The 115,343-nt window shown below is 62.9% G+C and carries 92 protein-coding genes, 1 tRNA gene and 1 pseudogene (2 of these 94 cut by a window edge); 53 read left to right on the forward strand and 41 right to left on the reverse strand.

Features of this window, described 5'->3' with window-relative positions; translation table 11 throughout:
• Both ACVOLL_RS03265 and ACVOLL_RS03270 read left to right on the forward strand, forming a co-directional pair.
• Positions 1 to 33 carry the final stretch of a class I fructose-bisphosphate aldolase gene (locus ACVOLL_RS03265; RefSeq protein ID WP_481511567.1) on the forward strand. Its footprint begins 972 nt before the window's first position, so only the last 33 of its 1,005 coding nucleotides appear in the window; the start codon falls outside the window, past its left edge; its stop codon occupies positions 31 to 33.
• Positions 34 to 298: 265 nt separating this feature from the next.
• Positions 299 to 1,567 (forward strand): M1 family metallopeptidase, encoded by a 1,269-nt coding sequence (locus ACVOLL_RS03270; RefSeq protein ID WP_481511568.1) that lies wholly within the window; start codon positions 299 to 301, stop codon positions 1,565 to 1,567.
• 185 nt (positions 1,568 to 1,752) lie between these two features.
• Here ACVOLL_RS03270 and ACVOLL_RS03275 read toward each other — a convergent pair whose 3' ends face one another.
• From ACVOLL_RS03275 to cysG, 3 genes are all read right to left on the reverse strand, one after another.
• On the reverse strand, positions 1,753 to 2,343 hold the full coding sequence (locus ACVOLL_RS03275) for an O-acetyl-ADP-ribose deacetylase (RefSeq protein ID WP_481511569.1): 591 nt from the start codon (positions 2,341 to 2,343) through the stop codon (positions 1,753 to 1,755).
• A gap of 170 nt (positions 2,344 to 2,513) precedes the next feature.
• On the reverse strand, positions 2,514 to 3,473 hold the full coding sequence (gene cysK / locus ACVOLL_RS03280; RefSeq protein ID WP_481511570.1) for a cysteine synthase A: 960 nt from the start codon (positions 3,471 to 3,473) through the stop codon (positions 2,514 to 2,516).
• Positions 3,474 to 3,493: 20 nt separating this feature from the next.
• The gene (cysG, locus tag ACVOLL_RS03285) at positions 3,494 to 4,945 is read right to left on the reverse strand and encodes a siroheme synthase CysG (RefSeq protein ID WP_481511571.1); all 1,452 of its coding nucleotides are present in this window, start codon (positions 4,943 to 4,945) and stop codon (positions 3,494 to 3,496) included.
• A 179-nt stretch (positions 4,946 to 5,124) separates the two neighbouring features.
• Between cysG and ACVOLL_RS03290 the strand changes: the two genes are divergently transcribed.
• The 3 genes from ACVOLL_RS03290 to ACVOLL_RS03300 all read left to right on the forward strand — a co-directional run bounded on the left by ACVOLL_RS03290 (position 5,125) and on the right by ACVOLL_RS03300 (position 9,183).
• Positions 5,125 to 6,108: a LysR family transcriptional regulator gene (locus ACVOLL_RS03290; RefSeq protein ID WP_481509618.1), complete on the forward strand. Its 984-nt coding sequence runs from the start codon at positions 5,125 to 5,127 to the stop codon at positions 6,106 to 6,108.
• Positions 6,109 to 6,604: 496 nt separating this feature from the next.
• On the forward strand, positions 6,605 to 7,054 hold the full coding sequence (locus ACVOLL_RS03295) for a DUF2946 family protein (RefSeq protein ID WP_481511572.1): 450 nt from the start codon (positions 6,605 to 6,607) through the stop codon (positions 7,052 to 7,054).
• Between the two features lie 68 nt (positions 7,055 to 7,122).
• Positions 7,123 to 9,183, forward strand: a complete 2,061-nt coding sequence (locus ACVOLL_RS03300) for a TonB-dependent copper receptor (RefSeq protein ID WP_481511573.1) — start codon at positions 7,123 to 7,125, stop codon at positions 9,181 to 9,183.
• A gap of 165 nt (positions 9,184 to 9,348) precedes the next feature.
• On the opposite strand, the gene ACVOLL_RS03305 is transcribed toward ACVOLL_RS03300, so the two are convergent.
• The 3 genes from ACVOLL_RS03305 to ACVOLL_RS03315 form a co-directional block, all read right to left on the reverse strand.
• On the reverse strand, positions 9,349 to 10,080 hold the full coding sequence (locus ACVOLL_RS03305) for a phosphoadenylyl-sulfate reductase (protein ID WP_481511574.1): 732 nt from the start codon (positions 10,078 to 10,080) through the stop codon (positions 9,349 to 9,351).
• The gene (gene cysI / locus ACVOLL_RS03310; protein WP_481511575.1) at positions 10,077 to 11,783 is read right to left on the reverse strand and encodes an assimilatory sulfite reductase (NADPH) hemoprotein subunit; all 1,707 of its coding nucleotides are present in this window, start codon (positions 11,781 to 11,783) and stop codon (positions 10,077 to 10,079) included. The genes ACVOLL_RS03305 and cysI overlap by 4 nt, the downstream gene beginning before the upstream one ends.
• A gap of 91 nt (positions 11,784 to 11,874) precedes the next feature.
• Positions 11,875 to 13,710 (reverse strand): assimilatory sulfite reductase (NADPH) flavoprotein subunit, encoded by a 1,836-nt coding sequence (locus tag ACVOLL_RS03315; RefSeq protein ID WP_481511576.1) that lies wholly within the window; start codon positions 13,708 to 13,710, stop codon positions 11,875 to 11,877.
• Positions 13,711 to 13,910: 200 nt separating this feature from the next.
• On the opposite strand from ACVOLL_RS03315, the gene cysD reads away from it, so the two are divergent.
• From cysD to ACVOLL_RS03350, 7 genes are all read left to right on the forward strand, one after another.
• The gene (cysD, locus tag ACVOLL_RS03320; RefSeq protein ID WP_296247078.1) at positions 13,911 to 14,822 is read left to right on the forward strand and encodes a sulfate adenylyltransferase subunit CysD; all 912 of its coding nucleotides are present in this window, start codon (positions 13,911 to 13,913) and stop codon (positions 14,820 to 14,822) included.
• Positions 14,822 to 16,699: a sulfate adenylyltransferase subunit CysN gene (gene cysN / locus ACVOLL_RS03325; RefSeq protein ID WP_481511577.1), complete on the forward strand. Its 1,878-nt coding sequence runs from the start codon at positions 14,822 to 14,824 to the stop codon at positions 16,697 to 16,699. The genes cysD and cysN overlap by 1 nt, the downstream gene beginning before the upstream one ends.
• A 297-nt stretch (positions 16,700 to 16,996) precedes the next feature.
• Positions 16,997 to 18,115, forward strand: coding sequence for an efflux RND transporter periplasmic adaptor subunit (locus tag ACVOLL_RS03330; protein ID WP_481511656.1), 1,119 nt, complete (start codon positions 16,997 to 16,999; stop codon positions 18,113 to 18,115).
• Entirely contained in the window at positions 18,112 to 21,237 is a 3,126-nt protein-coding gene (locus ACVOLL_RS03335) for an efflux RND transporter permease subunit (protein WP_481511578.1), read from the forward strand. The genes ACVOLL_RS03330 and ACVOLL_RS03335 overlap by 4 nt, the downstream gene beginning before the upstream one ends.
• Entirely contained in the window at positions 21,230 to 21,766 is a 537-nt protein-coding gene (locus tag ACVOLL_RS03340) for a GNAT family N-acetyltransferase (RefSeq protein ID WP_481511657.1), read from the forward strand. The genes ACVOLL_RS03335 and ACVOLL_RS03340 overlap by 8 nt, the downstream gene beginning before the upstream one ends.
• 147 nt (positions 21,767 to 21,913) lie before the next feature.
• Positions 21,914 to 23,359 carry an alanine/glycine:cation symporter family protein gene (locus tag ACVOLL_RS03345; RefSeq protein WP_481511658.1) on the forward strand — a complete coding sequence of 482 codons (1,446 nt, stop codon included), beginning with the start codon at positions 21,914 to 21,916 and terminating at the stop codon, positions 23,357 to 23,359.
• Positions 23,360 to 23,374: 15 nt separating this feature from the next.
• A complete protein-coding gene (locus tag ACVOLL_RS03350) occupies positions 23,375 to 24,211 on the forward strand; it encodes a TrmH family RNA methyltransferase (protein ID WP_481511579.1) in 837 nt (278 codons plus the stop codon).
• 136 nt (positions 24,212 to 24,347) lie between these two features.
• Here ACVOLL_RS03350 and ACVOLL_RS03355 read toward each other — a convergent pair whose 3' ends face one another.
• Positions 24,348 to 25,769: a M28 family peptidase gene (locus ACVOLL_RS03355; protein WP_481511580.1), complete on the reverse strand. Its 1,422-nt coding sequence runs from the start codon at positions 25,767 to 25,769 to the stop codon at positions 24,348 to 24,350.
• A gap of 253 nt (positions 25,770 to 26,022) precedes the next feature.
• Between ACVOLL_RS03355 and ACVOLL_RS03360 the strand changes: the two genes are divergently transcribed.
• Positions 26,023 to 27,003 (forward strand): hypothetical protein, encoded by a 981-nt coding sequence (locus ACVOLL_RS03360; RefSeq protein WP_481511581.1) that lies wholly within the window; start codon positions 26,023 to 26,025, stop codon positions 27,001 to 27,003.
• 58 nt (positions 27,004 to 27,061) lie between these two features.
• Here ACVOLL_RS03360 and mscL read toward each other — a convergent pair whose 3' ends face one another.
• The 3 genes from mscL to ACVOLL_RS03375 form a co-directional block, all read right to left on the reverse strand.
• Positions 27,062 to 27,478, reverse strand: coding sequence for a large-conductance mechanosensitive channel protein MscL (gene mscL, locus ACVOLL_RS03365; protein ID WP_481510923.1), 417 nt, complete (start codon positions 27,476 to 27,478; stop codon positions 27,062 to 27,064).
• Between the two features lie 58 nt (positions 27,479 to 27,536).
• Positions 27,537 to 28,241 carry a fumarylacetoacetate hydrolase family protein gene (locus ACVOLL_RS03370; protein WP_481511582.1) on the reverse strand — a complete coding sequence of 235 codons (705 nt, stop codon included), beginning with the start codon at positions 28,239 to 28,241 and terminating at the stop codon, positions 27,537 to 27,539.
• A 366-nt stretch (positions 28,242 to 28,607) separates the two neighbouring features.
• The gene (locus ACVOLL_RS03375) at positions 28,608 to 28,889 is read right to left on the reverse strand and encodes a hypothetical protein (RefSeq protein ID WP_481511583.1); all 282 of its coding nucleotides are present in this window, start codon (positions 28,887 to 28,889) and stop codon (positions 28,608 to 28,610) included.
• A gap of 173 nt (positions 28,890 to 29,062) precedes the next feature.
• Here ACVOLL_RS03375 and ACVOLL_RS03380 point away from each other — a divergent pair, with 173 nt between their 5' ends.
• A complete protein-coding gene (locus ACVOLL_RS03380) occupies positions 29,063 to 29,410 on the forward strand; it encodes a Rieske (2Fe-2S) protein (RefSeq protein ID WP_481511584.1) in 348 nt (115 codons plus the stop codon).
• 11 nt (positions 29,411 to 29,421) lie between these two features.
• Here the strand turns inward: ACVOLL_RS03380 and ACVOLL_RS03385 are convergent, their stop codons facing one another.
• The 5 genes from ACVOLL_RS03385 to thiS all read right to left on the reverse strand — a co-directional run bounded on the left by ACVOLL_RS03385 (position 29,422) and on the right by thiS (position 34,253).
• Positions 29,422 to 30,177, reverse strand: a complete 756-nt coding sequence (locus ACVOLL_RS03385; RefSeq protein ID WP_481511585.1) for a hypothetical protein — start codon at positions 30,175 to 30,177, stop codon at positions 29,422 to 29,424.
• 42 nt (positions 30,178 to 30,219) lie between these two features.
• Entirely contained in the window at positions 30,220 to 32,067 is a 1,848-nt protein-coding gene (locus tag ACVOLL_RS03390) for an SLC13 family permease (RefSeq protein WP_481511586.1), read from the reverse strand.
• A 124-nt stretch (positions 32,068 to 32,191) separates the two neighbouring features.
• Positions 32,192 to 32,944, reverse strand: a complete 753-nt coding sequence (gene trmB / locus ACVOLL_RS03395) for a tRNA (guanosine(46)-N7)-methyltransferase TrmB (protein WP_481511587.1) — start codon at positions 32,942 to 32,944, stop codon at positions 32,192 to 32,194.
• Positions 32,944 to 33,738, reverse strand: coding sequence for a thiazole synthase (locus ACVOLL_RS03400; protein ID WP_481511588.1), 795 nt, complete (start codon positions 33,736 to 33,738; stop codon positions 32,944 to 32,946). The genes trmB and ACVOLL_RS03400 overlap by 1 nt, the downstream gene beginning before the upstream one ends.
• Before the next feature lie 314 nt (positions 33,739 to 34,052).
• The gene (gene thiS, locus ACVOLL_RS03405; RefSeq protein WP_481511589.1) at positions 34,053 to 34,253 is read right to left on the reverse strand and encodes a sulfur carrier protein ThiS; all 201 of its coding nucleotides are present in this window, start codon (positions 34,251 to 34,253) and stop codon (positions 34,053 to 34,055) included.
• 178 nt (positions 34,254 to 34,431) lie between these two features.
• On the opposite strand from thiS, the gene ACVOLL_RS03410 reads away from it, so the two are divergent.
• From ACVOLL_RS03410 to ACVOLL_RS03435, 6 genes are all read left to right on the forward strand, one after another.
• On the forward strand, positions 34,432 to 36,219 hold the full coding sequence (locus tag ACVOLL_RS03410) for an autotransporter domain-containing protein (protein ID WP_481511659.1): 1,788 nt from the start codon (positions 34,432 to 34,434) through the stop codon (positions 36,217 to 36,219).
• Positions 36,220 to 36,463: 244 nt separating this feature from the next.
• A tRNA-Gly gene (locus ACVOLL_RS03415) sits at positions 36,464 to 36,537 on the forward strand.
• 152 nt (positions 36,538 to 36,689) lie between these two features.
• Complete coding sequence (rimK, locus tag ACVOLL_RS03420; RefSeq protein WP_481509140.1) at positions 36,690 to 37,565, forward strand: 30S ribosomal protein S6--L-glutamate ligase; 876 nt, start codon at positions 36,690 to 36,692, stop codon at positions 37,563 to 37,565.
• Positions 37,566 to 37,785: 220 nt separating this feature from the next.
• Positions 37,786 to 38,244, forward strand: coding sequence for a hypothetical protein (locus ACVOLL_RS03425; protein ID WP_481511590.1), 459 nt, complete (start codon positions 37,786 to 37,788; stop codon positions 38,242 to 38,244).
• Between the two features lie 118 nt (positions 38,245 to 38,362).
• On the forward strand, positions 38,363 to 39,040 hold the full coding sequence (locus tag ACVOLL_RS03430; RefSeq protein WP_057629745.1) for a response regulator transcription factor: 678 nt from the start codon (positions 38,363 to 38,365) through the stop codon (positions 39,038 to 39,040).
• On the forward strand, positions 39,033 to 40,373 hold the full coding sequence (locus ACVOLL_RS03435) for a sensor histidine kinase (protein ID WP_481511591.1): 1,341 nt from the start codon (positions 39,033 to 39,035) through the stop codon (positions 40,371 to 40,373). The genes ACVOLL_RS03430 and ACVOLL_RS03435 overlap by 8 nt, the downstream gene beginning before the upstream one ends.
• A 364-nt stretch (positions 40,374 to 40,737) precedes the next feature.
• On the opposite strand, the gene coaE is transcribed toward ACVOLL_RS03435, so the two are convergent.
• The 3 genes from coaE to ACVOLL_RS03450 are packed head-to-tail and all read right to left on the reverse strand — an operon-like array spanning position 40,738 to position 43,544.
• Complete coding sequence (coaE, locus tag ACVOLL_RS03440) at positions 40,738 to 41,355, reverse strand: dephospho-CoA kinase (protein ID WP_481511592.1); 618 nt, start codon at positions 41,353 to 41,355, stop codon at positions 40,738 to 40,740.
• A 55-nt stretch (positions 41,356 to 41,410) separates the two neighbouring features.
• Positions 41,411 to 42,277, reverse strand: coding sequence for a prepilin peptidase (locus tag ACVOLL_RS03445; RefSeq protein ID WP_481511593.1), 867 nt, complete (start codon positions 42,275 to 42,277; stop codon positions 41,411 to 41,413).
• A 7-nt stretch (positions 42,278 to 42,284) separates the two neighbouring features.
• On the reverse strand, positions 42,285 to 43,544 hold the full coding sequence (locus tag ACVOLL_RS03450) for a type II secretion system F family protein (RefSeq protein ID WP_481511660.1): 1,260 nt from the start codon (positions 43,542 to 43,544) through the stop codon (positions 42,285 to 42,287).
• 357 nt (positions 43,545 to 43,901) lie between these two features.
• Between ACVOLL_RS03450 and ACVOLL_RS03455 the strand changes: the two genes are divergently transcribed.
• The 6 genes from ACVOLL_RS03455 (at position 43,902) to ACVOLL_RS03480 (ending at position 51,115) form a co-directional block, all read left to right on the forward strand.
• A complete protein-coding gene (locus ACVOLL_RS03455) occupies positions 43,902 to 44,264 on the forward strand; it encodes a prepilin-type N-terminal cleavage/methylation domain-containing protein (protein WP_481511594.1) in 363 nt (120 codons plus the stop codon).
• A 303-nt stretch (positions 44,265 to 44,567) separates the two neighbouring features.
• Positions 44,568 to 46,424 (forward strand): hypothetical protein, encoded by a 1,857-nt coding sequence (locus tag ACVOLL_RS03460; protein ID WP_481511595.1) that lies wholly within the window; start codon positions 44,568 to 44,570, stop codon positions 46,422 to 46,424.
• Positions 46,424 to 48,298: a hypothetical protein gene (locus tag ACVOLL_RS03465; RefSeq protein ID WP_481511596.1), complete on the forward strand. Its 1,875-nt coding sequence runs from the start codon at positions 46,424 to 46,426 to the stop codon at positions 48,296 to 48,298. The genes ACVOLL_RS03460 and ACVOLL_RS03465 overlap by 1 nt, the downstream gene beginning before the upstream one ends.
• A 187-nt stretch (positions 48,299 to 48,485) precedes the next feature.
• Entirely contained in the window at positions 48,486 to 48,848 is a 363-nt protein-coding gene (locus tag ACVOLL_RS03470) for a prepilin-type N-terminal cleavage/methylation domain-containing protein (RefSeq protein ID WP_481511661.1), read from the forward strand.
• Between the two features lie 222 nt (positions 48,849 to 49,070).
• Positions 49,071 to 50,351 (forward strand): lipopolysaccharide biosynthesis protein, encoded by a 1,281-nt coding sequence (locus ACVOLL_RS03475; RefSeq protein ID WP_481511597.1) that lies wholly within the window; start codon positions 49,071 to 49,073, stop codon positions 50,349 to 50,351.
• The gene (locus ACVOLL_RS03480) at positions 50,348 to 51,115 is read left to right on the forward strand and encodes a class I SAM-dependent methyltransferase (protein ID WP_481511598.1); all 768 of its coding nucleotides are present in this window, start codon (positions 50,348 to 50,350) and stop codon (positions 51,113 to 51,115) included. Before ACVOLL_RS03475 ends, ACVOLL_RS03480 begins: the two co-directional genes overlap by 4 nt.
• Here ACVOLL_RS03480 and ACVOLL_RS03485 read toward each other — a convergent pair.
• From ACVOLL_RS03485 to ACVOLL_RS03505, 5 genes are read right to left on the reverse strand one after another with little or no spacing between them, the layout of a single operon-like run.
• Positions 51,099 to 51,701: a class I SAM-dependent methyltransferase gene (locus tag ACVOLL_RS03485; protein WP_481511599.1), complete on the reverse strand. Its 603-nt coding sequence runs from the start codon at positions 51,699 to 51,701 to the stop codon at positions 51,099 to 51,101. The genes ACVOLL_RS03480 and ACVOLL_RS03485 overlap by 17 nt on opposite strands.
• A complete protein-coding gene (locus ACVOLL_RS03490; protein ID WP_481511600.1) occupies positions 51,691 to 52,710 on the reverse strand; it encodes a glycosyltransferase family 4 protein in 1,020 nt (339 codons plus the stop codon). The genes ACVOLL_RS03485 and ACVOLL_RS03490 overlap by 11 nt, the downstream gene beginning before the upstream one ends.
• Positions 52,697 to 53,515, reverse strand: coding sequence for a class I SAM-dependent methyltransferase (locus ACVOLL_RS03495; RefSeq protein ID WP_481511601.1), 819 nt, complete (start codon positions 53,513 to 53,515; stop codon positions 52,697 to 52,699). The genes ACVOLL_RS03490 and ACVOLL_RS03495 overlap by 14 nt, the downstream gene beginning before the upstream one ends.
• The gene (locus tag ACVOLL_RS03500; protein WP_481511602.1) at positions 53,431 to 54,552 is read right to left on the reverse strand and encodes a glycosyltransferase family 4 protein; all 1,122 of its coding nucleotides are present in this window, start codon (positions 54,550 to 54,552) and stop codon (positions 53,431 to 53,433) included. The genes ACVOLL_RS03495 and ACVOLL_RS03500 overlap by 85 nt, the downstream gene beginning before the upstream one ends.
• Before the next feature lie 58 nt (positions 54,553 to 54,610).
• Positions 54,611 to 55,468 (reverse strand): glycosyltransferase family 2 protein, encoded by an 858-nt coding sequence (locus ACVOLL_RS03505; protein WP_481511662.1) that lies wholly within the window; start codon positions 55,466 to 55,468, stop codon positions 54,611 to 54,613.
• A 122-nt stretch (positions 55,469 to 55,590) separates the two neighbouring features.
• Here ACVOLL_RS03505 and pilB point away from each other — a divergent pair, with 122 nt between their 5' ends.
• Positions 55,591 to 57,318 carry a type IV-A pilus assembly ATPase PilB gene (pilB, locus tag ACVOLL_RS03510; RefSeq protein ID WP_481511603.1) on the forward strand — a complete coding sequence of 576 codons (1,728 nt, stop codon included), beginning with the start codon at positions 55,591 to 55,593 and terminating at the stop codon, positions 57,316 to 57,318.
• Positions 57,319 to 57,468: 150 nt separating this feature from the next.
• Here pilB and ACVOLL_RS03515 read toward each other — a convergent pair whose 3' ends face one another.
• Positions 57,469 to 58,869: a sigma-54-dependent transcriptional regulator gene (locus ACVOLL_RS03515; RefSeq protein WP_481511604.1), complete on the reverse strand. Its 1,401-nt coding sequence runs from the start codon at positions 58,867 to 58,869 to the stop codon at positions 57,469 to 57,471.
• A 58-nt stretch (positions 58,870 to 58,927) separates the two neighbouring features.
• On the reverse strand, positions 58,928 to 60,553 hold the full coding sequence (locus tag ACVOLL_RS03520; protein ID WP_481511605.1) for a sensor histidine kinase: 1,626 nt from the start codon (positions 60,551 to 60,553) through the stop codon (positions 58,928 to 58,930).
• A 256-nt stretch (positions 60,554 to 60,809) separates the two neighbouring features.
• Between ACVOLL_RS03520 and sucC the strand changes: the two genes are divergently transcribed.
• The 4 genes from sucC (at position 60,810) to ACVOLL_RS03540 (ending at position 65,675) form a co-directional block, all read left to right on the forward strand.
• Positions 60,810 to 61,979: an ADP-forming succinate--CoA ligase subunit beta gene (gene sucC, locus ACVOLL_RS03525; RefSeq protein ID WP_057629765.1), complete on the forward strand. Its 1,170-nt coding sequence runs from the start codon at positions 60,810 to 60,812 to the stop codon at positions 61,977 to 61,979.
• A gap of 21 nt (positions 61,980 to 62,000) precedes the next feature.
• Positions 62,001 to 62,876, forward strand: a complete 876-nt coding sequence (sucD, locus tag ACVOLL_RS03530) for a succinate--CoA ligase subunit alpha (protein WP_481511606.1) — start codon at positions 62,001 to 62,003, stop codon at positions 62,874 to 62,876.
• Positions 62,877 to 63,655: 779 nt separating this feature from the next.
• Complete coding sequence (locus ACVOLL_RS03535) at positions 63,656 to 64,036, forward strand: endonuclease domain-containing protein (protein ID WP_481511607.1); 381 nt, start codon at positions 63,656 to 63,658, stop codon at positions 64,034 to 64,036.
• A gap of 1 nt (position 64,037) precedes the next feature.
• Positions 64,038 to 65,675 carry an NAD+ synthase gene (locus tag ACVOLL_RS03540; RefSeq protein WP_481511608.1) on the forward strand — a complete coding sequence of 546 codons (1,638 nt, stop codon included), beginning with the start codon at positions 64,038 to 64,040 and terminating at the stop codon, positions 65,673 to 65,675.
• A gap of 568 nt (positions 65,676 to 66,243) precedes the next feature.
• Here the strand turns inward: ACVOLL_RS03540 and ACVOLL_RS03545 are convergent.
• Positions 66,244 to 67,128, reverse strand: coding sequence for an outer membrane protein assembly factor BamD (locus tag ACVOLL_RS03545; RefSeq protein WP_481509417.1), 885 nt, complete (start codon positions 67,126 to 67,128; stop codon positions 66,244 to 66,246).
• A gap of 117 nt (positions 67,129 to 67,245) precedes the next feature.
• Here ACVOLL_RS03545 and rluD point away from each other — a divergent pair, with 117 nt between their 5' ends.
• Genes rluD through ACVOLL_RS03565 form a run of 4 tightly spaced genes read left to right on the forward strand, consistent with a single transcriptional unit; the run spans position 67,246 to position 69,944 of the window.
• The gene (gene rluD / locus ACVOLL_RS03550) at positions 67,246 to 68,235 is read left to right on the forward strand and encodes a 23S rRNA pseudouridine(1911/1915/1917) synthase RluD (RefSeq protein ID WP_481511609.1); all 990 of its coding nucleotides are present in this window, start codon (positions 67,246 to 67,248) and stop codon (positions 68,233 to 68,235) included.
• Positions 68,235 to 69,014: a peptidoglycan editing factor PgeF gene (gene pgeF / locus ACVOLL_RS03555; RefSeq protein ID WP_481511610.1), complete on the forward strand. Its 780-nt coding sequence runs from the start codon at positions 68,235 to 68,237 to the stop codon at positions 69,012 to 69,014. Before rluD ends, pgeF begins: the two co-directional genes overlap by 1 nt.
• Complete coding sequence (locus ACVOLL_RS03560) at positions 69,011 to 69,550, forward strand: DUF4166 domain-containing protein (RefSeq protein ID WP_481511611.1); 540 nt, start codon at positions 69,011 to 69,013, stop codon at positions 69,548 to 69,550. The genes pgeF and ACVOLL_RS03560 overlap by 4 nt, the downstream gene beginning before the upstream one ends.
• Positions 69,543 to 69,944: a thiol-disulfide oxidoreductase DCC family protein gene (locus ACVOLL_RS03565; RefSeq protein ID WP_481511612.1), complete on the forward strand. Its 402-nt coding sequence runs from the start codon at positions 69,543 to 69,545 to the stop codon at positions 69,942 to 69,944. The genes ACVOLL_RS03560 and ACVOLL_RS03565 overlap by 8 nt, the downstream gene beginning before the upstream one ends.
• 160 nt (positions 69,945 to 70,104) lie before the next feature.
• On the opposite strand, the gene otsA is transcribed toward ACVOLL_RS03565, so the two are convergent.
• From otsA to ACVOLL_RS03590, 5 genes and pseudogenes are all read right to left on the reverse strand, one after another.
• Positions 70,105 to 71,472: an alpha,alpha-trehalose-phosphate synthase (UDP-forming) gene (otsA, locus tag ACVOLL_RS03570; RefSeq protein ID WP_481511613.1), complete on the reverse strand. Its 1,368-nt coding sequence runs from the start codon at positions 71,470 to 71,472 to the stop codon at positions 70,105 to 70,107.
• A pseudogene (locus tag ACVOLL_RS03575) lies at positions 71,469 to 73,247 on the reverse strand (glycoside hydrolase family 15 protein). Before ACVOLL_RS03575 ends, otsA begins: the two are co-directional and overlap by 4 nt.
• A 54-nt stretch (positions 73,248 to 73,301) precedes the next feature.
• Positions 73,302 to 74,048, reverse strand: coding sequence for a trehalose-phosphatase (otsB, locus tag ACVOLL_RS03580; protein WP_481511614.1), 747 nt, complete (start codon positions 74,046 to 74,048; stop codon positions 73,302 to 73,304).
• 221 nt (positions 74,049 to 74,269) lie between these two features.
• Positions 74,270 to 75,601: an OmpA family protein gene (locus ACVOLL_RS03585; RefSeq protein WP_481511615.1), complete on the reverse strand. Its 1,332-nt coding sequence runs from the start codon at positions 75,599 to 75,601 to the stop codon at positions 74,270 to 74,272.
• A 325-nt stretch (positions 75,602 to 75,926) separates the two neighbouring features.
• The gene (locus ACVOLL_RS03590; protein ID WP_481511616.1) at positions 75,927 to 78,359 is read right to left on the reverse strand and encodes a TonB-dependent receptor plug domain-containing protein; all 2,433 of its coding nucleotides are present in this window, start codon (positions 78,357 to 78,359) and stop codon (positions 75,927 to 75,929) included.
• A gap of 207 nt (positions 78,360 to 78,566) precedes the next feature.
• On the opposite strand from ACVOLL_RS03590, the gene ACVOLL_RS03595 reads away from it, so the two are divergent.
• The 6 genes from ACVOLL_RS03595 (at position 78,567) to ACVOLL_RS03620 (ending at position 86,833) form a co-directional block, all read left to right on the forward strand.
• Positions 78,567 to 79,040: a DUF3574 domain-containing protein gene (locus ACVOLL_RS03595; protein WP_481511617.1), complete on the forward strand. Its 474-nt coding sequence runs from the start codon at positions 78,567 to 78,569 to the stop codon at positions 79,038 to 79,040.
• 55 nt (positions 79,041 to 79,095) lie between these two features.
• The gene (locus tag ACVOLL_RS03600; RefSeq protein WP_481511618.1) at positions 79,096 to 79,989 is read left to right on the forward strand and encodes an XAC2610-related protein; all 894 of its coding nucleotides are present in this window, start codon (positions 79,096 to 79,098) and stop codon (positions 79,987 to 79,989) included.
• 64 nt (positions 79,990 to 80,053) lie between these two features.
• The gene (locus ACVOLL_RS03605) at positions 80,054 to 81,631 is read left to right on the forward strand and encodes a hypothetical protein (RefSeq protein WP_481511619.1); all 1,578 of its coding nucleotides are present in this window, start codon (positions 80,054 to 80,056) and stop codon (positions 81,629 to 81,631) included.
• Between the two features lie 77 nt (positions 81,632 to 81,708).
• On the forward strand, positions 81,709 to 82,521 hold the full coding sequence (locus ACVOLL_RS03610; RefSeq protein ID WP_481511620.1) for a DUF3014 domain-containing protein: 813 nt from the start codon (positions 81,709 to 81,711) through the stop codon (positions 82,519 to 82,521).
• Positions 82,522 to 82,698: 177 nt separating this feature from the next.
• Entirely contained in the window at positions 82,699 to 85,287 is a 2,589-nt protein-coding gene (gene clpB, locus ACVOLL_RS03615) for an ATP-dependent chaperone ClpB (RefSeq protein WP_481511621.1), read from the forward strand.
• Between the two features lie 259 nt (positions 85,288 to 85,546).
• Entirely contained in the window at positions 85,547 to 86,833 is a 1,287-nt protein-coding gene (locus ACVOLL_RS03620) for an O-acetylhomoserine aminocarboxypropyltransferase/cysteine synthase family protein (protein ID WP_481511622.1), read from the forward strand.
• Between the two features lie 185 nt (positions 86,834 to 87,018).
• Here the strand turns inward: ACVOLL_RS03620 and ACVOLL_RS03625 are convergent, their stop codons facing one another.
• On the reverse strand, positions 87,019 to 87,669 hold the full coding sequence (locus ACVOLL_RS03625) for an NAD(P)-dependent oxidoreductase (RefSeq protein ID WP_481511623.1): 651 nt from the start codon (positions 87,667 to 87,669) through the stop codon (positions 87,019 to 87,021).
• Positions 87,670 to 87,789: 120 nt separating this feature from the next.
• On the opposite strand from ACVOLL_RS03625, the gene ACVOLL_RS03630 reads away from it, so the two are divergent.
• Positions 87,790 to 88,716, forward strand: coding sequence for a LysR family transcriptional regulator (locus ACVOLL_RS03630; protein ID WP_481511624.1), 927 nt, complete (start codon positions 87,790 to 87,792; stop codon positions 88,714 to 88,716).
• 43 nt (positions 88,717 to 88,759) lie between these two features.
• A complete protein-coding gene (locus tag ACVOLL_RS03635; protein ID WP_481511625.1) occupies positions 88,760 to 89,638 on the forward strand; it encodes an AraC family transcriptional regulator in 879 nt (292 codons plus the stop codon).
• On the opposite strand, the gene ybaL is transcribed toward ACVOLL_RS03635, so the two are convergent.
• From ybaL to ACVOLL_RS03655, 4 genes are all read right to left on the reverse strand, one after another.
• On the reverse strand, positions 89,614 to 91,326 hold the full coding sequence (gene ybaL, locus ACVOLL_RS03640) for a YbaL family putative K(+) efflux transporter (RefSeq protein WP_481511626.1): 1,713 nt from the start codon (positions 91,324 to 91,326) through the stop codon (positions 89,614 to 89,616). The two genes, ACVOLL_RS03635 and ybaL, sit on opposite strands and share 25 nt — an antisense overlap.
• A gap of 142 nt (positions 91,327 to 91,468) precedes the next feature.
• Complete coding sequence (locus tag ACVOLL_RS03645; protein ID WP_481511627.1) at positions 91,469 to 92,626, reverse strand: MFS transporter; 1,158 nt, start codon at positions 92,624 to 92,626, stop codon at positions 91,469 to 91,471.
• Positions 92,623 to 93,846, reverse strand: coding sequence for an MFS transporter (locus ACVOLL_RS03650; RefSeq protein WP_481511628.1), 1,224 nt, complete (start codon positions 93,844 to 93,846; stop codon positions 92,623 to 92,625). The genes ACVOLL_RS03645 and ACVOLL_RS03650 overlap by 4 nt, the downstream gene beginning before the upstream one ends.
• Complete coding sequence (locus ACVOLL_RS03655; RefSeq protein WP_481511629.1) at positions 93,846 to 95,036, reverse strand: serine hydrolase domain-containing protein; 1,191 nt, start codon at positions 95,034 to 95,036, stop codon at positions 93,846 to 93,848. Before ACVOLL_RS03655 ends, ACVOLL_RS03650 begins: the two co-directional genes overlap by 1 nt.
• A 121-nt stretch (positions 95,037 to 95,157) precedes the next feature.
• Between ACVOLL_RS03655 and ACVOLL_RS03660 the strand changes: the two genes are divergently transcribed.
• Positions 95,158 to 96,051 carry a LysR family transcriptional regulator gene (locus tag ACVOLL_RS03660; RefSeq protein WP_481511630.1) on the forward strand — a complete coding sequence of 298 codons (894 nt, stop codon included), beginning with the start codon at positions 95,158 to 95,160 and terminating at the stop codon, positions 96,049 to 96,051.
• 123 nt (positions 96,052 to 96,174) lie between these two features.
• Here the strand turns inward: ACVOLL_RS03660 and ACVOLL_RS03665 are convergent, their stop codons facing one another.
• On the reverse strand, positions 96,175 to 98,553 hold the full coding sequence (locus ACVOLL_RS03665) for a TonB-dependent receptor plug domain-containing protein (RefSeq protein WP_481511631.1): 2,379 nt from the start codon (positions 98,551 to 98,553) through the stop codon (positions 96,175 to 96,177).
• A 312-nt stretch (positions 98,554 to 98,865) separates the two neighbouring features.
• Here ACVOLL_RS03665 and ACVOLL_RS03670 point away from each other — a divergent pair, with 312 nt between their 5' ends.
• On the forward strand, positions 98,866 to 100,743 hold the full coding sequence (locus ACVOLL_RS03670; RefSeq protein ID WP_481511632.1) for an ABC-F family ATP-binding cassette domain-containing protein: 1,878 nt from the start codon (positions 98,866 to 98,868) through the stop codon (positions 100,741 to 100,743).
• 138 nt (positions 100,744 to 100,881) lie between these two features.
• On the opposite strand, the gene ACVOLL_RS03675 is transcribed toward ACVOLL_RS03670, so the two are convergent.
• Complete coding sequence (locus ACVOLL_RS03675) at positions 100,882 to 101,757, reverse strand: LysR family transcriptional regulator (RefSeq protein ID WP_481511633.1); 876 nt, start codon at positions 101,755 to 101,757, stop codon at positions 100,882 to 100,884.
• A gap of 167 nt (positions 101,758 to 101,924) precedes the next feature.
• Between ACVOLL_RS03675 and blaCESS the strand changes: the two genes are divergently transcribed.
• The 4 genes from blaCESS (at position 101,925) to ACVOLL_RS03695 (ending at position 107,537) form a co-directional block, all read left to right on the forward strand.
• Positions 101,925 to 102,824 (forward strand): CESS family extended-spectrum class A beta-lactamase, encoded by a 900-nt coding sequence (blaCESS, locus tag ACVOLL_RS03680; protein ID WP_481511634.1) that lies wholly within the window; start codon positions 101,925 to 101,927, stop codon positions 102,822 to 102,824.
• A gap of 73 nt (positions 102,825 to 102,897) precedes the next feature.
• Positions 102,898 to 104,145 (forward strand): cation:proton antiporter, encoded by a 1,248-nt coding sequence (locus tag ACVOLL_RS03685; protein ID WP_481511635.1) that lies wholly within the window; start codon positions 102,898 to 102,900, stop codon positions 104,143 to 104,145.
• Between the two features lie 69 nt (positions 104,146 to 104,214).
• Positions 104,215 to 106,863, forward strand: a complete 2,649-nt coding sequence (locus tag ACVOLL_RS03690; RefSeq protein ID WP_481511636.1) for a serine/threonine-protein kinase — start codon at positions 104,215 to 104,217, stop codon at positions 106,861 to 106,863.
• Between the two features lie 26 nt (positions 106,864 to 106,889).
• Positions 106,890 to 107,537, forward strand: a complete 648-nt coding sequence (locus tag ACVOLL_RS03695; RefSeq protein WP_481511637.1) for a hypothetical protein — start codon at positions 106,890 to 106,892, stop codon at positions 107,535 to 107,537.
• Positions 107,538 to 107,589: 52 nt separating this feature from the next.
• On the opposite strand, the gene ACVOLL_RS03700 is transcribed toward ACVOLL_RS03695, so the two are convergent.
• Positions 107,590 to 108,720 (reverse strand): DUF3011 domain-containing protein, encoded by a 1,131-nt coding sequence (locus ACVOLL_RS03700; RefSeq protein WP_481511638.1) that lies wholly within the window; start codon positions 108,718 to 108,720, stop codon positions 107,590 to 107,592.
• Between ACVOLL_RS03700 and aspS the strand changes: the two genes are divergently transcribed.
• The 3 genes from aspS to ACVOLL_RS03715 all read left to right on the forward strand — a co-directional run bounded on the left by aspS (position 108,709) and on the right by ACVOLL_RS03715 (position 111,615).
• Positions 108,709 to 110,466, forward strand: a complete 1,758-nt coding sequence (gene aspS / locus ACVOLL_RS03705) for an aspartate--tRNA ligase (RefSeq protein WP_481511639.1) — start codon at positions 108,709 to 108,711, stop codon at positions 110,464 to 110,466. The two genes, ACVOLL_RS03700 and aspS, sit on opposite strands and share 12 nt — an antisense overlap.
• 3 nt (positions 110,467 to 110,469) lie before the next feature.
• Positions 110,470 to 110,991 carry a GNAT family N-acetyltransferase gene (locus tag ACVOLL_RS03710; protein WP_481511640.1) on the forward strand — a complete coding sequence of 174 codons (522 nt, stop codon included), beginning with the start codon at positions 110,470 to 110,472 and terminating at the stop codon, positions 110,989 to 110,991.
• A gap of 360 nt (positions 110,992 to 111,351) precedes the next feature.
• Positions 111,352 to 111,615, forward strand: a complete 264-nt coding sequence (locus ACVOLL_RS03715; RefSeq protein ID WP_481511641.1) for a transposase — start codon at positions 111,352 to 111,354, stop codon at positions 111,613 to 111,615.
• A 41-nt stretch (positions 111,616 to 111,656) separates the two neighbouring features.
• Here the strand turns inward: ACVOLL_RS03715 and ACVOLL_RS03720 are convergent, their stop codons facing one another.
• Both ACVOLL_RS03720 and ACVOLL_RS03725 read right to left on the reverse strand, forming a co-directional pair.
• On the reverse strand, positions 111,657 to 112,670 hold the full coding sequence (locus tag ACVOLL_RS03720; protein WP_481511642.1) for a FecR family protein: 1,014 nt from the start codon (positions 112,668 to 112,670) through the stop codon (positions 111,657 to 111,659).
• Entirely contained in the window at positions 112,667 to 113,149 is a 483-nt protein-coding gene (locus tag ACVOLL_RS03725; RefSeq protein WP_481511643.1) for an RNA polymerase sigma factor, read from the reverse strand. The genes ACVOLL_RS03720 and ACVOLL_RS03725 overlap by 4 nt, the downstream gene beginning before the upstream one ends.
• A gap of 254 nt (positions 113,150 to 113,403) precedes the next feature.
• Here ACVOLL_RS03725 and ACVOLL_RS03730 point away from each other — a divergent pair, with 254 nt between their 5' ends.
• A protein-coding gene (locus tag ACVOLL_RS03730; RefSeq protein WP_481511644.1) for a TonB-dependent receptor domain-containing protein crosses the window boundary here: on the forward strand, positions 113,404 to 115,343 show its 5' portion. It continues 1,072 nt past the right edge of the window; the window shows 1,940 of its 3,012 coding nt (coding positions 1-1,940); its start codon is at positions 113,404 to 113,406; its stop codon lies off the right edge, out of view.

Genomic DNA, 115,343 nt, shown 5'->3' on the forward strand with positions numbered 1-115,343 from the left:
GGCCTGGCTGCACAGGGCAAGTGGGAAGGCTGATACGCCAACCTGCGTGAGTTGAACAAAACGCCGGCCAGAAGCCGGCGTTTTGTTTTGCAGTGTTTTTGTAGGAGCGGCGTTAGCCGCGAAGCCACTGCAAACAAAGCCGCCAGGGTGGCTGCAATTGCATTCATTCCAGGCAGCCTGGGCATTTCCAGCTTCGCGGCTTACGCCGCTCCTACAAGCTCGGCGGCCTACAATCGGTTTTTTCCTCAGGGATGATCCGATGCAACGCAGAATCGCACTGGGACTGTTGGCATCGACCATGACCGTATCCGCCTTCGCTGCGGAGCCACGCGATTTCGATATCCTGCACTACGCAACCAGTTTGGATCTGGATATCGCCGCCGGTCAGCTGAAGGGTGAGACCCTGGTGCGCTTCGACGCCACGGCCCCACTGCATCAGCTGGTCCTGGACAGTGGTGAGCTGGTCGTCGATTCGGTTACGCAGAATGACAAGCCGCTCAGCTTCCAGCAGGCCGATGGAAAGCTGGCCATCAGCCTTGCAACAACGTTGATGGCGGGCCAGCAAAGCAGCGTGCGTCTGCACTACCGCGGCAAGCCGCGCTTTGGCCTGGAGTTCGCCGCCGAACGCAACGAGGTCTACACGATATTTTCCACCAGCCAATGGATGCCGTCGGTGGATGCGCCGGACGAGCGCGCTACGCTGCAGTTGGCGCTGCGCCTTCCTCGCGACCTGCATGCGACGGCGGTTGGCGATGAAATGCCATCGCGCCTGCTCGGTGATGGTCGCATCGAACACCGTTGGCAGCTGCGCAAACCAACGCCCGCGTTTGTCTATGGCTTTGCTGCCGGCCCTTATCAGCACGCACGGCAGGGGCACTTGCAGTTCTACTCGAAGGACCGCTCCGAGGCGGAACTGCGGCAGGTGTTCGCCGCCACCGACGACATGCTCGACTTCTTCGCCGCACGCGCAGGCCTGGCCTATGAAGGCGACTATCGGCAGGCGCTGGTCGCCAACACCATCGGCCAGGAAATGGCCGGTCTGTCGGTGATGTCGGAGGCCTATGGCAAAGGCGTGCTGGATGATCCCACCCAGACCGGCTTGATCGCCCACGAAGCTGCGCATCAATGGTGGGGTGTACGCGTGACCTGTGCCAGCTGGGAGCACTTCTGGCTCAACGAAGGCTTCGCCAACTTCATGACGGCGGCGTGGTTGCAGCAGGCGCAGGGCGAAGCCGCCTACCAGGCGATGGTGCAGGGCTGGGAGCAGCGGGTGTTGGCGCTGCGCGAGAAAGGGGCTGATCGGCCGTTGGTGTATCCGGATTGGAACAAACCCAGCGCTGATGATCGTGCGGTGGTCTACAAGAAGGGCGCGTATGTGCTGCACCGCTTGCGCATGGAATTGGGCGAGGAGCTGTTCTGGCGCGGACTGCGCGAGTACACGCAGGCCAATGATGGGCGCTCGGTGGTGACTACGGATTTCCAGCAGGCGATGGAGCGTGCGGCCGGGCGCTCACTGCAGGGGTTTTTTGATGCTTGGGTTTATGGGGTGAGTGGTGAAGTCGGGTGATTGGTTTGGCGCAAAGAGCTACCCCTCCCCAACCCTCCCCTTCGCTGCGCGAAAGGGAGAGGGCAAAAGCGCCTACCTGCGATCTGCCCGACCTGCACAAACAGCTCCCTCCCTTTGCCGCAGGCAAGGGGAGGGCTGGGGAGGGGTAGTTTTTGCTTTTGCTTGGCAGTTGAACAGCAAAAGCCTCAATGCGCAGGCGCGAACCCACCAGCAAACGACGCCAGCACCGGCCCCGCCTGCTCCTGCGCCGGCCCAGCGCTGGCCAAGGCCTGCTGATAGATCTTGAACGCCGCAGCGTTGTAAGCCACCAGCACGATCCGCGAAGGCCGCGCATGGCTCTTCTGCCAGGTCATGGTCTCGGTGGCGGCAATGACCGCCGCCTGGTGCAGCGGGTAGCCATAAACCCCGCAGCTGATCGCCGGGAACGCGATCGACTCCAGGCCCATCTGCTCGGCCAGCCGCAACGACTGCCAGTAGCAATTGGCCAATAGCGCAGCTTCATCATGGCGACCGTCGCGCCACACCGGGCCAACGGTATGGAACACATGCTTGGCCGGCAAATTGTGGCCGCCGGTGGCGCGCACTTCGCCGGTAGGGCAGCGCACGCCAGCACGCAGTTCGGGTAGTAGCTCGCATTCGCGCAGCAGGCCGGGGCCTGCGGCCTGATGGATTGCACCGTCCACGCCGCCGCCGCCAAGCAGGGTTTCATTGGCCGCGTTGACGATGACGTCAACAGCCAGTTCGGTGATGTCGCCCTGCCAAACTTCAATGTTCATGGCCGTGATCTTCCATTGCGATGTATGAGAAAGATGTGACGGCTACCGCCTAGCCGGACACAACTGCAGTCTGCGCCCATGGCGTCTCATCTGGCGCGATTCACGGGCACAGAAAAGCACGAAGGCCGCATAGGCGGCCTTCGCGTTGCTGACGGGTTAAGTAACGACTATTACGGAAGGCCGGCCAGCCAGTCGTCGTCGGAGCCGTCGTTGATGTCGGCGAACAGCGGCGTGGAGAAGTAGCGCTCGCCGGTGTCGGGCAGCATCGCCAGGATCACCGAGCCGGCCTCGGCAGTGGCGGCCACATCCAGGGCGCTGGCAACCGTGGCGCCGGAGGAGATGCCGACGAAGATGCCTTCCTCGGCAGCCAGACGGCGCGAGGTCTCAATCGCGCGCTCGTCCTGGACCGACAGCAACTGGTCGTAGACGTTGCGGTTGAGCACCTCCGGGACGAAGTCCGGGGTCCAGCCTTGGATCTTGTGCGGGGCGAAATCCTTGCCGGCCAATAGCGCGGCGCCGGCGGGCTCGGTGGCGATGATGCGGGTTTCCGGGCGGGCCAACTTAAGCACTTCGCCGACGCCGGTCAGGGTGCCGCCGGTGCCCCAGCCGCTGACGAAGTAGTCCAGGCGCTTGCCGGCGAAGTCGCGAAGGATCTCGGCGGCGGTGGTCTGGCGGTGATAGGCCGGATTGGCCGGGTTGGCGAACTGACTGGCCAAGAACCAGCCGTGCTGCTGGGCCAGCTCCTTGGCCTTGCGCACCATGCCGCTGCCACGCTCGGCGGCCGGGGTCAGGATGACCTTGGCGCCATAGGCGCGCATCAGCTTGCGGCGCTCGATGGAGAAGGTTTCCACCATGGTCGCCACGAATTTGTAGCCACGTGCGGCAGCCACCATCGCCAAGGCGACGCCGGTGTTGCCGGAGGTGGCTTCGACGATGGTGTCGCCGGGCTTGAGCAGGCCCTTCTTCTCGGCGTCGAGGATGATTGCCAGGGCCAGGCGGTCCTTGACCGAACCGGCCGGGTTGAACGACTCGACTTTGACGTAGATATCGACGCCAGCCGGGGCCAGGCGGTTGAGCTTGACCACCGGGGTATTGCCGATGGTGTCCAGGATGCTGTTGTACAGGGCCATTGAAATCTCCGGGGAGGTGGTCAGGCGGCGTCGGCCAGTGTGGGCGGTGCTGTCTTTGCGGAAAGTGAGGAAACAGTGGGCGTTGCGTGCAGCGGGGCATCGCCGAACCAATGCAGTTCATCGGCCAGCGCCGCCACGTCGCCGAGGATCAACAGCGCCGGTGACTTCACCAGGTGCTGGGCAGCGGCCTCGGGTAGCTGGCGCAGCTGCCCGCTGACCACCCGTTGGTCGGCGCGCGAGCCGTTTTCGATCAGGGCGAAGGGGGTACTGAGCGGCATTCCGGCAGCTAGCAGGTGGCTGCGGATCTGCGCCAGCGCGGCAACGCCCATGTAGAACACCAGGGTCTGTCGCGGTTCTGCCAGTGCTTTCCAGTCCAGCGTGTCCAGCGAGTCCTTGCAGTGCGCGGTGACCAGCCGCAGCTGCTGGGCGTGATCCCGGTGGGTCAGCGGAATACCGGCGTAAGCGGCGCAGGCCAGCGCGGCGGTGATGCCGGGCACCACTTCGAACGCGATGCCGTGGGCACGCAGGAACTGCAGCTCCTCGCCGCCACGGCCGAACACGAATGCATCGCCGCCCTTGAGCCGAACCACGCGCTTGCCGGCGCGGGCATGTTCCAGCATCAAGGCATGGATGTGCTCCTGCGCGGTGCTGCGGCCCTGTGCGGATTTGCCGACTTCGATGAAATCGGCATCACGACGGGCGAGCTGCAGCACCTCAGCACTGACCAGGCGATCATGCAGGATCACATCGGCCTGGTTGAGTGCGCGCAGGGCGTTGAGGGTGAGCAGGCCGGGGTCACCGGAGCCGGCACCCACCAGCACCACCGAGCCGGTATGGGCCGGGGCCTCGGCACCCATGTCCAGCAGCAGCTGGGTTTCGGCAGCGATCGATTGGCGTGCGCGCAGCAGGCCAAGCAATGGACCGTCGATCAGCCGGTCGAAGAAGCGGCGGCGCGAAGCCAGCTCGGGGAAGCGCTCGCGTATCAGCCCGCGCTTGCGGCTCACCAATTGCGCCAGTTGGCCCCAGGCCTGGTCAAACAGTTCTTCGATCTGGCGGCGCACATGCCGCGCCACCATTGGCGCACCGCCGCCGCTGGAAATGGCGATCTGAAGCGGCCCGCGTTCGACCACCGCCGGCACGTGGAAGCCGGACAGCGCCGCGTCGTCGACCACGTTGACGAACAATCGGCGTGCTTCGGCGGCCTCGGCTACCGCGCGGTTGATGATGATGTCGTCGGTGGCGGCGATCACCAGCCAGATCGCATGGTCCAGCCAGGCCGGATCAAACTGACCATTCAGCCATTGGACGCGGCTGGCATCGGCCAATTGCTGCAGCGTTGGGCTCAAGGCCGGTGCGCCGACCCGGGGCAGGGCCCCAGCACGCAGCAACGCCTCGGTTTTACGCTCGGCCACCGCGCCCCCGCCAACGACCAGCACGGCCCGACCTTTGAGGTCGGCAAACAGGGGGAACAAGGGGCTGTCCAAGGCGATGGCGGAGGTAGTCGGAGTAAGGACCGTGACCGTAGCGCCGGCCCCACAGCGCCGGAAATGAAAACCGTCCCGGGTCAGATAACTTTAGGTTATAAGTATCGAGACCGTTTTGGCCTACATTCTTCACAGTTCCTTACTGAAAATCTCTCTCCAACACTGCGATGACACTTACCCAACTGCGTTACCTCGTTGCTATTGCCGATGCCGAGCTGAACATCACGCTCGCCGCGACACGGGTGCATGCCACCCAGCCGGGGTTGTCGAAACAGCTCAAACAGCTTGAAGACGAGTTGGGTTTTCTGTTGTTCGTGAGAAAAGGAAGAAGCCTTGAATCGGTGACGCCTGCAGGCGAAGAAGTCATCAACCGTGCGCGCAGTGTGTTGGCCGAAGCCAACAACATTCGTACCTACGCTGCCAACCAACGTCGTGAGAGCCACGGCCAGCTGATCCTGACCACGACCCACACGCAGGCGCGCTTCGTGCTGCCACCAGCGGTTGCACGTATCAAGTTGGCGTATCCGCAGGTCAGCGTGCATCTGCAGCAGGCTGCTGAAAGTGATGCGCTGGATCTGCTGAGCCAGGGCGATGCCGATATCGCCATCATCAGTACTGCAGGTGGCGAACCGAGCACCGGTATTGCCGTGCCGCTGTATCGCTGGCGCAGATTGGTGCTGGTGCCCAAGGGCCATCCGCTGGATCGCGCCGGGGTAACGCCGGACATGGCCGCATTGGCCAGCCATCCCTTGATCAGCTACGAGTCTTCCACCCGCACCAGTTCATCACTGCGTCGCGCGTTCGCTGCGCTGGATCTGGAACCGGACCTGACCTTGACCGCGCTGGACGCGGACCTGATCAAGACCTATGTGCGCACCGGACTGGGCGTTGGCCTGCTCGCGGAAATGGCGGTAAGCGCCAACGACACCGACCTGCGCGCCTGGCCGGCACCGGCATCGATTCCCGAGTGCATCGCCTGGGCGGTGTTGCCGCGTGATCGCGTGCTGCGTGATTACGCCTTGGAACTGGTACACGTGCTTGCACCGCAGATCGACAAGCGTGATCTGCGCCGCGTGTTGGACGGCAACCAGCAGGCCGATTGGCCGGTACCGCCGACCTGGGAATCGTTGACGCAGACGATTACGGTTTAAACGAAGCATGTCACACGTAGTGCCGAGCCATGCTCGGCAGTGGCCTTCTTCGTAGACCGCACAGGATCTTGTAGGGGCGGCGCAAGCCGCGAAGCTGGTATTGCATCGGCTTGCAGCCATAGCCGTGATCTCATAGCCGCCAGCTTCGCGGCTTACGCCGCTCCCAAAAAATTCGGGATGTTGATGTGGCACCGTGCAGCAGCATTGGTAGAGCGGAGCCATGCTTCGCTGGGGCGCTGCCGACAGATCATGGTTGGGTTTGTGGGAGCGGCGTGAGCCGCGGAGCTGACGACGCATCCGAACGCAGCAATGCCCGCGATTCCATTAATGCCAGCTTCGCGGCTCACGCCGCTCCTACAACATCTGTTGTGCTGAGCCATTGCTTGGAAGGCCTCTGCCGAGCATGGCTCGGCACTACAGCGCGGCGGTCATGCGGCAAACGGTCGCACCCTGCGTGGCGACCCCATTGCTGCCATGCCGATAAAATGCGCGGGTCATGCGTTCGCTTCGCTTCCAATCCTTTGTGCTTGTGTTGGCCTTTGCTGCCGCCTTGTTGATGGCAGTGGCGCCGGTGGTCAGTCGTTGGCTGCAGTCCCAGCAGCTGCCGATGAGCGCAATGGGACATGCCGCGCATGAAGTCGCGATGCCGATGCCTGCCGATGCCCACGCCGGGCATCACGACATGCAGCACATGTCGCATGCGGCCCCTGCGCTGGCGGCGAACGACCTGAAGCCAACGCCGCCGACGGATCCGCACGCAGCCCATGGCGAAGCCTGCGACTACTGCACCATGGCCTCGCGCCTGCTGCCATGGCTGGCGGTCATCCTGATACTGGCGCCGTTGCTGTATCGGCTTGCGCCTGAATCCCCCCGCAAGACCCTTGTTCGCGCCAGCCTGCGCTGGCCTGCGCACCCGCCGCGTGGGCCACCGATGCTCTCCAGATAACGCCACCTTTCCTGTTTGCCGTGCGCTGCCGTTGGGCGGTGCGCGGACGTGTCGTATTGGAGAATCAAATGAAATCCCTTTCCCGTATGCCGGGTGCTCCGGCATGCCTGTCTGTCTGGGTCTGCATGGCGCTGTTTCCACACATCGCCCATGCTGCCGAGCGTGATCTGACCAGGACCCTGGACACTTTGGTGGTCACTGCCGTGGCGCCATCTTCGCCGCTGCAATGGGTCACCGATCCGCGTCTGCCGCGGCAGCCGGTGCCGGCCAGTGACGGCGCCGACTATCTGAAAACCGTGCCGGGTTTCTCGGCTATCCGTAACGGCGGCACCAATGCCGACCCGGTGCTACGCGGCATGTCCGGCTCGCGACTGAACATCCTCAGCAACGACGGCAACCTGATCGGTGCCTGCCCGTCACGCATGGACAATCCGCTGTCGTATATCGCGCCGGAAACCTATGACCGTTTGACCGTCATCAAGGGCCCACAAAGCGTGCGTTGGGGCGCGGGTGCTTCAGCTGGAACGGTACGCTTTGAACGGGAGACGCCGCGCTTTGACGGCCCCGGCATGGAGCTGAAAGCCAGCGCATTGGGCGGATCCAACAACCGCAACGACCAGATGCTCGATGCCACGTTCGGCAGCACGCCCGGGTATGTGCGGGTCAACGGCAACCGTTCCGAGTCCGATGATTACCGTGATGGCAATGGCGATGTAGTGCCGTCGCGGTGGCGCAAGTGGAACGCCGATGCTGCCATCGGCTGGACACCGGATGCTGACACCGTGGTGGAGCTCACAGCCGGCACTGGTGATGCGATTGCCCGTTACGCCGGGCGTGGCATGGATGGCGCCGCATTCAAGCGCGACAGCTACGGCCTGCGTTTCGAGCGCGATAACCTGCCGGGCGCGTGGGACAAGCTGCAGGCCAATTTGTATTACAACAACGCAGATCACCTGATGGACAACTACACGCTGCGCACGCCGAACCCGGCCAGCAGCATGCCGATGCCGATGGCTTCGAATGTTGAGCGGCGCACCAGCGGTGGCCGTGTCAGCAGCGAATGGCGCTGGCAGGAGGTGGTAGTCGTCGCTGGTTTCGATGCGCAGGACAGCCGCCATCGCAGCCGCAATGGCATGGGACGCAATACCTGGCAGCAGTCGGCCTGGAAGCGTGATGCCGACTTCAGCAGCCAAGGGGTGTTCACCGAACTGACCTTGGGCGAAGGCACGCCACAGCGCTGGATCAGCGGCCTGCGTCTGGACAAGGCGACGGTCAAGGATCGACGCGCGACCACCGGCATGATGAGCATGCCGAATCCAACTGCGGGGCAACAGCGTCAGGAGGATCTCGGCAGCGGCTTCGTGCGCTATGAGCGCGATCATGGCCAGGCCTGGACCTGGTACGCAGGTATCGGACACAGCGAGCGCATGCCGGATTACTGGGAGTTGTTCTCGGCCAATGTCGGGCCGGTCGGCAGCATCAATGCGTTCTCGGGCGTGAAGCCGGAACAGACCACACAGTTGGACCTGGGCTTGCAGTTCCGCCGCGAGAAGGTCGATGTCTGGGTGTCGGCGTATGCCGGTCGCCTGCAGGACTACATTCTGTTCCAGTACCGCAGCGGCGGAATGATGGGCAGCAGCACCCAGGCCCGCAATGTGGATGCGCGCATCGCCGGTGCCGAGGCGGGCTTGGAGTGGCGGCCGACGCAGGCGTGGAAGCTTGGCAGCACACTGGCCTATGCCTGGGGTGAGAACCGCAGCGAAAGCCGGCCGTTGCCGCAGATTCCACCGTTGGAAGGGCGCTTCTCCGCCTCCTATGAACGGTCGCGCTGGTCGGTGGGTGCCTTGTTGCGCGCGGTCAGCCGGCAGAATCGGGTGGCACTGGATGAGGGCAATGTGGTGGCGCGGGACCTGGGCCCGAGCGCGGGCTTTGCGACCTTGTCACTCAATGGTGCCTATCGGATCAATGACGGGCTGCGTGCCAGTGTGGGTGTGGACAATCTGTTCGACCGCGCTTATGCCGAGCATCTGAATCTGGCGGGTAGTGCGGATTTCGGTTTTCCGGCAGATCCGGTGCGTATCAATGAGCCGGGGCGTTCGTTCTGGTTGAAGCTGGACTACCGGTACTGAAGCAAGGACGCCCGCCTCATTGAGGCGGGCGTCGATAGTGCGGTATGGCTGTTGTGGGAGCGGCGTGAGCCGCGAAGCTGATCATCCAGATCGAATTGCACGCATGACCTGATACAGCAATAGCTTCGCGGCTCACGCCGCTCCTACAAAAGGCGGTATTGCGGCTTAAATCTCTTCGTGCAGACCGCACTCGCGCTTCAGGCCGAAGAAGCGGGTGTCTTCTTCGCGCATGCCGGCTTCCCAGCGGCGGGTGGTGTGGTAGTCGCCGATGGAGACGTAGCCCTGTTCCCACAGTGGGTGGTAGGGCAGCTTGTGCTCCTGCAGGTATTTCCACACGTCGCGATCGCTCCAATCGGCGATCGGGTTGACCTTGAAGCGCTCGCCACGGCGCTGCAGCACCGGCGTGTTGGCGCGACTTGCCGATTGGCTGCGGCGCAGGCCGGTGAACCAGGTGCCTACCTGCAGGTCATCCAGGGCGCGCTTCATCGGCTCGACCTTGCGCAGGTTGTTGTACTGCTCGATGCCGACCACGCCTTGCTCCCACAGGCGGCCGTGGCGTGCTTCCATCCAGGCGCGGCTCACCTGCGGGCGGTAGACCTTGAGGTTGAGCTTGAGCCTGTCGGTCAGTTCATCGGCGAAGCGGTAGGTCTCCGGGAACAGATAGCCGGTGTCGATCAGGATCACCGGAATGTCCGGGCGCTGGCTGCTGAGCAGGTGCAGGGTCACCGCCGATTGCGCGCCGAAACTCGACGACAGCACATGCGCGCCGGGCGCGTTCTGCAGTGCCCATTCCACGCGCTGCTGCGCATCCATCGAATCGAGCAGGGTATTGAGCGGGCCCAGGTCGTCAGGCAGGGTTACCGACGGGTTGTGAGAGGTCTTGGGCAGGGCGCTCATGCTTGCAGTTCCACGGATATCTGGCGATGGGTGGGGTAGGGAGGAAGGGTGACGATGCCAGCCCGGTGCAGGAAGTCACCGAAGCCTTCGCTGCCGTCACGCTCACCGGAATAGCGGGCGAACAGAGGCGCCAGTGCGTCGAGGATTTCTGGCTCGGTGATGTTTTCGCGGTACAGCGTGTTCAATCGCTGGCCACGATGGTCGGCGCCCAGCATCAGGTTGTAGCGGCCCGGGGCCTTGCCGACCAAGGCGATCTCGCCCAGGTAAGGACGTGAGCAGCCATTCGGGCAGCCGGAGATGCGCAGCAGGATGGGGGCATCGGCCAGCTGATGCTGTTCCAGTAGCGGTTGCAATTTGGCGCTGAACTCGGGCAGGTAGCGCTCGGCTTCGGCCATTGCCAGTCCGCAGGTGGGCAGGGCGACGCAGGCCATGGCGGCGCGTGCCAATGCGGCTGGGGCGCGGTTGCCGATGTCCAGTCCTGCGCTGTGCACGATGGCATCGATCTGCGCGCGTTGTGCGGCGGGGACGCCGGCGATGACCAGGTTCTGGTTGCCGGTCATGCGGAATTCGCCTTCAACAATGCGGGCGATTTCGCGCAGGGCGGTCAGGTGCGGGGCACCGGCCACATCGGCGATACGTCCGGCCTGTAGCGACAGGGTCAGGTGCCAGCGGCCGTCGTCGCCTTCGACCCAGCCATAGCGGTCGCCGCTGTGCTCGAATGGGGCAGCACGCGAGGGCGCGAAGCTGATGCCTGCGCGGCGCTCGATCTCGGCCACAACAGTGTCCAGGCCGTGGTCGTCGATGGTGTACTTGAAGCGCGCGCGCTTGCGCAGCTCGCGGTTGCCAAGGTCGCGCTGGGTGGTAACGGTGGCGGTGGCGACATCGAGCAGTGCGTCGCGCGGAATGAAGCCGACACTGTTGGCAATCCGCGGATAGGTTTCGGCATCGCCGTGGGTAGCGCCCATGCCGCCGCCGATGGTCACGTCATAGCCGAGCAGCTCGCCGGCTTCATCGAGCACGCCGATGAAGCCCAGGTCGTTGGCATAGACGTCAACGTCGTTGAGCGGCGGCAGTGCGAAGCCAATCTTGAACTTGCGCGGCAGGTAGCGTGCGCCATAGATCGGCTCTTCCTCGGCGCCGCTGCCTGCCACGCGTTCTTCATCCAGCCAGATTTCGTAATAGGCGCGGGTATTGGGCAGCAAGTGTTCGGAGGTGCGTGCGGCATCTGCATACAACGTGGCGTGCGCGCTGGACAGCAGCGGGTTGGCGGCGACCAGGACGTTGCGGTTGACGTCACCGCAGGCGGCCAAGGTGTCGATCAGCGCAGCGTTGATCGCCTGCATGGTCGCCTTCAGCTCGCGCTTGATCACGCCATGGAACTGGAACGCCTGGCGGGTGGTGATGCGCAGCGAGTGGTTGCCGTAACGGGTGGCGATGCTGTCCAGCTTCAGCCACTGCTCCGGGCTGATCACGCCGCCGGGGGTGCGGGTGCGGATCATGAACTGGTAGGCAGGCTCCAGCTTCTGCCGACGGCGCTCGTCGCGCACATCGCGGTCGTCCTGCTGGTAGCTGCCGTGGTACTTGATCAGGGTCTGGTCGTCTTCGCGCAGGGCGCCGGTGACAGGATCGGCCAGGCTTTCCAGCAATGAGCCGCGCAAGCGGTTGCTGTCGGCCTTGATGTTCTCAACGGAGTGGGTGCTCATTCTTTTCGCTATCTGGAATCGGAGTTTGTAGGAGCGGCGTCAGCCGCGAAGCCACTGCTGCGTCAACTCGCAGGGTCAACGCCAACAACACTCAATACACATCCCGTCCATAGCGCCCCTCCGTGTGCAGTCGAGTCAGATAGTCGCGGGCGTCGTCTTCATCCAGCCCGCCGTGTTCGCGCAGTACATCCAGCAGTGCTGCATGCACGTCCTTGCCCATGGCGATGGCGCCGCACACATACAGGTGTGCGCCGTTCTGCAGCCAGTCGTACAAATCCTTGCCGCGGGTACGCAGACGCTGCTGTACGTAGATCTTGTCGGCCTGGTCGCGCGAGAACGCCAGATCCAGGCGGTGCAGTTCCTTGTGCCGCAGCGCGTCCTGCCATTCGCTCTGGTACAGGCAATCGGTATTGAAGTGGCGCGCGCCGAAGAACAGCCAGTTGCGGCCTGTGGCGCCGGTCTCGGCACGCTCCTGCACGAAGCCACGGAACGGTGCGACGCCGGTGCCCGGGCCGATCATGATGATGTCGCGGCTGCTGTCAGCCGGTACCCGGAAGCGCTCATTGGTTTCGATGTAGACCGGCAACTGTGCACCTTCTTCCAGTGCGCTCAGGAAGCCGCTGGCAGCACCAACGTGCTCGCTGCCATGGGCGTGGTAGCGCAGTTCGTCGACGGTCAGATGTACTTCTTCGCCGACCCGCTTGCGGCTGGAAGCGATGGAGTACAGGCGCTGGGCGGCGGGGCGCAGGGTGCCGAGCAAGGCTTCGGCATTCCACTCGGCTGGCCAGCGGCGCAGTACGTCGACCAGTTGATGGTCTTCGAATACCGAGGCCAGTTCGCTCTTCTGTGCCGGATCGAGCAGGCGCGCAAGTTCCGGATGCGCGCTGCGCTCGGCCACCGAGGCCAGTAGTGGGCGCGAGATGCGGGTCAGCTCGCGGTGCTCGCCCAGCCATTGCGCCAGCGGCCGGCTGTGGCCGTCATGCTCGATCTGCAGCGCGCCATCGAGGCCGGTGACATCCAGCACGGCTTCGACCAGTTCGGCAGGGTTGCGGTGGACGATGCCCAGCGCATCGCCGGGTTCGTAGTGCAGGCCGCTGCCTTCCAGCGAAAGCTCAAGGTGATGCACGGACTTGGCCGCGTTGCCGTACTTGGCATACGCCGGGCCCTTGAAGTCACGGCCGCTGATGACCTGGCGCGACAGCAGCTCGGCGCCGAATGGGTGCAGGGCGGTCCACGCGCCGGCATGACGCAGGGGAGTGACATTGCTGGGCGTGGTGGTGACGGTTTCGCCGATAACAGTGCGGGCATTGATCAGTGCCTGACTGCGCCACGGCGTGACCACGCTGTCGATGTCCAGGTCGGCTTCGCCCACTTCCTGAAGGCGGGTGGCGCCCAGTTCGGCCAAGCGGCTGTCGAGCTTGCGGGCGATACCGCAGAACTCCACATAGCTGGAGTCGCCCAGGCCCAGCACGGCGTACTTCAGCTCCGGCAGCTTGGGTGCACGCTTGCCGGCGATGAACTCGACCAAACCGATGGCATCGTCCGGCGGGTCGCCTTCGCCCTGGGTGCTGATGACGATATAGAGCAGGCGCTCGGTGGCCAGCTCGCGGGTGGCGTAGGCATCGGCGCGGACTACCCGTACCGGCAGGCCGGCTGCTTCGGCCTCGGCGGCCAGCTGCTCGGCGGCGCGGCGGGCGTTGCCGGTCTGGCTGCCATAGACCACGGTCAGCCGGGTCTGCGCTGGCTGTGCGGCTTGGCCGCCGGAGATGACGGTAAGAGCAGTGGGAGAGGTACCCTGCGCCAACCCGGCGGCAAACCCGGACAGCCACCACAGGCTGTTCCCATCCAGACCGGCTACCAGTTGCGACAGCAGGACCCTGCGGTCTTCGGGCAAGGGGCTGGGTGGCACGGTGGCGGCGGCAGTCATTTCCATTCCGGTCTAGGTAGGGATGACCGATGCTAGGTACAGCGCGCCATCAGGGGAAAGGAGCAGCGGTTATCGCTTCATGCCCTGCGTTTATTTCAATCGGCGCAGTGACCCCTCCACACTCGGCGCACAGTCCGGAGTCCCGTCCGGCTTCGCTGCTACCCTTGCCCTCGGGCCCCGCCTCCTTGATTCGGCACGCAATGACCGTCACTGCACCCCTGTCACACCTCGACCGCCTGGAAGCGGAAAGCATCCATATCCTGCGCGAAGTTGCCGCCGCCTTTGACAACCCGGTGCTGATGTACTCGGTGGGCAAGGACAGCTCGGTGCTGCTGCACCTGCTGCTGAAGGCGTTCGCGCCGGGCGTGCCGCCAATTCCTTTGCTGCATGTGGATACGCGCTGGAAGTTCGGCGAGATGATCGCCTTCCGCGACCGCCGGGTGGCTGAGACCGGTACCGAGCTGCGGGTGCATATCAATCCGGACGGCATTGCCCGCGACATCGGCCCGGTCAGCCACGGCCCCAGCGTGCACACCGATGTGATGAAGACCCAGGGCCTGAAGCAGGCCTTGGACAAGTGGAAGTTCGATGCCGCCATCGGCGGCGCGCGCCGCGACGAAGAGAAGTCACGGGCCAAGGAACGGGTGTTCTCGTTCCGCAATGACCGTCACCGCTGGGACCCGAAGAACCAGCGCCCCGAGCTTTGGAACCTGTACAACGCCCGCATCCATCAGGGTGAGAGCGTGCGCGTATTCCCGCTGTCCAATTGGACCGAGCTGGATATCTGGCTTTATATCTACCGCGAGAAGATCCCGGTGGTGCCGCTATACCTCGCCGCCGAACGACCGGTCGTCGAGCGCGATGGCAGCCTGATCATGGTCGATGACGAGCGCCTGCCGCTGCATCCGGGTGAAGTGCCGCAGCTGCGCAAGGTACGTTTCCGCACGCTGGGCTGCTATCCGCTGACCGGCGCAATCGAGTCCGAAGCCGACACCCTGGAGAAAATCATCGCCGAGATGTTGGTATCGACCAGTTCAGAGCGGCAGGGCCGCCTGATCGACCACGACCAGTCCGCGTCCATGGAGAAGAAGAAGTTGGAGGGGTATTTCTGATGAGCGCCGTGACCACTTCCTCCGATATCGCTGCCTACCTCAAGGCCCACGAAACCAAGCCGCTGCTGCGCTTCATCACCTGCGGCAGCGTCGACGATGGCAAGAGCACCTTGATTGGCCGCCTGCTGTACGAAAGCAAGCGCTTATTCGACGACCAGTTATCCGCGCTGGAAGCAGACAGTCGCCGTCATGGCACCCAGGGCGAGCGCATCGATTACGCATTGCTGCTCGATGGCTTGGCCGCCGAGCGCGAGCAGGGCATCACCATCGATGTGGCTTATCGCTACTTCGATACCGACCGCCGCAAGTACATCGTTGCCGACTGCCCCGGCCATGAGCAGTACACCCGCAACATGGCCACCGGCGCCTCGACTGCCGATGTGGCGGTGGTGCTGGTGGATGCGCGCAAGGGCCTGCTCACGCAGACCCATAGGCACAGCTACATCATCTCGCTGCTGGGCATCGGCCAGGTGGTGCTGGCGGTGAACAAGATGGATCTGGTCGATTACGACCAATCCGTATTCGAGCGCATCGTTGCCGACTATCAGGCGCTTGCCGCGCAATTGGGGATCGCCAATGTGCAGGCGATTCCACTGTCCGCATTGGAAGGGCAGAACCTGTCCACGCGTTCGGCGGCGATGCCTTGGTATGCCGGCCCCAGCCTGATCGAGCATCTGGATACGGTCGAACTGAGCGCGCACGACGCCGCCAGTGGGCTGCGCCTGCCGGTGCAATGGGTCAACCGACCAAATCAGGACTTCCGTGGCTTTGCCGGCACCATTGCCGCCGGTCAGGTGCGCGTGGGTGACGAAGTGGTGGTGCTGCCTTCGGCACGCCGCACCACGGTCAAGCAGGTGCTGGGGCCAGATGGTCCGCTGGCAGTTGCCGGCACCGGACAGGCAGTGACGCTGACCCTGGACGATGAAGTCGATGTCAGCCGCGGCGACGTGATCGCTGCCGCCGGTGATCCGCCGGAGGTGGCCGACCAGTTCGCCGCTCATGTGCTGTGGATGGACGACGCGGCCTTGCTGCCGGGCCGCCCGTACTGGCTGCAGATCGGCAGCCGCACCGTGGCCGCCAATATCAGTGAGATCAAGCACCGCGTTGACGTGAATACGCAGGAGCGACTGGCAGCCAAGCGACTGGAGTTGAACGAGGTTGGCTACTGCAACCTGTCGCTGGACGAGCCGGTGGCCTTCGCGCCGTATGCGCAGAACCGCGCATTGGGCGGCTTCATCCTGATCGACCGCCAGACCAATGCCACCGTCGCCGCCGGCACCCTGGATTTCGCCCTGCGTCGCGCCGGCAACGTGCATTGGCAGCATCTGGACGTGGACAAGGCCGCGCGGGCACGGATCAAGGGCCAGCAGCCCAAGGTGCTGTGGTTCACCGGTTTGTCCGGCGCGGGCAAGTCCACCGTCGCCAACCAGGTGGAGAAGCGCCTGCATGCGCAGGGCGTACATACCTTCCTGCTGGATGGTGACAACGTCCGCCATGGCTTGAATCGGGATCTGGGCTTCACCGACGAGGACCGCGTGGAGAACATCCGCCGCGTTGCCGAAGTGGCAAGGCTGATGGCCGATGCCGGGCTGGTGGTGCTGGTCAGCTTCATCTCGCCGTTCCGTGCGGAACGGCAGATGGCGCGTGAGCGTTTCGAGGATGGCGAGTTCATCGAAGTATTCGTCGACGTGCCGTTGGCAGTGGCCGAAGCACGCGATGTGAAGGGCCTGTACCGCAAGGCGCGTGCCGGGCAGATCCCCAACTTCACCGGTATCGACTCGCCGTATGAAGCGCCGGAGTCCCCGGAGCTGCATCTGCGGGCTGACACTGACAGCGTGCCGGCGATGGTCGAGCAGGTGCTACTGGCGCTGCGCTGATCAGTCAGAGCGTCCGCGGTTGCAGAGTGCAGCTTGTGGGAGCGGCATAAGCCGCGAAGCCACCGCCCCGTCAGCCCCGAATTCATCCGCACTGCAGCTTCGCCCCCTCCCTTGCGCCGTAGGCGGAGGGGAGGGTTGGGGAGGGGTATGCTCTTCGCATTACGGGTCAAGGCCCCTGCCGAGCATGGCTCGGCACTGCAGCGGCTCACACAATAGAGGCGTTCCCCCCCTAACGGCACATCCGGCCGTCATCTGGCACCGCTAGACTGCTTGATCGTGTATCAGATGGGACTTCGTATGTTCGGGCGATTTGCCGCCACCGTTGCGGGTGGCACTGTCTTGGCGCTGGCGTTGGCCGGATGCAACCGCAAGAACGCAGAGGCGCCGCGGCAAGCCGCCGGTGCGGTGCTGGTCACTACCCAGGTTGTCGAAGCCGCTCCGTGGAGCGATACGCTGCAGGCCAACGGCACCGCCAAGGCACGCGAATCCATCATCGTCACCGCCAAGGTCAGCGAAATCATCGACAAGGTGCATTTCGAAAGCGGGCAACAGGTCGCTACCGGTGCACCGCTGGTGACCCTGCGCGGCCAAGCCCAGCAGGCTGCGCTTGCCCAGGCCCAGGCGACCTTTGCCGAGGCCGACCGGCTCTACAAGCGCCAGCGTGAACTGGCTGCCCAGCAGTTGGTAGCCCATTCAACCCTGGATACCCAGCAGTCGATCCGTGACGCCGCCGAGGCCCGCGTGCAGCAGATGCGCGCCGATATCGGCGACCGCAGCGTGCGCGCGCCATTCGCTGGCGTATTGGGCATCCGCCAGGTCAGCCCGGGTTCGCTGGTCACCCCGACCACCGCGATCGCCACGCTGGACGACATCTCGCGCATGCACGTGGATTTCCAGGTGCCAGAGGCGCAGCTGTCCTCGCTGCAGAACGGCGACAAGGTCAGCGGCAGCAGCATCGCCTACCCGGGCCGGACCTTTGAAGGCACGGTCAGCACCATCGACGCCCGCGTCGACCCGGGCAGCCGCGCGATCACTGTGCGCGCCGATTTCGATAATGCCGACCATGCGCTGCGCCCGGGCATGCTGCTGGACGTGCGCCTGTATCGCCCCGAGCGTGATGCGCTGGTGATCCCGGAGATTGCGGTGGTGCAGGTCGGTCGCGACTCCTACGTATTCCGGGTCAAGCAGGATGAAAGCGTCGAGCGTGCCGACATCAAGGCCGGCACCCGCCGCGCCGGTGTGGTGGAAATCGTTGAAGGGCTGAAGGCCGGTGACCGCATCGTGGTCGATGGCACCGGCAAGCTGCGCCCGGGCATCCGCATCCAGGATGACAAGCAGGCCAAGGCCGCCGACGCGGCCACGCCGCTGAAGCCGGCCGAGGTTGCCGCGCCGGCCAAGCTGGCGACCGCCGGATGAAGCTGTCCGATCTTTCGATCAAGCGGCCGGTACTGGCCGTGGTGATGAGCCTGTTGCTGCTGGTGCTGGGCATCATGTCGTTTACCCGCCTGACCCTGCGCGAGCTGCCGGCCATCGATCCGCCCATCGTCTCGGTGTCGGTGGACTACACCGGCGCCTCGGCGGCGGTGATTGAAAGCCGCGTCACCCAGGTGCTGGAGGACGCGCTGGCCGGTATCGAGGGCATCGATACCATCAATGCACGCAGCACCAACGGCCGCGCCTCGGTCAGCATCGAGTTCAACGCCAACCGCGACATCGAGGCAGCGGCCAACGACGTGCGCGATGCAGTCAGCCGCGTCGCGGATCGCATGCCGGAAGAAGCGCGGCCGCCGGAAATCGCCAAGGTCGAGAGCGACGCCGACCCGATCATCTGGTTCAACATGTCGTCCTCGGTGATGGATACGCTGGAACTCAGCGACTATGCCGATCGCTATGTGGTGGACCGTTTCTCCAGCATCGACGGCGTGGCCCAGGTCCGCATCGGTGGCCGTCAGCGCTACGCGATGCGCGTCTGGCTGGACCGCGACCAGCTGGCCGCACGCGGGCTGACCGTCAACGAAGTGGAAGCCGCGCTGCGCAGCGAGAACGTGGAACTGCCAGCCGGCCGCATCGAATCGGCCGACCGCGATTTCACCCTGCGCGTGGAGCGCAGCTACGTTGCCCCGGCTGACTTTGCCAGCATCCCGCTGGGCAAGGGCAATGACGGCTACGTCGTTCGCTTGGGCGATGTAGCCAAGGTCGAACTGGCCTCGTCCGAGCGCCGCGCCTATTTCCGCAGCAATGGCGAGCCGGGCATCGGCCTGGGCATCGTCAAGACGTCGACGGCCAATGCGCTGGATGTGGCACGTGATACCCGCGCCGAAGCTGACCGCATCGCCCAGACCCTGCCCAAGGGCACGCAGATCTTCGTCGCCTTCGACAACACCACCTTCATTGAAGCTGCCGTGGAGCGCGTTTACGCCACGCTGGTTGAGGCGATGATCCTGGTGCTGATCGTGATCTGGCTGTTCCTGGGCAGCCTGCGCGCGGCAGTGATTCCCGCGGTGACGGTGCCGGTGTGTCTGGTTGCGGCCTTCATCGCGCTGTTCGCCTTCGGCTTCTCGATCAACCTTTTCACCCTGCTGGCGCTGGTGCTGTGTATCGGCCTGGTGGTGGATGACGCCATCGTCGTGGTCGAGAACGTGCAGCGCCGCATCGATCTGGGCGAGCCGCCGCTGGTGGCCGCCAAACGCGGCACCGCGCAGGTGGCGTTCGCAGTGATCGCCACTACCGCGGTGCTGGTGGCGGTATTCCTGCCGGTCGGTTTCCTTGAGGGCAATACCGGGCGCCTGTTCCGCGAGTTGGCTGTTGCGCTGGCCGCAGCGGTGGCCTTGTCGGCCTTCGTCGCACTGACGCTGACGCCGATGATGGCGTCCAAGCTGCTCAAGCCGCATAGCGAGCAGAAGGTCAGCCGCCTGCATGGCTTCATCAATCGCCAGCTGGCGCGCTTGTCGGCAGCTTATGGACGGGTGCTGGATCGCCACGTGCAACGCAGCTGGATCTTCGGCTTGGTGATGCTGGGCGCGCTCGGCGCCAGCTGGGGACTGTTCAAACTGATTCCCTCGGAACTCGCTCCGGCCGAAGATCGCGGCTCGTTCCAGATCATGATCGACGGCCCGGAAGGTGCGGGCTACGACTACACCGTGGAGCAGGTGCAGCAGGTCGAGAAGATCGTCTCGCGCTTCGTTGGCCCGGAAGAACCCATCGTCCGCGCCAATCCGCGTGTGCCCGGTGGTTGGGGCAACAGCGAGGAAATGCATACCGGCCGCATGAGTGTGTTCCTGCAGCCCTGGCGTAACCGCAGCGAGGCCACGGTGGATGTGGCCAATGACCTGCAGAAAGAACTGAACGACCTCAGCGGCGTGCGCGTGCGAACCATGGTTGGTGGTGGTCTGGTGCGCAGCATGGGCCAGCCGTTCCAGATCGTGCTCGGTGGTCCGGAGTACGTGGAAATCGCCCAGTGGCGTGATCGCCTGCTGGAGCGCATGGCCGATTACCCCGGCCTGGTCGGCGCCGATTCGGATTACAAGGAAACCCGGCCGCAGATGCGGGTCAACATCGACCGCCAGCGTGCGGCCGATCTTGGCATCTCGGTTACTGACATTGGCCGTGCGTTGGAAACCATGATGGGCTCGCGCCGCGTCACCACCTTCGTCGACAACGGCGAGGAGTACGACGTGCTGGTGCAGGCCGGTCGCGAAGGGCGTGCGTCGCCGGCCGACCTGTCGGCAATCCAGGTGCGCGCACGCTCGGGTGAACTGGTGCCGCTGTCCAACCTGGTCACGCTCAGTGAAGTGGCCGAGGCCGGCAGCCTCAACCGCTTCAATCGCCTGCGCTCGATCACCATCAGTGCCAACGTCGCGCCGGGTCATACGCTGGGCGAGACCATCGACTGGGCCAAGCAGGTCGCCTCCGAGGAGCTGCCGGAATACGCGCAGATCGACTGGAAGGGCGAGTCGCGCGAGTACCAGAGCGCCGGCAGTGCAGTGCTGCTGACCTTCGCCATGGCCTTGCTGGTGGTCTACCTGGTGCTGGCCGCGCAGTTCGAGAGCTTCATCCATCCGCTGGTGATCATGCTGACGGTGCCGCTGGGCGTGCTCGGTGCCTTCGTCGGCCTGTACCTCAGTGGCGGCACGCTCAACCTGTTCAGTCAGATCGGCATCGTCATGCTGGTGGGCCTGGCGGCGAAGAACGGCATCCTGATCGTCGAGTTCGCCAACCAGCTGCGCGATGAGGGTCGCAACGTGCACCAGGCCATCGTCGAGTCGTCGATGGTGCGACTGCGGCCGATCCTGATGACCTCGATCGCGACCGTGGTGGGTGCGATTCCGCTGGTGGTCGCCGGTGGCCCGGGCTCGGCCAGTCGCGCCACCATCGGCATCGTGGTGATCTTCGGTGTCAGCGTATCCACCTTCCTGTCGCTGTTCGTGGTGCCGGCGTTCTATGCCTTGCTGGCCCCGTACACCAAGTCGCCGGAAACCGTGGCCAACGCGCTGGAGAAGCTGGAGCGTGAAACCCCGGCGGTCGGTGGCCATGCGTGAGCCGCTGCTCGGCGGCCGCGTCCGGTTACGCCCCTGGCAGGCAGGGGACCTGGACGCGCTGCTCGAGCATGCCAACGATGCAGCGGTATCGCGGGGGCTGAGCACGCGCTTTCCCTATCCGTATACCCGCGCCGATGGCGAGGCCTTTCTGGCTGGACAGGTGCTGGACCTGCGGGGGCAGGTGTTCGCGCTGGAAATCGATGGCCGGGCCTGTGGCGGTATCGGTGTTACCCAGGGCAAGGACGAGCGGCGTCATTCGGCATCGCTGGGTTATTGGTTGGGCCAGCGCTACTGGGGGCAGGGCATCATGACCACTGTGGTCGGTGCCTATGTGCCGTGGGTGATGGATGGCCTGGAGCTCGCACGGCTGTCCGCACAGGTGATGGTCGGCAACCCGGCCTCAGCGCGGGTGCTGTTGAAGAATGGATTCGCGGAGGAGGGCACCGAGCACCAATCGGTGTTCAAGGATGGGCAGCTGCACGATATGCGTTGCTTCGCACGTATCAGGACTTTGCTGAAACTGGCGTAAAGGCTCTGCACATCCAAGCTTAATCGTGGAAAAATCGGCCAGCCCCGGAATTCCGGGCTTTGGCTACCTTTCAGCTTTCCGGGGAATTACGTGGAATCCATCGTCGAAACGATCAACGGCATCATCTGGAGTAACGCGCTCATTTTCATGTGTCTGGGCGCGGGCCTGTGGTTCAGCCTGCGCACCCGCTTCATGCAGATCCGGGGTTTTGCCGAGATGTGCCGGCTCACCGTGCGCGGCGAGAAGTCCGACGCCGGTGTGTCCTCGTTCCAGGCCCTGGCCATGTCGATGGCTGGCCGCATGGGTATCGGCAACATCGCCGGCGTGGCCACGGCCATTGCCTATGGCGGTCCCGGTGCGATCTTCTGGATGTGGGTGATGGGCTTCCTTGGCGCTGCCACTTCCTACGTGGAATCGACGCTGGCGCAGATCTACAAGACCAAGGATGCCGAAGGCCGTTACCGCGGTGGTCCGGCCTACTACATTGAAAAAGCGATGGGCGTGAAGTGGTACGCCACCGCGTTTGCTGTTGCCACCGTCATTGCCGCCGGCTTCCTGCTGCCGGGCGTGCAGGCCAATGCCATCGCCGACAGCGCAGTCAACGTGCTGTGCACCGGCGCCGATGCCTGCGCATCAGTGGGCGGTACCGCCAGCATGAAGCTGTGGATCGGGCTGAGCGTGGCGGTGGTGCTGGGCATCATCATCTTCGGCGGCGTCAAGCGCATTGCCAGCTTCGCCGAAGTGATCGTGCCGTTCATGGCGCTGGGCTTCATCCTGATGGCGGTCGTGGTGATGATGCTCAACGCCAGCAAGGTGCCGGCGATGTTCTCGGACATCTTCTCCAGCGCCTTTGGTGCGCATGCGGCCTTCGGCGGCATCATCGGCCAGGCCATCGCCTGGGGCGTGAAGCGCGGCATCTACGCCAACGAAGCCGGCCAGGGCACCGGCCCGCACGCCGCTGCTGCTGCCGAAGTCTCGCACCCGGCCAAGCAGGGTTATGTGCAGGCCTTCGCCATTTACTTCGACACCATGCTGGTGTGCACCTCGACCGCTTTCCTGTTGTTGTCCACCGGCATGTACAACGTGTTCCGTTCGGTCACCGAAGGTGGCGTGACCAAGCTGGAGGCCATTGTTACCGGGGTGCCGGGCGTTCAGCCCTCCGAAGGTGCCCTGTTCACCCAGGCGGCGGTGGAATCGGTGCTGCCGGGCTGGGGCGCGGGTTTTGTGGCGCTGGCGCTGTTCTTCTTCGCCTTCACCACGATCATGGCCTATTACTACATGGCCGAAACCAACCTGACCTACCTGGCCGGCAGCAACCGCACCCATCCGGCAGCGATGCTGGTGCTGCGTCTTGGCATCATGGCGATGGTGGTGTTTGGCGCCTATCACAATGCGAAAATGGCCTGGGCGCTGGGTGACATCGGCGTGGGCTTGATGGCCTGGCTGAACGTGGTCGCCATCCTGATCCTGCAAAAGCCTGCCATGCTTGCACTGACCGACTATGAGCGGCAGAAGAAGCTGGGTCTGGACCCGGTCTTCGACCCCGATGCACTGGGCATCAAAAATGCCGATTTCTGGCGTAGCAACAAGTAATCCAAAGGAACCGCTGTGAGTAACCCCTGGAACAACCGTCGCCCTTCCTCGCGGCCACCCCGCGCAACTCCGGCTGCACCCTCGGCCGCACGTGAAGGCGACGGTGTCCCGGTACGCGGCGGTGATGAGATGCGTCTGTACGGCGTCAATGCCGTGCAGGCGATGTTTGCCAAGCGCCCGCAGGCGCTGCGCAAGCTGTATCTGGCCGAGGACATGATCCCGCGCCTGCAGCCGGTACTGAAGTGGTGTGTGGCCAATCGCGTGGGTTACCGCGTGGTCGGCGATGGCGATCTCAACAAGCTGGCTGCCACCACCCACCACGAAGGCCTGGTTGCTGACGTGCAGAAGCAGGAGCCGCTGCCCTTGGCTACCTGGCTGGCATCGTTGCAGGACGGTCCGGCACTTGCCTTGTGGCTGGACGGCGTGGGCAACCCGCACAACTTCGGCGCGATCCTGCGCTCGGCTGCGCACTTTGGGGTCAAGGCAATCCTGTTGCCGGCGGACTCGACGCTGGCCTTGTCGGGCGCCGCCGCGCGTGTGGCGGAAGGCGGCGCCGAGTCGGTGCCGCTGGTGCGCCTGCCGGCCTTGCCGCAGGCCGTCGCGCAGCTGCGTGATGCCGGTTTTGGTTTGGCTGCGACCCTGGTTGCCGATGGCGACAACGTCTTCACCACCGAGCTGCCGGACCGTATGGTGTACGTGATGGGTGCAGAGAGCGAAGGCATGGACCGCGATTTCGCCCAGAGCTGCGACCTGCGCCTGTCGATTCCTGGCAGTGGCGCGGTGGAAAGCCTCAATGTGGCCTCGGCCACCGCGGTATTTCTGGCCAGCTGGAACAGCCGCAAGCAGCGCTGAAACGCAAGGTAGTGCCGAGCCATGCTCGGCAGTGGCTCTACCGGTAAAACCCCTGCCGAGCATGGCTCGGCACTACAGAAACCGAAACCAATAAAGGCGCCTTGCGGCGCCTTTATTGGTTCAACCGGGCAGGCAATCACTCCCGCGGCGGCACCACATCCTTGGCCTCGCTACCGAAGCTGCCTTCAGACTCCGCTGCCAGATAGGCAAACACGGTGTAGGCCGCCACGTTCTGGGCAAGGGCCTTCGGGTCGATCTTGTCCAAGGTGTCGTCCGGGGTGTGGTGCAGGTCGAAATAGTCGGTTCCGTCCTGCGCCAGCCATGCCCATGCACCGCCCTTGGCGGCCAGCGGGCCTACGTCGGGGCCGGGGCCGCCTTGGTTGGCGCGGTATTCAATGCCCAGTGGCGCCAGCGCCTCGCCGATCTGGCGGGTAGCCTCACGCGATTCCGCCGGATTGCCCGAGCCGGTGTTGAAGGCATAGATGCGGCCTGCGCCGAAGTCGCTTTCGGCGGCGATGTGCTGCTGCACGACTTCGCCAGCTGCCACGCGCGCTGCTGCATATGCTTTGCCGCCGTGCAGGCCCTGCTCCTCGTTGGCGAAGGCGATGACGCGGATGGTGCGCTTGGGGGCTTGCTTGAGCTGGCCGATCAGATGGCCGGCGGCCATGGTGATACCGATCCCTGCGCCGTCATCGATGGCACCGGTGCCCAGGTCCCAGGAGTCGAGGTGACCGCCGATCACCACCACTTCCTTGGGCAGGCTGCGTCCAGTGATCTCACCGATCACGTTCTGCGAGGTGTAGCTGCCATCCCAGCCGCAATCCAGCGCGATGCGAATGCGGGTAGGGCCGCGCGCAACCAGGCGATTGAGCTGGTCGGCATCCGGGCCGGAGAGTGCGGCCGACGGCACCGGGGTCAGGCCTTCGTCGTAACGGGTGATGCCGGTATGCGGCATGCGGTGCGAATCGGTGCCGGCCGAGCGCATGATGAAGCCGACCGCGCCCTTGCGGATCGCTTCGGACGGGCCACGGCTGCGCACACTGCCACCGATGCCATAGTCAGCGCCATCCCGCTTGCGGGTCATGGTGAAGTCGACATAGGCGATCTTGCCGGTCAACGAGCCTTCCGGCGCCGCCTTCAATGCATCCAGACCTTCGAAACGCACAATCTGGGCTTCCACCGTGCCGGCCGGGCTGCCGCCCAGGGCGGTGATGGTCAGCGGCTGCGGATTTGCGCCCAGTACCGAGGCGTGTTCGCTGCGGCGCTCCCATTTCGGGAAGGTCACCGGCTCGGTCCACACCTTGTCGAAGCCCAGTTCCTTGAACTTGGCCTTGGCCCATTCCACCGCACGTGCGTCGGCCTCGCTGCCAGCCATGCGCGGGCCAACTTCGGTGGTCAGCGATTCCACCACCTGCCAGCCGGTGTTGTCCGCCAGCGCCTGTGCCCGCAGCTCGGCGGCCTTGGTCAGCGCCTGCTGCGGAATATGGGTGGGCGCTGCGTTGGCAGCGGCCGAGGTGCACAGCAGGAGGAGGGCAAGGGAAAGAGCACGGCGACGCATAGTCAATTCCAAGGTGATTTGTCGAGTCAGGGTAACAGTGGTTTGGCGTAGGGGAATGTGCCGGTTGGGATGTGTGGAAGTCTTGGTATTGGCTAAGTGGTTCCCCTTCTGGCTGCATTTGTACGCATCCGCTAGACGATATGAGCGGCTAAAACGATGACGGGCAACCAAGGGGTTTTCTCGTATTGCGATGCAGCATCACAGGCGAGCCTGAGCACCCCCACCGGTTTGGTGGTTTGCTCAGGAACACTTGATGACATTGCGACACAGGACGGCAGGGACGTTGTTGATGCTGGCGCTGCCAGTAATCGGACTGGCACAGACGCGCTCCATGGACGACGTGCGTTTCACCGGGCCGTTGCTCACTCCGGGCCCGGCAGCGATGCCGCAGAGCGAGTTTTTTGTTCAGCCGTATTGGATCTACAGCCGCACCAGTGGCGTATACGACGACCACGGCAATCGCCACACGCTGGATGCGCACGACAGCAGCCAGTTGCTGAGCCTGTTGCTCAGTGGAGGTATCACCGATCGGCTGACCGGCGAGTGGGTGCTCAATGGCAGCCGCTCCGCGCAGGGCGCGCAGCACAGTGATGGCTACCGCATTGGCGATAGCGCGGCTCGGTTGCGCTACCAGTTGCGCGCTGGCGATGCATTGACCGGCGAGATGACCTTGGCGGCGATGCTGAGCCAATCGGTGGCGACGGGGCGGCATGACCGTCTGGGTGAAAACACGCTCAACGGGCAGGGCAGCGGCGTCTATCGCACCGGCTTGTCGTTGCTGGGACAGCAGGTGCTGTGGATGCCGAATGGACGGCCGCTGCGTTGGCGTTGGCAGACCAGCTGGAGCCCGTCGCCGGGCAGTGTTTCGGTGGTTGGGCGCAGTGTGTATGGCACCGAGCCGAGTTTCCGCGGCACGCTCAATGCCGGTGCGGCGGTCAGTGGCGCGCTGGGGCTGGAGTACAGCATCAACCGCAGTTGGGTGTTGGCCCTGGATCTGACTGCCAGCACGCAATCGGGCAACGTGCTTCAGGGCAGCGTGGCCGACGCATCGGGTCCGCGGAAGGCGCTGCATCAGAATGACTCACGCAGCCGCGCCTTCAGTATTGCGCCAGCAGTGGAATACATCATCAACGACCAGGTCGGTGTGTTGTTCGGTGTGCAGGCGTCGCTGCCGGGTGGGCGCAACAGCGCGTCCTACGCCAGCCCGCAGGTATCCATGACAATGACCTTCTGATTGCTGCAAACGGCAACGGCCGGGAACCCCGGCCGTTGTTGGCAAACAGGTTGATCGATCAGCGCTTGTTGAGACTGTCGCGGATTTCGCGCAGCAGCAGCACTTCTTCGGTCGGCTCCGGCGCAGCGGCCGGTGCCTCTTCCTTCTTGCGCGACAGGCGGTTGACCACCTTGACCAGCATGAAGATCGCGAAGGCAACGATGATGAACTGGATCAGCGTATTGATGAAGTCGCCATAGCCCAGCACCACGGCCGGGATTTCCTTGCCATCGGCGCCCATCTTGGCCGGTGCCAGGGTCCAGGCGAGGCTGGAGAAATCGACATTGCCGACCAGCATGCCGATCGGCGGCATGATCACCTTGTCCACCAACGAGGTGACGATTTTGCCGAACGCGCCGCCAATGACGACACCGACCGCGAGGTCGATGACGTTGCCGCGCATCGCAAATTCCTTGAATTCGCTGATCATTCCCATGTGTTTCTCCTAGGTATGCATGAAAGGGAGCTGGCGCAGACTACTCCAGTGGATGTCATCAGGCGATCAAACCGTCGCGATGTGCGATTTTGCCTAGGCGTGCGCTGAATCGGTCGCCGGGCTGCAGTGCGGCTACACCGGCCGGGGTGCCCATGAAGATCAGGTCGCCGGCACGCAGTGCATAGAGCTTGGACAGCTCGTGCAGGATGTCGGCGACATTCCAGATCATCTGGTCCAGCGTGGCCTTCTGGCGCAGTTCGCCGTTGATTTCCAACGAGAGCTCCAGCGGCGCCAGATCACCGACTTCGGATGCCAACACCAGGCTGCTGACCGGTGCGGAATGGTCGAAACCCTTGGCGATATCCCAGGGGCCGCCCTTGGCCTTCGCGGCTGCCTGCAGGTCGCGGCGGGTCAAGTCCAGGCCGACGCCGTAGGCCAGTACCAGGTCCATCGCCTGATCTACGGCCAGCACACCGGCTGGCGCATCCTTGCCCAGCGCCACGACCAGTTCAACTTCATGGTGCAGGTCGGAGGTGGCAGACGGATAGGGGATCGCCGCATCGCCGACCACGATGGCATCGGCGGGCTTCATGAAGAACATCGGCTGGCCGCGTTCGCTGGCCGAGGCTGGCGCGGCAGCGCCCATCTCGCGTGCATGGTCGGCAAAGTTGCGGCCCACACAGTAGATGCGGTGCACCGGAAACGTACCGCCACCGGCGACCGGGATGCGGGGCTGGGGCAGGGCGGGAATCAGGTCGGTCATGGTTGCGTCCAGGTGAATCGACGCAAAAGTCTAGCGGACAAAAGCGCTTTCTGTTGCGCAGAAACGCTGTGTTGAAGTGCCTGTTTGTGGGGGCGGCATAAGCCGCGAAGCAGATGGTCGATCAGATTGCGGGTATGCCGGGAGTTTCAAGTGTGCTGGCTTCGCGGCTTATGCCGCTCCCACAACTTGACCGGCGCCGGGAGAGCTTCTTTGTAGGAGCGGCGTGAGCCGCGAAGCAGATGGTCGATCAGATCGCCGCCATGCCGGCAGTTTCAAATATGCCGGTTTCGCGGCTCACGCCGCTCCTACAGTTTGAAGGCACCGGTAAGGCCCTTGCCGAGCATCGCTCGGCACTACACAAAAGCTTTAGCGCGGCTGCGGCAGGGCGGCCTTGCGCACTACGCGGTATTCGGCGTCGACCACGGTTGGATCGGCCTTGCGCACGGCGCGGGCCTTGCGCGATGCAAACAGCTTCCAGGCAATGCCACCCAGGATCATGGCTGCGCCAATGAACACGCCGCCGACCACCAGCACCGCAAGAATTGCAATGCCGAGCAGGCCCAAGGCAATGCGCACCAACGGGTTGCGCGGTTTGCGCGGCTCGAACAGGTTGCGCAGCTTGGCGAATTGGACGTAGCGGATGTTCATGAAAGCTCTATGACGTTGAGTCTGCTGTGGAGTATCAGGGGCGATTGGGCCAATTGCGTGAAGTTGTCGTTAATTGGTGTCTGAATAGGGGGTGCGACAGTGCCGCGAGTCAGCTTCGTTCTAGCCTTGGTCGCCCATGCGACAATGAGGGTCTGACTTGTATCGGTGTTCCAATGTCCAGCGCCATCGCTTCCAGAATCGAACTTTGCCCGCTGGCGGCCGTGCCTGATCAAGGCTTTCATGCAGTGGTGGCGGTGGTTGATGGCGATGCCGAGACCTTGGTGTTGTACCGCGATGGCGATGCGGTGCGGGCGTGGTTGAACATCTGCCCGCACGCCGGGCGCGCGCTGGATTGGGCACCGGGCCAGTTCCTCAAGAGCCGTGAAGGGCACTTGGTCTGCGCTGTGCATGGTGCTTCATTCGAGCTGGAAGGCGGCATCTGCGTCGCGGGTCCGTGCAAAGGCGACTCGTTGCGCGCGGTGCCGGTATCTGTCGGCGATGGCAAGGTGTTGCTGGGCTGAGCGCTGCAGGCTCAGCTCCCGTTCTTGTCCAGCACCGGATAGACGCGGCTGATCTGGCAGTCGTAGCGGCCGCTGAAGTTTGCACGATCGCCGGGCCGGATCAGCTCGCGCTCCGGGCGGGCCAACGCCATCCTGTCGCCAGGGTGGCCGCAGACCATCCCGATGCCCATTCCGGAGACCAGGGTCATCGTCTGCGCGTTGGCCAGTGCCGGGCAGCTGCTGGCGACCTCAATGCGATAGAAGCGATTGCCAGCGGCGCGGTTGGGTGAAACTTCGACGGTGATCCCCTGCGGGCCCTCGCTCCAACGGCGGACGGCGTCAATGCCAACGCAATAATCGGCTGTGCCACGAAAGCCGCGCGAGCGGGGCGCGCTTGCGGCCTTGACCTGCAGGGGGGCCATGGTGGCCACCTGGCTGTCGCGCTGGCGTAGCAGGTCGGCGTAGCTGCGGGTATCCAGCGGCTCGATGGTGCTGATCGGGCATTGTGCGTCGCCGATGACCAGACTTTCGCCCGGTTCTGCACATAGCCAGCCTTCCTTGCTACCGCGCACCGACAGCCGGCTTTCCGGCGCAGGGCAGTCCTGTACGAGTTGTACCTTGAAACGCTGCCCATCCTTCAACCGCACTGCGAGCGTGTTGGAGCTGATGTCTTCAGCACCGCTGATCTGGCGTGCATCGATGCAATGTGCCTGCGGAGGTATGCGCTGCTCGGCAGTGGCGCTGAACATAGCCAGAAAACCCAGTGTTCCCAATGCCATCCGTTTCATTGCGATCTCCTTTTCCGGGTCAAACAGGGCAGTGATCGTATCTCAGAACATGATGTTGATCATGATCACCACGATCACGGTGTACAGCAGTGACAGAGGTCCACCGACCCGCCACATTTCTCGCGGGGTGTATTTTGCCGGGCCCATTGCCATCGAGATCACCGGGTTGGACGCGGTCATCAGGTTGTTGGACGCCGACAAGGCCACGATCAACGCGAACGCGGTGGGATTGCCGCCCGCAGCCAGCGCCAGGTTGACTGCAATCGGCACCATTACGATGGTCGCGCCAACATGGCTGATCACCAGCGAGAATGCGGTGGTCAACAACGCCAAGGCGATCTCCAGCGCCCACACGGGAATGCCTGCGGGCAGCTTGTCGATGGTGTGACCGGCGATCCAGGCCGCCGCGCCACTGCTGTCCATCGCCCAGCCCAGCGGGATCAGGCCGGCCATCATGAAGATGGTTTTCCAGTTGATCGCCGCATAGGCCTCGTCCATGCGCAACACGCCGGTCAGCAGCATGCCGGCCACGCCGGTGAGCAGGGTCAAGGCCACCGGCAGGTGCGAGGTGAGCGCGATGATGATGGTCAGCGCGAAGATCGCCATGGCGATCTTGAATTTGTGCGGGCGCTGCTCGCCCTTGGGGTAGTCGGTGACCACCACGAAGTCGCGGCTCTCAGCTGCGGTGGCCAGGTCCTGCCAGATGCTGTGGAAGACCAGCATGTCGCCGGCACGCAGCGGGGTATTGCGCACGTCCTCTCGGATTACCTGCTTGTCGCGGTTGATCGCCAGCAGGCTGATGCCGCGTTCCTTGCGCAGGCGCAGCTCGCCAGCGGTCTTGCCGATGATCTTCGAGGTGGGCGGAATGACTGCCTCGGAGATGCCAGCGCGGGCCGGGTTGAACAGGTCGCCCAGTTGCTTCAGCCTTGAGGACAGACGCAGGAACTGGTTCTGTGCGAAATCGGATACCTGCTGGCGCGGGCCCATTACGCCCAGCGCACTACCCACCCAGATGCGCATGTCGGCCGGTGGCGACAGGCGCGTGTCATCGCCGGTTTTCAGCGCAAGGAACAAGGGGGCATCGAACAGGTTCTCGGCCTCGCCCACGGTCATCCCGACCAGCGGGCTTTCGGCGGTGACCAGCAGTTCGAAGACATCGCCTTCAATGCCGTAGGCCTTGGCGAAATAGCTCTCGGTGCGCGCAGGGGCCTGGCCGTCTTCGCTTTCGGTTTCTTCTTCCTGCAGTTTGCGGCTGCCATAGAAGCGGAAGTAGAGCAGCGAGGCGATCAGCAGGGCGACACCAATCGGCAGCGGCGCGAACATGCGCAGCGGTTCGATGGTGGCGGTGCCTGAGGGCAGGTTGTTGTTGGCCGACATCAACAAGTCGTTGAGCAGGATCAGCGGCGAGTTGCCGACCATGGTCAGCGCCCCGCCCATCACGATGGCTGCGGAAATCGGCAGCAGCTGGCGCTTCAACGTGAGTGCGGTACGCGAAGCCAGACGCGAGGCCACTGGCAGGTACAGGGCCATCACCGACGGGTTCTGCATGAACGAGGAGTTCAAGCCGGCGGTTGCACTGGTCAGCAGCAACAGTCGTTGTTCCAGCCCATGCGAACGCCGCAGCAACCAACCAGCGAGCCGGTTCAGCGCGCCGGTACGGTCCAGGCCGGCGCCGAGAATGGTGGTGGCGATGATGCTCATCACCGCGTTACCGGAGAAGCCGCCGAAGATTTCTTCCGGGGCAATCAGGCCGGTGACGCCCAGCACCACCATCACCACCAGCGCCACCACGTCGGCGCGGATGCGCTCGAACAGGAACATCGCCATCGTGAAGCCCACCAGCCCGAGTACGAGCTTCATATCGGTGGTGAGCGTCAGCGCGGTATCCATCAGGGCATTGACTTCAAGGAGAAGAGTTGGAACGAAATGACAGTGCACTCTGCCATCAACGCTGCGCTGGCAGCGTTGATGGTTGTCTCATGGAGGCGTGCAGCTGTCATTGCGCCCTCATCGCTCAGCCGGCGTCCGTCGTGCCGGGCTTGTCATACAACAGATCCCAGACACCATGGCCGAGTTTCTGCCCGCGGGTCTCGAAGTGGGTCTGCGGACGCCAGTCCGGACGCGGTACCGCGCCACGCGGGCCGGCACGGTTGACCAGACCAGGTGTGGCGTCGAGCACGTCCCACATCTGCTCGGCATAGTCTTCCCAGTCGGTGGCGCAATGCAGACGGCCGCCAACGCGCAGCTTGCGCACCAGCAACTCGGCGAAGCCCGGCTGCACCAGACGGCGCTTGTTGTGGCGCTTCTTGTGCCAGGGATCGGGGAAGTAGATGCGGATCTCGTCCAGCGCGCCGTCGGCGATTTCCTTCTCCAGCACTTCCACGGCGTCATGGTGGTAGAGCTTGACGTTGTCGGCATTGTCATCGGCCAGCGCATTAAGCAGGCGGCCTACGCCCGGTGCGTGCACCTCGATGCCGATGTAATCCTTGGAGGTGTCGAACTGGGCGGCGTAGCGCAGCGCGGCGCCGTTGCCGAAGCCAATCTCCATCACCTTGGGCGCATTGCGGCCAAAGGTGGCGTCCAGGTCGCGCGGCTCGCCATTGAAGTCGATGCCGAAGCGCGGCCAGCGGTCGTCGAAGGCGCGCTGCTGGGCCGGGGTGAAGCGGCCCTGGCGCAGCACGAAACTGCGGATTTCGCGGCGGCCTTCGGTCACGGTGAAGGGCTTGGGCGGTGCCTTGGAGCCCGCGCTGTCAAAAGGATTGGTCATCAGCCGATCAGCCCATCAACGGGGGAGGAGGCGCTGGCATAGCGCTTGCGCGGGATGCGGCCAGCGAGGAAGGCCTCGCGGCCGGCTTCCACGGCCTTGCGCATGGCACTGGCCATCAACACCGGGTTGCGGGCGCCGGCAATGGCGGTGTTCATCAACACGCCGTCGCAGCCCAGTTCCATCGCGATGGCTGCGTCCGAAGCGGTGCCGACGCCGGCATCGACGATGATCGGCACCTTGGCGTTCTCGATGATCTCGATCAGGTTGTACTTGTTCTGGATGCCAAGCCCCGAACCAATTGGCGCGGCCAGCGGCATCACCGCGGCGCAGCCGATATCCTCCAGGCGCTTGGCCAGGATCGGGTCATCGGAGGTGTAGACCATGACGTCGAAGCCGTCCTTGACCAGCTGTTCGGCGGCCTTGAGGGTAGCCATCACATCCGGGTACAGGGTTTTCTGGTCGCCCAGCACTTCGAGCTTGGTCAGGTTGTGGCCGTCCAGCAGCTCACGGGCCAGGCGGCAGGTGCGCACCGCGTCTTCGGCGGTATAGCAGCCGGCGGTATTGGGCAGGATCGCGTAGCGGTCCGGCGGCAGCACGTCGAGCAGGTTGGGCTCGCCCGGGTTCTGGCCGATGTTGGTGCGGCGGATGGCCACTGTGACGATCTGGGCGCCAGCGGCTTCGGTAGCCAGGCGGGTTTCTTCCAGATCCTTGAACTTGCCGGTGCCGGTCAGCAGTCGGGATGAATAGGTTTTGCCGGCGATGACCAGCGAATCGTTGGGGACATTTGCATTCATGCCCGAATTATCACCCATCCCGCCGACCTGTAGTGCCGAGCCATGCTCGGCAAGGGCTTTCCATAATGTAGTGCCGGGCCATGCTCGGCAAAGGGCGTCACCGGTAATGCCCCAGCGCAGCATGGTTGCGCTCTACAGGTGGAGCCGGCAGCTGGCTGCTGTTGCTCCCTCCCTTTGCCGCAGGCAAGGGGGGGGGCTGGGGAGGGGTTGGCTTTTGTGCCCTTTGTGGATTGTCAGCTTCGCGGCTTACGCCGCTCCTACGTGCATCGCTGGGGAAGCCCCTGCCGAGCATGGCTCGGCACTACCGGTGCTCGTCAGCCACCGCCCAGTGCGTGCACGATTTCCACCACGTCGCCGTCCTGCAACTGGTGGCTCGCATGTTGGCTGCGCGGGATGATGTCGCCGTTGACCTCGACCGCCACGCGGCGTTCGGCCAGCCCTTCGGCGGCCAGCAGGTCTATCAGGGTTACGGTGGGCTGCAGCTGGCGGGGTTCGCCATTCAGATGGATGTTCATGCCGCCATTCTCGCCAGCGCGGCCACAAAAGCCCAGCCGCCAGACAGTTTGCGGCGGCGCAGCGTGTGTGTCTTGCGCAGTAATGAAAACATAACAACGTGCGGCGGCGTATGTCTGTCCGCTTTCCCCCACCCAGGAGTTCAACATGTCTCTTTCCCTTCGCCCGCTGCGTGCTGCCGTGGCTGTCGCCATTGCCTTGGCCGCAGTGCCGGCCATGGCGCAGTCGCCGTACTCCAAGACGGTGTTCTTCGGTGACAGCCTGACCGATACCGGTTATTTCCGTCCTGTGCTGGTGAAGCTGGATCCGAATGCCTCGTTGGTGGGTCGCTTTACCACCAACCCGGGCTGGGTGTGGGCGGACTATATCGCTGACCAGTACGGTACCAATGCCAGCCCCAACGGCAACGGCCAGACCGGCGACAACTACGCTGTTGGCGGTGCACGCGTGGGTGTGGACACGGTGGGTGCATTGGGTGCAACACCGTCGATGAAAACCCAGCTGACCAAGTATCTGGCAGCCAACGGCGGCAAGGCTGATGCCAACGCGCTGTACACGGTGTGGGGCGGTGCGAACGATCTGTTTGCGGTGCAGGCGGCGCCAGCGCAGGCGCAGGCCATCATCGGCGCGGCGGTGACTGACCAGATCGGCATTGTCGGCACGCTGAAGGGCGCCGGTGCCCAATACGTAATGGTCCCGACCCTGCCGGATATCGGTTTGACCCCGGCCTCACGCGCTGGTGGTGCGGTTGGCATGGCGCAGGGTACCGCGCTGGCCAAGACCTACAACAACGCCTTGTTTGGTGGCCTGAAACAGGCCGGCCTGCAGGTGATTCCGGTGGACACCTTCACCATCCTGCAGGAAATCGTCGCCAACCCGGGTGCCTACGGTTTCACCAACGTCAGCAATATGGCCTGCACCTCGGCCTCGTCGTTGACCTGCTCGCCGCTGACCTTGGTTGCGCCGAATGCCAACAACACTTACGTGTTTGCTGATGGTGTGCATCCGACCACGGCGGCCCATCAGATCCTCGGCCAGTACGCCATCTCGGTGCTGGAAGCACCGCGGCTGCAGCAGATCCTGAGCCATTCGGCGCAGACCACTGGTCGTGCACGTGCCGATCAGGTTGGCGCACATCTGGGTTCGCGTCCGGCCGATGGCCTGAGCTGGTGGGGCAACGTGCGTGGTGACATGCAGCGCTACGACCATGCCGATCTATATGACGGCATGGCGCCTGCGGGCCTGTTCGGCGTCGATTGGGCGCGTGATGGCATGGTGCTGGGCGGCTTCGCTGGTTATGGCCGCATGAGCGCCGATTTCGGCAACAGCAAGGGTGACTTCACCCAGGACGACACCACCTTGGGCCTGTTCGCAGGCTGGTACGGCGAGCGCGCCTGGGTCAATGGCCAGGTGAGCTACAGCTGGCTGGGCTACGACGTTACCCGCAAGGTGCAGCTCGGCCCGGCTACCCGTGAGCACAAGGGCTCGCCGGATGGCAGCAACCTGACCGCAGCGATCAACGCAGGCTACGAGTTCGGCCAGGCGGGTGGCTTCCGTCACGGTCCGGTGGCGGCTGTGGTCTGGCAGAAGGTAAAACTGGACGGTTACGTTGAAAGCAATACCAGCGCCACCGCGTTTGGCTATGGCGACCAGGACCTGGATTCGACTGTCGGCCGCATAGGCTGGCAGGCCCGCTTCGATGGCGGCAACGTGAAGCCGTATGTGCAGGTCACCTACGACCATGAGTTCGAAGACGGCAAGCAGGCCGGCGCCTGGTTGCAGACCATGGCTGACGTCGGCATGTACAAGGTGCCGGGATTGGAGTTCGATCGCAATTACGCCACCGCAGTGCTCGGTGCACGTTTGAACCTGTTCGGTCTGGAAAGCAATATCGGCCTGAGCACCACCACGATGCAGAAGTCCGCGCGTGATGCGACGGTGTTCGCCAGCTTTGGCGGCAGCTTCTAAGTTCCTGTAGTAGGAACGGATTACCACGTTGTGTGTGGGAGGCGGTGCCGCATTTGCGGCATCGCCTCTTTTGTTTGCACGGCGGGATGCATCAAGTGTTTGCATAACAGTTACTTACACGGTCGTCCAACGGCCGGGTCTGGCTGCAAAAACTGTGCTCAGCTGCCGTTTCCCGCTGCGCGGAGTACTCGGCGCCGGCCGTTGCTTTGTCCCAGCGTCACGCATAGACTTCACCCTCGCCAAAGCGGGCGTAGCTCAATGGTAGAGCCGTAGCTTCCCAAGCTACTGACGAGGGTTCGATTCCCTTCGCCCGCTCCAGGTCCAGATCCAGGCAGATGATGGGTTTGATCGGGGTACGGCAGCAGGCCGGCTCACACGGCCATAACGGCCGGCACGAACTCCATGATTCAGATCATCCGGATACGGTAGTGCCGCGATATGCTGCGCGCCTACCGACCACTCCCGCCGCGATGAAACTGGCCATTCTTTCCCGTAACACCAAGCTCTACTCGACCCGTCGACTGGTCGAGGCTGCGCGCACACGTGGCCATACCGTGCGCATTCTTGACCCGCTGCGCTGCTATATGCGCATTACCTCCAGTGGCTTCGGCATGCACTACAAGGGCAAGGCGCTGACCGGGATAGACGCGGTGATCCCGCGTATCGGTGCCTCGATCACCCGCTACGGCACGGCGGTGCTACGCCAGTTCGAAATGATGGGAGCACGTACCCCAAATCCGTCCGATGCGATCCTGCGCGCGCGCGACAAGCTGCGTGCACACCAGCTGCTGGCGGCCAAGGGCATCGACATGCCGGTTACCGTGTTCGGCGACAATCCCGACGATACCGACGACCTGCTGTCGATGCTGGGGCCCCCGCCGCATGTGGTGAAGCTGAGCGAGGGCACGCAGGGCAGGGGAGTGATCCTCACCGAGAAGCTCAGTGCCTCCAAGGGCACCGTCGAGGCCCTGCGTGGGTTGTACGCCAACTTCCTGGTGCAGGAGTTCATCGCCGAGGCCCAGGGCGCGGATCTGCGCTGTCTGGTGGTGGGCGATCAGGTGGTGGCGACCATGCGCAGGCAGGCGCAGGAAGGGGACTTCCGCTCCAATCTTCACGCCGGCGGCGTTGCCGAACGGGTGGTGTGCAGCAAGGCCGAGCAGCAGGTGGCGATCCGCTCGGCCAAGGCGCTGGGGCTTGGCATCGCCGGTGTCGACCTGATCCGCTCCAAGCGTGGGCCTTTGGTGCTGGAGGTCAATTCCACCCCGGGGCTGGAGGGGATCGAGGGGGTCTCAGGGGACGATATCGCCGGGCGCATGATCGAATACGTGACCAGCCTCAAGCGCTGAAGCCGGGATGCGATTTCTTTGCATGGTTTTAACAAGCCTTTAATCCGGCTGGCCCTAGCCTGTTTCCACTGTACCCAGCCCTCCTCAGTGGGTCCGGTGATCGGGAATTTTTAAGGCCCTGGCGGTTTTCGTCAGGGCCTTGTTTTTGTCTGGGTTTCCCCTGTTGTTGTGATCCCCGCACAGCGCTAGAGTGAGCCAATTCCTAAGGAGAGGGTTTGCTATGGTGCGTAGTCTGCTGTTGCTTGTGCTCTTGGCCCCCTTCGCTGCTACGGCAAAGCCGGCTGACCGGCCTCTGCAAGCATCCATTCCGTTCCAGGTACAGCAGCAGAAGGTGCGGGCAGACCTGCAAGGTGATGTGTACAGCGAAATATCGTTGGCTGATCGCGGTCGTGTGATGGAAGCGTTGGAGCGTATGTCGCAGGTGATAGGTGATGGCGCGGCTGATGCGTTGCCGCCGGAGAAGAGAGTTGCAGTGTTCAACGATCAGGAGTTGGTCAACGGGATATTGACCAAGGCTCGCGAAGAGAGCCGTTTGGTCTGTAGGCGGGAAAAGATGGTCGGCTCAAACATGTCAACTACGCAATGTCTTACCGTTGCAGAACGTAATCGCATGCGACGGGAGTCGGAGCAAAATCTTCGCCGAGCGCAAGATGGAAAGCTCATCAAACGCAATGAATGATGCATGGCGCCTCTTGCTAACTCTGCCGATAGGGCGGTATTAACAAGGCCTGTGGTGTAATTATTTGCGAACGGGCCAGGCCCGCTTGCTATTTTCAAATACGAAGGTAACCGCACACGTGCGCATTCTTGTAATCGAAGACAACAGCGACATCGCCGCCAACCTTGGTGACTATCTTGAAGATCGTGGGCATACGGTCGACTTCGCTGCCGATGGCGTGACCGGCCTGCACCTGGCGGTCGTGCATGAGTTCGACGCGATCGTGCTGGATCTCAACCTGCCGGGCATGGATGGCATCGAGGTCTGCCGTAAGCTGCGCAACGATGCGCGCAAGCAGACGCCGGTGTTGATGCTTACCGCACGCGATTCGCTGGACAACAAGCTGGCCGGCTTCGATTCCGGTGCAGATGACTACCTGATCAAGCCGTTCGCGTTGCAGGAAGTGGAAGTGCGGCTCAACGCGTTGTCGCGGCGCGGCAAGGGCGCGCACACCCGCGTGCTGGAAGTGGGGGATCTGGAGTACAACCTGGACACGCTGGAAGTGCGTCGCCAGGGCAAGCTGCTGCAGCTCAACCCGACTGCGTTGAAGATCCTGCAGGCCTTGATGGAGGCGTCACCGGCGGTGGTTACCCGGCAGGAGCTGGAAACCCGCGTCTGGGGTGAAGAACTGCCGGATTCGGATTCGTTGCGCGTGCATATCCATGGCCTGCGCGCCGTGGTGGACAAGCCCTTTGAAGTGCCGATGATCCAGACCCGTCACGGCATTGGTTACCGTATCTCCGCACCCGATGCCTGAATCTGCATTGCCTGAGCGGGTTAGCAAGCGGGGGCGTTACCGTCGCCGCCTGCGCAGCCGTATCATCGTCTCGTTTGTGCTGCTGGGCTTTTGCCTGACGGCACTGTTTGCGTTTGCCACGAACTGGGCGCGGATGCGCGTGGAGAATCAGCTCGTCGAAGATGTGATGAATCGCAACATCGACGAGTACGCGCGACGTTATTACGTTGATCCGACCCGCAATCCTGAATTCCCTGTGCTGCAGATCCGAGGATACTTTTATCCCAAGGATAAGTTCGAGCGGGTGCGCGAGGAGCGTCCGGAATGGGCGGCGCTCCCAAACGGCAACCACAACGTCAGTGGCATTGACGATACGGGGGTGCCGTTTGCCTACAGATTGGCAGTTCGTAAGGCGGATGATGCGTGGTTCTTCCTTGCTTACGACATGACCGAAAGTATCCGAGGCGAGCAGCAGCTCAAGCGTGCGCTGTTCTTCTCGGTCATTGTATTCAGTCTGCTTTCCTGGGTGTTGGGTTGGTGGTCTGCCTCACGGGTGATGCGACCTGTGTCCGACCTGGCGGCCCGCCTGCGCGCCTATCGCGGTGGTAACACCCATCCCGAACCGCTCGCGCCGCGCTTTCCCGATGATGAGGTAGGCCAGCTGGCCGAGGCGCTTGATGATTATTCGGCACGTCTGACCGAAGTTGTTCAGCGCGACCGTGAGTTCAATGCCGACGTGAGTCATGAGCTGCGTACGCCGCTGGCAGTGATTCGCGGGGCTACCGAGCTGCTGTTGGCGCGCCCCAATCTTGATGAAAAAGTGCTGCAACGTCTGCAGCGCATCCAGCGCGCGGAGCAGCAATGCAGTGATTTGATCGGCTCGCTGCTGCTGTTGTCGCGCAATGAACGCGCACAAGGCAGCAGCAACGTAGCCCGGGTCGCCGAGCAGTTGCTGGAATCGCACCGTGCCCAGCTCGGTGGCAAGCCGCTGGAGCTGGCGCTGGAAGGCTCGCGCGAGCTGGTGATCGACGCGCCGGAGTCGGCACTATCAGTGGCGCTGGGTAATCTGATTGGCAACGCAGTCAAGTATTCGCAGGAAGGCAGGGTGCTGGTGCGGGTCGGCAGCAACGCGGTGGAAGTGATCGACAACGGACCTGGCTTGAGCGAGAAAGATGCTGCCAGCTTGTTCCAGCGCGGCTATCGCGGCACCCATGCAGGGCATTCGCAGGGCGGCGGGATTGGCTTGTCGATCGTCAGCCGACTTTGTGCGCTATACGGCTGGCAGGTGGATATCCGCCCGGGCCAGGAGCGTGGTGTGATTGCGACGCTGACGTTTTCGCCTGAACAAACCTGATCAGGGGGATTGCAGAGATGTCGGCCCCTCTTCAGCTGGTGGAGGGGCGAACCGCTGGTTCGCTGCTGCTCGAATGAAAGGGCTGGGGCGCGGGGCGCAATGCTGTTCACTTCAGCATTGGAGTCACCCGGAAACCGATGTCAGGCCACTGGCGTTGAGTTTTTGTGGTAGCGGCGTAAGCCACGAAGCAAGGACATCATCAGAGGAAGATGTTTGGACTGCGCTAGCTTCGCAGCTTACGCCGCTCCCACATGCAGGCAGCGGGCCGCTGCATTGACCGCTCTGGATGTCGATAACGCGGCGTTGCTGAAGTGAACAGTATCAGTGACGCGGGGCGAGCGAGGCTCTCCATGGATGCCTTGAATCACCGCCCTGCCTTGGCAAGCTCCCGATAGCATGCATTCAGCGCGTCGATATGTGCCTGCAGGGCGTCAGGATGGCCATCATTGACGATCACATCGTCGGCCAACGCCAAGCGCTGCGCACGGCTGGCCTGTGCCTGGATCATGCGCTCGGCCAAGGCTGCGTCGATGTTGTCGCGGCTGAGCAGGCGCGCAAGTTGCACGTCCTCTGGGGCATCCACCACCAGAATGCGCTGCAGCCACGGATAGCTGGCTCGCCCGCCAACCTCGGTCAGCAATGGAATCGCCGCAATCGCATAAGGACTGTCTGCCGCTTCACAAACCGCGCGCACCCGCGCACGAATAGCCGGATGCGTAATCGCTTCCAGCGCCCGGCGCTCCTCCAGGTTGGCGAACACACGCTGACGCAACCAAGCCCGATCCAAACTGCCGTCCTCCAGCAGAACCTCGGTGCCAAACAACTCTGCAATCGCAGAAAGTCCAGGGCTGCCGACAGCTACGACCTCGCGCGCTGCGATATCCGCATCAGCCACGGTAATGCCCAGCACTTCGAAGCGCCTGCTGACTTCACTCTTGCCCGATGCGATGCCGCCGGTCAGTCCGACGATGAAGCTGCTCATGCAATGACTCCAAAACAACAATGGCCCTTGAAGGGCCATTGTCGCTTGTGCTGCCTTATGGCTGTAGCCCTGACAGACGCATGTAACCGCCTATCATCTGGTCACCCCACATGAAGACCAGCCAGCCGGCGATGGCCAGGTAGGGGCCAAACGGAATGGGCGTCGCACGGTCGCGGCCGCGGGAATACAGCCAGATCGAGCCGATGATGGCGCCGACCAGTGAGGACAGCAGGATGATCGGCAGGATGCCCTTGAGCCCACACCAAGCCCCCAGTGCTGCCAGCAGCTTGAAGTCACCGTGGCCCATGCCTTCCTTGCCGGTGATCTGCTTGAACAGCCACCACACCGTCCATAGCGACAGATAGCCGACCGCCGCGCCTATCAGTGCTGGCTTGGCTGGCATGTACAGGTTGTCCATACTGCCGATCAAGCCCAGCCACATCAGTGGCAGGGTGAGCTGGTCGGGTAGCAACTGGGTGCGTAGATCGATGCCAGACAGTGCCACCAGGAAGCAACTCAGCACGATGGCGCCAAAGCCCTGCCAACCAAACCCGAACTGCCAGACGCTGGCCAGCACCATCAAGCTGGTAACCAGCTCCACGATCGGGTACTGGATGGAAATGGGCGCCTGGCAATGGCGGCACTTGCCGCGCTGGATCAGCCAGCTGAACAGTGGGATGTTCTCGTACCAGCTCAGCTTGTGCTTGCAATGCGGGCAGTGCGAAGGCTCCACCACGATGCCCGGCGGCGGCGGCTCATAGATATCGGGCAGCTCCAGGATTTCGCGCGCATCGCGTTTCCACTGCCACTCCATGCGCTTGGGCAAGCGCAGGATCACCACGTTGAGGAAGCTGCCGATCAGCAGTCCCAGTCCGGCCGCGGCTGGGTAGCCGAAACCGGGATGCTGGTCGAGAAATGCCATGCGCTAATTATCCAACAATCGAGGCCAGCTTGAAGATCGGCAGGTACATGCCAATGACCATGCCGCCTACGACAACGCCGATGAACACCATGATCATTGGCTCGATCAGGCTGCTCAATGCGTCAACGGCATTGTTCACTTCCTGCTCGAAGTACTCGGCCACCTTGAACAGCATCGTGTCCAGCGCACCGGCTTCTTCGCCGATGGCGGTCATCTGCACCACCATGTGCGGGAACAGGTTGACCTGCTTCATTGCCATGTTCACCGGGTAGCCGACCGCAACGTCGTCACGCATGTGCAGCACGGCCTTCTCGTAGACGCTGCTGCCAGTTGCGCCGGCAACAATGTCCAGCGCTTCGACCAAGGGCACACCGGCCTTGAAGGTCACAGCGGTAGTGCGGGCGAAGCGGGCGATGGCGCTGTTATGCAGGATCTGGCCGATGACTGGGACCTTGAGCACCAGCTTGTCCATCGTATGCTGCAAGGGGAGCGATCGCTTGTACGCGAATATGAAGCCGGCCACGGAGCCCGCGGCGACAAGCAGGATCAGCCACCACCATCCCACCATGAAGCGCGAGGCGGCCACGATCATCTGGGTGAAGAATGGCAGATCGGCACCGAAGCCCTTGAATACTTCCTCGAACTGGGGCACGACCCATATCAACAGAATTGAGCTGACAAGCAGTGCGACGGCGATGGTCATCGCCGGGTAGAACAGGGCCTTCTTGATCTTGCCCTTCAATGACTCCAGGTTTTCCTGGTAGTTGGCGATGGTCTCAAGCACAGTTTCAAGTACGCCTGCGCCTTCACCGGCGCGCACCAGGTTCCGGTACAGCTCATCAAACTGCACCGGATGCTTGCTGATTGCCTCATAGAGTGAAGAGCCGCCTTCCAGGTCGGTTCGGATCTGGCCGACCATCTTTGCCATGCGCGGGTTCTTGTGCCCGCTGCCGATGATTTCCAGCGAAGTCACGATAGGCACGCCGGACCGCATCATCGTCGCCATCTGGCGACTGAAGAAGGCAATATCTTTGGGTTTGATGGGCTTGCCTGCAGCGCCGAAGAGCGGCTTAGACTTGGGCTTGACGACCGTGGGCGTGATCCCTAAGCGGCGTAGCTCCGCCTTTAGAACATTGATGTTCTTTGCGTCCTGCTCACCTTTCATCTTGACGCCACGCTTGTCCGTTCCCTCCCAGACAAACGGCAGCATCTGGCTGGTGCTGCGCCCAGCCGTATCGTTCTTGATTGCGTTGCGGGTAACGGCCACTTTTTTCTCCCCGTCCAAGCTTCCCCAGCCCGGACACCAGTTTGCATGGTAGCGGTTCGATTGCCGTTCGGCACACCCTTTAGTGAAGACTTTGACGATCGGTGTCACGTCTTTGTGGATAAGTGGCGAGGAGTCGGGTGCGCAAAGATTGGTCACAATGTGACACTGAAGGGCATCTTGAGGTGTCGATCAGGATTTCAGGGCGAGGGGCTTCCCTTATTCATGGATGCTGCCATCATTGTCGCGGGGAGTAGGGGGTGTTGGTCCAGTTGGCACGTAACCTGCTTTGTAACCCCATGCGGGGCAGGCATTCGCCTGTAACCATGTTCACAATTCACACCTCTAGGGGATGTACTCATGAAGAAGCAGCAAGGCTTTACCCTGATCGAACTGATGATCGTGGTTGCGATCATCGCCATCCTGGCCGCCATCGCGTTGCCGCAGTACCGTAACTACACCCAGCGTTCGTCAAATGGCGCTTGCGAGGCCGAAGCCAAGGCGTTCATCAATACCGCTGTGGCTGACATTGCCGATGGCCGCAGTTCGACCACTTATGTCCCTACCGCTTGCGCTAGCGCGTCGAAGACGAAGCTGACTACCGGTGATTACAACAGCCCGACGCCGGTGGAGTTCACCCCGCAGACCAAGGGTAATACGGCGCTGCTCGCGAAGACCAAGTGTGATCCGGGTAGTGGCTCCTGCTCGCTTGAGAAGAAGTAATCTCGAGTTTTCAGGTGATTGAAAAGAGACCCGGCGTAAGCCGGGTTTCTTTTTTGGTTGATGTGGCAAAAACTTTTAATTCGAATAGGTGGTTGCTGTGAAGCGATTGAATCTCGTCGGGTAACGGTTTGTGCTGGTGATTAGTGTGGTGTATTTTCAATTTTCTGCGTTTATTCTCTAAAATTTATATTTCAATTGTTTCAGGCTGGGCGTTGTCGGGACTGTTTGGAAGGTCTTCGGGGTGCTTTTCAATTTCCTTGGTTGGGTTTTTCTGTCTTGCTATTTTTGGGTGGGTATCCTCTCGTGGAAAAGTTTAAAAGAGCGAATCTTTGGCTTGCTTTGCTGGGGGCGCTGCTTGCCGTTTTGTGCTTCACGCCAGGTGTGGGCGGCGGATTTATTTTTGATGATCGCGCGAACATCGAACAAAATACTGCGCTACATATCGAGCGGCTCGATGGTAGTGGGTTGTTGCATGCTGCCTACAGCTTTCAGCCTGGCAATGGTTCACGACCATTATCAATGCTTAGTTTTGCACTCGACTACTGGCGTGGTGGTCTGGATGCCTCGACATTTAAAACCACCAATCTGTTGATTCATGCATTTACCGCGCTGGTTCTAGTCCTATTCCTGCGTCGCCTGTTGATACTGCTCAGCTGGTCGCCTCGTCGCGCGGAGTTGGGGGCGCTGCTGTTGGCTGGACTGTGGGCTATTCATCCGCTCCAGGTCTCCTCGGTGTTGTATGTGGTACAGCGCATGCAAACTTTGGTTACCCTGTTTATGGTTCTGAGTATGTGGGCTTACCTGGGGATGCGGCAGGCGCAGATAGAGGGGCAGCGTAGCAGACAGTACGGCGTGCTCGTTGTGCTTTTCTGGGTCTTGGGCCTTGCAAGTAAGGAAGATGCAGCGCTATTGCCGCTGTATACGCTGACTTTGGAGCTGACAGTACTGGGTTTCGCTGCCGCCTCGCAACGTTTGGCTGGAGTTTGGCGCAGGGGCTATCTGCTCTTGGCGTTGACCGGTGTAGTGATATATACGCTGGTGGTAGTCCCGCATTACTGGCAATGGGGTAACTATCCTGGGCGGGATTTTTCCAGCTACGAACGGCTGTTAACCCAAGGAAGGGTGCTAGTGATGTATATCGGGCAGATGCTGTTGCCGTTACCGAGCCGCTTGCCGTTTTTCTATGATGATTTTGTCGTTTCCCGCGGGCTGCTGCAGCCAGCTTCTACCTTGTTGGCTTTGCTGCTTCTTGCGGTACTGCTGATATGGGCTTGGTGTTGGCGGCGACGCCGGCCATTGTTTGCGTTCGGCATTCTAATTTTCTTCGCGGGTCATTTCATGACCAGTAATGTACTGAATCTCGAACTTGCTTTTGAGCACCGCAATCACCTGCCGCTGATCGGCGTGCTATTGGCGGTAGCTGATCTGTGCGTGGCGCTCAGTCAGCGGTTGGCTCTGCGGATGCAGGTCACTGTCTCAGTGATGATGATTGTGTTGGTAGCTGCGGGGATCGGGACTGCATGGCGGGCCCATATTTGGGGGAATCCGTTGCTTTTTGCTGCGCATACATTGCGACTGGCCCCGGTTTCCGAGCGGGCATGGTTGATGTTGGGGGGCTTTTATGCGGACCAAAGCGGGTACAAGGCAGGCAGCCTTTGGCTGGATCGAGCTATAGATACCAATACGCGGGGGGCCAGGTTCACCGGTTCAGCAGTGATGCTTTCCAATGTTGTGATTTACAAGACTATTCGTGGGGATGTTGCGCGTCGAGATTGGGAGGCCCTGCTTTTTCGTTTCCCACAGGTGCCGATGAACGTGCAGAACAAAGGCATCGTCCTTTCAATTCTCGAAAACGCTAGAAACGGCATGAAATTGGATGAGGAGGGAGTGCTGGAGCTGCTGGAGCTTGCCGTTGATCGAGGTGGTTTCAATTCCAATCAATACCTGCAGATGGCCGCCTATATTCACAATAAATCGCGGCAGCCGGAGAAAGCACTTTCTTTCTTGCGTAAAGCGGTTTTTGTATCGCCGCCTGATGATCCTGAAGTAGATGACGTATTGAATCAGCTGGATAAGGCGGGTCGGGAGGATTGGGTGCGGCAGCTTCGGCAGATTGAGAGATTCAAGTCGCAGGTGGTGGGAGCGGGAGGGAGGGAGTGATGCGCTTATCTCCCGCCGATCTAAAGTTTCTAGGAATAACTCTGATCGTCGCGTTGCTTGTAGGTCTGCTTTTAACTCCCGGGTTGCCCGGTGAATTTTTTTTTGATGATTTCCCAAATATTGTAAATAACAGCGATATCCATCTCTCCCGATTGAGCGTTGCGGCTTTGTTTGAGGTTGTCGCGGCGCCGCAGATGTCGGGTTCGATGCGCGGCCTACCTACACTCACTTTTGCGTTGGATTTCTGGCGCGCAGGCGGGGCGGATCCGGGGGCTTTCAAGGCTACCAACGTACTGATTCATGCGATTACCGCGTGCGTGCTGGCATGCTTCTTAAGGCGCTTGCTCTTGGCTTCAGGCGTCCCCGATCGGAGTGCGGTGTGGGTCGCGCCTACCCTCGCCCTTGTATGGGCGGCGCATCCGTTGCAGGTGTCTTCTGTGTTGTACGCGGTACAGCGCATTCAAACGTTGGGAACGTTGTTTCTGGTGCTAGCGCTGCAGAGCTATCTGCATGCGCGGCAGTGTCAGATTCTTGGTCAGCAAGGGCGGCGGAGGATGCTGGTTGCTGTGTTTTGGTGGGCGGCGGCAATGAACTGCAAGGAGGATGCGGTCCTTCTACCTGCCTACACGTTTATTTTAGAATTGACAGTGCTGCGCTTCTGTGCAGCGGACGAGCGTCTGGTGAGGATACTTCGACGAGGCTACTTCGTTGCTGCATTGATAGGAGTCTCCGCTTATTTGGTCCTAGTCGTTCCGAAGTATTGGTCTTGGGAGGCGTATCCTGGGCGCGATTTCTCTACCGTTGAGCGTCTCCTGACCCAGGCTAGAATGCTTTGCATGTATATATGGCAGATCGTGCTGCCACTGCCTGAGCATATGCCTTTCTATTATGACTGGGTCCGGCCATCGAGGGGGGTAGGGGATCCTTGGACCACGCTGCCTTCTATATTGTTGATCTTAGCGCTGTTGTTTTGGGCTTGGCGATTACGCAGCAGGCAGCCATTGTTCACATTTGGGGTTTTTATATTCTTCAGTGCCCACTTTGTCGCGAGCAATGTTGTTGGGCTTGAGCTGGCCTATGAACATCGCAACCATTTCGCGCTAATAGGTGCGGTACTAGCTGCTGGTAGTTTACTGGCCCATGCAGGGGCGTGCCTGCGTCTTTCGGCAGTTGCAAAGGTCGCTGTGTCTGTCGCACTGCTGATTGCTTTGGGGGCGGGGGCCATGACGCGAGCTCATGACTGGCGCAGTACGCTATCGCTCGCTCGGGCGAGCGCCGCGGCTGCACCACAGTCTTCAAGGGCCTGGGTGCAATTGTGTTCATCACTGTTCAAGGCTGGTGGCGAAGTTGTGTCGGGAAACCACCTTCTGGACGAGGCGATCCAGGCTTGTTCTTCCGGAGTGGAGGCATCTCCTGATGCGCTCAATAGCTACGCTCTTCTGTTGGTTCTGAAGACGTTGCGCGGTGATGTGAGTCAATCGGACTGGGGGCGTTTTCGAGCTAAGCTGAGTACTGTTCGGATGAGTTGGGACAATAGCCGCGCGCCGATGATTCTTACTCATTATTCGGGTCGTGGCGTGCCCCTGGACAAGCAGCAAGTGCTTGAAGTGATTGCTATTCTGGCTGATAGAGATAGACCTAGTTCATCTAACTTCGTGCTGCTGGGGGCCGCCATCATGAATGATCTGATGGATTCGGAGCATGCTCTTCCCTATTTCATCAAAGCTGTTGAGGTAGCTCCGTTTGGAGATCCTTTTCCTTGGCAGCTAGGTGCGGAGCTGCGGGCGGCGGGAAAGCCGGAAATGGCAGAGGCTGTTGAGCGAGCTGGTTTAATGAGACAGCGCGAGACTACGGTTACTCCTCGAGGTCGATGAGTGTCGGGCTGGGGTGAGGTGAGGTGGGGTGAGGTGAGGTGGGGTGAGGTGGGGGCTGGCGCCGAGCGGCGCCGGCAACTGAGGGCTCGCGGTAACGACTACCAATAGCGGCGTTTCTTACGCGTTATAGGGAGATATGGCGCGATTCTTGCTGGTAATTATTGACGTGGATACTATGGGGAAAGATATGTCATATCGTGCAAGAGGTTTTAGTTTGATCGAGCTGATGATCGTGGTTGCGATCATTGCGATCCTGGCAGCTGTCGCCCTTCCGCAGTACCGGAACTACACCCAGCGTTCGGCAAATGCTGCTTGTCTGGCGGAGGCGCGTGCCTATATGAGTACAGCGGTAGCTGATATGGCTGAGTACAATCTTCCGCCTGTGTTTGTCCCAAAGGCCTGTGATCAGAGTACTACTTTGGGGTTGACGACGAGTGACTTTTCTGCGCCGCGATCCGTTACCTTCGATTCCCCTGTTCGCGGAAATGACATCTTGAGAGCAGATGTCGTGTGCGATACCGGAAGCGCACAGTGCTCGCTCAACAACTAATTGTTCGTGTTGTTGGTAGCGTCCGTGCCGAGTTGTGGTATTGAGCAGTTCGCTCCGGGTGTTCAAACTCTTCTGGAGGTTGCTGCTTGCGACAGCTGGTTGACAGGTATGGCACTTTGCGAGCGGAAAAGGAAATGGCAGGACATTCGTAACTGGATGGCCCTGCCTGATCGGCTAAGATTGCGTCGGAATCTGGCTTAGCTGGTTGGCAAGGGGAGTTGAATGAAGGGGCCTATTGCGCGCGCGACGCTAAGGACCATCGCTGTGTTCGCTCTACGGTTGGTCCTGCAGGCGTTAACTCTGCTGCTGGTGACTTATCTTCTTGGTCCAGCCGCTTATGGAGCCTTCGCTGGTGTAATGGGGTTGGCGATTTTTCTTGGTGCGCTTGCAGGATGCGGCATGCCATTGATGCAGATGAGGGCCATCACCCGTGACGGCGGTCAGGGGGAAGGGTTGCCCTATGCGACTCCGGCAGTGTTACTGGTTGGGACTGTATTACTTCTGTTTTTTGTTCCCCTATGTCTGTTAGCCCTTCCCGAGTCAGCGGTTGGCGCTGATGCGCTCCTGGCACTGGGTCTTGCCGAGTTGGTGGCCCAGCCGCTCTTGGTTTTGTATGCGGCGGAGCGGCACGGTCGCGGCGAAGTTGCACGCGCGCAATTGTTGCAGGTGTTGCCGCTGGCGTTGCGCACACTTGCTGCGGGTATTGTCGTTATGGTTTCTTTTGACTCCCCGCTTTCGGCGTACGCTGTCGCGTATTTGCTTGCAACATTAGGCGCGCTCGCTGTCGCGCGATCCACCGCGCAGGTCGTCCCTACTCATCGCTGGCGCCTTCCTTGTCGTGCTGAGTGGGCAGAAGCATGTGGTTACGCAGCAACTGACCTATCCCGAAACGGTCCCACCGAATTGGACAAGGCGGTGGCCGTGCGTTCAATGTCGGCCTATGACGCTGGCCTTTACGCCGCGGCTGCGCGGATCATGGCCGCTGGTGTATTGCCCGTAATGGCGATGGTGGTCTCCGCGCTGCCACGTTTGTTTCGAGAGTCTGTCGGGCCTGCACTTTGGCGACTTGTAGCACTGATGGCGCTGATTGCGTTGCTGTATGGCGCGGTTCTGAGTGCGTTGTTCTGGGTTGGCGCCGGTTGGATTGACATTGTTATGGGGGCGGCCTACGCCGGTATCGGCGACGTCTTGAGAAGTATGTGTCTCATCATTCCCGGAGTCGCGCTCCGGTTGGTGTCTGGTAATGTACTAATGGCGCTAGGGCGGCCTTGGATGCGAGTGGGTGCAGAGTTTTTGGGCGTCGTGATTCTGATCTGCGCGGGGGGGATCTTGCCATCGTATATAGGGTCAATGGGAATGGTGGTTGCTTTGGCATTTTCTGAGTGGGGAATGGCGTTGGTCAGTAGCGTGCTAGTGATCAAGCTTCTTGCATCATGTCGCGATATTGATGCGGTTCAAAATTTTAAGATGAAAAGCGAGGCCGAAAATGGGGACAGACCGTGACTGGGAGCGGTGGGGAGCGAAATCTCCATACTTCGCTCAGTGTCCAGCAATTTGGTAATGCAAGGCTTGATGAAGAGGCCCGCGCAGAATTTTTCGAGTCCGGTGAAGCTCATGTGCGATCATTGTTTGATGTTATAGAACGTCGCGAAGGCCATGTATGGCGTCCTCGAATAACTGTTGACTTGGGTTGCGGCGTCGGACGGTTAGCAATTCCTTTAGCGCGTAGCAGTGATCAAGTCATCGCAGTCGATGTGTCTCCATCCATGCTGCTTGAGGTGGAGCGAAATTGTCGGCACTGGGGTATTACCAACCTAAGTGCCGTGCTTTCGGATGATTCACTATCTAGAGTTCCTGATGGAGTAGATTTTTTTCACTCTTACCTGGTACTGCAGCATATCCCGACGTCCCGAGGCATGCGTCTAATTCGGCAGATGGCTGGTCGCATCTCTGAAGGTGGCTATGTTGGGTTTCAGGTTTACACCGCGTGCAATGCCAGCCGTTGGTTGAGGGTAATGGTACGCCTTCGTTATGCCTTCAAGCCGTTGAATTGGTTGCGAAATATTTTGCGAAAACGTCCGGTTTTCGAACAGGCTATGGAGCTCCATGTTTACCCGTTGAGTGCGCTGCTGCGTTCGCTGCGGGAGAATGGTTTTGTCGAGGTTGAGTTGTTCCTTGATGCTGAGGATAGTGGGAACTTTGAAAGCGCTTTTCTGCTCGCGAAGAAGCAGGTTGTGGCTAGCGCTATAGTCAACCGCTATTCGTAGGGTTGGATGTTGGGCATGGTTCAGGCTTTCGTGCCTTTTCAATTTGAAGAGTGAACTTGATGGATGCCATGGGGATGAATTTGCTTAATAGATTATCAGTTAAAGACGGGAGCCTTGAGAGTGCTCGGTAGAGCACGGGAAGCAGATAAGGAGTGAATTCGCGAGATACTATCTTATAGCGGCATTTTGCGTAGTCTCCGTAGATCAATCCATCTTCGGTGAAGATGTCAAAGCTGCGCCATGCAAACCCGCGTTTATGTGTTAAGTCTTCGTATAGGCATGCGCTTCGAAAATGGGGGACGCGAATGTGCACCAAGCATCCGTCCGCGCCGATTCGGTGGATTTCGTGCATCACTTCAATTGTGTCGTCGAGGTGTTCGATGACATTCCATGCGTGAATTTCGTCAAAAGTACTATCCGTAAATGGGTACGGAAACTGATTTAGGTCGTGCCTGACATCTGCATTCTTGGAGAATAGATCAATGTTGATTGCCCCTTCGATATGGCGCTCACCACATCCCAGATTTGCTACTCGTCTTTCTTTGTAGACGGCGTTATGTATTGGGTGCGTATGGCTACTTGCCATGGGTATTTCCTTGTTCAATCAGCTGGCAGTAAAGTTGGGCGTACGACTCTGCCATTTTTATTATGTCGAAGTTAGCTGTCGCATGTTTTCTTGCAGCCGCGGACATTTCTAGCCAGCGACTCCTACAGGAGCTGATTGTCTTAATCGCATCGACGTAATCCTGGGGGCTATCATGTTCAACTAGAAGGCCTGTGTGCTGGTGCTTGACCACTTCCGGGAGTGCGGAATTCCTCCCGGCAACGACGGGTAGTCCGCAGGCCATCGCCTCGGCGGCAACCTGACCGAAGCCCTCAAGGCGGCTTGGAAAAAGAAGTGCGTCGCTGTTGCTGTAGAGTTCTACTAGTGCGGCGGTATCAATCCGGCCAAGCGAGGTGCAGTTTTCGGGCATTGGGCGTGGTGGTCCTGTATAACGCAACTCGAAACCAGTTCCGAGTTTCTCCATGATAGTGGCGAGCATGTCACTGCCTTTTCTTTTCGACCATGAGCCCACGTATACGAGTCGAAAGGTGCTGGATGGTTCGAAGCTGGATGTTGGCTCGAATAGAGAAAGGTCTACGCCATTGTGGATTACGACAGATTGCGTCTTGCCGAAGCAGCTGTTTAGTTGATTCGCGGTATACTGGCTGACGCAACTGATAGCACCTGCACGTGCGAGAACTTGTTGTTCGATTTCTTTGATCCAAAAGCGGTGATACAGGGATTGTGATGTGCGCTTGAATGGTGCTAGCGATGCATCGTGCACGACGTGATGCATCGTAGCTACAACCGGGAGTTGGGAGGGAAGAAAGCGTCGATGTAACCAGGTGTTGACATGTGCGATGGTGGCCCACGGCGGAGGTTGAGGAGGGCTGCTTAGCCATGGAAGATACTCGGCTCGATGTGGCAGCCAAGTAATTTCGCTCTGAATTCCGAGAGCGTTAAGTGCTGCGCATAAGCGAGTAGTGAATACGTCAGCGCCAGTGCCGGCTCGGATGGCTAAGAACCATATTGCGGGCTTAGCGGTCGTCATGGTTTGAGCTCTGGTGATTCAGCGTGCAGATGAAGGTCGGCAGGAGTGGTGTGAAAAGTGTGAGTGCGCGTAGAGGTAGCCGTGAGGCCAGTCGAGCTATTTTATTTTCTGGCTCGATCGCATTGATGGCTCGCAGTGCATCGAATTCGCGATGACGGAAATGGAGCCCGGTCCTGCGGAGGAGAGCGTGTAGGTCATCAAGCCGGAGTGGGGTGCAGTCATAATCTTTACCGCGTCCAGAAAGGGCGAGGTAGCGGTTCGCTGCGTGCCTCGGTAACCAACTGAGGAATGGCAATGCATAGTGAGGCTCGATCAGCATCCAGCGATTCGGGACGGCTAGATACCCGATGCCGCGCTCGCTAAGTACGCGCGCGATTTCCTTGAGGTGCTTTAGTTGGCTGCGATGTCCGCCAACATGTTCAATTACATGGTTGCTGATGACCACGTCAAACTGTGCGTCATTGAATGGCAGTTTGACACCTTGCACCGATATATATTCATAGTTATCACATACCTGTCTGTTGTCTTCTACATCAACTGCCGTGACCAAACATTGCAGATTTGCATGCGTTGCGAAGTAATGTGCAATGCCTCCGGAGCCAGTGCCGATCTCCAACACGCGTAGTGGTCCGGAGGATGAGTCCAAGTTCAAAAGAAGTTCTATTTTTCTTGCTTTTAACTCTCTGGAAAGCATGTCGACGGTTGCATGGGCTCTTCTAATCACGGTAGGCCCTGTTCTTCTGTCGGTGGTTTTCTGGTGAATACGCCAATGGCGCAAAACAGCTTTCTTCCAAAAATAGGCCAAGCGAAATCTTTAGCAAATGACTGACTTTGAACTTTCCAGTCTCTCTCTTTGTCTGCCAGTAATTTGATTACTTCATCGCGCAGTGCATTATAGTCGCCAGGTGGAACCAGTTGGCCTGACTGGCCGGTACTGACGGCATCTACCACTCCCCCGGTTGCAAACGCTACGGTGGGTAGGCCGTGGGCGGCGGCTTCAATGGCCACCATACCAAAGCCCTCCGGATCAGCCGGGATGCTTCGTACAGGGAAGATATGCAAGGTTGCGCTCTCGTATGCGCAAGCCAGTTCTGAAGGTTCTGTGATGATGCCGAGGAAGCGAACATGCTGGCCGACTCCAGCCGTGTCGGCGGCGGCTTGAATGCTGGATCTGGTTTGTACGTCAGCGTGTAACGAATCAGTAGGTGCATCTCCAATGATGACTAGATTTACATCAGGAGCGTTGCTGATGATTCCGGGAAGGGTATTTTGCACGAATTCACGAAGACCCTTGCGGGTGGTTAGTCGGCCTATCGAGAGAAGTAGGCGTCCTTGGCCTAGCCCGAAATTTTCTCGAAAAATCTGCAAAGCTTCTGCTGGCTGCGGCGAGGCTGGCATTTGCACGCCTGGATGCACGACGCGTATGTCAGTGGCTTGTACACCTAACTTATGGGCTAGTTCAGCGGTCGGTCTGCTATTTACAACGACGATGTCCATTCTGCGAATGGCAGGATTCCAGATGGCTCGATACACAGGGTGGCGCACCGCTGCATCCAGTCCGTGAAGATAAACGCTTGCTCGCGCATTTGCGGCGCGAGCTGCCATTAGCGCGGCCGGCGCGGTCAATCCACTACCTGCCAGAACGACATGTGGTCGCCATTTGTAAGCAATACGTAGTGCATGCCATGCTGATGTCAACAGGAATAGCCACAGGGGGCGTAGCGGCACTTCAGTTACTGTCAGCCTTTGAGAGCTTCGCATCGATGCCCCTTTGGGGCCAATTATCCATACCTCGGCGTATTGCGAGAGCTCGTCGGCGATATGCCAGTTCAGGCGTTCCATGCCGCCGACAAGGGGGGGCAGGTTGCGGGTGACTAGCAGGATGCGTGTGGGTGCCGTCTCAGGAGTCACGCCGATAAGTCAGGTTGGTGATCTGCTCTGAGATCAGGCCGATCAAAAATACGATTACAGCCGCGCTAAATAGTAGTGTGCTCATATTGGTTAATCGATGTGTGGTTGCAAATGTATAACCGTAGTAGCCAAGTCCGGTGAGAAAGAACGCTGCTGCCACCGGCGCAAACAACTTCATCGGCGAATACAACGTCGCAATCTTGAAAATGATCAGCAAGAACCGGATTCCGTCCTTCAGCGGTCGGATATGACTGCCATTGCCCACCCGCTTGGCCACCGGGATCGGTACGTACGCCACCGGATAGGCGCTGCGAAAGAACGCCATGGTGCTGGTGGTCGGGTAGCTGAAGCCGTTCGGCAGCAGGTGCAGGAACTCGCGGAACTTGTCGGCCCGCACGGCGCGGAAGCCCGAGGTCAGGTCGTGGATCTTGTGGCCGGTCATATGACTGGCCAAGCGGTTGTAGAAGGCGTTGGCCAGCCCTCGGTGCACGTTGGCCTGGCCACTGCTGTCACGGGCGCCCACCACCATGTCGTAGCCGTCTTCCAGCTTGGCGAGCAACTGCGCGATATGGCTGGCGCTGTGCTGGCCATCGGCATCCATGAACACCAGGGTTTGCCCGGTAGCGGCGCGGGCGCCGCGCTTGATCGCCGCGCCGTTGCCCATGGAGTACGGGCTGCTGAGTACGCTGACGCCGTGTTCCCGGCCGATTGCCGCGGTCTGGTCGGTTGATCCGTCGTCAACGACGATGATTTCAGCAGCTGGATACGCCTCCCGCAGGGCAGGCAATGTCCGCTTCAGCCCCTCGGCCTCGTTCTTTGCAGGCAGGATGATGCTCAGTTCACGCACGTTTGAATACCAGAAGTTCTCCCCGTTGGCATAGTAGCCGGGTTGGTGGCCTTGGTGCGGATGGACTGCCGGTTTATAGGGGCTTGAGGTAATCTGGAGGCCTGCTTTCAGGGGATGCCTCAATGAACGTTGCCACTGCCAATCTTGTCGGAATCACCGGCATCGCCCGCCGCCTGGTCCAGGACGGGGCGCTGGATGAGGCTGTTGCCCGTACCGCGATGGCCCAGGCCGGGGAGGCCAAGGTGCCGTTGGCGCAATGGCTGGCTGACAAGAAGCTGGTGAGCGCCGCGCATATGGCGGCCGCAAACGCCATGGAATTCGGCATGCCGCTGCTGGATGTGTCGGTGTTTGATACCAACCAGAGCGCGATGAAACTGGTCAGTGAGGAGTTGCTGCGCAAGCATCACGTGTTGCCCCTGTTCAAGCGCGGCGGCAAGTTGTTCGTCGGCACCAGCAATCCAACCCAGCAGTTGGATGAGATCAAGTTCCAGACCAACCTGGTGGTCGAGCCTATCCTGGTTGATGAGGAGCAGATCCGCCGGACCTTGGCTCTTTGGTTGGCCAGCAACGAGTCGCTGGGTGAGGGTCTTGGTGGTGACGATGAAGGCATGGGCGACCTGGACGTTGCTGCCGGCGATGAGGACATGGGTAGCGGTGGTGATACCGGCGTCGATGCAAAGGGTGACGACACGCCGGTCGTGAAATTCGTCAACAAGGCGCTGGTGGATGCGATCCGCAAGGGGGCCTCGGATATCCACTTCGAGCCCTACGAGGACGATTACCGGGTCCGTTTCCGTATTGACGGTCTGCTCAAGACTGTGGCCAAGGCGCCGGTCAAGCTGAATCAGCGTATCGCAGCTCGCCTCAAGGTCATGTCGCAGCTGGACATTGCCGAAAAGCGCGTGCCTCAGGATGGTCGCATCAAGCTCAATTTGTCCAAATCCAAGCAGATCGACTTCCGTGTCAGTACCTTGCCGACCTTGTTCGGTGAAAAGATCGTGCTGCGTATCCTTGATGCCAGTGCGGCCAAGCTGGGTATCGACAAGCTTGGCTATGAGCCTGACCAGCAGAAGTTGTTCCTGGAGGCGATCCACAAGCCTTACGGCATGGTGCTGGTTACCGGCCCGACTGGTTCGGGTAAGACGGTGTCGCTGTACACGGCGCTGGGTATCCTCAATGACGATACGCGAAATATCTCCACGGCTGAGGATCCGGTGGAAATCCGTCTACCCGGCGTGAACCAGGTGCAGCAGAACAACAAGCGCGGCATGACCTTTGCGGTGGCGCTGCGTTCGTTCCTGCGACAGGATCCGGACATCATCATGGTCGGCGAAATCCGTGACCTTGAAACTGCGGAAATCGCGATCAAGGCTGCACAGACCGGCCACATGGTGCTATCCACGCTGCATACCAACGATGCGCCGCAGACCATCGCGCGTTTGATGAACATGGGTATCGCGCCCTACAACATCACTTCCTCGGTGACATTGGTGATTGCCCAGCGTCTGGCGCGGCGACTGTGCAGCAATTGCAAGCGTCCGCAGCAGTTGCCTGAGAATGCGCTGCTCGCTGAGGGCTATACCGCCGAGCAGATCGCCAAGGGCGTGCAGCTGTTTGAAGCGGTGGGGTGTGATGAGTGCACTGAAGGCTACAAGGGCCGTACCGGTATCTATCAGGTGATGCCGATGACCGACGATATCGCGTCGATCGTCCTGCAGGGCGGCAATGCGATGGATATCGCTGAGGCCGCACAGAAGATAGGTATCAATGATCTGCGTCAGTCGGCGTTGTTGAAGGCGGCACAGGGCACTACCAGTCTGGCCGAGATCAATCGCGTTACCAAGGACTAAGCTCCGCGTAGTGTGTAGTGCCGAGCCATGCTCGGCAGCGGGGCTGTACCGGTAATGCCCCAGCCGAGCATGGCTCGGCACTACATGAGGGTTATCGGTAACGCCCCAGCCGAGCATGGCTCGGCTCTACTTGGGTTCTGGGTGCCGGCCTTACTCCATGCCCAGCTTTTTCAGCTTGTAGCGCAGCGCACGGAAGGTGATGCCCAGTTGGGCGGCAGTCTTGGTCTTGTTCCAGCGGTTCTCTTCCAGCGCTCTCTGGATCACCGTGCGTTCCATCTGCTCAATGTAGGAAGGCAGGGCAGCGCTGGCGGGGTCGATGTCGACAACGGCTTCCTGGGGAGGGGAGGCAGGTGCAGGAGTTTCACCGTTGGGAATGCGCGGCTGTGCGCTTTGCGGCTGCGGCAGGCGCAGGTCGCTGGCGTCGATGTGGTCGCTGTCGGCCAGCGCCAATGAGCGCTCAAGGATGTTCTCCAGTTCGCGGACGTTACCGGGAAAGGAATACGCATCCAGTGCTTCCAGCGCCGAAGCTGCCAGCTGCGGTGGCTTCTGGCCTTGCTGCTGTGCCAGCCGGTTCAAGATGGTGCTGGCCAGCTGCGGCAGGTCGCCGCGGCGTTCGCGCAACGGCGGCACGCGCAGTTCAATGACGTTGATGCGGTAGTACAGATCGTGGCGGAAGCGCCCGTCCTGCACCAAGGTGCTCAGGTCTTTGTGGGTGGCGGAGAGGATGCGCACGTCCACGATGACTTCGGTGGCAGCGCCGACCGGGCGTACCGATTTTTCCTGGATGGCCCGCAACAGCTTGACCTGCATCTGCAGTGGTAGCTCGGCTACTTCGTCCAGGAACAGGGTGCCGCCGTTGGCCGCTTGGAACAGCCCAGGCTTGTCGGCATGTGCACCGGTGAAGCTGCCCTTGCGATGGCCGAAGAACTCGCTTTCCATCAGCTCGCTGGGGATGGCACCGCAGTTGACCGGGATGAACGGGCCTGTTGCACGCGCGCCCTGGTCGTGGATGGTGCGGGCCACCAGCTCCTTGCCAACTCCAGATTCGCCCAGGATGTAGACCGGTGCCTGGCTACGCGCGACCTTGCCGATGGTGGCGCGCAGCTCATCCATCGCCGGCGAACTGCCAAGCAGGCGGGTGGCGTTTTCCGGCGGCGGCGGGGTACTGGACCGGGCTTCGTTGTTCAGTTCGATGGCGTGCCGAACCAGACCGCGCAGTACATTGATGTCCACCGGCTTGCTGACGAAGTCAAAGGCGCCGGCTTTCAGTGCCTCTACCGCCAGATCCATGCTGCCAAAGGCAGTGATCATCGCCACCGGGGTGGCCGGGTGGTCGCGGGTGATCTCGGTGACCAGTTCGATGCCGTTGCCGTCGGGCAGGCGCATATCGGTCAGGCACAGGTCGAAATGGTTGCTGGCAAGCAGTTCCCTGGCCTCGGCGAGGTTTGCTGCGGTACTGATCCGCAAGCCCATCCGGCCAAGGGTGAGGACCAGCAGCTCACGGATGTCGCGTTCGTCATCGACGATCAGGGCGCTATGTGTTGCGTTCATGAATGGAACGATAGCTGAGGTTGAGGCATGTCTACAAACGATTGCATCGAAAAACGACTCATTGGCGCTGGCCGCGGGCGAATGCGGTTTTCGGGATGCTCAGGGTCAGCCGGAAGCAGGCGCCGCCAGCGGGAATGGATACATAGTCCAACTGGGCTTGATTGGCCCGGCAAAGTTCGCGGGCTATGTACAGGCCCAGCCCGGTGCCATGTTCGGAGGTGGTGTAGAACGGCCGGAACAGTTGGGTGGCGATGGCATCAGGGATGCCTGGGCCGCGGTCCATCACGTCGATGACCGCATTGCGCTCTGCCGAGGCGACCCGGATGCGGATGCGCGCCGACTCATCGGCCATCCGACCATATTTGACGGCGTTGTGGACCAGTGCGGTCAGCACCTGATGCAGGTGCCGGGGGTCGATCATCGCCATCACCGATGGCTCACGGATCACCGCTTCCAGGCTGTCGTTCTCCAGCGAGAGGGTCTGCCGGTACTCGATCACGAAGCGGCGCACGAAGGCGGCCAGGTCGAGGTTTTCCGGATTGGCCCGTTCGCGTCGGGCCAGTGCCAGCACGCTCTCGACGATGCCATTGGTGCGTTGGCACTGCTGATGGATGATCTGCAGCAAGCGCCGGTCGGCCTCGCCAATGTCGTCCGACTCCTCCAGTAGCTGGGTGGCGTAGTTGATTGCTGCCAATGGGTTGCGGATCTCATGGGCCAGGCTGGCGGAGAAGCGGCCAAGCGTGGACAAGGTCAGTGATTCGGCCCGGCGTGAGACCACCGTGGTGTCATCCAGAAAGATCAGCGACATGTCGCTGTCCGCCAGCAGGCGGGCAAAGCGCGGCAGCACTTCGGCCTGCTCAGGGGCCAGCTGCAGCGGTTGTTCGTCTTCGTGCCAGCCGTTGCGCCAGCGCTGCAGGCGTCGGGCAAGCTCTGGTGAAGCGATGCTCAGGGCGACACGCTCGGTGGCCAGTGCACCTTCCATGTCGCCGAGCAGGGCGGTCGCGGCCTCGTTGGCCAGGGTGATCTGGCCGTTGGTATCTACGACCAGTACGCCAGTACGCATGCGGCGGATGATCAGCTCGTTGACTTCGAACAGGTTGGCCACCTCGGCGCCGCGCTGATCGGCCAGCTGCTGGGTGCGGCGGGTGCGGCTGGCGATCTGGTAAGCGATGTAGGTCAGCGCAAGATAGCTGCTGACGAACATCGCCAGCTCGGCCAGGGTGCGGGTGTTCTGCCCGCCTTCCAGCATCTGCCAGATGTACTCGGCAATACTGGCAGTACAGGCCAGCAGCGCTAGCGGCATTGCACGTGACAGGGGTAGCAGCAGGCCGGCGGCAGCAATGTTGAACAGCAGCGACATTGAAATGCCGGCGCTGGCGCCTGGCAGGGCATGGCTGAGCAAGGTGGCGGCGGCGATGTCGATGACCACGCTGCCAATCACGATGCGCTGCAACCAGCGCTCGTTGCGGCCCCAGAACAGCAGTGCAACGGAAACAAGCAGGTAGCCGATGGAGACTGCCTGCGCGAGCTGCGGCTGGTGGGCCTCGCCCACCATGGGGGTGAGTGGCCCGAACACCAGCGCGCTCAGCAGTGCGGCGACCAGCACCCGGTACAACGCAAAAAAGTACAGCTCGCGCGTTGGGATGGATTCGATGCGGTCGATGATCGACGAACTGGGGGCCAAGCCGGATCTCCTATCCAAGCGTAATCGGCTCAGTATAGGTGCGCCGACGGCCGCTCGGGGGACTCTCTGATCTGCTTGCCAATCACCGGCAAGTTACTGAATTGGCGGGTGAAATCGTGCCGGTTCTGGCGATTTGTACAGACTTCTTTGCGTGCTGGCCCGCCGTCGGCGACAATATCGGGCCCGCCCGCCCTGTCAGTCGGCCATTTCTGGCCCTGCGGACTGCGTGCGGTCGTTCCTATTCCCACGGTGACGCATGAATTTCCACGAGTACCAGTCAAAACAACTGCTTGCCGAATACGGCATCCCGGTCCCGGCCGGCAAGGTCGCTGCGACCCCGGACGAGGCTGTTGCAGCTGCCCAGTCGCTGGGCCAGGGCCCCTGGATGGTCAAGGCACAGATCCACGCTGGCGGCCGCGGCAAGGCTGGCGGCGTCAAGTTCTGCAAGACCACCGACGACGTCAAGGCCGCTGCGGCCAAGATGCTCGGCACCAAGATGGCTACCTACCAGACCGCAGGCGTCGAGCTGCCGGTCAACCTGGTGCTGGTGACCACCGCCGGTGAGATCGTCAAGGAGCTGTACCTGTCGGTGCTGGTTGACCGTGGCACCAAGACCATCACCTACATCGCTTCTTCGGAAGGTGGCGTGGAGATCGAGCAGGTTGCTGCTGAAACCCCGGAGCTGATCCACTCGCTCAACGTCGACTTCGTCGAGGGCGTGCAGGGTTACCATGGCCGTGATTTCGGCTTCAAGCTGGGCCTGACCGCCAAGCAGGCTGGCCAGTTCGCCAGCATCATGGTCAACCTGTACCGCCTGTTCAACGAAAAGGACCTGGCGCTGGTTGAAATCAACCCGCTGGCCATCCTGGATGACGGCAACCTGTACGCGCTGGACGGCAAGTTCGACAGCGACGACAACGCCGCATTCCGCCAGAAGGCTCTGGTCGCCATGCGCGACAAGACACAGGAAGACCCGACCGAAGTGATCGCTTCGGAGCTGGACATCAACTACGTCACCATGGACGGCAACATCGGCTGCATGGTCAACGGCGCAGGTCTGGCCATGGCCACCATGGACGTCATCAAGCTCAACGGCGGCGAGCCGGCGAACTTCCTGGACGTGGGCGGCGGTGCCAACAAGCAGCGCGTCATTGAAGCTTTCAAGCTGATCCTGTCCTCGGACAAGGTCGAAGGCATCTTCGTCAACATCTTCGGCGGCATCGTCCGCTGCGACATGATTGCCGAAGGCATCATCGCCGCAGTGAAGGAAGTGGGCGTCAAGGTTCCGGTCGTGGTGCGCCTGGAAGGCACCAACGTGGAAGAAGGCAAGCAGCTGCTGCGTGACAGCGGCATGGCCATCATCCCGGCTGACAACATCAACGATGGCGCCAAGAAGATCGTTGAAGCTGTCAAGAACGCCGCCTGATCCGACACCGAAGGAAATCCAATGTCTGTTTTGATTAACAAGAACACCAAGGTGATCGTGCAGGGCTTTACCGGCCAGCAGGGCACCTTCCACGCCACTCAGATGATCGAGTACGGCACCCAGGTTGTCGGCGGCGTGACCCCGGGCAAGGGCGGCACCACCCACATCGACCTGCCGGTGTTCAACACCGTGGCCGATGCCGTGCAGAGCACCGGCGCCAATGCTTCGGTCATCTACGTGCCGCCGCCGTACGCGGCTGACGCGATCCTGGAAGCCGCTGCTGCCGGCATCAAGGTCATCGTCTGCATCACCGAGGGCATCCCGGTGCTGGACATGCTGCGCGTCAAGAACGTGCTGACCCGTGCCCATCCGGACACCGTGCTGGTCGGTCCGAACTGCCCCGGTGTGATCACCCCGGGCGAGTGCAAGATCGGCATCATGCCGGGCCACATCCACATGCCGGGCAAGATCGGCATCGTGTCGCGTTCGGGCACCCTGACCTATGAAGCGGTCAAGCAGACCACGGAAGTGGGCCTGGGCCAGTCGACCTGCATCGGTATCGGCGGCGACCCGATCAACGGTCTGAACTTCGTTGACTGCCTGAAGCTGTTCAACGAAGACCCGCAGACCGAAGGCATCATCATGGTTGGCGAAATCGGTGGCGACGCTGAGGAAGCTGGTGCCGAATACATCAAGCAGTTCGTGAAGAAGCCGGTTGTCGGCTTCATCGCCGGCGCTTCGGCTCCGGCCGGCAAGCGCATGGGCCACGCTGGTGCGATCGCATCGGGCGGCAAGGGCACGGCTGAGGGCAAGTTCGCAGCGATGGAAGCTGCTGGCGTTGTCACCGTCCGTTCGCCGGGCGACCTGGGTGCTGCCATCGCGAAGCTGGTCAAGTAAGACTTTGCTTCAGTGATTTGAGAAAGGCCACCTTCGGGTGGCCTTTCTTGTTTTTGGGGTGCGGGGGAGGCAGAAGCTGGGGCGAGAGCAAGAGCAAGAGCCTGCCCTCACCCCTACCCCTCTCCCGCGGGCGGGAGAGGGGACAGCTAAAGCCAAGCTGGAAGCCAAAGCCAAAGCCAAAGCCAAAGCCAAAGCCGGAGCCGGAGCCGGAGCCGGAGCCGGAGCCGAAGCCGAAGCCGGAGCCGGAGCCGAAGCCGAAGCCGGAGCCGGAGCTGGAGCCGGAGCTGGAGCCGGAGCCGGAGCCGGAGCCGAAGCCGAAGCCGAAGCCGAAGCCGGAGCCGAAGCCGGAGCCGAAGCCGAAGCCGGAGCCGGAGCCGGAGCCGAACTTCGGCCCAGGCTCGGGCTTTGAATCAATGCTTTGGACTTGGTTCTGCTTCTGGTTGTGGCTCTAGTTCTGGTTTTTGCTTTGGCTCTGGCTCTGGCTCTGGCTTTGGTTTTGGTTTTGGTTTTGGTTTTTGCTGTAGCTGTAGCTGTAGCTGTGGCTGTGGCTGTGGCTGTGGCTGTGGCTCTGGCTCTGGCTCTGGCAGTTGCAATTGCTTTCCCCTCTCCCGCCTGCGGGAGAGGGGTAGGGGTGAGGGCAAGCTTTTGCTTTTGCCTTTGCTTTCTGCAACTGCCAAGGCTTGCCGCAAAAGCGGGGTTCTCTCCATCGGAAAGACGCGTTCCCCCTGATTCCAGCTGCCGCTCCATCAAGCAATCGTCTCCCAACCAAGGAGACAAACATGCGCAAAGGCAGCAAAACCAATACCGCCCGTGCCCTGCGCCGGCGCATGACCGATGCCGAACAGCGCATCTGGTACTTCCTCAGGGGCCGCCACCTCGTAGGCTTCAAGTTCCGCCGACAGCACCCAATCGGACCCTATGTCGTCGATTTCGTCTGCCTGGCGCACAAGCTGGTCATCGAGCTGGACGGCAGCCAACACGCAACCGACCCCAATGACCGCCGCCGCGATGCCTTCCTGCACCGCAATGGCTACCGCGTGCTGCGCTTCTGGAATAATGATGCCCTGAGCCATACCTCCGCAGTTTGCGAAAGCATCCTGCGGGCGGCATCGGTAACACCAAGCCCCCGCAGGGTGCGGGGCCAAGCAGAAGGTTGTTGATATGTCCGAATCGCTACGCATCGCCCTGGCCCAGTTCGATTTCCCGGTCGGGGACGTGGACGGCAACGCAGGCCGCATCATCGAGCTGATGCAGGAGGCGCGTGACGAATACGGTGCCGATGTGGTGCTGTTCCCGGAACTGGCCATCAGTGGCTATCCGCCCGAAGACCTGCTAATGCGCCCGGGGTTCCTGCGCAGTTGCGAGCAGGCATTGGCCCGGGTCGCGGCGGAAGTGCAGGGCATCGTCGCCGTGGTTGGCTGGCCGCAGAGCGCCGGTGCGGTGGTCTACAACGCTGCCAGCGTGCTGCGCGATGGCGGCATCGCCGCCACCTACCGCAAGCGCGAGCTGCCCAACTACGCCGTGTTTGACGAGCGACGCTATTTCGACGTGGATCCGGATGGTGGCAACTGCGTGTTCGAGGTCAATGGCGTGAAGCTGGGCTTGGTGATCTGCGAAGACCTGTGGTTCCCCGAGCCGCTGGCTGCCACCGTCAAGGCCGGCGCCGAACTGGTGCTGGTGCCCAACGCCTCGCCATACGAACGTGGCAAGCACGCCCAGCGCGATGCGCTGCTGGCCGAGCGCAGCCGCGAGAGCGGCGTGGCCATCGCCTACGTCAACACTGTTGGTGGTCAGGACGCGGTGGTGTTTGATGGTGCTTCGGTCGTGGCCGATGGCGATGGCACCGTGCATCCAGCCGCCGTGGCTTTCACTGAAGAAATGCTGGTGGTGGAATACAACGTCGCTGGGCGCAACTTCATGCCGCTGCGCTGGATCGATGATGGCGATGAAAGCATGGATGCATTGGCCTGGCGCGCGGTCACCCGCGGCATCCAGGACTATTGCGGCAAGAATGGTTTCAGCAAGGTATGGCTGGGTCTGTCCGGCGGCATCGACTCGGCGCTGGTGCTGGCCATGGCGGTCGACGCGCTTGGCGCCGACAACGTCACTGCAGTCAGCATGCCGTCGCGCTATACCGCCGATCTGTCCAATGACCTAGCGGTGGAGCAATGCCGTGCGCTCGGTGTAAAGCTGGAGACGGTGCCGATCGAACCTGCGTTCCAGGGCTTGATGCAGTCGCTATCGGCGATGTTTGAAGGGCAGACGGCCGATGTCACTGAGGAAAACCTGCAGTCGCGTAGCCGGGGCGTGATTCTGATGGCGCTGAGCAACAAGTTCGGCGGTCTGGTGCTCACGACTGGCAACAAGAGCGAGTACGCGGTGGGTTACGCCACCATCTACGGCGACATGTGCGGTGGCTATGCGCCGCTGAAGGACTTGTACAAGACGGAAGTCTACGGGCTGTCCAAGTGGCGAAATACCGTGGGCGGCGCGCCGGTGATTCCGCCTGCGGTGATTGCCCGAGCGCCCTCGGCCGAGCTGCGTGACAACCAGACCGACCAGGACTCGTTGCCGGCCTACGATGTGCTGGATGGCATCCTGTACCGCTACATCGATCAGGAACAATCGCGCGAAGACATCGTTGCTGCCGGTTACGCGCCGGAGGTGGTGGACAGAGTGCTGAAGCTGGTGCGTATCAGCGAGTGGAAGCGTCATCAGGCTGCGCCGGGACCGAAGGTGTCGCGCCGCGCGTTTGGGCGCGAGCGCCGCTATCCCATTACCAACGGCTATCGCGGCTGAGCTTTTCGCTGACAGTGCTAGTAAGCAGAAGGGGCCGTTAGGCCCCTTCTGCTTGTGTGTTCAGTGGCGAAACGGTTGATCTGCCTGGGAAGCATCCCACCCGCCTGCAGTTGCAGCATGCGGCCCAGTAGCGGTTCGTCAACTGTATTGCCCCGTCCAACGAGTTTTCGACAAATTCTCTACATATTGCGGGCGCAAGATTGGGCCACAAGAAAATATGGGCTCATCTCTCTCCTTGCCACCGAGTTGTCGGTGGCATTTTATTTTTGGGATGAGGGGGCGTTGGTGAGGGGGCGTTTTTGTGCGGGAGCTTTAGAGCTGCCCTCACCCCAACCCCTCTCCCGTAAACGGGAGAGGGGCTCGTACTGCGTCGGTCGCTAGCGCGCTAGCCCCTCTCCCGTTTACGGGAGAGGGGTTGGGGTGAGGGCGGGCTTCTAGCAAGCAAGCCCAGCCAAAGCCAAGGTCGAAGCCAAGGTCGAAGCCAAAGCCAAAGGAACCACCCCTAGATCCTAAAAACAAGAAAGGGGCCCAAAGGCCCCTTTCCAATCACCAGCAGTACCGAAGCAGCTTACTTGCCGCGGTTCATCGTGGCGTTGCTCTGGCCGGTGGCCACCGAGCGTTCACCCGCGAACGGGTTCAGCTTGCGGATCATCCACGGGTACTTCGGCCAGTTGCCGGCCAGCCACGGATGCTCCGGCTGGTTCAGCTCAAGCACGCGGCGGGCGTCGTCGGCCAGGGTCTTGTTGCCCAGGTTGGTGTAGGCCTCGCCGAGCAGCGCGACGGCGTCGTACTGGAAGGCGCTCTGCGGGTAGGTTTCCAGCAGGTAGTTGGCGCGGCCAACCACGGACACCCAGGCTCCGCGGCGGGCGTAATACAGGGCATCGTCCAGCTCATGCTGGGCGAACACGTCGCGCAGTTCGACCATGCGCTGGCGCGCATCGGCGGCATAACGGCTGTTCGGGTAGCGCTCGGTGACGATATTGAAATCGGCATAGGCCTGGCGCGGGGTCGACAGATCGCGGCGGCTCGGGTCCAGCGACCATACGCGGCGCAGGAAAACCGTATCGCGGTTGCCGTTGGCAAGACCGCGCAGGTAGTACAGGTACGCGATGTTGCGGTGGGTCGGGTAGGTGCGGATGAAGCGGTCGATGCTCGACACCGCGTCATCGTTCTTGCCGGCCTTGTACTGGGCGTAGGCGCTTTCGATCATCGCCTGCTCGGTGTATGGGCCGTACGGGTACTGTGCAATCAAGCGCTTGAAGCTGGTTTCGGCGCCGGACCAGTTGCCGCCCTCCATCAGCTTGTGGCTCTTTTCAAACAGTTGTTCGACCGGCGCGCCTTCGTCGGCGTCCTTCTTGGCGCCGCGATGGCAGCCAGTGGCGACGAAGACCAAAACCAGCAGCAGGGCGGTGAGGCGGACGGGCGCGGACAGCAGCGAAGAGCGTCGGATCATGGGTTCAGGGCAGGACGCGGCAGGAATACGAAGGGGCGATGATAGCCTAGTGGCCTGTCCTGCGACTGACTGTTGTCGTCAGGACCCCATAATTTCGTCTACAGCCGGTCTTTACCCATGTCCGAGAACACCTCTTCCAGCCCGCGCCACGCGCAGGTTCCCGATTCCGCCGCCGGTCGTCGCTTCGACGCGGTCCTGGCCGAATTGTTCCCCGAATTCTCCCGTTCGCGCCTGACCGAATGGATCAAAACCGGCGCAGTTCTGCTCGATGGCGAGCCTGTGCGCCCGCGCGACCCGGTCCGCGGTGGGGAGATCGCCACCCTGAATGCGGTGCTGGAGGTCGAAGTCCATGCCCTGCCGGAGGACATCCCCTTGTCGGTCCTGTACGAGGACGAACACGTGTTCGTGATCGACAAGCCGGCCGGCCTGGTGGTCCACCCCGGCGCAGGCAACCCCAGCGGCACCCTGCTCAACGCGCTGCTGTTCCGGGACCCGGAGATCGCCAAGGTGCCGCGCGCCGGCGTGGTCCACCGCCTCGACAAGGACACCAGCGGCGTCATGGTGGTGGCCCGTACCGTGCAGGCGCAGACCGCGCTGGTTGAGCAGCTGTCCGCGCGTGAAGTGCATCGCCAGTACCTGGCGGTGGTGGTCGGCGCGCTGGTCTCCGGCGGTACCGCCGATGCCCCGATCGACCGCCATGCGCGCGACCGCCTGAAGATGGGCGTGCGCGAGGACGGCAAGGAAGCGGTGACCCATTACCGCCTGCGCGAACGCTTCCGCGCCCATACCGCGCTGGAATGCCGCCTGGAAACCGGCCGTACCCACCAGATCCGCGTGCACATGGCGCACCTGAAGCACGCCATCGTCGGTGACCCGCTGTACGGCGGCTCGCTGAAGCTGCCCAAGGGCGCCACCGACGAGCTGGTCGCGGCGCTGCGCGGGTTCAAGCGTCAGGCCCTGCACGCCGAGACCCTGGAGTTCACGCATCCGATCACCGGTGAGAGCATCAGCAACACCGCCCCGGTGCCGGCCGATCTGCAGGCGCTGATGAAGGCGCTGCGTGAGGACTCCAAGGCCTTCGCCGACCGCGAGCGAGGCCGCTGGTAATGGTGGAGGCGAGTCCGCTGTGGCTGGCCGACTGGCCTGCGCCCGCTGGGGTGCGGGCGTTCACCACGATGCGCCATGGCGCAGGCGGCTCGCAGCCCCCGTTTGACAGTTTCAACCTGGGTAACAGGACCGCCGCCGATGGCGACGATCCGGCCCAGGTGCAGCGCAACCGCGATGAATTGCATCGACTGGCAAAGCTGCCGTCGGCGGCGCACTGGCTGCGTCAGGTGCACAGCAGCGTGGCGCTGCGTTTCGACGCGCCGCCGCAGGCGCAGGGGCTGGACGCTGAGCCAACCGCCGATGCGTCGGTGACCTCGGTGCCGGGCGTGGTGCTGGCCATCCTTACCGCAGACTGCCTGCCGGTGGTGTTTGCCGCCCGCGATGGCAGCGAAGTTGCGGCGGCCCATGCCGGCTGGGGTGGATTGGCGCGCGGCATGCTGGAAAACACAATGGCTGCCATGCACACGCCCGCCGAGGCGCTGGTAGCGTGGATAGGCCCTGCGGCCGGCCCGGCCCTGTACGAGGTCGGCGTCGACGTGCGCGAGGCCTTCCTGGCGCATTCCAGCGCCGCTGAGAGCCACTTCGTGGCCACCCGGCCCGGTCACTGGCTGGTGGACCTGCCTGGGCTGGCCCGACAGCGATTGGTTGCCGCAGGCATGCAGCCGGCGGCAATCCACGGCGGCGACCTGTGCACCATGGCCGATCCGCAGCGCTGGTTCTCGCACCGCCGCGACCGACGCGGCGGCCGTATCGCCACCCTGGTGTGGATGGAGCCTTGACCGCGCCCCTGTTCGCACAGGTGCTGGGTCCGGCGTTTGAACGTTTGGCCCCGCAGGTGCGTGCGCTGCACTCGATCCCTGCGCGTCAGCGCTGGAACGGGCAGGGCGAGGTGCTGCGCGGCAGCCATTGGCTGGTCGCGCCTTGCGCCTGGCTGGCGCGGCTGCCGCCAACCTCCAGCGTGCCGGTGACGGTGGAGTTCCTGGTTGATGCCAACGGAGAACGCTGGAACCGGCAATTCGGACTGGCGCGCATGGCCTCGCGCTTGTGGCAGCGCGATGGGCAGCTGTTCGAGCAGCTTGGCGCGGTGCGCTTCCGCTTCGGATTGCGCGAGGAGGCTGGCCAGATCCTGTGGCGGGCCGAGCGTGTCTGGGCCTTCGGTGTGTTGCCGTTGCCGACCCGCTGGTTCGCGCAGGTGCAATGCCGCGAGCGTGAGCAGGCCGGGCGCTATGAATTCCTCGTGGACGTATCGATGCCGCTGATCGGGCGGCTGATCCGGTACGAAGGCTGGCTGTTGCCGGAGGGCGCGCATGGCTGAGCCTGCGGTGATCGTGTTTGATGGCGTCTGCGCGCTGTGCAGCCGCTGGGTGCGCTTCCTGCTGCGGTTCGATCGGGTCGGTCGCTATCGGTTCGCGGCGATGCAGGGCGGGCAGGGGCGTGCTTTGTTGGCCGCGCATGGGCTGGACCCGGACGATCCCTTGTCGTTCCTGTTGGTCGCCGATGGTGTGGCGTATACCGACACTGACGCGATTCTGCGGGTGGTGACCGGATTGGGTGGGGCTTGGCGGCTGGCCGGGCTTGCGCGGGTGTTGCCGGTTTCTGTGCGGGATCCCGCGTATCGCTGGCTGGCGCGCAACCGCTACCGCTGGTTTGGGCGGCATGACAGCTGTTTTCTGCCGACCGCTGAGCAGCGCGGGCGGTTTTTGGATTGAGTGGGTTGGGTTCTGCTTGCTAGGAGCTTCCCCTCACCCCAACCCCTCTCCCGTAAACGGGAGAGGGGCTAATGCACGTGCAGCCGACGCGATTCTAGCCCCTCTCCCGTTTACGGGAGAGGGGTTGGGGTGAGGGCAGGCTCTTGCCTTCGCTCCAGCCCTAAACCCCCTCCAACGCCAACAGATAATCCCGCCGCCATCGGTGGATATCATGCGTGCGCAGATGCTCCATCATCGCGCGCCAGCGCTCGATCCGCTCTGCCCGCGGCATGTTTGCAGCCGTCGCTATCGCATCGGCCACACCATCCAGATCGTGCGGATTGACCAGCAGCGCCTGCTTCAATTCATCCGCCGCGCCAGCCAATAGCGACAACACCAACATGCCCGGGTTCTCGGGGTCCTGCGCAGCGATGTACTCCTTGGCGACCAGGTTCATGCCGTCGCGCAGCGGCGTTGCCAAGCCGACTGCCGCCTGCCGGTAGAACCCGGTCAGCGTGCTGTGTGCGTAGTTCTGGTTGACGTAGCGCAGCGGTGTCCAATCGGCTTCGGCATGGCCGCCGTTGATATGCCCGGCCAGACGCTCCAGATCGCCACGCAGCTTGCGGTACTCGTTGACGCTGGCACGGGATACCGGCGCGATCTGCAGGAAGGTCATATCGCCTTTCTGCTGTGGATAGCGCTGCAGGTAACGCTCGAAACCGTGGAAACGTTCCGGCAAGCCCTTGGAGTAATCCAGCCGGTCCACGCCGATTGCCAGCTTGCGGTGCTGCAGGCTCTGACGAAGATCGCGCACCGGCTTGTTGCTGGCTGCGCTGCGGGCTTGCCGTGCGATGTGCTCGGTATCGATGCCTATCGGGAATGCGGAGGTACGCACGCGGCGACCATCGGGTGCCTTGATCCAGTCGCTGTCGATCAACGTGCCGCCGCCGAACAGGCGCACATAGGACTGGAAGCGGTCCACGTCACGGCGGGTCTGGAAGCCGAGCAGGTCGTACGAATACAACGCCGAGAACAGTGAGCGGTGGTCGGGCAGGGCCTGGATGAGGTCGGCCGAGGGAACCGGCACATGCAGGAAGAAGCCAATCCGGCAGGCGATGCCGCGCTCGCGCAGCAACGCCGCCAATGGGATCAGGTGGTAGTCGTGGATCCAGACCGTATCGTCGTCACGCAGCAACGGTGCCAGCGTATCGGCGAACAGCCTGTTTACCTTCCAATAGCCCTCGCGCTTGCGCCGGTCGTAGTCCACCAGATCCAGGCGGAAATGCAGCAGCGGCCACAACGCGCGATTGGCGAAGCCGTTGTAGTAGTTGTCCAGATCGCTTTTGGACAGGTCCATCGTCAAATAGCGGATCGGCCCATCCTGCGCTTCATGCAGGGCGCCGCTGTCGACATTGACGCTGCGCCCGCTCCAGCCGAACCATAGCCCGCCACGTTCGCTGAGCGCTGCGAGCAGGCCGGTTGCGAGCCCGCCTGCACGGTTTTCTCCTGGTAGTGCTACCCGATTGGAGACTACAACCAGTCGGCTCACGAAGCCTCCTGCCAACTGCGTGACAAGCGCATCGCAGCGATCACCAAGCCCACATGCGAGTAGGTCTGCGGGAAGTTGCCCCAGGCCTTGCCATCGAAGCCGAGGTCTTCGGATAGCAGGCCCAGATGATTGCGTTGCTGCAGCAGGATCTCGAACATCTCGCGCGCCTCGTCCATGCGCCCGATCGCAGCCAGCGCGTCGATGTACCAGAACGTGCAGATGGTGAAGCTGGTCTCCGGTGTGCCGAAGTCATCCGGGGCGGTATATCGATACAAGGCGTTGCCATGCTTCAGGTCACGGCCGATGGCCTCGACCGTGGCGATGAAGCGCGCGTCGTTGGCATCGATGAAGCCGATGTCGGCCAGCAGCAACAAGGAGGCATCCAGCCGATGACCTCCGAACGTATCGGTGAAGTGGCCAAGCTGCTCGCTCCAGCTTTCGTGCATGATCCGTGCGTGGATCTGGTTGGCCCGTTCGCGCCAGTAGACGGCGCGGCCATCGAGCTTCAAGCGGGTTGCGATCTTGGACAGCCGGTCACAGGCCGCCCAGCACATCGCGCTGGTGTAGGTATGGACTTCGGTACGGCCACGGAATTCCCAAAGGCCGGCATCCGGGACGTCGTGCAGTGCGAAGGCTTGTTCGCCAAGGGGTTCCAGCCGCGCGAAGGTGTGCGCGTCACCCGGGTCCTGCAGACGCTGGTCGAAGAACAACTGGGTGGAGGCCAACACCACGCTGCCGTAGACATCGTGCTGGCGCTGCACCCAGGCCAGGTTGCCGCGGCGCACCGGGCCCATGCCGCAATAGCCGGACAACGAGGCGACTTCCTCCTCGTCGAGCTTGGCCTCGAAGCCGATGCCGTACAGTGGCTGCAGGCTGCCGTCGGTGCTGGCCAGGTTGAAGATGTAGCCCAGGAACTGCTCCATGGTGCGGGTCGCGCCGAGCCGGTTGAGCGCGCGCACCACGAACGCCGCATCGCGCAGCCAGCAATAGCGGTAGTCCCAGTTGCGGCTGCTGCCAGGTGCTTCCGGGATGGAGGTGGTCATCGCCGCGATGATCGCGCCGCTGTCCTCGTATTGGCATAGTTTCAAGGTGATGGCACTGCGTATCACCGCGTCCTGCCATTCCAGCGGCACCGACAGGTAGCGCACCCATTCGCGCCAGTAGTCGCGTGTGCGCTGCATGGCTTCCTGTACGTAGCCGCTGAGTGAGCGGTTCAGCGATTCGTCCACGCCCAGCACCAGGTGCACCTGATGATTGAGCACGAAGGGCAGGGCATCGCGGACGAAGCGCACGGGTACATCGGTGGTCAGGCGCAGCACCAGATCCGGTAGCAACCAACGGATGTGGTTGCTGCCCCAGGTGGTTTCCGGTTGCCGCGCGCCCCAGTCGGCCAACGGCCGTGCGTGCACGGTGATGCGCGGATTGCCGGACAGGGGCGTGACCTAGCGGATCAGGCTGACCGGCCGGTAGAAGCGATCGTTCTGGCGCCAGCGTGGGGCGAAATCGAGGATTTCCAGCGCGCCGCCATGGCTGTCGCGCAGCACCGTGCGCAGGATTGCGGTGTTGGTGAGGTAGGACTGTTCGCTGTCGAGGAAGTCCTCCAGCTCGATGCCGAAGTCACCGCCGGGGTGCTGGTTGGGGCCGAGCAGGGCACAGAAGGCCGGATCACCATCGAAGCTGGGCAGGCAGCTCCAGACCACGCGCGCCTGCTTGTCGATCAGTGCGCCAAAACTGCCATTGCCAACTACGCCAAGGTCGAGGGTGGCGTCTTGCATTGCGTTCTCCTTGTTGCGCGAACACCAGTGGCGCCGCTGTTTCCTCCGGGTGGGTCAGGTAATGGCTGCGCGCAGCCAAGCGTGTACAGCGGGGATGTCCGGTAGCGCTGCAACGGCCACGCTCTCGTTGCGTTGGCCGACAAGTACGCCAATGCCGCCGAGCTGCTGCGCGGCGTGGAAGCCGTGCTCGTCGGTCAGGTCGTCGCCGATGAAGACTGGGCGACGGCCTTGGAAGGGTGGGTGCTGCATCAGTTGCTGCAGGGCGCGGCCCTTGTCGTGGCCACTGCCGACGAACTCGATGACGTGGTTGCCGGGTTGCAGGCGCACGTCATGGAGCTGCGGAAGTTGCGCGTTGGCGAATGCGATCACGGCCGCGCCAGCATCCGGCGCATTGCGCCAGTGCAAGGCCAGTGCCTGGCCCTTGTTCTCGATCATCACACCGGGGTGGGCATGCGCCAGCTGCATCGCGCGCTGGTGCAATGCGTGCAGCCAAGCTGCGGTGTCTGTCTGGGCGGGTTCTGCATCGACAGAAGTGAGCAGTTGCGCGCCATGCAGGCCGGCCATGGGCAGGCGCAGCGGCGCGAACATGGCCTGTAGTTGGCTGACAGGGCGGCCACTGAGCAGCGCCAGCGCGCCGTCGAGACCTTGCTGCACGCTGGCTAGCAGCGCGAGCAGGGACGGGTCGGGCGCCACCTTGTCCGGGTGGTCGGCAAAGGCGAGCAAGGTGCCGTCTACGTCGAGAAACAGTGCGTCGTCGTCTGCCAGCGCCGGAGGGGGCGGTCGCTGTAGGTCATCAAGCATGCGGTCACTATGCCGCAGCGGTTGTTACAGGAAGGTCATTTGGGGCTGAGAGCTTGCTGTACGGGCTTTCAGAGCGGCCTCACCCCAACCCCTCTCCCGCGGACGCGGGAGAGGGGCTCGCATCGCTAGTACTCGTAGTGCACTAGCCCCTCTCCCGTTTACGGGAGAGGGGTTGGGGTGAGGGCGCTCTGAAAGCAAGCGAACTCACCCAATGCAAAACATCACTTGGTAACTGCGAACTCGATCCGACGGTTCTGCGCACGACCCTCTTCAGTGTCATTGCTGGCACGCGGCTTTTCCTGGCCATAGCCCTTGGCGGAGAGCGTATCGGCAGCAACGCCAAGCTCGGCCAACTTGGCAACCACTGCGTCCGCACGCTGTTGGCTCAAGGTGACGTTTGCAGCAGCATCACCGGTGTTATCGGTGTGCCCACCGACCTCGATCTTCGTGCCCGCAGGTGCCTGCTTGATCGCATTCGCAGCGCTGGTCAGCGTCTCCAGGCTGTCGCGGGTGATGGTGGCCGAGCCTGTGTCGAAATAGATGTTCATCAGGTTCAGCGCTTTGACCAGGTCATCGCCGCTGAAGCCGGCTTTGAGTCCTGACAAGGCCGCTGCCGCACGGTCCCACAAGCCACTGATCTCGAAGCCGCCGAACAGGCTGCGCAGCTTGTCGCTTACGGTGAAACGATCGGCTTCGGACATGCCGCTGGTATCGATGCTGAGCTTGTCGCCATCGAAGCCGAATTTCAGGCCCTTGGCTTTCAGCTCTGGCAACGCGGCGATCAGCTTGTCCAGCCAACCCGCTGGCAGGGTTGCCGGATCAACGGTGATGTTGCCGGCCAGATTGCCTTCACCGAAGTTGGATTTCAGCGCATCCCATAGGCGGGTCTTGTCGGCCTCGTTGGCAACCTGGCCACTTACTGTCACCTTGCCGTCCACGTTCTCGAAGCCAAAGCGTGGATTGGCTTGTGCAACCGGTGCTGCAGGTTGCATGGTGGTCGCCGGTTGCATCGGCGCTGGTGCAACGGCTTCTTCCTTCTTGCAGCTGCGGAACAGCAGGAATGCCGCGAGCAGCAGGATCAGCGGGATCAGCCATTTCCAGAAGCCGCCCGAAGCCTTGGCGGGGACTGTTCCACCGCCGCTATAGCCCGCTGTTGGTGTTGCGGTGCCGAACCAACGCTCGTAGTCAGCCGGGCGTGAGGTGGGGATCTTGCCGCCTGGGGTGAGTTGGCCGACGATCTTCGGCAGCAACCACGCACCGGCCATGTTCACTGCCGCTGCGGGAATACCGAGTTTGCTGGCGATACCGCTGGCCAGATTCTGACCGAAGCCGGCACTGAACTGGTCTGGTTGCAGTACGTTGTCGCCGGGTGTGGAGCCCATCCACGAGGAGAGCAGGCCATCCAGGCCGGCATCGGTAAAGCGTTTCTGCAGGCCGGCAAAACCGCCGTTGGCAGGATCGAAAATTGCATCGACAAGCTGGCGCACGAGGCGCCCTGCATTGTCGCCGAGATGAAAGCGGCTTGCCGCTTCGCGAATCAACGACTCGAACATATACGCCTCCGCAATGGATGAACCGGGCTGGAATGAGCCGGCAGGCGTAAGGAGCGCCTAGCGCTGTTAAAGCTGGATGAATTCGGGCTTTTTGGTTCTTTAGCTAGAAGCTTCCCCTCACCCCAACCCCTCTCCCGCCCCCCGGGGAACGGGTCACAACCCGTGAGGACAGAAGGGAAGAGCCCCCCAAACCCGCCCCCGGCGCGGGTTCGGGGGCCCCCCCCGTCGGCCCGCCTCGGCCCCCTCCCCCGCCGCCCGCCCGCGGGAGAGGGGTTGGGGTGAGGGGAAGCTTTTAACAAGTAATCTCTCTCCCCTCGCACCCAAATCAGAACGTAAACCGCACCCGCCCGTACCAATACGCACCATTGCTGCCAATCGGCGACAACACGTCATACGGCAGGTTGCCGAAGTAGTAGATGTCTTCGTTCGACTTGTCCGGGTAGTTGTCGGTCAGGTTCTGTCCGCCAACCGCCACGCTCCACTGCGGGGTAATGCGGTACTCGACTTCCGCATCCAGCTGCCACTCAGCCTGGTAGGTCTGGGTCGGGACATAGCCGCCGCCAAAATCGAAGACGCGCTTGGCGCTGCCATGACGGCTGACCCTGCTGCTCAACGACCAGTTGTCATTGGCCCAGCTGGCGGCGAACTGCGCGCGCGTGCGCGGTGCAGCGTCGGTCAGCGTATTGCTCTCCTCCACGCCGAACAGCACGTAGTCCGGGTTCAGTGCCAGCAGCTGCGACGGGGTGGCGACGACATTCTTCAGCTCGGTCTTGGCGTAGCTCCAGGTGCCGGTCAACAGCAGCTCGCCGTCACCCAGCGACTGCCGCCAGTTGCCGACGAACTCGGCGCCACGGGTGCGCGTATCGGCGGCGTTGACGAAGTAGTGCGCGCTTTCCAGACCGCCGATGCCGAACTGCTGCTGCACGAAATCGGTCAGTGCATCGCCAGTGATGCTTTCCGACAGTGCGATACGGTCATCGATATCGATCTGGAACAGGTCCAGCGACAGGTCGAAGTGGCTGCCGATCTGGCTGGTGAAGCCGAGGCTGTAGTTGATCGACTTTTCCGGCTTCAGGTCAGTAGCGCCCAAGGCACGTGCGATCGGATTGTTGACCGACAACAGGCGGCCCTGCACCAGCTGGCCACCGGCGGTATAGCCGGTCGAGGTGGATTCGTAGCCGATCTGGCTCAGCGACGGCGCGTGGAAGTTGTTGGAGACCGAACCACGCAGCGCGAACGCCGGCGCGAATGCGTAGCGCGCACCGATCTTGCCGGTCAGTTCGCCGCCGAAATCTTCGTAATGCTCATAACGGGCGGCGATATCGGTGGAGAACTTCTCGCCGAAGGTCGAGGACAGGCTGGTGTAGGCACTGATCACATCGCGCGACAGATCGGCCTCGTCCTGCGGGGTCAGCCCGCCGCCAGCCTGCGAGCCGGTCGGGCGGTCGGTATACGGGCCGGCGGCATAGCTGGCCGGGTCGCCAGCGCCGGTTTCATAGCGCTCGTGACGGCCTTCGATGCCGAAGCCGAGGCTGTGGGTGTCATTGGCGCGCACGAAGATGCGGCCGAAATCCAGGTTGGCCACGGTCTGGGCGAAGCTGAAATCGGCGGTCTTGAAGCTGGTTGGGCTGGTCGGGCCAAGCGAAGCGTTGAGCGAGTTGCGCAGGCGATAGGTGAACTCGTTGCGGCCGTGGTCGAGGCTGGCGTCGTAATTCCAGTCGCCCAGCTCGCCGCGGGCACCGGCCACCAGCTGCACGTCCAGGTTTTCGCCTTCGGAGATCGGGCGGTAGCCGTTCGGATACAGCTCCTTCCAGTTGGCCTCGCCATCCGGGTAACGGAAGTAGTTGGCGCCTTCGGTGTCGCGTTGGTTGTAGGTGCCGAAGGCATAGGCCTTGGAGGCAGTGCCGAACGGAATTTCGGCATTGAACCAGGCATTGAGGTCCTTGCTGGCGCCATCGCCCAGCGAGTAATTGCGCTTGCCGGCCAGGGCCAGATTGTCCGGGGTCTGCGCTTCCCACGGCGGGATCTGGTCGAAACCGGCACGGTTGGTGGCTTCGCGGTTCTTCAGTTCCAGGCCGACGCGCAGGAAGCCGCCGTCGTCCGTCAGCGCGGTGCCGACCTTGGCGCTGAAGTAGCTGGTCTGGCCGTCGGTCAGGGTGCGGTCGATCGGCTTGAGGTCGGTGTGGTGCGCGCCGAAGCTGGCTTCGATGGCGCCACCTTCCGGCGCGTCGTCGAGGATCACGTTGATCACGCCGGCCACCGCATCGGAGCCATACAGCGCGCCGGCGCCGTCACGCAGCACCTCGATGCGCTTGATTGCGCTGACCGGGATGGCATTGAAGTCGACCGGCGTGGTGCCCTTGCCGATCTTGCTGTCGGTGTTGACCAGGGCGCTGTTGTGGCGGCGCTTGCCGTTGATCAGCACCAGCACGTGGTCGGGCGACAGGCCACGCAGCTGGGCGGCGCGGATGTGGTCGGCACCGCCGGAGTTGGACTGGCGCGGGAAGTTGAACGAGGGCAGCAGCGCCTGCAGCGCGCTGCCCAGCTCGCCGTTGACCACCCCGGCCTTGCGGATGTCCTCGGCGCTGAGCACGTCCACCGGCGAGGTGGATTCCAGCACGGTGCGGTCCACCGCACGGGTGCCGGTGACGATGACCGTGTCCAGATTGGTGGCCTGCTGGGCATTTTGGGCAAAAGCGGGGGAAGACAGCGCCAGCGCGATGGCCAGGCCGAGCGGGGCCGAGGTGGGGCGGGACATGGGAACTCCGGGAATACGTTGGGGAAGGGCGGGGGGAGGGATTGCTGATGACGTCAAGACTTACATCCATCCGGATGAAGCGATATATTATCTTCGCGTTAACAGTGCCCGGGATGCAAGTCCTGCTGGCAATTGGCTGATAACCAAACGCGATATCCCCTGCGGTGCCTTGGATGCCACCGTGTCGTTCCTGTCCGGAGGTTTTCCATGAAGTTGCACGCTGTCCTGTTGCCCCTGCTATTTGCCGTTGCCGCCAGTGCCAACGCTGCCCCACCTGCTGCGGAGCCGGCGCCGAGCGCCCAGCTGCACGGCGATGCCGCGCGGCCGGCCGAAGCCGGTGGCTGGGTGCGCAGCGAGCTGTATTTCGGCGTGGGCGAGGAAACCGGGCCGTCGGCACGTGAGCAGACCGATGTGATCAGCGAGGCCCAGTGGCGCGCCTTCCTCGACAAGGAAGTCACCCCGCGCTTCCCCGATGGCCTGACCGTGTTCGATGCCTACGGCCAGTGGCTGTTCCGCGGCGCCCCCGAGCCCAACCGACTGCGCACCAAAGTGCTGGTGATCCTGCACGAGGACAGCCCGCAGCGTCGCAACGACATCGAAGCCATCCGCCTGGCGTGGAAGCAGGCCACCAGGCACCAGTCGGTGCTGTGGTCGCGGCAGCCGGTCGAGGTTTCGTTCTGATCCGCACTGGATCGGCTAGCCTGCGGGCAGCCTCCAACCGCAGATGAGCTTCTCGATGATGTCCCTGATATCCACGTCCCGCTGCCGTTTTGCCGCGCGCGGCTTGCTGATTGCAGCGGTTTCGCTGCTGGCCGCGCCGGCATTTGCGGCAGATGACAGCCAGATCCGCTTCGAGGTCGCTGCCGGCGTCAGCGCGCATGCGCGCTTGCTGGGCGACGGCAGCGTGGAGGTGGGCACCAGCCGCTCACCGGCCCGGCAGGTGCTGCCTGCGTCCACGAACGAGGAAGGCGGCGGTACGCGGCTGGGCCACGCCGACTATAACTTCGACGGTTATCAGGACCTGGATAGCAGTGCGACGCTGGGCCAGGTCAACGAATCAGTCACGGTTTACCTGTACGAGCCGGCCAGTGGCCAGTTCCGCGCATTGGCAGCACCCGAGGGCCCGGAGATCAGCTGTGAAGGTTTCTGGTCGCTGACCCCGGACCCGGCCACACGCACGCTCAGCAGCAGCTGTCGCAGCGGGCCGATGTGGTACAGCGACATCTACCGCTACCAGGGCGGGCAGGTCTATCTCTACCGATCGATGCGCAATGCCTTCCTCGACACCGAAGCGCTCGCGCAGGTGTTGGCGCTGGCCGAAGTGGAAGATGCGGAGATCCTCACGGTGTGGAGCACCTGGGATGCCGCAGGCAAGCGGCTCGAAACCGCCATCTGGAATGCCTTCGATCCGCCGCTGAAGGACGCCCCGATGCCGGGCCGCGGCGCATCGGTGGTGGCGGACAAGCTGCTGCTGTACAGCCGGGCCGGTGACACCTCGACCAAGCGCTATCTGCTCAAAGGCGACCACGTCGAGCTGCTGGACGAAGCCGACGGCTGGCTGCAGCTGCGTTACCGCAATCCCAGCCGTGGCCCGGTGCTGGGCTGGGTGAAACTGCCCACGAACGAATGATCTGTTCCACTCGCACGCATTTTCCCGGCGTTACCATCGCTCCGCATTCCTGACGATATCCCCCATGAATTCTTCTGCATCCGCATCCCGCCCACGTTGGTTCGTCGCCGGCGATCTCAATGGCTTCTTCGGCCTGGTGGTCGACAACCTGTCGATCCTCGGCTTCATCGCGATGGCGCTGGTCGGCATCTTTCAGTTCCCTGCCGATGTGGTTTTTGGCCGCATGTTCCCGGGCACCGCCTTCGGCGTGTTGATCGGCAACCTGATGTACACGGTGATGGCACGCCGCCTGGCTGCCCGCACTGGCCGTGATGACGTCACCGCGATGCCACTGGGCCTGGATGCACCGACCAGCATCGGCATGGCCTTGTTGGTGTTGGGCCCGGCCTTCGTCGGCTTCAAGCAGCTGGGCATGGACCCGCAGACAGCCGCAATGGCGACCTGGAAGCTGGGCATGGCCTCGCTGGTGGTGATGGGCCTGCTCAAGCTGGTGCTGTCCTTCGTCGGCGATGCGGTTACCCGCCACGTGCCGCGTGCGGCGCTGCTCGGCTCCATCGGCGGTGCGGCGCTGACCCTGCTTGGCTTCCTACCGCTGATCGAGAGCATGCGCCAGCCGCTGGTTGGCCTGGTCACGCTGGGCGTGTTGCTTTATGTGCTGGTTGCACGTGGCGTGGTGCCGCTGCGTTTGCCGGGCGTGCTGTTCGCGCTGCTGGTTGGTGTGGTGCTGTATTACGGGCTGGGCGCGGCGGGCGCACTGACCGGCTTCCAGTGGCCACCGGCCATCTCCTTCGCCGTGGCCTTGCCGCTGCCGACGCTGGGCTTCGTCGAAGGCCTGCCGTTGACCGTGCCGTACCTGTCGCTGCTGCTGCCGTTCGGCCTGCTGATGGTGGTGGGTGGTATCAACGTGGCCGAGAGCGCACGCGCCGCCGGTGACGATTACCGCACCCGCGACATCCTGCTGGTCGAGGCCATCGCCACGCTGATTGCTGGCGTCTGCGGCGGCGTCGCGCAGACCACGCCTTACATCGGCCAGCCGGCGTACAAGCGCTTGGGCGCACGCACCGGTTACACGCTGCTCACCGGCCTGTTCATCGGCATCGGCGGCATGTTGGGCGTCGTCGCCGGATTGGTGCAGTGGTTGCCGGTGGCAGTGTTGGCACCGATCATCGTCTTCGTCGGCCTGGATATCACCGTGCAGGCTTTCCAGCAGACCAAGCGTGAGCACGCGATTGCCGTGGCGTTGGCCTTCCTGCCGGCGATCGCCTACCTGATCAACATCAAGTTCGGCACCTGGGTGGCACCGGATGCAGCGGCAGCACTGTATGCGGCGGTCGACGGCCATGGCCTGTCGGATGTGGCCACGCTGCAGTTGCTGGGCAATGGTTTCATCATCAGCGCGATGATCTGGGCGGCGGCCCTGGTGGCCTTGATCGAGCGCCGTCCCGGCGTGGCAGTGAGCCTGTTGTTTGTGGCTGCAGTGTTGAGCGTGTTTGGCGTGATCCATTCCACCGATCCGCGCGGCGGCATTTACCTGCCGTGGCAGCTGGAAGGCCTGCGTCAGTCGATAACTTTGCAGGTGTCAGCTGCCTATGCGGTGCTGGCGGTCGTCATCGGCCTGATGTCGCTGCAGAAACAGCGTTGATGCACGAGGCTTGAACCGCCGGGGAACCCGGCGGGATATACAGGGTCACACCATCACATGCAATAAAGGTGCAAGTGATGCAGAAGCGCAAAGCAGTGTGGCCCTGGGCAGTGGTTGGCGTCGTCGCGGTTGGCGGCGCTGCATGGTGGATGTTCCGTGACGATGTAGCGCAGCTGCGCCAGCCGGTGGCGGCCGTTGCAACACCGGCTGACAGCCCGGCGACGCCGGCAATCCAAGCGCCAGGTGCGGCGCAACCCGCTGCCGCGGCAAAGTATCCGCTCGATGTCGCCGCCGATCCGGCCTTGCCTGCACTGGCAGATAGCGATGCCTCCAGCTGGCAGGCGTTGAGCGGGCTGTTTCCCGCGGATGCCCTGGCCGTGCTGCTGCGCGAACAGCTGATCCAGCGCGTGGTGGTGCATGTCGACAACCTCACCCAGCCCAGCCTGCCCGGTTCGGCGATGGCGTTGCGGCCGCTGCCTGGCGCGCTGCAGGTGGAGCAGGGCAGTGCCGGTGTTGAGCAGTTGGCAGCCGCCAATGCCACGCGCTATGCGCCATATGTGGAAGCCTTTACCCGCGCTGATGCTGGCGCGGTAGCGGCGGCTTACAAGCGCTTCTATCCCTTGCTGCAGCAGGCCTACCGCGATATCGGCCACTCCGACGGTCATTTCAACGACAGGCTGGTGGCGGTGATCGACCACCTGCTGCAGACCCCTGAGCCGGCCCGTCCGCTGGCGGTGGAGCCGGATGGCAAGGGCCGCTACCGCTTCGTTGACCCGGCCCTGCAATCGCTGTCGATCGGGCAGAAAGCCCTGCTGCGCATGGATGCCGGGCAGCAACAGGCGGTGAAGCAGCAGTTGCGGGCCCTGCGCGCGGTGATCACGCGCGGCTGAGTGCTGCTGCCGCTTGCGTTGGATCAAGGTTGCGACCTCGGCGGCTGGCGATACTTGGAGCGGATCTCGATTGCAGCTGAACAAAGGCGCTATTCACCCTTGAATCACGCCGTTGCAACCGCACTTGATTCAGTATCGCCAGCAATGCTGGCCTCCCAACTTTGAGGAAGAAGACCCATGCGGATGGATAAGCTCACCTCCAATTTCCAGAAAGCCTTGGCAGATGCCCAGTCGCTGGCGGTTGGCCGTGATAACAACATCATCGAGCCGGTGCATGTGCTCAGCGCGCTGCTCGATCAGCCCGGTGGCAGCAGCCGGCCCTTGCTGGCCCAGGCCGGCGTCAACGTGCCGGTGCTGCGCGAGCGGCTGACCGAGGCGCTGGATGCATTGCCAAAGGTGTCCGGCCAGGCCGGCAGCCTGTCGATGGGCAATGATCTCAATCGCCTGCTCAACAACACCGACAAGCTGGCCCAGCAGCACAACGACCAGTTCATCGCCAGCGAGTGGTTCCTGCTGGCGGCAGTGGACGATGGCGGCCCGGCCGGCATGGCCCTGCGTGCTGCTGGTGCTGATAAAAACAAGATAAAGGCCGCGATCGACAAGCTGCGCGGCGGAGAAACCGTGCAAAGCGAAAACGCCGAAGAGCAGCGCCAGGCGCTGGAAAAGTACACCATCGACCTGACCGCGCGTGCCGAGAGCGGCAAGCTCGACCCGGTGATTGGTCGCGACGAGGAAATCCGCCGCACCATCCAGGTGCTGCAGCGCCGTACCAAGAACAACCCGGTGCTGATCGGTGAACCCGGCGTGGGCAAGACCGCGATTGTCGAAGGTCTGGCCCAGCGCATCATCAACGACGAAGTGCCAGAGGGCCTGCGCGGCAAGCGCGTGCTCTCGCTGGACATGGGTGCGTTGATTGCCGGTGCCAAGTTCCGCGGCGAGTTCGAAGAGCGGCTGAAGGCCGTGCTCAATGACCTGTCCAAGAACGAAGGCCAGATCATCCTGTTCATCGACGAACTGCACACCATGGTCGGTGCCGGCAAGGGCGAAGGTGCAATGGATGCGGGCAACATGCTCAAGCCGGCGCTTGCGCGTGGCGAGCTGCATTGCATCGGCGCCACCACACTGGACGAGTACCGCCAGTACATCGAGAAGGACGCTGCGCTGGAGCGCCGCTTCCAGAAGGTGTTTGTCGGTGAGCCGACGGTCGAGGACACCATCGCCATCCTGCGTGGCCTGAAGGAACGCTACGCGGTGCACCACGGCGTGGAGATCACCGATCCGGCCGTGGTTGCGGCTGCGACGCTGTCGAACCGCTACATCACTGATCGTCAGCTGCCGGACAAGGCCATCGACCTGATGGACGAGGCTGCCTCGCGTATTCGCATGGAGATCGACTCCAAGCCGGAAGAGCTTGATCGTCTGGAACGTCGTCTGATCCAGCTCAAGATCCAGCGCGAAATGCTGAAAAAGGAGAAGGATGACGCCTCGCGCAAGCGCCTGGCCGATCTGGAAGCCGACATCGACACGCTGGAGCGCGAGTTCTCCGACCTCAACGAAATCTGGAAGTCGGAGAAGGCTGCGCTGCAGGGCGCGACCAAGATCAAGGAGCAGGTCGAGAAGGCCAAGCTGGATCTGGAAGCCGCTCAGCGCCGCCAGGATTTCGCCAAGATGAGCGAGATCCAGTACGGCTTGCTGCCGAACCTGGAAAAGCAGCTCGCTGCCGCGCAGGAAGTGGACCGCAAGGACTTCCGGCTGGTGCAGGACAAGGTGACCGACGAGGAAATCGCCGAGGTCGTCTCGCGCTGGACCGGTATCCCGGTCAGCAAGATGCTGGAAGGCGAGCGTGACAAGCTGCTGCGCATGGAGGACATGCTGCACAACCGCGTGGTTGGGCAGGAAGAAGCGATCCGCGTGGTCTCTGATGCGGTGCGGCGTTCGCGCGCCGGCCTGTCGGACCCGAATCGCCCGAGCGGCTCGTTCCTGTTCCTGGGCCCGACCGGCGTGGGCAAGACCGAGCTGACCAAGGCGCTGGCCGACTTCCTGTTCGACTCGCCCGACGCGATGGTGCGCATCGACATGAGTGAGTTCATGGAGAAGCACAGCGTGTCGCGCCTGATCGGTGCGCCCCCGGGTTATGTGGGCTACGAAGAAGGTGGCTACCTGACCGAGGCGGTGCGTCGTCGCCCGTACAGCGTGATCCTGCTGGACGAAGTGGAGAAGGCGCATCCGGATGTGTTCAACATCCTGCTGCAGGTGCTGGACGACGGTCGCTTGACCGACGGCCAGGGCCGCACGGTGGACTTCCGCAACACCGTCATCGTGATGACCTCGAACCTGGGCTCGCACCAGATCCAGGACATGAGTGGTGACGACAGCCCAGAAGCCTATACGCAGATGAAGGCGGCGGTGATGGGCGTTGTGCAGGCGCACTTCCGTCCGGAGTTCATCAACCGCCTGGACGACATCGTCGTGTTCCACCCGCTGGACAAGCAGCAGATCAAGCAGATCGCACGCATCCAGATGCGTGGGCTGGAGAAGCGGCTTGGCGAGCGTGGCCTGCGCCTGGACGTGTCGGATTCGGCCTTCGATGTGTTGAGCAATGTCGGCTTCGATCCGGTGTATGGCGCACGTCCGTTGAAGCGTGCGATCCAGGCCCAGCTGGAGAACCCGCTGGCGCAGAAGATCCTGTCCGGCGAGTTCGCCAGCGGCGACACCATCAAGGTGGAAGCCGGCGGTGGTGGGCATTTGCAGTTTGGCAAGGGTTGAGAGCCCAAAGATCCACGTGCTTTAAAAGCTGCCCTCACCCCAACCCCTCTCCCGTAAACGGGAGAGGGGCTAGTGCACGGGCAGCTGACGCGATCTGAGCCCCTCTCCCGCACGCGGGAGAGGGGTTGGGGTGAGGGGAAGCTTCTAGCTGAAAATGCATCAGAAGATTCCATCCCCTCACAAGTAACCCCTGCAACCGTCCACCGGTTGCCATCCATCCTCGGCTATCGTCAGCGGTCACTCCTTAGCGAGCACTCCGATGACCGATCCGCAGTGGAAGCCTGAAACCATCGCCGTGCACGGCGGCTATTCCCCCGATCCGACCACCCGCGCAGTCGCGGTGCCGATCTACCAGACCGTTGCCTACGCCTTCGACGACACCCAGCACGGTGCCGACCTTTTCGACCTCAAGGTGCAGGGCAATATCTACACCCGCATCATGAACCCGACCACCGATGTGCTGGAAAAGCGCATCGCGGCCTTGGAAGGCGGCATCGGTGCGTTGGCGCTGGCCTCGGGCCAGGCCGCGATCACCTACGCCATCCAGACCATCGCCGAGGCCGGCGACAACATCCTTGCCTCCAGCGCCTTGTACGGCGGCACCTACAACCTGTTCGCGCATACGCTGCCGCAGTTCGGCATCCAGACCCGCTTTGCCGACTACCGCGATCCGCAGGCGTTTGCGGCCTTGATCGATGAGCGCACCAAGGCGGTGTTCGTCGAATCCATCGGCAACCCGCGCGGCAACGTCACCGATATCGAAGCCATCGCCAAGATCGCGCATGCGCATGGTGTGCCGGTGATCGTCGACAACACTGTCGCCACGCCGTATCTGCAGCGTTCCTTCGATTTCGGCGCGGATATCGTGGTGCATTCCTTGACCAAGTATCTCGGCGGCCATGGCACCAGCCTTGGCGGCGCGATTGTCGATTCCGGTCGTTTCCCGTGGGCGGAGCACAAGGAGCGCTTCCCGCGCCTCAATACGCCGGATGTGAGTTACCACGGCGTGGTCTATACCGAGGCACTTGGCCCGGCGGCGTTCATTGGTCGTGCGCGGGTGGTGCCATTGCGCAACATGGGCGCGGCGATTTCGCCATTCAACGCGTTCCAGATCCTGCAGGGAATCGAGACGTTGGCGCTGCGCATGGACCGGATCAACAGCAATACGCTGGCGGTGGCCACTTACCTGCAGAAGCACGCGAAGGTCGCGTGGGTGAACTACGGGGCATTGCCAGACCATCCGGAGCATGCGCTGGTGCAGAAGTACCTGCGCGGGCAGGGCTCTGGCGTGTTGACGTTTGGCTTGCCGGGCGGGCGTGAGGCCGGGGCGCGCTTCCTGGATGCGCTGCAGTTGTTCACGCGGCTGGTGAATCTTGGCGATGCCAAGTCCTTGGCGACGCATCCGGCGTCCACCACGCATCGGCAGTTGGATGCGGCGGAATTGGAGAAGGCGGGGGTGACACTGGATACCGTGCGTCTGTCGGTGGGCATCGAACACATCGATGACTTGCTGGCGGATCTGGAACAGGCGTTGGCTGGGGCTTGAGAAGCGGCTCGGACGCTGCAGAGGAAAGTCAGGAGCTGGGTCTGCTTGTTCGAAGCTGCCCTCACCCCAACCCCTCTCCCGCGCGCGGGAGAGGGGCTAGTGGACTACGAGCGCCAGCAATGCGAGCCCCTCTCCCGCTTGCGGGAGAGGGGTTGGGGTGAGGGGAAGCTTCTAGCGCAAGAAACTCACCAAGCAACCGTAAACCGTTCACCAACATGCTTTGGCGCGTCCAGCTCATCCACCACTGCCACCGCCAGATCCGCGGCACTGATCGTGCCCGGGCCATCGCCGGTGCTCAGCGGGGTCTCGCCGCCAACCCGGTACGTGCCGGTGCGCTCGGTCGCGCTGCCCGGATGGAAGGCAACCGGCGGGCTTAGCTGGGTCCACTCCAACGCCGTTTCATTGCGCAGCTCGGTCAGCGCATCACGGGCCGCACTGGCACCGGGATAGATCGCCGCCGGGAAGCTGGGCGAGTCCACCAGCTGGGTGCCGTCCGCTGCGTACAGGCTGCCGGCACCGCCAATCACGATGTAGCGCTTCACGCCTGCGGCCTTGGTCCCGGCCACGATCGCGCGGGTACCGCGGAGGAACTCGTTGTACAGGTCCGGGTTGGCCCAGCCGGCGTTGTAGGCGCTGATCACCGCATCGGTACCGGCAACGGCAGCGCGCACTTCATCGGCATTGCGCACATCGGCCTTGACCACCTGCAGCTGCGGGCGGGCTTCCAGCTTGGCTGGGTCACGGACCAGCGCGGTCACGTCATGGCCGCGGCTCAGCAGTTCTTCGAGTACGGCCTTGCCGACAAAGCCGGTGGCACCGATCAGGGCAACTTTCATGGAAACGTCCTTGGGGTGGGGAATGTGGCCAGTCTCCGCCGATTGCCGGGGCAGCGGCAGTCGCAAAAAAACACAATCACCTTGAAGCTGTGCTTCACAATGGCGGCACGGAGGTGGCCGATGGACAGTGTCAAACGGATGGCCTTGTTTGCCCAGGTGGTGCAGCACGGTTCAATGAGTGCGGCGGCGCGGGCGCTGGGCATGAGTACCTCGGCGGTCAGTCAGCAGGTACGCGCCTTGGAGCAGGACGCTGGCGTGGCCTTGCTGCACCGTTCGACGCGGCGCTTGGCGCTGACGGATGTCGGAAGCCGCTACTACGCTGCCTGTGCGCGCCTGCTGGATGCAGCGGGTGAGGCCGAGGCCGAACTATCGGCGGCCCGGCAGGCACCCAGCGGTGAGCTGCGGCTGTCAGCGCCGCTGGGCATGGCCGCGCATATCGGCCCGGCCCTGGGCGGCTGGCTGCAGGACAACCCGCAGCTGCGCCTGCACCTGTTCTTCGACGACGGTTGGACTGATCTGCTGCAGGCACGCATCGACCTGGCGCTGCGCTTCGGCCAGTTGCCGGACAGTGATTGGATGGCGCAACGCTTGGGCAGCCTGCAACGCTGGCCCTGCGCGGCACCGGCTTGGCTGCAGAGGCACGGACTGCCCAGTGATCCGTTGCAGGTGCCAGCGGCCGAATGGCTGGGCATGCCGCAGGTGCCGGGGCTGGTCTGGCGGCACAGTGAGAGCGGCGAGGAGCGACTGGTGCCCGCGCACCCGCGTATCGCCAGCCAGAATCAGCCGGCGGTACTACGTCTGTGCGAAGCCGGATTGGGTGTGGCGGTGCTGACCAGTCTGGATGCTGCGCCGCTGCTGGAATCCGGAAGCCTGCAGCGCTTGTTGCCGGAATGGGAGGTGCCGCCATTGCCGGTTTGGGCGGTCACCCCGCATCGGCAGACGCAGCCGGCGAAAGTGCGCCAGGCCATCGTGTTGCTGCAGGACCATCTGGCGGGTCTGCCCGGTGCGGATGCCAAGCTTGCGCAAGATCGGAAACGCCAGCGCTGAGCAGGCGCGCTGCAATAACCCCACTTAAAACGGAGATGCCGCAATGAAAGCCAATGTCGCGCAGTTGCCTCGCCTGGACCGGGTCATCGCTTGCCTGCAGCAAAGCATCGATGTCGGCGGGCCATTGCCGGATCTGGATGCACTGGCGGCCATCGCCCATTACTCGCCGTTCCATTTCCATCGTGTGTACCGCGCACTGACTGGCGAAACCATTGGCCGCACCGTGCAGCGGCTGCGCGTGGTCAAGGCTCTGCAACGCTTGGCGCATAGCGATGCCAGTGTCACCGAGATCGCGCTGTTGGCGGGTTACGACACACCGCAAGCCTTGGCGCGGGTGCTGCGCGAAACGGTGGATGCCAGCGCCAGTGAGTTGCGGGAAGATCCCAGGCGTTTGGCCGCCAGTATCGAGCAGCTGTCACGGCCATTGCCGCCAGCCGAACAGCCCGCGCCGCTGAGCGTGGAGGTCGTCACTCTGGAACCCTTCGAAGTGGTGGCGCTGCGCGCGCGCGGGGCCTTCGACGACCTGGATGGCGTGTTCGGCGAACTGTTCGGCTGGGCTGCGGAGCAGGGCCTGGTCGAGCAGCTGCAGCAGCTGATCGGCGTGCCGCTGGGCGACCACCGCGAGCTGCCCGCCGAGGAGCTGCTGTTCGATTGCGCGCTTGCGCTGGATGCGGAACTGCCGGCGTTGCCGGAATCGCTGCAGTGCTTGGTGCTTGGCGGCGGCCGCATGGCGCGGCTGCGCCATGTCGGTAGCTACTCCCTGCTGGAAGATGCCACCGACCAGGTGTTGCGCGACTGGTTGCCAGGCAGCGGTCACGCCCTGCGCGATGCGCCGCTGCACTACCACTTCCTCGACGACCCGGAAGAAGTCCCCGAGGCCATCCTGCGCGCCGATATTTATGTCCCGCTGGCCGCCGGCTGAGGCATGCCCGGGCGCAGGCTGCGGTAGGGCGGGGTGGACATGATCATCTCCGCCAGCGAATAAGCCAGCTCGCGCTCGGCCATTACCGTGCCATCGGCGCCGTGGTCGAGCAGATGCTTGACCTCGGCATCGCTGTGCGCGCGCGCCAGCAGGGTCAGGTTGGGGTTGATGGCGCGCAGCTTGGCCAGTACCTCGCCCGATTCCAGCGGCTGCGGAATCGCCAGCACCGCAATCGTCGCCCGTTCGGGATGGGCCTCGGCCAGCACCTTGTCCGAAGCAGCGCTACCACGGATGCCGGGAATACCGGCAGCGTGCGCACGTTCCACATGCTCGCGGTTGTCGTCGATCACCAGCACCGGCACGCCGCGGTCGCGCAGCACCTGGGCCAGCTCGCTGCCGACCCTGCCATAGCCGACCACGATGGCGTGGTCCTGCAGGTCCAGCGATGGACCCGGTGGGATTTCGGGCACTTCCGGTACCGGCGTGGTTTCCTTGTGGCGTGCCTGCCAGCGGTCGAGCAGGCCGAACACCACCGGGTTGAGCATGATCGATACCAGTGCGCCGGCCAGTACCAGCGATTGCCCGGTTGGCGGCAGGATCTTCAGCGCCACGCCGAGGCCGGCGATGATGAAAGCGAACTCGCCGATCTGCGCCAGCGAGGCGGAAATGGTCAGCGCGGTGCTCTTGGAATGGCCGAACGCACGCACGATGAAGAAGGCTGCGGCCGACTTGCCGAACATGATGATCAATACGGTCGCCAGCACCTGCCAGGGATGCTCGACGATGATCATCGGGTTGAACAGCATGCCGACCGAGACGAAGAACAACACCGCGAACGCATCGCGCAACGGCAGCGAATCGTGCGCCGCCTTGTGGCTGAGCTCGGATTCGTTGAGCATCATGCCGGCGAAGAACGCACCCAGCGCGAACGACACGCCGAACAGGGCGGCGGCGCCGAATGCCACACCCAGGGCAATCGCCAGCACGCACAGGGTGAACAGTTCGCGCGAACCGGTGCCGGCCACTTTCTCCAGCACCCACGGGATCACCCGGCGCCCGACCACCAGCATCACCGCCACGAACAGGCCCAGCTGCACGAAGGTCCAGCCAATCGAGGCCAGCAGCCCGCCGATGGACAACTCCTTGCCGGTCGCGTCAGGGCCGAATACCTCGGCGATCACCGGCATCATCACCAGTGCCAGCACACAGGCCAGGTCTTCAACGATCAACCAGCCGACCGCGATCTTGCCGCGCTTGGTTTCCAGCAGGCGGCGTTCTTCCATCGCCCGCAGCAGCACCACGGTGGAGGCGGTGGCCAGCGAGAAACCGAAAATCACGCCATGCAGCACTGGCCAGCCCATCAGCGTGGCCACGCCCCAGCCAAGCAGGGTGGCGACCAGGATCTGGCCGATGGCACCTGGGATGGCGATGGCCTTGACCGCCATCAAGTCCTTCAACGAGAAGTGCAGGCCAACCCCGAACATCAGCAGCATCACCCCGATTTCAGCCAGCTGGTTGGCCAGCGCCTGGTCGGCGACAAAGCCCGGGGTGAACGGCCCCACGATGACACCGGCAATCAGATAGCCCACCAGCGGCGACAGCCGCAGTTTGTTGGCCAGGGCACCAAGCACGAAGGCCAGGCCCAAGCCGATGGCAAGCATGTTGATCAGGGCGGTGTCATGGTGCATCAGGGCTCGCTGGGTCGGGTGGGGATGTCTCGATTCTAAAGGTGCTACCGGTGTACATGCGGCTAAATGCCGGAAATATCCGATATTTTTTTGGAATTGAGGGTTGCGATGGCACCCTTGAAGACCGCACGCACTGCGTCCTTCATGCAGTACGAGCGGCCTGCCATGGCTTCCTGGCCAGCACCGTGACGGCCGCCAACGCGGCAAACAACCAGCCACTCCAGATGATTCCATCCATCCCCAGGACGCCGATGAGGCTGCCACCCAGCGCGGCGCCCAACATCACGCCGAGGTTGGCGGCGGAAACATACAGGCTGGTGGCGAACTCGGGTGCCTCGGGCGCGGCCGAGCTCATCCACATCTGGCTGACGATCAATCCGCTGGCGTGGGTTGCACCCCACAGCAGGCAGATCGGCAGCATCCCTGCCAACGCCGGTGAGGCGAAGCGCAGCAGTACCGCATAGGCCGCCGCAAGCAGTACCGGATATGCCAGCACGGTCCAGCCAAGCTGGCGGTCCAAGGCGCGGCCTGCCAACAGGTTGCCAAGTACGCCGCCCACACCGAAGACGCCGAGCAGCAGGCTGATCGTCTCGCCGTCCAGCTTGGCTTGCCGGGCGAGGTACTCGGCCGCATAGCTGTAGACCGAGAACATCGCGGCGAACACGCATACCGCGGTTGCGATCGACAGCCACACCTTGCTCCGGCGCAGCACGACCAGCGGATTGGCGGTCATCGCCTGCGTTGCTCCACGCCCATCAGGCAGCTTGATCCACAGGCCGATGGCAGCTGCCAGATTGACCGCCGCGCAGAACAGGAACGGGGCTTCGTAGGACAACGTGGCTCCGATCCAGCTTGCCACCGGCACGCCCAGCACCAGTCCCAATGTCGTGCCGGAGAAGGCCAGCGCAGTGGCATGCGCCGCGCGTTGCGGCGGATAAAGCGCGACAGCGGAGGCGAAGGCCATCGAGAAGAACACCGGGTGCAGCAGGGCACAGGGCACACGCAGCGCCATCAATACCGCGAAGCTGGGTGCCCAGGCTGACAGCAGGCTGCACAGGCTGAAGACCAGCAAGGACGCCACCAGCACCTTGCGACGGTCGAAGCGACCAAACCACAGCACCAGCGCAGGCCCGCACAATGCAACCACCGCTGCGAACAGCGCGACCAGCCAACCGGCCTGGGCCACGCTGATGCCATGGCGCTGGATGATGGCTGGCAGGATGCCGACCACGCTGAACTCGACGGCATAAAGCCCGAACAGCCCCAAGGCAATGAAGAACAGCGCACTGGACCTGTTCATGGCTGCGCCTCGCCGCGGCCGCCCTGCGCCGCTTTGGCAGCACGGGACGAAGCATCGGCGGCTGCAAATCCATGGCGTCTGGCGAACCAAACCACCACCAGCGTTGCCAGCAACAGCACCAGCAGCACGGGGGCGAACGCAGCAACGCCCCAGCGCCCGAGCACCGCGCCGCCGATGATGCCGCCACCGGCGATTGCCGCGTTCCAGGCAGTGACCAGCATGGATTGGGCGACATCGGCGGCGTCTCCGGCAGTCTTTGCCAGCGCCGTCTGGAACAGCGTCGCGGCACCGCCGAAGGCCAGCCCCCACACCGCCACTGCCGCATAGACCACCAGCGGCGCCTCACTGGCCAGCCCCAATGCCAATGCGGCCGTGCCGAACAGTACGGTACTGGCAAGCGTCAACGCGCGCAGGTGCTGATCGACCAGTACGCCGACGATCCAGATACCCAGCAGTGAGGTCATGCCGAACACCAACAGCACCAGGTCGGTGCGCTCGCCCATGCCTGCCGCGGTCAGGAATGGCGCGACGTAGGTGTAGAGGATGTTGTGTGCCAGCACGAAGCCCAGCACCACAAACAGCACCGGACGCACACCGGCGATGGAGAACACCTGTCGCAATGGCAGTTGCCGGTTTGCCGATTGCCCAGCGAAGTCCGGCACTTTGAACCGCACCCACAGCATCAGCACCAGCGCCAACAGGCTCATCGCGCCAAAACAGACCCGCCAGCCCAGCAGGTTGCCGAACAAGGTGCCGGCTGGCACACCCAGCGACAACGCCAGCGGCGTGCCCACCATCGCGATGGCAATGGCCTTGCCTTGTTGATGTGCCGGCACCATGCGCGCCGCATAGCCCGCCAGCAACGCCCACAACAGTCCGGCGGAGACGCCTGCCAGCAAGCGTGCCAGCATCGTCAGTGCGTAGCTGCTGGAGAAGGTGGTGACGGTATTGGCGATGGCGAAACCGGCGATCGCCGCCAGCAGCAATGGGCGACGGCGCACGCCCTGGGTCGCACTGGTCAGCGGAATCGCCGCAAGCAGCGAGCCGATGGCGTAGATCGTCACTGTCTGTCCGATCCATGCCTCGGACACGCCAAGGCCACGTGCCATCTGCGGCAACAGACCGGCCGGCAGTGCTTCGGTGAGGATGGTGATGAAGCCGGCCATCGCCAGTGCCAACAATGCGCCGAATGGCAGGCGCTCTGAGCTTGCGGCGCGCATCAACGTGGCTCCACTGTGGCGTAGACCGCATCGCGCAGCTCAGTGACGAAGCGACCGGACATGCCTTCGTACAATGTGTTGGTGAAGGCGACCACGCTCAGGCCCTGTGCCCGGTCCACGAACCAGGAGTGACCGTAGGCGCCGCCCCAGCGCCAGGTGCCCGGCGATTCCGGTGTGGCGGCAAGCGCCGGGTCGCGCAGCACGGAGAAGCCCAGGCCGAAGCCGAACCCCGGCGCGCTGGGCAGCTCCAGGCCAGCGGTCTGGTCGCGGCCCATTTCGGTGATCAGTTCGGTCGGCAGCAGGCTGTCGCCACCCACGCGCAGCGCTTCCAGCAGACGCAGCAGATCGCCGGCAGTGCCGGCCATGCCGGCGCCAGCCGAGGGGAAGGCCTGCGCATCGAAGATGCGCGCCGGGCTATAGCTGATGCCGATGGCGCCGTCGAAGGGCGAAACAATCTCACCTTCGGCCAGCAGGTGTGGCTGCGGGGCGTCGCTTACATAGGCAGTTGCCACGCGTTGCGGGTCGCCTGTGACGAAGCCGGTATCGCCCATGCCCAGCGGACCGGTGAGCAACTGCTGCACGGCCTGCTGCAGCGAAGTGCCATGGATGCGCTCGATCAACGCACCCAGCACATCGGTTGCCAGCGAGTAGCCCCACGCGCTGCCGGGCTCGTATGCCAGCGGTACTTCGGCGATGCGACGCAGGTTGTCCTGCAGGCTGATGCCGGAGGCATCCATGCCGTCGGAGACGCCGGCCCGTGCATACGGACCGTCCGTATCGGCTTCGAGAAAGCGGTAACTCAGACCGGCGGTATGGCTCAGCAGCTGCCGCGCGCTGATCCGAGCGGGACGGCCGTCGGCCAATCGCGGCCGGAATTCCGGCAGCCAGTGTTCGATGCCTGCCTCCAGCTCGAGTTTGCCCTGTGCCACCAACACCATGGCCGCAGTGGAAACGATGGGCTTGCTGACCGAAGCCAGCCGGAACACGGTGTCCACCCTCATCGGGCGCGCGCTGGCGCGGTCGGCGAGGCCGCTGGCCTGGCGGTGGATCAGCTCGCCGTTGCGGGCAACCAGCACCACGGCGCCGACCAGGCGTTGTTCGTCCAGTGCCTGCTGCACGACGGTCTGGATGGGAGCCAAAACCGGGTCAGGCGTGGCAGTTGAAGGTAGGGGGAACGCGGGGATCGTCATTGCGGCTGACTCGATGGAAAGGGCAGGCGGTGACGATAGGAATCCCCCGATTGAAGAAAAAGCAGGCTGCAGTTCCGTGATGCGCGGAATAAAATGTCCGCAATCAAACGGGCGGCGGATCATGGACAGCCTCAACGGCTTCGTGGTGTTTGTGCAGGTGGCCGAGACGCGCAGCTTCGTCGCGGCCGGGCGTGAGCTCGGGGTGTCGGCCTCGGCGATCGGCAAGAGCGTGGCGCGGCTGGAAGAGAAGCTGGGGGTGCGCCTGTTCCATCGCAGCACCCGCAGCGTGACCCTCACCGCCGAAGGCACGCTATTCCTGGAGCGCAGCCGCCGCATCCTGGCCGAGATTGATGCCGCCGAGCTGGAGCTCTCGCAGGCCAGCGCGGCGCCACGCGGACGCCTGCGGGTGAGCCTGCCGTTGGTGAGCTCGCTGATGCTGCCGGTGCTGGGCGAATTCATGCGCGCCTATCCACAGATCGAGCTGGACCTGGACTTCACCGACCGCATGGTCGATGTCATCGAGGAGGGCTTCGATGCGGTGGTGCGCACCGGCGAACCGGCTGATTCACGCTTGTCGGCACGCCGTCTGGGCAGTTTCCACATGCGGCTGGTGGCGTCGCCGGACTATCTGGCGCGCTGCGGCGTGCCGCAGACCCCAGCCGACCTTGAGCAGCACAGCTGCCTGCACTATCGCTTCCCCAACAGCGGCAAGCTGGAGGCCTGGGCGCTGCGGCGCGAGCCGGGCGAGGCCGAGCTGCAACTGCCGACTTCGATGATCTGCAACAACATCGAGACGCGCGTGTGCTTCGCGCTGCGCGGGCTGGGGATTGCCTACCTGCCGGACTTCGCCATCCGCGAGCCGCTGGCTGCTGGTTTGCTGCAGCCGATCCTGGTCGATCAGGTGGGTGGAGCCGGTGTTTTCAATGTGTTGTGGCCGGCCAGCAAGTACCCGTCGCCGAAGGTGCGGGCGCTGGTGGACTTCCTCTGTGCGAAGGTGTTTCCAAACGCTGTCTGAGGTAGTCCTCGCGTCGCAACGCGTTGTGGCCCGGCGACTGCGATCCAGCACAAAGAAGGTGCCCCGGTTTCCCAGGGCATCTTCCTTTCACGACATCAAACCGGGCACAACATCAATCCGGTCTTACCAGGTGTAGCTGATACGGCCGTACACGTAAGCGCCGTTGAAACCATACGGCGAGTAGTTGCTGTACGGCAGCATGCCCCAGGTCGAGTTCTGCAGGTCGGCGGTGCGGTCCGGGTACTGGTCCAGCAGGTTGTCCGCACCCACGGTCAGCTTCCAGTTTTCGCTGGGCTTGAAGCTGGCCGAGGCGTCCACTACCCAGCTGGCGTCGTAGGTCTGGTCGCGGGCAGCAGTGGCCGAGTTGCGCACGGTGAAGCTGCCGTAGCGGGTGGCCGACAGACCCAGCTCCCAGCGGTCCGAGCGCCAGGTGCCGCTGACGATGGCCTTGTCACGCGGGAAGCTGTCCTCGATGCGGCCGATTTCGTCGCGACCGATCAGCGACTGGGTAATGCCCAGGCTGCCGAACACTGCCGGCGAAGCGATGAACTTCTTCACCTCGGTCTCGTTGTAGCTGTAGGCAGCGGTCAGCTCCAGATTGCTGGCGGCAAACGGAATGGTGTAGCTGGATACCGCATCGACACCGCGGGTGCGGGTGTCCACGCCATTGGTGAAGTAGGAAAACGCAGTGACCTGCGGCAGCCCCAGACCGGCCAGCAACGCGTTGGCGGCGGCGTTGGTGGTGATGTTGGTGGAAAGCACGATGCGATCGTCGATGTCGATCTGGTAGGCATCGACGGTCAGGTACAGGCGCTCGACCGGCTGCACGACCAGGCCGATGCTGTAGGAGGTGGAGCTTTCGGCCTTCAGCGGGCTGGCACCCAGCGCCTGTGCGGCACGGCTGGTGGTGGGGAAGGTGCCACGGTCAACGAAGTTGCCGTTGATGATGGTGCTGGTTACCGCCTGGTAGCTCTGCTGGGCCAGCGACGGTGCGCGGAAACCACTGGACGCGGTGGCACGCAGCGCAACCTTGTCGGTGAAGGCGTAGCGGGCCGACAGCTTGCCGGAGAACTTGTCGCCGAAGTCCGAGTAGTCCTCGTAGCGACCGGTCAGGCCGGCGGAGAACTTCTCGGTCAGGTCGGCTTCGAGCCCGGCATAGACGGCGTAGTTGTGGCGATCGTTATGTACTTCGTTGGTCGGGGTGAAGCCGCCGAAACCCTGCGCGCCGCTGCCGGTATAGGAGTTCAGCTCACCGGCGTTCTGTTCCCACTTCTCACGACGGTATTCACCACCGAAGGACAGCGTGACCGGGTAGGCCAGGCCCCAATCCAGCGACTTGGTGATGTCCGCGTTGAAGATGTCCTGCTGGTACTTCAGCGTGCCGTCGTAGAACGAGGTCGGGCTGTTCACACCCAGGCTGTAGTTGATGCTGTTGCGGGTGTGGAAATCCAGGGTGTTTTCACCATGGTTGACGCTGACATCCCAGGTCCAGCCGCTCTCGGTATTGCCCTTGACGCCGGCCACCAGCGAGCGGTCCTTGGAGTACTGGTTGATCTGCGGCACATAGCCGTCCGGGTAGGTCTGCGCCAGCAGCGCAGTCTGGCCGCTGTGGTTGGGCGAACGGTAGAACGCGAACGAGGTGATGTCGCGGTTGCTCAGCAGCGCGCTGGCGTAGGCACTGATGTTGTCGCTGAAGTTGAAGCTGGCATTGACCGAGGCGGCGGTGGCATCCACGCGCGGGTCGCCGACCACGAAGGTCTTCTCGCCGATGGACGGGAAGTTGCCGGTATTCGGCGCGGTGCCGCGGTAAGGACCGGCGCGGTTGCTTTCGTCCTGCTGGCTGACCTGACCGGCGAAATGCACGCTGCCACGGCCATCGGCGAAGCTGACGCCAGTGTCGCCGGAGAGCTGGTACTTGTTGCCATCACCGGCCGAATACTGGCCGTAATCCACGGCCAGGCTGCCGCCCTTGCCGCTGCCCTTGAGCACGATGTTGACCACACCGGCGATGGCGTCCGAGCCGTACTGGGCGGAGGCGCCGTCACGCAGCACTTCCACGCGCTCGATGGCGGCGATCGGAATGGCGTTGATGTCGACTGCGGAAGAACCACGGCCGATGCTGCCGTTGACGTTGATCATCGCCGAGGTGTGGCGGCGCTTGCCGTTGACCAGCACCAGCACCTGGTCAGGTGAGAGGCCGCGCAGCTGCGCCGGGCGGATGCCGCTGGTGCCGTCGGTCAGGGCCGGGCGCGGGAAGTTCAGCGAAGGCAGGGCGCGTGACAGCGCGGTGGCCAGCTCGCCGGTGCCGGTGGACTGCAGGGCTTCCGGGGTGATGATGTCGATCGGGGACTGCGATTCGGCCACGGTGCGGTCGGCGACGCGGGTACCGGTGACGATCACGGTATCCAGGGTATTGGCGGCGGTCTGGGCCAAGGCGGGGAGGGCCGGGGCGCCAAGGGCGATGGCAATGGCGACGGCGAGGGTGCTGGACGTGCGGTTCATCAGGTTGCAGCTCCGGTTTTGAATGGCGGCATCTTCGGTGGCGCGGGGGGGACGAAAGTTGCTGCGCGCCATTGCGAATTAATGGAATTTTTACCTCGTGTCAAACCGGATGGTTAGGCTAAATTATTGCTTTCGAAAGCTTTTTTCAGTTCAACAAGGCGATTTGGCAATACAGGTACTTGCTTCCTGTCAGGCAACGCTGTTCAGGCGCGTGCGATATCAGGAGGTGAGTCAAGTATTGGTTAACGTTAGAATTGCGTCGCAGGAATGCTGCTCACATGCACATTCCTTTTCGTTATAACGGACCTATTCATGATTTCCCTTCGTAATTTCGCCCTTCGCCGGGGCGAGCGCCTGCTGTTGTCCAACGTAGACCTCACCCTGCATGCCGGCTATCGCGTAGGCGTGGTGGGCCGTAATGGCGCGGGTAAATCCAGCCTGTTTGCTGCCGTGCGTGGTGAACTGGAAGCCGACAAGGGCGACGTCTCGCTGCCCGGCAAGATCCGCATTGCCGACGTTGCCCAGGAAACCCCGGCGCTGGCCGACCGCGCCATCGACTACGTGCTCGGCGGTGACGATGTGGTCGCCGCGGTGTTGCAGGAAGAAGCTGCTGCTGCCGCGCGCGAGGACTGGGAAGCCGTCGCCAACGCCCATCAGAAGATGGCCGAGCTCAATGCCTATGACGCCGAAGCGCGTGCAGGCAAGCTGCTGCACGGTTTGGGCTTCCCGGCCGATACGCATGAGCGCCCGGTTGCGGCGTTCTCCGGCGGCTGGCGTGCGCGTTTGAACCTCGCCCGCGCGCTGATGATGCCGAGCGACCTGCTGCTGCTCGATGAGCCGACCAACCACTTGGATCTGGACGCCGTGTACTGGCTGGAACAGTGGCTGCTGAAGTACCCGGGCACGCTGCTGCTGATCTCGCATGACCGCGAGTTCCTCGACAACGTTGCCACGCATACCCTGCACCTGCACAGCGGCACCGCCAAGCTCTACCCGGGCGGTTACACCGACTTCGAACGTCAGCGTGCCGAGCATCTGCGCCAGCAGCAGATCACGCATGAGAAGGAGCAGGCCGAACGCGCGCATCTGCAGAGCTTCATCGACCGCTTCAAGGCGCAGGCCAGCAAGGCCACCCAGGCGCAGAGCCGGATGAAGCGCCTGGCCAAGATGGCCGGTACCGAAGCGGTGCGCGCCGAGCGCGAGTTCCGCATCGAGTTCTCGCCGCCGGCCAAGCTGCCGTTCTCGCTGATCCGCCTCAACGACGTCACCGCTGGCTACGGCCCGGACGCGGTGATCCTGGACAACGTCGGCTTCGGCCTGGAAGCCGGCCAGCGTGTTGGCCTGCTCGGCCCGAACGGCGCCGGTAAGACCACGTTGGTGAAATCGCTGGTCGGTGATCTGGAACTGCTGGCCGGTGACCGCATGGCCCATCCGGACCTGCAGATTGGTTACTTCGCCCAGCACACGGTCGAGTCGCTGCACGCCGGCATGACGCCGATGGATCACTTCCGTGAGATCGCACCGGACGGCGTCAACCAGTCGTTCCGTGATTTCCTCGGCAAGTGGAACTTCCCCGGTGATCGCGCGTTCGAGACCGTGGATGGTTTCTCCGGTGGCGAGCGTGCGCGTCTGGCACTGGCCCTGATCGCCTGGCAGCAGCCGAACGTGCTGCTGCTCGACGAACCGACCAACCACCTTGATCTGGAAATGCGCGAGGCCTTGGCTGAAGCGCTGTCGTTGTTTGAAGGCGCGATCGTGATGGTCTCGCATGACCGCCATCTGATCGGTCTGGTCTGCGATACGTTCTGGCGTGTGGCCGACGGTGTGGTCGAACCGTTTGCCGGCGACCTGGACGAATACGCGCAGTGGCTGCGTACCCGTGCCAGCGCGCAGGGTGCACGCACCAAGAGCGACCGCCAGGAAAAGCCTGCAGCTGCAGTACCGGTTGCGCAGGTGGCTGCGGCCAAGCCGGCGTCGAACAAGAAGCCGGTCAACCCGCACAAGCTGGAAGCGGCCGAGAAGAAGGTCGAGCAGCTCGGTGCATCGCTGGCTGAGGTGGATGCGCAGTTGGCCGATTCCGGCAACTACGCCGACGCAGCGAAGATGGCCAGGCTGGGTAGCGAGCGGGAAGTGCTGGCGCAGCAGCTGGAGCAGGCCGAGGCAGCGTGGATGGAGATGCTGGAGGATTGAGCGTCGCAGGCGCGGCCCAAGCCGCGAAGCGATGCCACTGTAGAGCCGAGCCATGCTCGGCTGGGGCTTTACCGTTGATGCACTTGCCGAGCATGGCTCGGCACTACAGGTGACGTCCTTGCCGAGCATGGCTCGGCACTACAGATCCAATTGCCCCTGCGCCTGCAACCATAGCCGGAAGCGTCGCAGCGGCTCGCGCTCCTGTCGTGAACGCAGCCTCGTCAACCAATACCTGCCCAACGACAAGGTCTGCGCGAAGGGCTGCAACAGCCGGCCCTCGGCCAGGTCCTGCTCGAACATGCGCAGCGGTAGCAGCGCTACGCCAGCACCGGCGGCTGCAGCACTGGCCAAGGTCAAAGACGAATCAAATACCGTGCCGCGTGCTTCCACGCCGCTGACGCCAGCCTGCTGCAACCAACGCGGCCATTCGTCATTGCGATATGAACGCAGCAGCGGCACGTTGCCAAGATCACGCGGCTGTCGCAGTTTCCGAGCCACTGCCGGCGCGCACAGTGGCGCGAACGGGGTATCCACGATCGGTGTGCAGTCCTGTCCCTGCCAGTCGCCATCGCCAAATCGGATTGCCAGGTCCAGGCCTTCGCCAGCCAGATCGATGCGGTTGTTATGGGTCTGCACGCGCAGCTCGATATCCGGATGCGCAACCTCGAACTCAGGCAGGCGCGGCAGCAGCCAGCCGGTGGCGAATGTGCCGACCACGCCTACGGTCAGTACTTCACGGAAGCGCCCGCCGGTGAAGCGGTCCAGTGCGATCGCCATGCGGTCGAAACTCTCGGTCAGCACCGGGTATAGCGCTGCGCCTTCGTCGGTCAGGGCCACGCCGCGCGGTAGCCGGTGGAACAGGCTGACCTGCAGGCGGTCCTCCAGTCCACGGATCTGGTGACTCAATGCCGCCTGGCTGACGCACAGCTCCAGGGCAGCTCGGGTGAAGTTCAGATGGCGGGCAGCGGCCTCGAAGGCACGCAGGGCGTTGAGGGGTAGCTGGGGTCGAATCATGGCGCAGTCATGACGAAACTTGATGGTCGTCCACATTATTCCGCGTCCAGTGACCGAATTTCCGCCTGAGCTACAAATTTAACTAATGGCTGGCGATGATTATTCGCGATGGTCGCAGGCGGCATCGGCGGGCAAGATCAGCCCGATCACGCCCAAGGAGAGTCGCAATGCTTGCTCGTCGTCAGTTCCTCACGCTTGGCGGTGCCGCCTTGGCCAGCGCCTTGATACCGGCCGCGTTTGCGCGCGCTGGTGGCGCTGCAATCCCGGTGCCGGTGGCAGTCAGTGACGCCGACTTCGCCGCGCTTGAGAAAGCCAGTGGCGGCCGGCTGGGGGTCTGCCTCTGGAACCCGGCCAGTGGCGCCCGCTATGGACACCGCATCGACGAACGCTTCCCCATGTGCAGCACGGTCAAGTTTCCCTTGGCCGCAGCGGTCCTGCGCCGTGCGGATGCCGGCCAGTTGTCGCTGGACCAGCGCGTGCCGGTGCGGGCGAGCGACATCATTGACCATTCGCCGTTCACCGAGCGCCACGTTGGCAAGAGCATGGCCGTGCGCGATCTGTGCCGGGCCACGATGATCGTCAGCGACAACGCGGCAGCCAATCTGCTGCTGCCGCTGATCGGCGGTCCGGCCGGGCTTACCGCCTTCCTGCGTGAGTACGGCGATCGCGTCACCCTGAGCGCACGCAACGAGCCCGAGCTCAACCGCTTTGCGCCCGGCGACCCACGCGACACCACCAGCCCGGCGGCGATGGCCGGCAATCTGCAACGCTTGCTGCTTGGCGATGTGCTCAGCGAGGCATCGCGTCAGCAGTTGGCCGATTGGCTGATCGACAACCAGACTGGTGACGCGCGCCTGCGTGCCGGGCTGCCAACGGGCTGGCGGGTTGGCGACAAGACCGGCAGCAATGGCCGCGATACCACCAACGACATTGCCGCGCTGTGGCCGCTGGCCGGTGGTACGCCATGGCTGCTGACCAGCTACCTGCAGGGTTCTGCACTGGATGATGACGGCAGGAATGGCATCCTGCGCCAGGTAGGGGAGCTGGCCGGCGCCCGCCTGCGTTGACAGTTTTTCCGTCGGCGCGGCAACCATCGGCCTGCGTGACCCCGGGGCATCCGCTGCAGAGGAAATCGGCGCCATGAGCAGGGAAGTAATCTATCTATTGTTGATTTTCGCGCTGTTGGTCATTCCGCGCGCATTGCAGCGTTTCAATATTCCCGCGCCGCTGACCTGTCTGGTATTCGGCATCGGCGCGATGCTGTGGCTGGGTGACGGTTCGCATGATCCGGTGGTCAACCTGCTTGCCACCTTGGGCATTTCCTCACTGTTCCTGTTTGCCGGCCTGGAAGTGGATCTGGCCGACCTGCGCAAGGGCATGTGGCCGTTGCTGACCCATCTGTTGATCCGTAGTGCCACGCTCACCGGCGTGGCTTGGTTGGCATGGCATTACGCCGGCTTGCCCTGGCAGGCGGCGGCTCTGCTTGCGCTGGCGCTGCTGACCCCCTCCACTGGCTTCATCATGGATTCGCTGTCCCAGCTCGGTCTGGATGATGCAGAGCGTTTCTGGGTCAGCAGCAAGGCCATTGCCGGCGAGTTGTTGGCGCTTGCCGCTTTGTTCGTGGTGCTGCAGGCCGGCGATCCCATGCATATGGCGCTGTCGAGCCTGGCCTTGGTGGCGATGATGGTGGGCCTGCCGTTGCTGTTCATCGGGCTGGGCCGGTGGGTGGCGCCGCATGCGCCGGGCTCGGAGTTCTCCTTGCTGGTGATGGTTGGCATGCTGGCCGCCTACATCACCTACGGGCTGGGTGTGTACTACCTGGTTGGTGCGTTTATCGCCGGACTGGTGGCGCGGCTGCTGCAGCAGCGCATGCCGTCATTGGCTTCGCACGAAAACCTGCATGCCTTGCGTTTGTTTTCTTCATTCTTCGTGCCGTTCTACTTCTTCAACTCGGGCACCAAGGTGCCAGCTGAAGCCTTGAGTTTTGAAGCTTTGGGCCTGGGTCTGTTGATCACCCTGGTGGTGCTGCCGTTGCGTATCGCGGTGATCTGGCTGCAGCGCCGGCTGCTGTTCGGCGAGAGCTTCCGCACCAGCCTGCGGGTTGCCTTGGCGCTTTCGCCGACGCTGATCTTCACCCTGGTGCTGGCGGCGATCATGCGCGAGCGCTTTGCGATCTCGCCGGTGCTGTTCGGCGCCTTGCTGTTGTATGCCGCATTGACCACGCTGCTGCCGTCGCTGGTGTTCCGACGGCCGATGGATGTGGACCCGCTCAGCAACGAGAGTACTGAAGCCGCCGATCCCGATGTCGTAAGAGAAACTGTGGTTGATGAAGGTGAAGCGATTTCGGATTCGTCATCAGCACCCAACTCTTACGTACCGGAGCGTTGAGCCGCGCTTATCATCCCCATGGCGGACACGGCCTCGCAATGTAGCGGGCGGGTGGCACAGGGGGTGTTGGTGGATCGGGATAGCTGGCAACAGGTGCGCGAGCTGTTTGACGCAGTGTGTGAACTGCATCCGTCGCAGTGGCGGAGTGAGCTTGCGCGCTTGAGCGCTGATCCAGCCGTCATTGCTGAAACACTGGAGTTGCTTGAAGCGCAGACCAGTGAGCTCGGTCGTGCGCTCGAGCCGATGCAGCAGTTGATCGTCGCTGCGATTCCTTCCGAGCTGAGCGAAGGCGATGTCATCGGGTCTTGGCGGCTGTACGAGCGGCTGGCCAGTGGCGGCATGGGCATGGTGTTCCGCGCCGAACGTGCAGACGGCCTGTATGCGCAGGAGGTGGCCGTCAAAGTCCTGCAGGGCAAGCCCCGTGCACGCGTCGCTGAGCGGTTGGCTGCCGAGCGGCGGATTCTGGCCAGCCTGCAGCATCCGAATATCGCGCGCCTCTACGACGGCGGTACTACTCCTGGCGGGCACCCGTACCTGGTGATGGAGTACGTGCGTGGTGAACCGCTGGACGTTTACTGCATGCGCCAGCAGCTGGATCTGCGCCAGCGTCTGCTGTTGTTCCTGAAAGTGTGCAGCGCGGTGCAGGCCGCGCATGCACGGCTGGTGCTGCATTGCGACCTGAAGCCTTCCAATATCCTGGTGCGTGAGGATGGCGAGCCGGTGCTGCTCGACTTCGGTGTGTCGCGCTTGCTTGGCGACGAGGCCGACGAACCGGGTGGGCAGTTCTTCACGCCTGCGTACGCGGCGCCGGAGCTGCAGTCAGGAATGGCGGTAGGTGTGAGCAGCGATGTTTTCAGCTTGGCTGCGGTGCTGAGCGAGCTGCTGGCAGGCAAGGGCGGGCGGCGCGGCGCAAGCGACAGCGCTGTCGCGGTGGCTGCGCCCAGTGGGCTGGCCCAGGCCGATTGTCGCTGGGTACGGTCTCTTCGCGGCGATCTGGATGCCATCGTGGTGCGGGCGGGTGCTTTGCCACCGGACCGGCGCTATCCGTCGGTGGAGGCGATGGCCGCCGACGTACAGCGTTATCTGCAGCATCGGCCGGTGCAGGCACGCAACGGCGGCCGGTTCTATCGCAGTGGACGCTGGTTGCGACGCAACTGGAAGGGGGCAGCACTGCTGTTGCTGGCGCTGTTGCTTGCAGCCTGGTTTGTGTGGCGTTTGGCGGCCGAACGCGCAGCCGCCGAGCGCGAGGCCAAGATCGCCGAGCAGGTCAGCGGCTTCCTGGTGGAAATGTTCCAGGCAGCCGATCCACGCGAGAAGGGCGTGCGCGGCGGTGAGGACATCAGTGCCCGCGAGGTGCTGGACCGGGCAGCGTCGCGCATCGACAAGGAGCTGGATGCATCGCCGGAAGTACAGGCGCGCTTGAAGGGCGTGATTGGCCTGGCCTACCGCAATGCGGGTGATCTGCGGCGGTCTGATCCGCTGATGTTGCAGGCCGCCGAAGCACTGGCTGCCGCTGGCGGCGGAAAAAATCTGGACGAAGCCGCGCGCCTGTTCAACCTGTTGGCGGGTAGCTACTCCAACAACCGCAACGGCGTGGAAGGCGCGAAAATGGCGCGGCGGGCGTTGGCACTCCTGGGCAAGCAGCCGGCGGACAGCTTTCGCGTCGCCCAGTCCTACAACTCATTGGGGCTGTCGTTGTTGTCAGAGCAACGCTATGACGATGCCGAAGCCGCTTTCAAGCAGGCGCTGCAACGTCACCGGGCCGGGAAACGCGAGCAGTACATCGGCGTGGCATTGGACAACCTGGGCATGATGTACCGGCGCAAAGGCGACCTGATCGCATCTGCGGCAGCGTTTGACGAGTCCACGCCGATGTTCCTGCGTACCTTGGGAGAAATGTCCTACGACTACTGGGCCAGCAACACCGAACGCACCTTGATGGTGATGGATCGCGGTGATCTGGATGCGGCCATCGCCGCGTTCGAGGCCAACCTGGCGCGTGCGCCGAAGATCTTCGGGCAACGCAGCGTCTATGTGGTCAGCGAGAACAACCGATTGGCGCTGGCGCTGATACGCAAGGGCGAGTACGCACGCGCACGGCCTTATGTCGAAACCGCGCTGCAGCTTTCGGCGGAGGTGCTGGGGAGGGACAGTTACAACTATTCAGTCATCACCGAAACCGCTGCGCAGCTTGCGCAGGCGCAGGGCAAGGCTGCCGCCGCTGAAGCCGACTATCGGCAGGCCTTGGCGATACGCGCGGCGGCGATTGGCGGGGATCATCCGGACACCCTGGATCTGGAGCTGCAGCTTGGTTTGTTGCTGGTCGCCCAAGGCAACGCTGCCGGCGATGCCCTGGTACAGCGGGCGCATGCGCTATGGCTGCCGCGTATACCCGCCAGCAGCGCCAATGGCATCCGTGTGCAGCAGGGTTGGGCCGAATGGTTGATCGCCAAGCAGCGGCTGGATGCGGCGGCACAGGCCCTGGATTCCGTGCAGCCGTTGCTGTCGGGCAGTCCTTATGCGGCGGTACGCCAACAGGTACTGCGCGCGCGTCTGGCTGAGCAGCACGGCAAGCGCAATGAAGCCGTGCAGCATTGGCAGGCTGCGGTAGCCGCTTCCGAGCTCTTGTATGGCAGGGAATCGCTGGTAACCGCGCAATGGCGCAGCGCCTTGCAGGCGGCGCGTAGTGACACTCAAAGCAGTGCCGCGTTGCCTTGAGCTCGTGTGTGGGCGAGGATCGGGGGATGAAAACCTCATCCTTCTCGAATCTGATCTGCGTGCTGGCTTTGGCCGGCACTGCTGTCCTTCCCGTTTCGGCGATTGCTGCCAGCACCGTCCTGGCAGCAAAAGCTGCAGTGGCGCCGGCCGACCAGTTTCTCGCTGATCTGGCGCACTACTGCGGTCAGGCCTTTGCCGGCCGCATCATCGCCAATCATCCAAAATCCAGCGCGCCGGACCCGTTCGATGGCAAGACCTTGGTGATGCATGTGCGTGGTTGCGACAGCCCGCAGCAGGAACTGCGGGTGCCGTTCCATGTGGGTGATGACCATTCGCGGACCTGGGTGATCAGCCGCACCGACAGCGGCCTGCGCCTGAAGCACGATCACCGCCATGCCGACGGCAGCCCGGATGCAGTGACCATGTACGGCGGCGATACCGCGCAGGCCGGCAGTGCAGGGCGGCAGGAGTTTCCGGTCGATGCCGAATCGGTGGCGATGTTCACCGCGAATGGAATGACCGCCTCGCTGCGCAACACCTGGGCGATGGAACTGGTGCCGGGCAAGCGTTTTGTCTACGAGCTGGCGCGTCCGGATGGGCGTCTGTTCCAGGTGGAATTCGACCTGAGTGTGCCGGTGGCGCTGCCGCCAGCACCGTGGGGCAGCGAGGCCTGAAATACAAAGGGCGCCGTTTGCCGGCGCCCTCTGCTCCACATGGCTTGAGGACTCAGCGCCCGCCGAAACGGGCGCGGCAGCCGCCGTTGACCCAGATGCTGTCGCCGTTGAAGCCCCAGTTGCGGCCTTCCACGCAACGCGTATCCGAGGCCTGCTGGACGATGACCGGGCGGCCCTGGCGACGATCCCATGGGCAGGTATTCAAGCGGTTGCTGTTGCTGTGGCAATCCACGAAGTAGTTGTTGCCGCCCCAACCGCCGCCATTGCCCCAACCACCGCCGCGGCCCTCGGCGAACTCGCCACGGCAGCCGCCGTTGACCCAGACCGCGCCATTGCTGCTGCCCCAGTTGCGGCCCTCCACGCAGCGCGTATCGGAAACCTGGCGGACCAGTACCGCACTACGCCAGCCGGTATTGCAGACCACATGACGGTTGCTGTTGCTGTCGCAGCGGATGGTCTGGTTACCGTTGCCATTACCTTGGCCGCCGCCCCAACCGCCGCCGCCGCGACCTTCGGCAAACTCGGCGCGGCAACCGCCGCTGACCCAGACGCTGCCGTTATTGCTGCCCCAGTTGCGGCCTTCGGTGCAGCGGGTATCGGAGACCTGGCGGACCAGCACCGCGCTGCGCCAACCGGTGTTGCAGACCTGCTGGCGGTTGTTGTTGCTGTCGCAGCGGATGGTGCGGTTGCCGTTGCCGTTCCAGCCGCCCTGGCCGCCACCCCAGCCGCCGCGACCCTCGCTGAATTCTGCGCGGCAGCCGTTGCTGACCCAGACATTGCCGTTGCTGCTGCCCCAACTGCGACCCTCGGTACATTGGGCCTTGGACAGCTGCCGGGTCAGCACGGCGCTACGCCAGCCGGTGGCACAGACACGCTGGCGCTGATCCACGCTTTCGCACCGGATCGGACCGTTCTGGTTGCCGCCCGGGTAGCCGGATTGGGCCGCTGCGGGGGTGGGGCTCATGGCCAGCCCCAACAGGGAAGCCAGGCCTGCAAGCAGGAGGTGACGGTTCATGGTGGCTTCCCTGTTCAGGTTTGGACGCCGAACTATAGGCGTAATCCCGCTTAAGGCGGCGTGACTGATGGGGCGGATTTGCTCCAACCCCCGCTGAGCGCCAAAATACGGGGCTACCCGGCACCGTTTCGTGCCGGGCCCCCTGCGGAGCTTTCCATGCGTACCCATTTCTGCGGCCTGGTCGACGAGACCCTGATCGGCCAAACCGTGACCCTCGCCGGCTGGACCGACGTTGCCCGTAACCTCGGCGGTGTCTGCTTCATCGATCTGCGCGACCACGAAGGCATCGTCCAGGTCACCGTCGAGCCCGACAACGCCGAAGTGTTCGCCGTGGCCGCCAGCCTCGGCTACGAGGACGTGCTGCAGGTCGAAGGCGTGGTGCGCGCGCGTCATGCGGTCAACGACAAGATCCGCAGCGGCAAGGTGGAAGTGATCGCCACCCGCATCAGCATCCTCAACAAGGCCGCGCCGCTGCCGTTCCATGCGCATGAGAACCCGGGCGAGGAAACCCGCCTGAAGTACCGCTACCTGGACCTGCGTCGCCCGGAAATGCAGCGCATGCAGCGTACCCGCATCAAGCTGGTGCAGGCGCTGCGTCGCCATCTGGACGCGCGCAACTTCCAGGACATCGAAACCCCGATCCTGACCAAGGCCACCCCGGAAGGCGCGCGCGACTTCCTGGTGCCGGCGCGCATGCACCCGGGCGAGTTCTACGCCCTGCCGCAGAGCCCGCAGCTGTTCAAGCAGATCCTGATGGTGGCTGGCTTCGATCGCTACTACCAGATTGCCCGCTGCTTCCGCGATGAGGCCCTGCGTGCCGACCGCCAGCTGGAATTCACCCAGCTGGACATGGAGTTCGCCTTCGTCCGCGAGCGCGACGTGCAGGATTTCGTCGAGGACATGATCCGCTCGATCTTCAAGGAAGTGGTCGACGTCGACCTGGATGCCAGCTTCCCGCGCATGACCTGGGCCGAGGCGATGCGTCGCTACGGTTCGGACAAGCCGGATCTGCGCATCGCGCTGGAGCTGGTGGACGTGGCCGAACTGGTCAAGAGCAGCGAGTTCCCGGTGTTCACCGCTGCCGCCAATGACGTCGACGGCCGCGTGGCCGCGCTGCGCATCCCCGGTGGCGCCAGCCTCAGCCGCAAGCAGATCGACGAATACGCCGCCCACGCCGCCAAGTACGGTGCCAAGGGTCTGGCCTACATCAAGATCGCCGAGAACGGCGAGGTCAGCTCGCCGATCCAGAAGTTCTTTGCCGAAGAGGCCTTCGCTGCACTGCTCAAGCACATTGGTGCCGGCAATGGCGACATCGTGTTCTTTGGCGCCGGCGGCTACAACAAGGTCTCCGACTTCATGGGCGCGCTGCGCCTGAAGGCCGGCAAGGACTTCAACCTGGTTGCCAATACCTGGGCACCGCTGTGGGTCACCGACTTCCCGATGTTCGAGTGGGACGAGGAAGAGCAGCGTTACGTCGCCCTGCATCACCCCTTCACCGCACCGGCGGTGGACGATGTGGCGGATCTGCGTGCGCATGCCAAGACCGCGGTATCGCGCGGATACGACATGGTGCTCAACGGCAACGAAATCGGCGGTGGCTCGATCCGTATCCACCGCCCGGAAATGCAGAGCGCGGTGTTCGAGCTGCTCGGCATCGGTGCCGAAGAGGCGCGCGCCAAGTTCGGCTTCCTGCTGGACGCACTGAACTTCGGCGCACCGCCGCATGGTGGCATCGCCTTCGGCATCGACCGCATTGCCGCGCTGATGGCCGGTACCGAGTCCATCCGCGACGTGATCCCGTTCCCGAAGACCACCGGCGCACAGTGCCTGATGACCGACGCACCGTCGCCGATCGCCGACGCGCAGCTGGCCGAAGTGCACGTGCAGGTGCGTCCGCGCGCCGACAAGGCCTGAGCCTTGGCAGCTGACGCCAGCATCCGTCGCGCTACGCCCGATGATGCTGGCGTGCTGTGCGCGCTGGCCGAACGTACCTTCGTGGAGACGTTCGGCCATCTGTACCCGCCGCAGGACCTGGCTGATTACCTGGCCACGGCCTATCCCCTCGAACTGCAGCGGCAACAGCTGCAGTCCGGCGACTACGCGGCGTGGTTGCTGGAAGTGGAAGGTGAGGCCATCGGTTTCGCTTTTGCTGGCCCCTGTGGCTTGCCGCATGTGGATGCCGCAGTGGCTGATGGTGAGTTGAAGCGCTTGTATGTGCTGCGCCAGCATCAAGGTGGCGGTCAAGGCGGGCAGTTGTTCGCTGCGGCACTGCAGTGGTTGCAGACCCCGGGGCGTACATTGTGGATTGGCGTGTGGTCGGAGAATTTCGGTGCGCAACGTTTCTACGCACGGCATGGCTTTGAGCACGTCGGGGCCTATGAGTTCCCGGTCGGCAGCGTGCGCGACAATGAGTTCATTCTGCGGCGGCTTGCTGGCTGATTGATGCTGGGCGACGGCGATTTCAGGCATCGCCTGGAGTGCGTCTTGCCGAGCATGGATCGGCACTACAGTTGTGTGCCTGCATTTGTGGGAGCGGCGTGAGCCGCGAAGCTGGTAATCCAGCAGCGTGCCGACAACCTCCCTGCATGCATCAGAGTTTGCGCTGCATCGCTGTGGGTATGTTTGGCTGCTGCGTCTAGACAGGAAAGGGACTGGTTTGCGTGCTCATACGCGCGCAGCCTCCTGAATATCGGACCTGGTAGCTGAGCCTTGTTGCTGCGACCACGGTGCGGATTGTCTGGGCGTTGGTACGGACGGCAAAACTGGCGTTGATGCAGTTGCCGGCAAGGCGAAGCAAGCATGAGAAAGCGTTTTGATGAGAGGCAGGTGATCGGTTTCCTGCGCGAAGTTGATGGCGGGGAGCCCCTGCAGAAGCTCTGCAGGAAGCATGGTTTCGGTGAGGCGTCGCATGTGCTTTTGCAGCGCATCTGCGGTGGTCTGCGCGCGCCGAACGCAAGGCGACTGCGCCTGTTGCAGGTGGAGAATCGCCGGCTCAGGAATTTGTTGGATGCGCAGCTGCTGGAGCGCGAGCGGATCAGACAGGCGTTGCGTCAGCCGCTCTGAGCTGCCAATGCGCGCCGCAGGAAGTCTGCGACGCGTACTGATCAGCGGCTGAGCTCGGTCTCGCCTGCGGGGTTGGTGTGTGCCGAGATCTTGTGCAAGGCGTTCAAGGCTTCAACGAAACCGGTGCTGTCATTGCTGCGGAACACGCCGGAGACACGCAGTTCGCCCAGCGCCGCATCCTTGACCCGCAAGGGGCTGCCGCCATAACGGTTGAACTCTTCTATCGCCGCCCGCAATGGCATATCCACAAACACCAACTGGCCGTCGATCCATCCCGGTGCGCTGCCAGCGTGGAAGTTCTGTATTTGCGGGGCCTTGCCTGCGGTCATGTGCGCGCGCTGCCCGGGAATGAGCGTGGCTGCGGCTGCGGCGCTGTCGTCGGCTGCTGCGGCGCGCAGCTGTACCTTGCCTTCGAACAAGGTCACATCAAGGCCGTTGTTCAGGCGATACACCTCGAACTGGGTACCAACCGCGCGCACGCTGCCTTGCGCTGTATCCACGGTCAGCGGACGCGCGCTGTCGTGTGCCACCTTGAAAAAGGCGCGGCCTTGATCCAGTGCGATGCGGCGTTGCTGCTCGCTGTAACGCACGCGAAGCGTGGTGCCGGTATCGAGATCAACCTGTGTGCCATCGTCGAGTGTGATGCTGCGCTGCTCGCCGATCGCGCTGGCATAGCGTTGTTCGCTGATTGGTGCCGGAGCAAATACCTGCCAGCCGATGACAGCCGCGGTCAGCGCCGCTGCGCAGGCTGCCAGCCATTGCAGACGGCGGGGCCGGCGCTGCGGCTGCGGTCTGGCCTGCTCCGAGGCGGCTGCGGGAATCGCCGCCAGACGCTGGCTGATCTCGGGCGCGGCCGAAAAATCGCTCAGCATCATCCACATGCGCTCGACCTCTTCGTAGGCAAGCCGATGCGCTGGATCGGCATCCAGCCAGATCTGGTGCTCTGCCTGTTCGTGCTCGTTCAGTTCATCGGCGTGCAGCCGTGCAAACCACGTCGCCGCGTGGGTGCGGATCGGATCAGCGTCTGCAACGATTTCAAGCTTGGTTTCTTTCATGGTTGCTCCAAACGCGTGCCGAAGTGGAGCAGGGCGCGCATCATTTGTTTTTCGACAGCACTGACGCTGATGCCCAGCTGGCTGGCGATGGCGCCATAGGTCAGGCCTTCATAGCGATGCAGCAGGAATACCTGCTGGCAACGTGGTGGTAGATCATCCAGTACCTTCAAGAACGTCTGCAGGCGTTCACGGTCCTGATAGACGCGCTCACCACATACCGTTTCGGTGGGCCAGCCCTCGGTGTTCTCATCGATGGGTACATGTTGTCCAACATGGCGGGTACGGTCGCGACGGTAGCGGTCGCGCAGCAGGTTGCCCGCAATCGTCATCAAATAGGCTTCGACGTTGTTGACCTTGTCCACCTGCGGATCGCGCATCATCCGCACCAGGGTTTCCTGGGTGAGATCTTCCGCGTCTTCAACCGTACCCAGGTGGTTCCTGAAGTAACGCATCAGGCGTGGGCGGTACTGTTGCGCCATGGCGCCCGCGTCCCGGAGGGTGTCGGGCGGAGGCTGAACGGGCGGCAGGACGGCGGTCATTGGCGGGCGTTGACAGTCTGAGGCGACACGCGCAGCTTGGGCCAGTGCCAGTGATTCTGCCAGATGAGGGGTTTGGTGCTTGCTGCGTCTGTACAGGGGTTGCCGGTTCGGTGCCAGTCCGGTTGTCACTGGGAGAGGGGATGATTGCCAGCGCAGGTCGCCGAAATCAGCGGGTGCGGGACGGTCGGCGAGGCATGTTGCGCTGGCTGTTGCTATGCCTTGTCCTGGTGATCGTGCCTGCTTGGGCACAGGGCAGTTCCGTCACTCGCGATTACCAGCAGCCACGGCAGTCCTTGCAGCAGGCGTTGGCGCAACTGGCAACCAGCTCGGGGCTGCAGATACTGATGGCGCCGCAGATGCTGGCCGGCAAGACCGCACCTGCGTTGAACGGACGCTACAGCGTCGCCCAGGCCCTGCAGCAAGTGCTGGCTGGCAGCGGCCTGGGCTATACGCTGACCAGTAGCGGGGTCATCACCATTGTCCAGGCCGCGACAGCTCCGGCAGCTGCAGCGCCCAAGCCAACGCAGCCGGTGACGATGCCGGCGGTGGCCAGTTCCTTGGCCTCGCTGCAGGTCACCGGCTCGCGGATACGCCGCAGCGCGTTTGAAGGCCCGGCACCGGTAGCCATCATCACTGCCGAGCAGATGCAACGCGATGGCCATTTCACCTTGACCGATGTGCTGGCCTTGAATGGCATGAGCAATTACGGCGCCGAGTCGCTGGGCGGCGGCGGGCGCTTTTCGGCGAACGCGCAGCCCTTGAACCTGCGCGGCCTGGGCCCGGGCAGGGCGTTGATCCTGGTCGATGGCCGGCGGTTGCCGGACTACCCGTTTCCCTCGAACGGACGTAGCAATTTCCAGAGCCTGGGTGGCATTCCCCTGGCCAGCGTGGAGCGGGTCGAGCTGATGACCGGTGGCGCCTCGGCCATCTACGGTGCCGATGCGATCGCCGGGGTGGTCAATATCGTGCTCAAACAACCGCGCAGCGGTTCGCAGGCCAGGGTGCGCACCGGCGCCAGCAGCCAAGGCGGTGGTGATCGCTTTGATCTGCAGTGGTCCGCCGGGCATGGCGGCGAGAACTGGGGGCTGAGTTATGCCGTGCAATACTCGGCTGCCGAGTTGCTGCGCGGCGCGCAACGCGACCTGAAACGTCCAGCTGGCGCGCCGATGAATCCCGAACTTGGGCTGGGTTTCATGCGCGAGGGCGGCACCGCTCAAGTGCTGCTGCCGCTGCCGCGCGATGTCTGCTCGCGCTGGCAGGGCGAGTTCGTCGACTGGAACTTTCTTGCGCCTGCAAACGCGCCATCGGCACTGCAGGGGTACGGCTGCGGAACCTGGCGCAACGCTGGCTACACCTCGCTGATGGATGGCGTGCGGGAGTTGTCCGGGCAGCTGCATGCAGAGTGGGCTTTGTCATCGCACACGCAGGCATGGGCGGGTTTGCAGCTGTGGAATGCGCGCAGCGAGCTGGCCAGCGGCTTCGAGACCATCACCGGGCCGCATCTGGCCAGTACCGGCAAGGTCAACCAGGTCTACGATCCGCGCTTCGGTTATCTCGCGCCACGACGCGTGCTTACCCCGCAGGAAGTGGGCGGGCCAGACGCAATGAACGATCACTACAGTGAGCGGATGTGGGATCTGGCGCTGGGGCTGCAAGGGCGCTACGGGCAGCGCCTGGACTGGAGCCTGACGGTTGGGCGTTCGGACTATCGGGTGCAGCGTGATCGGCGGCGCTTGTTGGGCGACAAGATCAATGACTTTTTCTTTGGCCCCGCAATGGGGGTGACTGATGATGGCGTCATCATCCAACCATTGAACCTGCAGCATTGGTATCGGCCGATCACGCCTGACGAATACACGGCCATGTCGAGCAATGTGCATTACGACGCGCTTACCCGGGTGGATGAGGCGTCTTATGTTGTCTCCGGTGGAATCGCCGATCTACCTGCCGGCAGCCTGGCAATGGCGCTGGTGGCGGAGGCAAGTCGACAGCGCTACCGGCTGCGCAACACGCCATCGGTGCTGCCCTTGCAGATGGCTACCTACAACCTCACCGGCAGCGTGGGCGAAGGGACGCGCGATCGCTACGCACTGGGTGCAGAGCTGAGCGTTCCGCTGACGACGGCGATCAAGGG

The sequence above is a fragment of the Stenotrophomonas sp. STEN035 genome, assembly GCF_056759935.1.

Bases quoted from the DNA above. Each gene is read 5' to 3' on its own strand.
- blaCESS (WP_481511634.1), top strand. From the start codon at position 101,925: ATGCTTGCTCGTCGTCAGTTCCTCACGCTTGGCGGTGCCGCCTTGGCC.
- ACVOLL_RS03475 (WP_481511597.1), top strand. From the start codon at position 49,071: ATGAAGGGGCCTATTGCGCGCGCGACGCTAAGGACCATCGCTGTGTTC.
- ACVOLL_RS03725 (WP_481511643.1), bottom strand. From the start codon at position 113,149: ATGGCGCAACAGTACCGCCCACGCCTGATGCGTTACTTCAGGAACCAC.
- ACVOLL_RS03635 (WP_481511625.1), top strand. From the start codon at position 88,760: ATGAAAGCCAATGTCGCGCAGTTGCCTCGCCTGGACCGGGTCATCGCT.
- ACVOLL_RS03270 (WP_481511568.1), top strand. From the start codon at position 299: ATGACCGTATCCGCCTTCGCTGCGGAGCCACGCGATTTCGATATCCTG.
- ACVOLL_RS03675 (WP_481511633.1), bottom strand. From the start codon at position 101,757: ATGATTCGACCCCAGCTACCCCTCAACGCCCTGCGTGCCTTCGAGGCC.
- ACVOLL_RS03470 (WP_481511661.1), top strand. From the start codon at position 48,486: ATGTCATATCGTGCAAGAGGTTTTAGTTTGATCGAGCTGATGATCGTG.
- ACVOLL_RS03435 (WP_481511591.1), top strand. From the start codon at position 39,033: ATGCCTGAATCTGCATTGCCTGAGCGGGTTAGCAAGCGGGGGCGTTAC.
- aspS (WP_481511639.1), top strand. From the start codon at position 108,709: ATGCGTACCCATTTCTGCGGCCTGGTCGACGAGACCCTGATCGGCCAA.
- ACVOLL_RS03645 (WP_481511627.1), bottom strand. From the start codon at position 92,626: ATGAACAGGTCCAGTGCGCTGTTCTTCATTGCCTTGGGGCTGTTCGGG.
- ACVOLL_RS03425 (WP_481511590.1), top strand. From the start codon at position 37,786: ATGGTGCGTAGTCTGCTGTTGCTTGTGCTCTTGGCCCCCTTCGCTGCT.
- ACVOLL_RS03660 (WP_481511630.1), top strand. From the start codon at position 95,158: ATGGACAGCCTCAACGGCTTCGTGGTGTTTGTGCAGGTGGCCGAGACG.
- ACVOLL_RS03375 (WP_481511583.1), bottom strand. From the start codon at position 28,889: ATGAACATCCGCTACGTCCAATTCGCCAAGCTGCGCAACCTGTTCGAG.
- ACVOLL_RS03600 (WP_481511618.1), top strand. From the start codon at position 79,096: ATGATGTCCCTGATATCCACGTCCCGCTGCCGTTTTGCCGCGCGCGGC.
- pilB (WP_481511603.1), top strand. From the start codon at position 55,591: ATGAACGTTGCCACTGCCAATCTTGTCGGAATCACCGGCATCGCCCGC.
- cysN (WP_481511577.1), top strand. From the start codon at position 14,822: ATGAGCGCCGTGACCACTTCCTCCGATATCGCTGCCTACCTCAAGGCC.
- ACVOLL_RS03300 (WP_481511573.1), top strand. From the start codon at position 7,123: ATGAAATCCCTTTCCCGTATGCCGGGTGCTCCGGCATGCCTGTCTGTC.
- ACVOLL_RS03715 (WP_481511641.1), top strand. From the start codon at position 111,352: ATGAGAAAGCGTTTTGATGAGAGGCAGGTGATCGGTTTCCTGCGCGAA.
- ACVOLL_RS03290 (WP_481509618.1), top strand. From the start codon at position 5,125: ATGACACTTACCCAACTGCGTTACCTCGTTGCTATTGCCGATGCCGAG.
- ACVOLL_RS03630 (WP_481511624.1), top strand. From the start codon at position 87,790: ATGGACAGTGTCAAACGGATGGCCTTGTTTGCCCAGGTGGTGCAGCAC.
- ACVOLL_RS03540 (WP_481511608.1), top strand. From the start codon at position 64,038: ATGTCCGAATCGCTACGCATCGCCCTGGCCCAGTTCGATTTCCCGGTC.
- ACVOLL_RS03330 (WP_481511656.1), top strand. From the start codon at position 16,997: ATGTTCGGGCGATTTGCCGCCACCGTTGCGGGTGGCACTGTCTTGGCG.
- cysD (WP_296247078.1), top strand. From the start codon at position 13,911: ATGACCGTCACTGCACCCCTGTCACACCTCGACCGCCTGGAAGCGGAA.
- ACVOLL_RS03685 (WP_481511635.1), top strand. From the start codon at position 102,898: ATGAGCAGGGAAGTAATCTATCTATTGTTGATTTTCGCGCTGTTGGTC.
- ACVOLL_RS03345 (WP_481511658.1), top strand. From the start codon at position 21,914: ATGTGTCTGGGCGCGGGCCTGTGGTTCAGCCTGCGCACCCGCTTCATG.
- ACVOLL_RS03610 (WP_481511620.1), top strand. From the start codon at position 81,709: ATGCAGAAGCGCAAAGCAGTGTGGCCCTGGGCAGTGGTTGGCGTCGTC.
- sucC (WP_057629765.1), top strand. From the start codon at position 60,810: ATGAATTTCCACGAGTACCAGTCAAAACAACTGCTTGCCGAATACGGC.
- coaE (WP_481511592.1), bottom strand. From the start codon at position 41,355: ATGAGCAGCTTCATCGTCGGACTGACCGGCGGCATCGCATCGGGCAAG.
- sucD (WP_481511606.1), top strand. From the start codon at position 62,001: ATGTCTGTTTTGATTAACAAGAACACCAAGGTGATCGTGCAGGGCTTT.
- ACVOLL_RS03695 (WP_481511637.1), top strand. From the start codon at position 106,890: ATGAAAACCTCATCCTTCTCGAATCTGATCTGCGTGCTGGCTTTGGCC.
- ACVOLL_RS03355 (WP_481511580.1), bottom strand. From the start codon at position 25,769: ATGCGTCGCCGTGCTCTTTCCCTTGCCCTCCTCCTGCTGTGCACCTCG.
- ACVOLL_RS03700 (WP_481511638.1), bottom strand. From the start codon at position 108,720: ATGGGTACGCATGGAAAGCTCCGCAGGGGGCCCGGCACGAAACGGTGC.
- clpB (WP_481511621.1), top strand. From the start codon at position 82,699: ATGCGGATGGATAAGCTCACCTCCAATTTCCAGAAAGCCTTGGCAGAT.
- ACVOLL_RS03400 (WP_481511588.1), bottom strand. From the start codon at position 33,738: ATGAATGCAAATGTCCCCAACGATTCGCTGGTCATCGCCGGCAAAACC.
- mscL (WP_481510923.1), bottom strand. From the start codon at position 27,478: ATGGGAATGATCAGCGAATTCAAGGAATTTGCGATGCGCGGCAACGTC.
- thiS (WP_481511589.1), bottom strand. From the start codon at position 34,253: ATGAACATCCATCTGAATGGCGAACCCCGCCAGCTGCAGCCCACCGTA.
- ACVOLL_RS03445 (WP_481511593.1), bottom strand. From the start codon at position 42,277: ATGGCATTTCTCGACCAGCATCCCGGTTTCGGCTACCCAGCCGCGGCC.
- ACVOLL_RS03275 (WP_481511569.1), bottom strand. From the start codon at position 2,343: ATGAACATTGAAGTTTGGCAGGGCGACATCACCGAACTGGCTGTTGAC.
- ACVOLL_RS03605 (WP_481511619.1), top strand. From the start codon at position 80,054: ATGAATTCTTCTGCATCCGCATCCCGCCCACGTTGGTTCGTCGCCGGC.
- ACVOLL_RS03595 (WP_481511617.1), top strand. From the start codon at position 78,567: ATGAAGTTGCACGCTGTCCTGTTGCCCCTGCTATTTGCCGTTGCCGCC.
- ACVOLL_RS03545 (WP_481509417.1), bottom strand. From the start codon at position 67,128: ATGATCCGACGCTCTTCGCTGCTGTCCGCGCCCGTCCGCCTCACCGCC.
- ACVOLL_RS03315 (WP_481511576.1), bottom strand. From the start codon at position 13,710: ATGACTGCCGCCGCCACCGTGCCACCCAGCCCCTTGCCCGAAGACCGC.
- ACVOLL_RS03295 (WP_481511572.1), top strand. From the start codon at position 6,605: ATGCGTTCGCTTCGCTTCCAATCCTTTGTGCTTGTGTTGGCCTTTGCT.
- ACVOLL_RS03490 (WP_481511600.1), bottom strand. From the start codon at position 52,710: ATGACGACCGCTAAGCCCGCAATATGGTTCTTAGCCATCCGAGCCGGC.
- ACVOLL_RS03360 (WP_481511581.1), top strand. From the start codon at position 26,023: ATGACATTGCGACACAGGACGGCAGGGACGTTGTTGATGCTGGCGCTG.
- cysI (WP_481511575.1), bottom strand. From the start codon at position 11,783: ATGAGCACCCACTCCGTTGAGAACATCAAGGCCGACAGCAACCGCTTG.
- ACVOLL_RS03720 (WP_481511642.1), bottom strand. From the start codon at position 112,670: ATGAAAGAAACCAAGCTTGAAATCGTTGCAGACGCTGATCCGATCCGC.
- ACVOLL_RS03385 (WP_481511585.1), bottom strand. From the start codon at position 30,177: ATGAAACGGATGGCATTGGGAACACTGGGTTTTCTGGCTATGTTCAGC.
- ACVOLL_RS03665 (WP_481511631.1), bottom strand. From the start codon at position 98,553: ATGAACCGCACGTCCAGCACCCTCGCCGTCGCCATTGCCATCGCCCTT.
- ACVOLL_RS03565 (WP_481511612.1), top strand. From the start codon at position 69,543: ATGGCTGAGCCTGCGGTGATCGTGTTTGATGGCGTCTGCGCGCTGTGC.
- ACVOLL_RS03390 (WP_481511586.1), bottom strand. From the start codon at position 32,067: ATGGATACCGCGCTGACGCTCACCACCGATATGAAGCTCGTACTCGGG.
- rluD (WP_481511609.1), top strand. From the start codon at position 67,246: ATGTCCGAGAACACCTCTTCCAGCCCGCGCCACGCGCAGGTTCCCGAT.
- ACVOLL_RS03535 (WP_481511607.1), top strand. From the start codon at position 63,656: ATGCGCAAAGGCAGCAAAACCAATACCGCCCGTGCCCTGCGCCGGCGC.
- ACVOLL_RS03305 (WP_481511574.1), bottom strand. From the start codon at position 10,080: ATGAGCGCCCTGCCCAAGACCTCTCACAACCCGTCGGTAACCCTGCCT.
- trmB (WP_481511587.1), bottom strand. From the start codon at position 32,944: ATGACCAATCCTTTTGACAGCGCGGGCTCCAAGGCACCGCCCAAGCCC.
- ACVOLL_RS03620 (WP_481511622.1), top strand. From the start codon at position 85,547: ATGACCGATCCGCAGTGGAAGCCTGAAACCATCGCCGTGCACGGCGGC.
- pgeF (WP_481511610.1), top strand. From the start codon at position 68,235: ATGGTGGAGGCGAGTCCGCTGTGGCTGGCCGACTGGCCTGCGCCCGCT.
- otsB (WP_481511614.1), bottom strand. From the start codon at position 74,048: ATGCTTGATGACCTACAGCGACCGCCCCCTCCGGCGCTGGCAGACGAC.
- ACVOLL_RS03585 (WP_481511615.1), bottom strand. From the start codon at position 75,601: ATGTTCGAGTCGTTGATTCGCGAAGCGGCAAGCCGCTTTCATCTCGGC.
- ACVOLL_RS03335 (WP_481511578.1), top strand. From the start codon at position 18,112: ATGAAGCTGTCCGATCTTTCGATCAAGCGGCCGGTACTGGCCGTGGTG.
- ACVOLL_RS03650 (WP_481511628.1), bottom strand. From the start codon at position 93,846: ATGCGCGCCGCAAGCTCAGAGCGCCTGCCATTCGGCGCATTGTTGGCA.
- ACVOLL_RS03500 (WP_481511602.1), bottom strand. From the start codon at position 54,552: ATGGAACGCCTGAACTGGCATATCGCCGACGAGCTCTCGCAATACGCC.
- ACVOLL_RS03655 (WP_481511629.1), bottom strand. From the start codon at position 95,036: ATGACGATCCCCGCGTTCCCCCTACCTTCAACTGCCACGCCTGACCCG.
- ACVOLL_RS03590 (WP_481511616.1), bottom strand. From the start codon at position 78,359: ATGTCCCGCCCCACCTCGGCCCCGCTCGGCCTGGCCATCGCGCTGGCG.
- ACVOLL_RS03465 (WP_481511596.1), top strand. From the start codon at position 46,424: ATGCGCTTATCTCCCGCCGATCTAAAGTTTCTAGGAATAACTCTGATC.
- ybaL (WP_481511626.1), bottom strand. From the start codon at position 91,326: ATGCACCATGACACCGCCCTGATCAACATGCTTGCCATCGGCTTGGGC.
- ACVOLL_RS03370 (WP_481511582.1), bottom strand. From the start codon at position 28,241: ATGACCGACCTGATTCCCGCCCTGCCCCAGCCCCGCATCCCGGTCGCC.
- ACVOLL_RS03670 (WP_481511632.1), top strand. From the start codon at position 98,866: ATGATTTCCCTTCGTAATTTCGCCCTTCGCCGGGGCGAGCGCCTGCTG.
- ACVOLL_RS03455 (WP_481511594.1), top strand. From the start codon at position 43,902: ATGAAGAAGCAGCAAGGCTTTACCCTGATCGAACTGATGATCGTGGTT.
- ACVOLL_RS03485 (WP_481511599.1), bottom strand. From the start codon at position 51,701: ATGGCAAGTAGCCATACGCACCCAATACATAACGCCGTCTACAAAGAA.
- ACVOLL_RS03515 (WP_481511604.1), bottom strand. From the start codon at position 58,869: ATGAACGCAACACATAGCGCCCTGATCGTCGATGACGAACGCGACATC.
- ACVOLL_RS03625 (WP_481511623.1), bottom strand. From the start codon at position 87,669: ATGAAAGTTGCCCTGATCGGTGCCACCGGCTTTGTCGGCAAGGCCGTA.
- rimK (WP_481509140.1), top strand. From the start codon at position 36,690: ATGAAACTGGCCATTCTTTCCCGTAACACCAAGCTCTACTCGACCCGT.
- ACVOLL_RS03340 (WP_481511657.1), top strand. From the start codon at position 21,230: ATGCGTGAGCCGCTGCTCGGCGGCCGCGTCCGGTTACGCCCCTGGCAG.
- ACVOLL_RS03380 (WP_481511584.1), top strand. From the start codon at position 29,063: ATGTCCAGCGCCATCGCTTCCAGAATCGAACTTTGCCCGCTGGCGGCC.
- cysK (WP_481511570.1), bottom strand. From the start codon at position 3,473: ATGGCCCTGTACAACAGCATCCTGGACACCATCGGCAATACCCCGGTG.